The sequence below is a fragment of the Halomonas kalidii genome, assembly GCF_030010475.1.
GTDB classification, from domain to species: Bacteria; Pseudomonadota; Gammaproteobacteria; order Pseudomonadales; family Halomonadaceae; genus Halomonas; species Halomonas heilongjiangensis.
The window spans coordinates 57,039-148,630 of record NZ_JASCQN010000021.1 but is presented as its reverse complement, the minus strand read 5'-3'; the positions used below and the strand labels follow the sequence as shown (position 1 = coordinate 148,630).

The following is a 91,592-nucleotide window of genomic DNA, read 5'->3' as shown; positions in this document are numbered from 1 at the left end:
TGCCGAACTCAGTAGTGAAACCGCTCAGCGCCGATGGTAGTGTGGGGTCTCCCCATGCGAGAGTAGGTCATCGTCAGGCATCTATTCAGAAACCCCGGCCACTGGTCGGGGTTTCGTCGTTTGGGGGGCTCCCATGGAGAGTAGCGGAGCGCCGCCCGAGTCATCGTCAGGCATCTATACCGAAAGCCCTGGATTCGAATGAATCCGGGGCTTTCCTCGTTCTGCGGCTGTGGCAGCCGGTGAGAAAGGTTGAACGATCATGGTTACCAGGGCCTGCTCAGGGACTATGCTGTGAGCCACTGCAGGTATCGGGAGGCCTACCATGGCATGGCAACGCTGGTTAGCGCTGACGGTTGTGTTCGTGCTGATGCCCGGGGGCATGGGCCATGCGGCAGCGGACAAGCGTGTGCGGATCGCCACGCTCTTCGACTACCCTCCCTATGGCTTCTACAAGGAGGATAGGGCGCCTCGCTATGCTGAAGTGGTGGTACCGCCCGGTTCCGATGCGGTCGGATTCCAGGGCTACAGCTGGGACATCCTGCGCGAGAGCTTCCATGCTCAAGGCTATACCATTGAACTGGTCGTCACCCACTGGGCCAGGGCGATGGCCAGCGTCAAGGAAGGTCGCGTGGACCTGCTGTATCCGACCGGCATGAACACGGAGCGACTGGCCTACTTCTCCTATTCCCGTTCGCCCATCAACGATGCAGCCTTCCGGGTCTACATCAATCCGGAGACGGAGATCGACTGGCAAGGCTTGTCGTCCCTGGATGGCATGACCATCGGCATGGTGCGCGGCTACAACTTTGGCGATGCCTGGGCCGCGCAGGAAGGGATCTCGAAGTATCCCGTGGACAGTATCGAGCAGGGGTTCCGCATGCTGGAGCGGCAGCGTCTGGATGGTTTTGCGGGGTACGAAACGAACTGGGACTACGTGCTCAAGGAAATGGGCCTGCAGGATCGGTTCGAGAAGCTGCCGGAGTTCGGTTCCAGCAAGGAGTATGTGGTCGGCCTGCGGGACAACCCGACCACCGAGCAGCTATTGCGCGACTTCGATACCGGCTTCGACCTGATTCGGGAGTCAGGGGAGTATCGACGGATTACCGAGCGTTGGCGTTGAGACGGCGGTAGCCGGTCATGCCGACCGGCTGCCGTCCTGGCCTCAGCGGCAGAAAGTTTCCAGGGCCTCGATCAGGCTGTTCATCTCGTCCTCGGTGCCGATGGAGATACGCAGGAAGTCACGCAGGGCGTCGCTGCCGAAGTGGCGTACCAGAATGCCGCGCTCGCGCAGCCCGACAAACAGCTGGGCGGCGTCGAATTCGGAATGACGCGCCAGGATGAAGTTGGTCTGCGATGGTAGTGCCTCGAAGCCGAGATCTGCCAGGCGCCGTCGCGTCCGCTCCCGGGTGGTGATCACCTTCTCGCGGCAAGCCTCGAAGTGCTCCCTGTCTTCCAGTGCGGCAATGCCGATGGCGCTGGCCAGGCTGTCGATGGGGTAGGAGTTGAAGGAGTCCTTGACGCGCTCGAGCCCCTCGATCAGCTCGGGTGAGCCCACCGCGTAGCCCAGGCGTATCCCAGCCAGGCTGCGCGATTTGGAGAAGGTGCCGGTGACCAGCAGGTTGGGGTAATGCGCGACCAGCGGCACGGCGCTCTCGCCGCCGAAATCCACATAGGCCTCGTCCACCAGCACCACCGACTCGGTGACGCGCTCGAGCAGCCCGGCAATGGCGTCGCGGCCATGGCCATGGCCGGTGGGGGCATTGGGATTGGCGAAGATCACGCCGCCGCAGTCGGGGCCGAAGGCCTCCAGGTCCACCTGCCACTGGTCGTCGAGGGCGTGGGTGCGGCGCTCGATGCCATACAGTCTGCAGTAGACGGGATAGAAGCTGTAGGTGATGTCGGGCATCGCCAACGGCCTTGCCTGACAGAAGAAGGCGTGGAAGGCCAGCGCGAGGACTTCATCGGAGCCATTGCCGACGAAGACCTCCTCCACCGTCACGCCGAGCTCTCGAGCAAGCGCCTGGCGCAGGGCTCGCGACTCGGGATCGGGGTAGAGCCGCAGATGGTCCGTGGGGAAGTCGCGCAGCACCGCCCCGACGCCGGGTGCCGGGGGGTAGGGATTCTCGTTGGTGTTCAGCTTGGTCAGGCGTTCACGGGGCTGCTCGCCGGGTACATAGGGCGTCAGTTCGCGAACCACGGGGCTCCAGAACTTGCTCATGGTCACTCGCTCGGGTGGCTCGGGATGGATGGACTCCAGTCATGGTGACGCGCGCAGCGTGACCGCGCAAGCCGCCGGCATGCTAGGCTGGTGCCCATTTTCGCGTATCCGAATCCACTGGATCCCAACATGACGGCCCAGATCCTCGCCACCCTGCTGCCGGTGTTCCTGATCGCCGGCTGTGGAACCCTCTACGGTCGCTATCGCACCCCCGATATTCGCGGCATGAATACCCTCAACATGGAGCTGTTCGTGCCCATGCTGGTATTCGCCGTGCTCGCCGATGGACAGGCACCGCTGGAGGAGTATGTCGGCCTGGCGCTGGCCGGGGCGGTGGTGGTGCTGGGATCGGGGTTGCTGCTCTGGCCGCTGGCGAAATGGTTGCGTCTGGAGCCGAAGACCTTCCTGCCGCCGATGATGTTCAACAACTCGGGCAACATGGGGATCCCGTTGTTGTTGCTGGCCTTCGGCGAGGCGGCGCTACCGGCGGCGGTCGTGTTGTTCATCGTCGAGATGCTGCTGCACTTCTCGGTGGGTCTCTACATGCTTAGCCCGCAGACGCCGCTCTGGCGACTGCTGCGGATGCCCATCGTGCTGGCCAGCATCACTGGACTGGGCATCAACCTGGCGGGTGTGCCGCTGCCAGGCTGGCTGCTGGAGGCGCTACACATGCTGGGTGGGGTCTGCATTCCGCTGTTGCTCTTCGCCCTGGGGGTGAGGATGCTGGACATCGACTTCGGCGACTGGAAGGCCGGGTTGCTCGGGGCCCTGCTGTGTCCGCTCTCCGGCCTGGTGCTGGCGGCGCCGCTGGTGTGGCTGCTCGGCCTCGACGGACTCCAGGCCGCGGCACTGTGGGTGTTTGCCGCGCTGCCACCGGCGGTGCTCAACTATCTGGTGGCCGAGCAGTACCGTCAGGAGCCGCACAAGGTGGCCTCGCTCGTGCTGATCGGCAACCTGGGCAGCCTGGTGGTGATGCCGGTGGTACTGGCGGTGGTGTTCGCCTACGTGCATTCCGGTGCGTCATGACCGGGGAACCCCCGGCGCAGGAGACTGTCCGCTGATGGCGTGAGAGGTTATGCTGTCACTCAGGCTGCCGTGGCTAACGGCGTCATGCCCTTTGGTTAGGAGGACTAAAATGCAAATCAGGACCTTGCTGGCCGGCTCGGCCTTGCTCGCCCTGCTGGCCGGTTGTGCCGCCGGCCCGACCGATGATCGTGCTGCGGCACCCGAAATGGACGACTCCGAGGTGGTCTATCAGGGCACCCTGCCGTGCCGCAATTGTGATGGGATCGATCTCGACGTGCGGCTGACCGGTGACGAGCAGTCGACAGCGGAGGAGCGCACCTTCTCCCTCCAGGCCACCTACCGGGAGCACCCGCAGAATCCGCCTGACGAGAACTATGCCGGCAACTGGGAGGTGCTCGGTGGCACTGCTGCGGATCCGGATGCCACCGTCTACGAACTGACGCCGGACGGCGAGGGCCAGATCTACTATTTCCTGCGTGTCGACGACCAGACGCTGGAGTTGATCGATCCCCAGCGCCGCCGCTTCCAGAACAACGAGATGCTGCAGTTGCAGCGTCAGTGATCGCCGGAGCAGCGATTCGGGAGGGCGGCCTGCGGGCCGCCCTCCTGCGTTAGAATGGACGCGACACGTCAATAGAGAGCACCGCATGGCCAAAGCGAAAAGCGCCTTCGTCTGCACCGAGTGCGGCGCCGAATACCGCAAGTGGCAGGGGCAGTGCAGCAGCTGCCAGGAATGGAACACCCTGAGCGAAGTGCGCCTGGCGGCGGCGCGGCCCGGCGCCGGCGTGGCCACCGGTGCCGGTCGTGGCGGCTATGCCGGCGGCCTGTCGCGCGAGGTGGTCGACCTGGCCAACGTCGATCTCGCCGAAGTGCCGCGGCTCTCCTCGACCTTCGAGGAGTTCGACCGGGTTTTGGGGGGCGGCCTGGTACCGGGGTCGGCGGTGCTGCTGGGCGGCAACCCCGGAGCCGGCAAGTCGACCCTGCTGCTGCAGACCGCCTGCAAGCTGGCCCAGGGACGCCGAGTCCTCTACGTCACCGGCGAGGAGTCGCTCTCCCAGGTGGCGATGCGCGCCCACCGCCTGCAGTTGCCCACCCGGGGGCTCAAGATGCTGGCCGAGACCAGTGTCGAGACCATTCTCGCCGTGGCCGAGCGCGAGCGTCCGGAGATACTGGTGATCGATTCCATCCAGACCATGCACCTGGAGGACATCTCGTCGGCGCCCGGTGGCGTGGCCCAGGTGCGTGAGTCCGCCGCGGCCATGACGCGCTTCGCCAAGCAGTCGAATACCGTGCTGCTGCTGGTGGGCCACGTGACCAAGGATGGCACCCTGGCCGGCCCCAAGGTACTCGAGCACATGATCGATGCCTCGCTGCTGCTCGAGGGCGGGGCCGACTCGCGCTTCCGCACCCTGCGGGGCCAGAAGAACCGCTTCGGGGCGGTCAACGAGCTGGGGGTGTTCGCCATGCTCGAGCACGGCCTCAAGGAGGTGAAGAACCCCAGCGCCATCTTCCTGTCGCGGGGCGAGGAGCAAGCTTCCGGCAGCCTGGTGATGGTGGTCTGGGAGGGCACGCGGCCGATCCTGGTGGAGGTGCAGGCGTTGCTCGACGACTCGGCGCTCGGCAATCCGCGCCGGGTCGCCGTGGGCCTGGACCAGAACCGCCTGGCGATGCTGCTGGCGGTACTGCATCGCCACGGTGGCCTGTTCACCGGCGACCAGGACGTCTTTCTCAACGTGGTCGGTGGGGTCAAGGTGCTGGAGACCAGCGCCGACCTCGCGGTGCTGCTGGCGGTGGTCTCCAGCCTGCAGAATCGCCCCCTGGCTCGCGAGCTGGTGGTGTTCGGCGAGGTGGGGCTCTCCGGCGAGATCCGCCCGGTGCCCAGCGGGCAGGAGCGTATCGTCGAGGCCGCCAAGCACGGCTTCCGGCGAGCCATCGTGCCGCGTGCCAATGCCCCCAAGCGCGCGCCCGAGGGCATGGAGGTGGTGGCGGTGGACAAGCTGGCCGATGCCCTGGAAGTGCTGTGAGACGTGTCCCGAAGGGCGCGCCCTCATGTTGTAGAATACCGGTAACGATTGCCAAGGAGAACGAGATGAGCGCCATCCGCCTGACTCAGTACAGCCATGGGGCCGGCTGTGGCTGCAAGATCGCCCCCGACGTACTCGACGGCATCCTGGCCAAGGCCGGGCCGGGCGCCAGTCACTCGCGGCTGATCGTCGGCAACCAGGGGCGGGAGGATGCCGCCGTCTACGACCTGGGCGACGGGCGCGGCATGATCGCCACCACCGATTTCTTCATGCCCATCGTCGACGATCCCTTCGACTTCGGCCGCATCGCCGCGATCAATGCCATCAGCGACGTCTATGCCATGGGAGGCAAGCCGGTGCTGGCACTCGGCATCCTGGGCTGGCCGCTGGACAAGCTGGGGCCGGAGGTGGCCGGTGACGTAGTGGCCGGCGCCCAGGCGGTGTGCCGCGAGTTGGGTCTGGCGCTGGCCGGGGGGCACTCCATCGATGCCCCGGAGCCGATCTTCGGCCTGGCGGTCAACGGCCTGGTGGATCTCACCCACCTCAAGCTCAACAAGGGGGCTCAGGTGGGCGACCTGCTGTTCCTGACCAAGCCACTGGGCGTGGGCATGCTGACCACCGCCGAGAAGCAGGGCCTGCTCGATGTCGACCACCAGGGGCTGGCGCGCGAGACCATGCTCAAGTCCAACGCCATTGGCATGGAGCTGGCAACGGTCAAGGGGGTGAACGCCATGACCGATGTCACCGGCTTCGGCCTGGCGGGCCACCTGGCCGAAGTGTGTGCGACCAGCGGCGTGGCCGCGCGAGTCGACTTCCGTCGCCTACCGCGCCTGGTCGAGGCCGAGGCCTATCGCCGCCAGGGGGCGGTGCCGGGAGGTACCCGGCGTAACCGGGAGGCGCTGGGTGCCTCGCTGCCGGCCATGGACGAGGCGCACTGGCAGTGGCTCTGCGATCCCCAGACCTCGGGGGGGCTGCTGCTGTCGGTGCATCCCTCCTGGGAGGATGACGTCGAGCGCATCGGCCGTGCCCACGGCATCGAGCTCGTGCCCTTCGGCGAGATCATCTCCGCCACGAGCGAGGTGCTGATCGAGGTGCGTGGATGAGCCTGCCGCTGGTCGAGCCGGACCTCGCGCTACTGCGGGAAGGGCGCATGCTGATCGACGTGCGTGCCCCGGTCGAGTTCGCCCAGGGGGCGCTGCCCGGTGCCGTCAACCTGCCGCTGATGGACGACGAGGAGCGTCACCTGGTCGGCATCGCCTACAAGCAGCACGGTCAGCAGGCCGCCATCGAGCTCGGCGAGCGGCTGGTTCGCGACGGGATCAAGGCGACCAGGGTCGCCGCCTGGCGCCGACTGGTCGAGTCCCGCCCCGACGCCATCATCTACTGCTTTCGCGGCGGGTTGCGCTCGCAGGTCGCCCAGCAGTGGCTGATGGATGCCGGCCTCGAGCGCCCGCGTATCCGCGGGGGCTGGAAGGCGATGCGCCAGGCGCTCTGCGCGCGGATCGATGCCGCCGCCGAGCAGCCGCTGCTGGTGGTGGGCGGGCTGACCGGCTGCGCCAAGACGGCGCTGATCCGGGCGCTCGCCAATGGGCTCGACCTGGAGGGGTGTGCTCGCCACAAGGGCTCCGCCTTCGGGCGTCACCCGCTGCCGGCGCCCTCCCAGATCGACTTCGAGCACGCCATGGGGCTACGCCTGCTGGATCTGCCGGGGTCGCTGGTCGTCGAGGACGAGTCCCGTCACATCGGGGCCGCCAACATTCCACTGACTTTCTGGCGGGCCATGGAGTCCGCACCGCGGCTGCGGGTGGAGATGCCCCTGGACTGGCGACTCGTGCAGATCCACAAGGACTACATCGACGATCTCTGGGAGGTTCATCGCCAGCAGTTCGGCGACTGGTTGGGCTGGGCGTTGATGCGCAAGCAGCTCGCCGGCTCCCTGGCCCGGCTCAGGAAACGCCTGGGCAGTGCTCGGCTGGCCAGGCTGCAGCGGTTGCAGGCGCTGGCCTTCCGTGAGCACGAGCGTGGTAACCGTCAGGCCCACGAGGCGTGGCTGGCCCCGCTGCTCACCGAATACTACGACCCCATGTACCGCCACCAGCTGGCGAAGCATCCCGAGCAGCGCTTCCTCCACGTGGGGGACTGGGAGAGCTGCCTCGAGGCGGCCAGGGCCTGGTCGACCGAGGCCAGGCCCTCGGCACCCGGCCAGCCGGCCTGAGGCCGCATCAGGCCGGGACGCTGCGCAGCCATTGGCTGAGTACGCGATCGAGCAGCGGGGCGAGGAGGTCGAACCGTTTCGGCTCGTCGAGCATGGCGTCGCGCGGTTGGGTATGGGGGCTGGTGTCGCAGCCAGCGGGTGGGACCTGGTGGTCGAGCAGCGCGGTCACGCTGTCCGGGGTCGCCTCCAGGTGGCAGAGCAGGCCGACCACCCGGCCGGCATCCCAGGCGAACCCCTGCACCGGGCTCGCCGCACTGCCGCCCAGGGGCTGGCTGTCGTCGGGTAGCCCGAAGACATCGCGGTGCCACATGAAGGCGTCGAACTGCTCCGGCAGGTCGAAGGGGCTGTCGGGAGCCAAATCGATCCGATGCCAGCCGGTCTCGGCGAAGGTGCCCGCCGAGACCACGGCGCCCAGCGCCGAGGCGATCAGCTTCGCGCCCAGGCCGATGCCCAGCAGCGGCTTGCTGCCGTCGAGGGCCTGCTCGACCAGCTTGCGCTCTCGTCGGAGCCAGGGGTGCTCGGCATCATCGGCGCTGCCCATGGGCCCGTCGAGCACGACCAGGGCGTCGCAGTCGGCCAGCCGGGGCGGAAGCTCCCCCGCATCGAGGTGAAAGATCGTATAGCTGTGGCCCATGCTGGTCAGCCAGTCGGCCAACCGGGCCGGACCATGGTGGGGACTGTGCTGAAGCAGGTGAAGGTGCATGGAAGCCTCGCCATCGATGGGTGGACGCAGTGGAGTGAAAGTGTGGAGCGAAAGGGTACATGAAGCGTGAGCTGGAGGAACAGATCTACACCATCGTGGCGGCGATACCTCCGGGGCGGGTGACCACCTACGGAGGCATCGCCGCGATGACCGACGGGGCCACCCCGCGCATGGTGGGGGCGGCGCTGCGGCGCTTGCCGGACGGGCACGGGCTGCCCTGGCATCGGGTGATCAGTGCCTCCCGCCGGCTCGCCGATCATGGCGGTGCGCGGACCCAGCGCGACCTGCTGATCGCCGAGGGCGTGGCCTTCGATGTGCGCGGCCGGGTCGACGCCGAGCGGCTCTGGCCCTGAGGCCGATCGCTGCCATCCAGACATGAGACAACCGATCAGCGAGGAGACTTCATGAGCCAGGCTTCCGGCGGCTTCCACCAGCGGCTGCAGCGACTCGAGCCGCGACGGCAGCAGGCCTTCATGGCGGCGCTGTGCGAGCGGCTGCTGCCCAATTACGTTCTCTATGCCCAGACGTGTGGTCACGGTGACCCGCATGGCTTGCGGGTGATCCTCGACCTGGTCTGGGAGCGGCTGGTGGTGCATGGCGCGAAGATAGACTTCGAGCGCCAGGCCGAGAAGCTGGCCGAGCTCGAGCCACCGGCGGACGATGACAGCTTCGGCGCCCGGCGGGCCCTGGAGGCGGTGGTGGCGCTCTCGGCGCTGCTCGACACCCTGCGCGGCGAGGCTCCCGAGGCGGTGCTCGAGGTCAGTCGCACCTCGAAGGGCGGCGTGCGCGCCTACATCGAGCTCACCGAGGGCGAGGAGGATGCCGGGCGGCTTGCCGTGCTGGTGCGCGATCATCCGCTGATGGCCGACGAGAACGACTTCCAGGATGCGGTGCTCGAGGCGGTCGAAGGCCCGCTCGATCGCGATGCGATCAAGCTGCTGCGCCGCCTGGGGCGCAACGATGGCGTCAGCAATCTGGGCCTGTCGATGGACTAGACGCTAGAAGCGCACGCCGGCGGTCACCAACAGGCCGGCGGTGCCGAACACGATCAGGTCGGACTCGACGCGCCCCCACTGCACGCCGACGCTGGGCAGTGCCGCCGGGGCGATCCCGTAGCGATTGAAGGGGATCTTGTCGCGGTACTCGCCGCGGTAGCCGTGGAGGGCGCCGGCGGTGAGCTTGGCGCGAAAGGTGACCGACTCGGCGGGTTTCCAGAAGGGAAACTCCCGGCCCACATAGAGATAGAGGGAGTCCTGGTCGAAGGAGTTCTTGAACCACGCCGTCCCGGCCAGCCAGCGCTGCGGATTGTGCAGCTCGAAGCCGATCAGCCGCTGATCGTCGGTGTGTTCCGGATCGGCACTGTGGTGGCGTGTGTAGAGACTGGTCTGCACCAGTGCGTGATCGAGCTCCAGGGCCGGTGGCCAGATCGGCGCTTCCTCGGCAGCGGCCTGGCCCGTGACTGCCAGCAGCAGGAGCATGGCCAGGACCATGACGCCGCCAGCCGCCGCCTTCCATGGTGATTGCATCGTGTCCGACTCTCCCGGATGCCTGTCAGAGGCGCATCTCGATACCGCGTTCGGCCATGTAGCGCTTGGCCTCGGGGATGGTGTATTCGCCGAAGTGGAAGATGCTGGCGGCGAGCACCGCATCGGCACCGCCCTCGAGCACGCCCTCGACCAGATGGTCGAGGTTGCCGACGCCGCCGGAGGCGATCACCGGCACGGTCACCGCCTCCGAGATGGCACGGGTCACGCCCAGGTCGAAGCCGACCTTGGTGCCGTCCCGGTCCATGCTGGTGAGCAGCAGCTCTCCGGCGCCGTATTCGACCATCTTCCTGGCCCACTCCACGGCATCGAGCCCGGTGGGGCGACGCCCGCCGTGGGTGAAGATCTCCCAGCGCAGCGGTTCGCCCTCTCCGGATATCCGCTTGGCGTCGATGGCCACCACGATGCACTGGTTGCCGAAGCGTTCGGCGGCCTCGCGCACGAAGTCGGGGTTGTTCACCGCGGCGGTGTTGATCGATACCTTGTCCGCCCCCGCATTGAGCATGGTGCGGATGTCGTCGCAGGTGCGAATGCCGCCGCCCACGGTCAGCGGGATGAACACCTCGCCAGCGATGCGCTCGACCATCTCGACCGTGGTGCCGCGGTCCTCGTGGCTCGCCGTGATGTCGAGAAAGGTGATCTCGTCGGCGCCCTGCTGGTTATAGCGCTGGGCGATCTCCACGGGATCACCGGCGTCGCGGATGCCGATGAAGTTGACGCCCTTGACCACGCGGCCGGCGTCCACGTCCAGACAGGGAATGATGCGCTTGGCCAGTCCCATGATTCAGCTCCCGGCTCGCTTGAGCCCTGCAGTGAGTTCGTCGCACAGTCGTTGGCCCTCGGCCACGTCCAGCGAGCCCTCGTAGATGGCACGGCCGGTGATGGCGCCGAGAATGCCGGGCTCACCGGCGGCGATCAGCGCGCGCAGGTCGTCGAGGTCGGTCACCCCGCCCGAGGCGATCACCGGCAGTCCGCCCTCGCGGGCAAGCGCCGCGGTGGCCTCGACGTTGACGCCGGACATCATGCCGTCGCGGGCGATGTCGGTGTAGACGATGCTGGAGACGCCGTCGTCGGCGAAGCGCTTGGCCAGGTCGGTGGCCTTCACCGACGAGACCTCGGCCCAGCCGTCGGTGGCCACGTAGCCGTCGCGGGCGTCGAGGCCGACGATCACGTGGCCGGGGAAGGCGCGGCACATCTCGCCGACGAAGTCGGGCTCCTTCACCGCCTTGGTGCCGATGATCACGTAGGAGACGCCGGCGGCGAGGTAGTGCTCGATGGTGGAGGCTTCGCGGATGCCACCGCCGATCTGGATCGGCAGTTCCGGCCAGGCGCGGGCGATGGCGGTGACCGCCTCGCCGTTGACCGGTGCGCCCTCGAAGGCGCCGTTGAGGTCGACCAGGTGGAGGCGGCGTGCGCCGGCCTCGACCCAGCGGGCGGCCATGGCCACGGGGTCGTCGCCGTAGGTGGTGGCGTCGTCCATGCGGCCCTGCTTGAGGCGGACGCACTTGCCATCCTTGAGGTCGATGGCGGGAATTACCAGCATGTCAGTGTCCTCGATTGGCCCAGCCGCGGGCGCCTGCAGGAAGAGGGGCGCGGCCGCGGGCGCCTGTGGAGTGTGGCGCCGCTCAGGGCGTCCATTGAACGAAGTTTTCCAACAGCTTGAGGCCGGCGCGTGAGCTCTTCTCCGGGTGGAACTGCACGGCGAAGGTGGCGTCCCGGCCGATGGCCACATGGGCGCTTATCCGGCCGTAGTCGGTGGTGCCGAACACCGTGGCGTCATCCGCCGCCTCGACATAGTAGCTGTGCACGAAGTAGAAGTGCTCGTCCTGGTCGATCCCGGCCCACAGCGGATGATCGTGGTGCTGGTGCACCAGGTTCCAGCCCATGTGGGGCACCTTGAGGCGCTGCCCGAGGTCGTCTCGCATGTCGACTGGAAAACGTTTCACCTCGCCGGGCAGGAACCCCAGGCAGTTGATGCCGTTGTTCTCCTCGCTGTGATCGAGCAGCATCTGCTGACCTACGCAGATGCCCAGCAGCGGCTTGGCTTGCCGGGCGAGCAGCTCTTCCACCAGCCCGCGCAGCTCGGTGCGCTCGAGCTCGCCCATGCAGTCGCGAATGGCACCCTGGCCCGGCAGCACCAGTCGGGTGGCACCGCGGATGCAGCGCGCGTCGCGGGTCACGATCACGTTCTCGTGGGTGACGTGCTCCAGTGCCTTGGCAACGGAATGCAGGTTGCCCATTCCGTAGTCGATGACGGCAATGGTCATGGGGCGCTCCTCGTATGATTGCAGGCCGGGCTCAGAGGCAGCCCTTGGTGGAGGGCATCTGACCGGCCATGCGCGGGTCCGGCTCGACGGCCATGCGCAGCGCGCGGCCGAAGGCCTTGAAGATGGTTTCCGCCTGGTGGTGGGCATTGAAGCCCTTGAGGTTGTCGATGTGCAGGGTCACCCGGGCATGGTTGACGAAGCCCTGGAAGAACTCCCAGAACAGCTGGGTATCGAGGCGGCCGATGGCGGCGCGGGTGAACTCCACGTCCATGAACAGGCCCGGGCGGCCGGAGAAGTCTACCACGACACGCGACAGGGCCTCGTCCAGGGGCACATAGGCATGCCCATAGCGACGGATGCCGAGCTTGTCGCCGATCGCCTGATCGAAGGCCTGGCCCAGGGTGATGCCGAGGTCCTCGACGGTGTGATGGTCATCGATATGCAGGTCGCCGACCGCCTTGACCTCCAGGTCGATCAGGCCGTGGCGTGCCACCTGATCGAGCATGTGGTCGAGAAAGGGAACGCCGGTCTCGCAGGTCAGGCGACCCTCGCCATCGAGGTTGACGGTGACGCTGATCTGGGTCTCCCGGGTGTCGCGGGTGACCGTGGCGATACGCTCGGACATGTAGGGTCTCCAGCGCCGGGGCGCATATCGGATAGGGCCGGTGCCAGGCACCGGGCCGAGAAGCGAATGGGCGAAGGGACTGCTGTGCCTGTCGCCGCGAGCCTGCCATTATAGAGAATTGGCCACCCCATCCGCTACAATGCGCCCAATTCAGCGGTGGCGAGTCTCGCCACCCCGGCTCAGGGAGATCCAAGCATGCCGGTGACACTCCACCCCGTCGACCGGGCCGCCTGGGAAGCGGATGCCCAGGCGCGATCCGACCTCGCCCGTATCTATGCCGATGCCCCCGCCGAGCGTCTGCCGCTGCCCGTGGCCGATTTCATTCGCGAGCACCTGGCGGCCAGCCACTTCTTCTTCTGCGCGCGCTTCAACGATCGCCTGATCGGCGCCGTGGCGGTGGAGGACGACGGCGAGGCCTGGTGGCTGTCGCACTGCTGCGTGCGCAAGACCACCCGCCGGCGCGGCGTGGGGTCGCGGCTGCTGGCGCTGGTCGGTGAGTCGGCGCTGGTCGAGGGGCGCAAGCTGCGCGCCCCCTCGTCACAGCTGCCGGTGGCCGACCAGATGCTGCTCGCCCGGCTCGGCTATCGGCTGACCCGGGCCGGCGACTACTTCGAACTCAACCTGCTGGGACGGGGAGACGAGCAATGAAGCGGCTATTCCGCACCTTGCTGGCGGCCATCGGCATCCTCGCCCTGGTGGTGGTCGGGGCGGTGGTCTATGTCACCACCTTCTTCGATCCCGACGACCTCAAGCCCCGCCTGGTCGAGGTGGTACGCGAGCAGAGTGGCCTCGAGCTGTCGTTGGAGGGGCCGCTGACCTGGTCCTTCTACCCGCGGCTCGGGGTGAGCGTCGAGAAGGCCGAGGCCTGGCTGCCCGAGCAGGAGAGCGCGGAGGAGGACTCCTTCGCGGCCTTTCGTCATGCCGAGGTGAGCCTCTCCTTCGCCCCCCTGCTGCGTGGCGAGATCGCCATCGACGGCCTGACCCTCGACGGCCTGCGGCTCAACCTGGAGCGCGACGAGGAGGGGCGCGGCAACTGGGAGGTGCTGCTCGAGCGCCTCGCCCAGGATCGCGAAGCCGCCGAAGGAGCACTGGCGCCGGCCAGCGCCGGTCCCGCCCCCGACAGTACCGATGGCGGCAGCAACCTGGACGTGGCCCTGAACATTGCCAGCGTGCAGCTACGCGAGGGTGAGGTCCGCTTCCGCGATCTCCAGACCGACCGGGAGATGCTGTTCGAGGGGCTCAACGTCACCGGCAGCAACGTCAACCCCAACCGCCCCTTCTCGCTCAAGGCGTCCTTCCGGCTCGCCGCTCACGACACCCTGAACTGGCGCGAGCTGGAGCGCCCGGCCCGATTGGCCAGCGACGTCTCCCTCGAGAGCAGGGTCAGCCTGGGCCTGGCCGACGGGCGCTATGTGCTGGAGGACCTGACCCTGAACACCACCAGCCGATTGGCCGATGTCGAGGGGGAGCAGCAGGCCAACCTGCAGAGTGGCGAGCTGGTGGCCAACGTGGAGGGCCGGCGGCTGCGCCTGGACGAGGGCCGGCTCGATGCCAGCCTGCTGCATCCGAGCCTCGGTGAGAAGAGCCTGCCGCTGTCGCTGGACTTCAAGCTGGAGGCCGACCTGGCCGAGCAGACCGCCCAGCTGCGAGAGCTGGAGCTGACCGGTGAGGATGGCCTGCGACTCAGCGGCAGCCTGAACCTGAGCCGGCTGTCCGATGCCCCCTCCTATACCGGCCAACTGAGCCTGGCGCCGCTGTCGTTGCGTCCCTGGCTCGCCCGGCTGGACATGATGCCGGCGATGGCCAGCGACTCGGCGCTCTCCGACGTGGCCCTGACCAGTCCGCTGCAGGGTGACCTGGAGCGACTCGAGCTGACCGGGCTGACCCTGGTGCTGGACGACAGCACCTTGACCGGGCGTCTGGCGGCCGGGTTCGATGGCCATCTGCTCGATTTCGACCTGCAGGGCGACAGCCTGGATCTGGACGCCTACTTGCCGCCGGCGGAGCCGGCGGCCGAGAGTGCTTCGCTGCGAGGCCTGCCGGGCATCCAACGGGCCTATGCCGACGAGCCCGGCACCCTGGTGCCGACCGAGTGGCTGGCGGAGCTCGACCTCGATGGCAAACTCAGTCTCGGGGAGCTGCGCCTGATGGGGCTCGACTTCAGTGACGTGAACCTCGAGCTCACCGGCAGCGACGGCCGAGTGCGTCTGGTCTCGTTCGACTCGGCCTTCCACGAAGGCAACCTGGCGGCCAGCGGCGAGCTCGGGCTACGTGACGAACCGCTGAGCTGGGCCCTGGCGCCGCGATTCTCCCGGGTGCGCATCGACTCCCTGCTCGAGGCGCTCGGCGAGGAGCCGGCACCGCTGCGCGGGCGGTTCAGTGGCGAAGGGGAGTTGACCTCCCGCGGCAATACCTGGCCGGAACTGAAGCGCCACCTCAACGGCCCCCTCGCCACACGTATCGAGGAGGGAGCGATCCTCGAGGTCAACGTCTCCCGCGAGCTGTGCATGGCGGTGGCCACCCTGGAAGGCGAGGAGAGCACTCGCGACTGGCATCCCGATACCCGCTTCGACCGTGCCGATGCCACCTTCGAACTACGCGACGGTACCCTCCACAGCGATGACCTGCGGGTCACCATCCCCGGCATCGAGCTGGGTGGCGAGGGCCAGCTCGATCTGATCAGCGAGCGCTTCGACCTGCGGGCCGCGGCAGGTTTCGTCGATACCGCCGATGCGGCGTGCAACGTCAATCCGCGACTGGAGCGAGTGCCCTTCCCGGTGCGCTGCGAGGGCAGCCTGGACGAGGACAGCAGCGACTGGTGCCGCTTCGACCGCGAGGCCTTCCAGGGCGCGGTGGCCGAGCTGGCGCGCGACGAGGCCACCCGCCGCGCCGGCGAGGAGGTCGAGCGGCGACTCGAGGGTGCCATCGAGGATCTCGATGAGCGCCTCGGCGAGGGCTCGGGCGAGGAACTTCGTGACGCGCTGCGTGGTCTGCTCAATTGAGCATCAAGCAAGCCAGTCCCTGCGCCGACCCCGAGTCGGCGCTTTTTTTCGCCTTTTTCGCCTGCCGTTTCTTTTCCTGCAAGGAATCACCATGAAGGAGAGGCCGACGCCCGTGCTTCCGGCCGACGTCTTCCAGCAGCGCCTGCTGACCTGGTTCGACGACCACGGCCGCCATGACCTGCCCTGGCAGCAGCAGCGGACGCCCTACCGGGTCTGGGTCTCGGAGATCATGCTGCAGCAGACCCAGGTCACCACGGTGATCCCCTATTTCGAACGCTTCATGGCGCGCTTCCCCGCCATCGCCTCGCTGGCCACGGCCGAGCAGGACGAGGTGCTGCACCTGTGGACGGGGCTCGGCTACTATGCCCGCGGCCGCAACCTGCACAAGGCCGCCCGGGTAGTGATGGAGGAGCATGGTGGCGAGCTGCCGCTGGAGCTCGAGGCGCTGGCTGCACTGCCCGGCATCGGTCACTCCACTGCCGGTGCCATCATCAGCCAGAGCAGTGGCCGGCGGGCGGTGATCCTCGATGGCAACGTCAAGCGCAGCCTGACCCGGCTGCATGCGGTGGCGGGCTGGCCGGGCCGCCCGGCGGTGGAGCGCCGCCTCTGGGCCCTGGCCGAGTACTACACCCCGCACGCGCGGCTCGCCGACTATACCCAGGCGATGATGGACCTGGGGGCGACCCTCTGTCGCCGTGGTCGTCCCGACTGCGAGCGCTGCCCCTTCGATGATGTCTGCGTGGCCCGCGCCCGGGGCGAGGAGCGGCGCTTTCCCGAGTCGAAGCCGAAGAGGGCGCTGCCCACACGGACCACCGTCATGCTGCTGCTGCGCGATGAACGGGACCGGGTACTGCTCGAGCAGCGCCCCTCCAGCGGCCTGTGGGGCGGGCTCTGGAGCCTGCCCCAGTTCGACGATGACGCCTCCCTGCGGGCCTGGCTCGATGCTCATGCCCCCGCTGCCGAACTCGAGTCCGGCTGGACGCCCTTTACCCATGTCTTCAGTCACTTTCGCCTGGAGATCACCCCGCAGCCGGCGCGGATCGGCGCCCTCGATTCGGTGGGCGAGGCCCGTCGCTGGTACGATCCCCGGGAGCCGGACAGCATCGGCCTGGCGGCCCCGGTGAAGTCGCTGCTGACGTCGCTTGCGCCCTTTGCGCTAACGGCGCCCACCGGCCCCTGACCGCCCCCTGTCTTACGCCCCCATCCCGAGGAGAACGCCCGATGAGCCAGACCGTGTTCTGTCGCAAGTACCAGCAGGAGCTCGAGGCCCTGCCGTTTCCACCCCTGCCCGGCAAGAAGGGCCAGGAGATCCAGGCCAGCGTGTCGAAGCGGGCCTGGGAGGAGTGGCAGGCGTTGCAGACCCGACTGATCAACGAGAAGCACCTCAACATGCTCGATCCGGCCTCCCGGGAGTATCTGATGGAGCAGATGGAACGCTTCCTCGACAACCGCGAGACCGATCAGGCGGAGGGCTATGTGCCCCGCGGGGAGTGACCCGATGACCGAGTCCTGTGCGCCATCTTTTTGAAACGGAAGGGGTTGACGAAAACGGCCCCTTGGGGTTTAATACGCCCCGTTGGCAGCGGCCAGATAGCTCAGTCGGTAGAGCAGGGGATTGAAAATCCCCGTGTCGGCGGTTCGATTCCGTCTCTGGCCACCACACTGCTGGGGTATCGCCAAGTGGTAAGGCACCGGTTTTTGGTATCGGCATTCCCAGGTTCGAATCCTGGTACCCCAGCCACGCCAACCCTTTTCCGATCCTGCATTCGTGCGCGTCGGTCCCGAGCCGGCATAGCTCAGTTGGTAGAGCAACTGACTTGTAATCAGTAGGTCCCGGGTTCGACTCCTGGTGCCGGCACCATCAAGACGTCGGGACAATCAACGAGTTGCAGTATATGAAAACCGCCCATGAGGCGGTTTTTGCGTCTTTGTCCCCAGGCTCTCCACAGGGGCGCCCCGGGCCTTGAAACCCCTGTCGGGTACCACCACTTCACTTCACGCAGACCCCTGTCGGGGTCGCCACGGCGGTTTCGCCGTCACAACGAGTTCGAACTGAGACTGATCACGGATTCACAGGAGGTGATTCAGATGTCAGTGCAGACATCGTCCAACCAGACTCTCTTGCATACCATCGGCGACGCTCCCGAGCCCATCAGCCGGGTGAAGGGCGCACCACGCCATGGCCAGGATCCCTATCCCACCCGGCTCGCCGAGCCGCTGGACTTGCCCTGGCTCAGCCGCCGCGAGGCGGTAGTCAAGGGGCGTGCCGAGGATGGCCCCCTGAGCCAGGCGCAGCTCGACGCGTTCGAGCGCCAGGGCTTCCTGTTCGAGCCCGGCTTCATCAGCGGCGGCGAGCTCGCCGAGCTGCGTCGGGAGCTGAAGGCGCTGCTGGCCCGCGAGGACTTTCGTGGCCGCGACTTCAGCATCACCGAGCCCCAGGGCAAGGAGATCCGTTCGCTGTTCGCGGTGCACATCCTCTCCCGGCTGTTCTCGCGCCTGGCCCACGACGAGCGACTGATGGGGCGCGCCCGCCAGATCCTCGGCGGCGAGGCCTACGTGCACCAGTCGCGGATCAACTACAAGCCCGGCTTCGAGGGCAAGGGCTTCAACTGGCACTCGGACTTCGAGACCTGGCACGCCGAGGACGGCATGCCGGCCATGCATGCGGTGAGCGCCTCCATCGTGCTGACCGACAACCACCACTTCAACGGGCCGCTGATGCTGATCCCGGGCTCGCACCGGGTCTTCGTGCCCTGCCTCGGCGAGACGCCGGACGACCACCACAAGCAGTCGCTGAAGACCCAGGAGATCGGCGTGCCGAGCCGCGAGGTGCTGACCCGGCTTATCGAGCGCCACGGCATCGAGGCGCCCACCGGGGCCGGCGGCGGGCTGCTGATGTTCGACTGCAACACCCTGCACGGCTCCAACGCCAACATGTCGCCGGATCCGCGCAGCAACGTCTTCTTCGTCTACAATCGTCGCGACAATCGATGTGTGGAACCCTTTGCGGCACGCCGGCGGCGGCCGGGCTTCCTGGCCCACTCACCGGACGAGGAGTGGTCGCCACAGGCCTGAGGCTACCCGCCCGGCTCCGGAGTGTGGACCCGCGCCGCAGGTGGGGTAGACTGTGATGCCTGTCGTCGAGAAGCGGCACGCATCATGAGAAGGAGAAGATCCGCCATGCGCTTTGTTCCACGTTTCACCGATGGCCAGGAGTTTCCCCATGCGCTCGGCAAGATCGTCTGTGTTGGCCGCAACTATGCCGATCACGCCAGGGAGCTGGACAACCCGGTGCCCAGCGAGCCCCTGCTGTTCATCAAGCCGGCAACCAGCGCCGTGGCCCTCGAGGAGCCGTTGGATGCGCCCTTTTCCCGGGGCGAGGTGCACTACGAGACGGAGTTGGCGCTGCTGATCGGCGAGGAGCTGTCCCATGCCACCGCGGACGAGGCCGAACGGGCGGTGGTCGGCATCGGGCTGGCGCTGGACCTGACGCTGCGCGACATTCAGGCCCGTCTCAAGGAGAAGGGCCATCCCTGGGAAATCGCCAAGGCCTTCGACGGTGCCTGCCCGCTGTCGGCCTTCCTGCCGCTCGCCCAGGTGCCCAACTGGAGCGCCCTGACGTTCACCCTGGAGATCGACGGGGAACAGCGGCAGCACGGCGAGGGCGCCGACATGCTGTTCCCGGTGGCGACCCTGGTGGCGGAGATGAGCCGCCATTTCACCCTGCAGCCGGGCGACGTGGTGCTGACCGGCACCCCGGCCGGCGTGGGGCCGCTGCCCCGTGGCGCCGAGCTTCGCTTCATGCTCACCGGCGGGCTGGAGGTGACGACTCGCGTCATCGACTGAGTGTGCTGAACCCCGACACGACGATGCCCCCGCAGTCACGCCGCGGGGGCATCGTCGCGTTCGGGACGGGTCGCCCCGACTACTCCAGGTAGGTGTAGCCCTCGAGTCCGGCGGAGAGGTCGTCGAGGAAATGCTGCTGCTCGGTCTCGCTGAGGCCGCTGGCCGCGAGCTGCTCGGCCAGGCGGTCACGCAGGATGCCGGCATCGAAGTTCACGTAGCCGAGCACATCGGCGACCCGGTCCCCTTGCTGGATCTGGCTGATCGACCAGCCGCCCTGCTCGTCCAGGGCAGCGTCTGCGGAGTCGGTGTCGCCGAACAGGTTGTGCAGGTCGCCGAGGATCTCCTGGTAGGCGCCGACCATGAAGAAGCCCAGCAGCTTCTCCTCGCCCTCCTGCCACTCCGGCAGCGGCAGGGTGGTCTCGACCCCCTGGCCGTCGACATAGCCGTCGATACGGCCGTCGCTGTCGCAGGTGATGTCCTGGATCACCCCGCGGCGCTCGGGTTCCCGGTCGAGGCCGGTCAACGGCAGTACCGGGAAGATCTGCTGGATGCCCCACACATCGGGGACCGACTGGAACAGCGAGAAGTTGACGAACAGCTTGTCGGCGAGTTTCTCGGCCAGCTCGTCGGCGATCTCGCGATGGACGCGGTTGCGGGTGTCGAGCCGCTCGCGCAGCAGGGCGCAGGCGGCGAAGTAGGCGCCTTCCCCCTCGGCGCGGGCCTCGATGTCGGCCATGCCGATGACGAAGCGTTCATGCAGCTCACCCATGGCGTGCACCAGGTCGTGCCAGGCCTCCACCAGCCCCCGGGGCTCGGGGGAGGTGCTCAGCAGGTCGTGGACCCGCCACAGCTCGTCGACCTGAGGGTCGCCCTCGACGCGGCGCTCGGGGGCCCGCTCGCTGACCCGCTCCTCGCCGATCACGTTGGTGATCAGCACCGCGTGGTGGGCGGTCAGCGCGCGGCCCGATTCGCTGATCAGGTGCGGCGGGGGCAGGTCCTGCTCCTGGCAGGCCTGGTTGAAGGCATAGACCACGTTGCGGGCGTACTCCAGCATCGAGTAGTTGGCCGAGCAGAAGCTGCGTGAGCGGGTGCCCTCGTAGTCGACGCCCAGGCCGCCGCCCACGTCCACGGTATCCACCGGGGCGCCCAGCGCCACCAGGCTCTGATAGAAGCGAGCGCACTCGCGCAGGCCGCGCTGGATGTCACGGATGTTGGCGATCTGCGAGCCCAGGTGGAAGTGGACCAGTTGCAGGCTGGCCAGGGCGTCGGCCTCGCGCAGCCGCTCCACGACCTCGAGGATCTGGCTGGCGGTGAGTCCGAACTTGGACTTCTCGCCGCCGGTGTTCTGCCAGCGGCCACGTCCCACCGAGGCCAGGCGCGCCCGCACTCCGATGCGCGGCTTGACGCCGATGCGTTCGGCTTCCTCGAGGATCAGCGGCAGCTCCGAGAGCTTCTCCACGACCAGATAGACCCGATGGCCGAGTTTCTCGCCCATCAGCGCCAGGCGTACGTATTCGCGGTCCTTGTAACCGTTACAGACGATCAGCGAGGAGCCGTCGCCGGAGAGCGCCAGCACGGCGAGCAGCTCCGGCTTGCTGCCGGCCTCGAGCCCCACCCGGCCATGGCCGCGCTCCTGGGTGGCGAGGATCTCCTCCACTACCCGTCGCTGCTGGTTGACCTTGATCGGGTAGACGGCGGTGTAGCCACCCTCGAAGGCCTCCTCCGCCATGGCCGCGTCGAAGGCGGCACAGAGCTGCTCGACCCGGTCGTGGAGGATGTCGGTGAAGCGCACCAGCACCGGCAGACGCAGGCCGGCGCGCTTCAGCTCGGCGACCAGGTCGTCCAGCGGCAGGGCCGGGCCCTCGGCCTCGCTGCCCAGGGGGCGCACCAGGGCGTGGCCACTGTCGTCGACATCGAAATAGCCACTGCCCCACTGGTCGATGTTCCAGGTACGCCGGGCGCGCTGTGCCGGGCCGTTGGTGCTGCCGATGGGCAGGCTCATGCATTCACCTCTGGAAGTGGCAGGGCGCCAAGCTCGAGGCGCGCCAGCAGGATGGCTCGAAACTGTTCCGGATCGTGGGGCGTGAGGTCGTGGGCCGGGGGATCCACATAGACCACCAGCAGCCGCGACAGCCAATAGCGCAGGGCGGTCATGCGCAGCATCATCGGCCAGGCGTCGCGCTCCACGCAGGTGAGCGGGCGGCGTGCCTGGTAGGCGCGAAGGATGGCGTCGTGGCGCTCGACATTCAGCCGGCCATCCGCTTCGGTGGCCCAGTCGTTGATGACGATGGCCAGGTCGAACAGCAGGTCGCCGGTGCAGCCGTTGTAGAAGTCGATGATGCCGCCCAGGCGATCGCCCTCGAAGAGGGTATTGTCGCGGAACAGGTCGCCGTGCAGGGCCCCCTGGGGCAGTTCCGGAGCGTTGCCGAAGAAGCCCTGGTAGATCTCGACCTCGTCCTTCATCAGGGTCTGGTCTTCCGGCGACAGGTAGACCAGCACGCGGTGATGCATCGGCAGCAGCCAGTGCAGGTCGCGCGGATTGGGACGATGGCCGGGGAAGCGCTGCGACACCAGGTGCATGCGGCCCAGGGCGTCACCGAGCGCCCGGCACTGCGCCAGGTTGGGGGCCTTGGGGTGTTTGCCGGGCAGGCGAGGAAACAGCAGCGCCGGCTTGTCGGCCAGGCTGTGCAGGGCGATGCCGTCACGATCGTGCAGCGGGCCGGGAACCGGCAGGCGGTGCTCGTCCAGGTAGTCGAGCAGCTCGACGAAGAACGGCAGCTCCTCGTGCTCGCCCTGTTCGAACAGGGTCAGGACCAGCTCGCGGCGATCGGTGGTGACGAAGAAGGTGGTGTTCTCGGTGCCGGCGGGTACGCCTTCCAGGGAGACCAGCGACCCGGCATCGAAGCGGTTCAGGAATTCCGCGACCTGTGCGTCGCCAAGTGGTGTGAATACGGCCATGTGTCTCTCACCCGGGTTGCCAAGCCGCCTATTGTAGCGACTTGGCAGTGCGATGCACGCACCCGAGAGTAGCAGATCGTGGTCGTCGGTGTCGGCATCCGCCGGGAGCCCCGCCCCCCGGCGGAGAGTGGTCAGAAGGTGTGCAGTATCCATTGCGGGACGGCGATACGGTCGCCCTCCTGGCGCTCGAAATTGCCGTCGCCGTCGTGGTCCACCAGGTAGTAGGAGGGACCACTGGCGGGCCGGATCTCGATGGCGTAGAGCTCGCCGTTGACCCGGTATTCGCGGATGGTGCGATCCTCCTCCTGGCGGATGGTGATATCCGGCTCCACCTCGGTGGCGGACTGGGCCAGGGCCGGGCCGGCGAGGGCGAGCGAGAGGCCCAGCGCCAGCAGCATGGAAGGGGAGGAGCGTTGCAGTAGTCTCATGATGACCTCCGGGGCCGCCTGCGGCAGGGAGTGACGATACCCCCAGTGTAAGACGTTGCCGCCTGATGGCCTATCGTTCGCGGCAAAAGGGGCGCGCAATGCGTATCATGGTGGCTCAGGATCACGCTTTCCCTGCCCAGACTAATGGATGCCGATACATGGCCGACACGCCCATCGTTCTCGTCGACGGTTCTTCCTATCTCTACCGTGCCTTCCACGCCCTGCCGCCGCTGACCACGTCCCGCGGCCAGCCTACCGGCGCCATCAAGGGCGTGCTCAACATGCTCAAGCGGCTGATCAAGGACTACCCGGACAGCCCCATGGCGGTGGTCTTCGACGCCAAGGGCAAGACCTTTCGCGACGAGCTGTTCGAACAGTACAAGGCACACCGGCCGCCGATGCCCGATGACCTGCGCTCCCAGGTGGAGCCGCTGCACGCCTGCGTGAAGGCGTTGGGTCTGCCGCTGCTGTGCGTCGAGGGGGTCGAGGCCGACGACGTCATCGGTACCCTGGCCCGCCGAGCCACCGAGGCCGGGCGCGACGCGGTGATCTCCACCGGCGACAAGGACATGGCCCAGCTGGTCAATGAGCACATCACCCTAGTCAACACCATGAAGGACGAGACCCTGGACGTCGACGGCGTGAAGGGGAAGTTCGGCCTGCCGCCGGAGCTGATCATCGACTTCCTGGCGTTGATGGGCGACAAGGTCGACAACATCCCCGGCGTCCCGGGAGTCGGCGAGAAGACCGCGCTCGGTCTGCTGCAGGGCGTCGGCGGGGGGCTGGACACCATCTACGCCGACCTCGACAAGGTCAAGGGCCTCGACTTTCGCGGTGCCAAGACCCTGCCGAAGAAGCTCGATGAGCACCGCGACCAGGCGTTTCTCTCCTACCGGCTCGCCACCATCAAGACCGACTGCGACCTGCCGGTGGGGCTCGACGACCTGGACATCGCCCACCCGGACCGCGAGGCGCTGCTCGAGCTCTATCGCGAGTTGGAGTTCAAGGCCTGGCTTGCTGAGCTGCTGGAGGGCAAGGACGAAGGGGTGGACGACGTCGAGGGTGGCAAGCCGACGCCGGTAGGGGATGACGAAGCGGGTGGCTCGGGCCCCGCCGCCGGGCGCGAGGATCACGTCATTCTCGCCCAGGCCGACTTCGACACCTGGCTCGGGCGCCTGAAGGAGGCCGACGCCTTCTGCTTCGACCTGGAGACCACCAGCCTCAACTACATGGAGGCGGAGATCGTCGGGGTGGGGCTGGCGCTCGAGCCGGGCGAGGCGGCCTATATCCCGCTGGCCCACGACTACCTCGATGCACCGGCGCAGCTCGATCGCCAGGCCGTGCTCGAGGCCCTCAAGCCGCTGTGGGAAGACGCCGGCAAGACCCGGATCGGCCAGAACCTCAAGTACGACATCTCAGTGCTGGCCAACTACGGCATCCGGGTCGCCGGGCCGCTGGAGGACACCATGCTCGAGTCCTACGTGCTCGACTCCACGGCGACCCGCCACGACATGGACTCCCTGGCGCTCAAGTACCTGGGCGAGAAGACCATCTCCTTCGAGGAGATCGCCGGCAAGGGGGCCAAGCAGCTCACCTTCAACCAGATCGCCCTGGATCAGGCCGTGCCCTACGCCTGCGAGGACGTCGACATCACCCTGCGGCTGCATCGCGAGCTGCGCCCGCGCGTCGAGGCCGAGGGCCGGCTGGCCGGCGTGCTCGAGGAGATCGAGCTGCCGCTGATCCCGGTACTCTCGCGCATGGAGCGCACCGGGGTGGCGCTCGACCCCGAGCGGCTGCATGCCCAGAGCCGCGAACTCGAGACCCGCATCCGTGAGCTCGAGGCCAAGGCCTATGAACTCGCCGGGCGCGAGTTCAACCTCGGCTCGCCCAAGCAGCTCGGCCAGATCCTCTTCGAGGAGCAGCAGATCCCGGTGATCAAGAAGACCCCCAAGGGGGCCCCCTCCACCGCGGAAGCCGTGCTCGAGGAGCTGGCGCTGGATTACCCGCTGCCCAAGGTGATCATGGAACACCGGGGACTCGCCAAGCTGAAGTCGACCTATACCGACAAGCTGCCGAAGCTGGTCAACAAGGCCACCGGGCGGTTGCATACCAGCTATCACCAGGCGGTCACCGCCACCGGCCGGCTGTCGTCATCGGATCCCAACCTGCAGAACATCCCGATTCGTACCGAGGAGGGGCGAAAGATCCGGAAGGCCTTCATCGCCCGGCCGGGCTACCGCATCGTCGCCGCCGACTACTCGCAGATCGAGCTGCGCATCATGGCGCACCTCTCCGAGGACAAGGGCCTGCTCGAGGCTTTCGCCGAGGGGCGCGACATCCACGCCGCCACCGCCGCCGAGGTGTTCGGCGTGCCGCTCGAGAAGGTCTCGGGCGACCAGCGGCGCAGCGCCAAGGCGATCAATTTCGGCCTGATCTACGGCATGAGCGCCTGGGGGCTGGGCCGCCAGCTGCACATCGAGCGCCACCAGGCCCAGACCTACATCGACCGCTACTTCGACCGCTACCCGGGGGTGGCCCGCTATATGGAGCGCATCCGCGCCCAGGCCGCCGATGACGGCTACGTGGAGACCGTCTTCGGCCGGCGCCTCTACCTGCCGGAGATCCACTCCCAGAACCGTGCCCGGCGCCAGGGTGCCGAGCGTACCGCCATCAATGCCCCGATGCAGGGCACCGCGGCGGACATCATCAAGCGCGCCATGATCGATGTCGACGCCTGGCTGCAGGCCGGCGAGATGGATGCCTGGATGGTGATGCAGGTCCACGATGAGCTGGTCTTCGAGGTCAAGGCGGCGCAGGTGGATGCCTTCATCGAGGAGGTGAAGGGCCGCATGCAGGCCGCCGCCGAGCTCGGCGTGCCACTGATCGTCGAGGCCGAGAGCGGCGCCAACTGGGACGAGGCCCACTGAGGCTTTTGTCCGTGTGGTCCGCATGCGTGGCCCATGAAAAAGCCCGCGGCGCTGAACTGCGCCGCGGGCTTTCGGGTTCTGCGGGGCGGGGCTCAGCGCCAGCCGACGCGGTCGAAGATGCGCACCGCTTCGGGGTTGTTCTCGCCGAGGATGCTGATGTTGATGTCATCCTTCTCGAAGTCGCCCCAAGATTCCAGGGTCGGCGCCTTCTCGATGCCGTCCACCACCGGGAACTCGTTGTTGCCGGAGGCAAAGATGGCCTGGGCCTCGTCGGAGGCCAGGAACTCCAGGAAGCGGATGGCGTTGTCGCGGTTCTGGGAGCTGGCGACGACGCCGGCTCCTCCGACGTTGACGTGGGTGCCGCGACCATCCTGGTTGGGGAAGAGGATGCCGACCTTCTCGGCCACTTCGCGCTCAGCCGCGTCCTCGGAGTCGAGCAGGCGGACATAGTAGTAGTGGTTGGCCACGGCCAGGGCGCACTCGCCGCTGGCGACGCCCTTGATCTGGTCGGTATCGCCGCCTTCGGGCTGGCGAGCGAAGTTGTTGACCACGCCCTGGGCCCACTCCTCGGCGCCTTCCACGCCGTGGTGCTCGATCATCGAGGCCAGCAGCGACTGGTTGTAGATGTTGTTGGACGAGCGGATGCAGACCTTGCCCTCGAAGCGCGGGTCGGCCAGGTCTTCGTAACTGCTGATCTCGCTCGGGTCGAAGTTGTCGCGGTTGTAGAAGATCGCGCGGGCCCGCTGGCTGAAGCCGAACCACTTGCCTTCCGGGTGACGCATCGTGTCGGGCAGGCGCTCGGCCAGCACGTCGGACTCGATGCCCTGGAAGATGCCCTCCTGCTCCGCGCGCCACAGGCGGCCGGCATCGACGGTCATCATGACGTCGGCGGGGCTCGCCACGCCCTCACGCTGGATGCGCTCGATCAGTTGATCGGATTCGCCTTCCAGGACGTTGACCTCGATGCCGGTCTGCTCGGTGAAGGCATCGTACAACCGCTCGTCCGAATCGTAGTGGCGCGCCGAGTAGAGATTGATCTCATCGGCAGTGGCGCCGGTGGCGAAAGCCGAGCCGGCCAATGCGGCGGCGAACGGAACGGCAAGACGGTAGCGGTTGATCATTGTGTTCACCTCTTGAGCCTCGTGGGATGCAGGCGTTGTCCTTGAATGATAATACGTTGCATTAGCGCGATCGTCATTGAACGTCTTCGCGGGCCTGCCGTCAAGCCCTGGTGATGCCGGCCTGGGTAGATAAGTGGCTGATGCCATGATGGAAAGCAGGAGGTGGTGGAAAAGGTCGCGAATGCGAGTACATTTCAAACGTATTCACTGGACATTTCCGGTACGATAAGGGCCGTTCTTTCCATTCCGACCAAGCTGCCCTGATGCCATGACCAGCAAACCGAACCAAGTGGAAGCCGGACAAGCCTCGAAGCGTCGGGCCCCCGTGTTGTCGATGGCGGGCGTGCACCACGCCTTCGGCCGCCTGGCCGCCGTGCAGGGGGTCGACCTGGACGTCGCCCCCGGCGAGGTCGTCTGCCTGCTGGGCCCCTCGGGCTGCGGCAAGACGACCCTGCTGCGGATTGCCGCCGGGCTGGAGGTGCTGCAGCGCGGGAGCGTCTCCCTCAACGGAGGTGCCACGGCGGTACCCCATGGCCGCCATCTGCCGCCGGAGAAGCGCAACGTGGGCCTGGCGTTCCAGGATTCGGCGCTGTTCCCGCACCTCTCCGTGCTCGAGAACGTGACCTTCGGCCTGAAGGGCGAGCCAGTGCCGAGGCGTCGCAAGCGCGCGCTGGGACTGCTCGAGCAGCTGGGCATGGCCGCCTATGCCGATGCCTACCCGCACATGCTCTCGGGGGGGCAGCAGCAGCGCGTGGCCCTCGCCCGGGCACTGGCGCCGGCGCCGCAACTGATGCTGCTCGACGAGCCGTTCTCCAGCCTGGACGCCCGGCTGCGTGACCGCATTCGCGACGACACGCTGCATGTTCTCAAGAAGGTGGGTGCCGGCACGCTGCTGGTGACCCATGACCCGGAGGAGGCCATGTTCATGGCCGACCGCATCGCCTTGATGCGCGAAGGCCGCATCGTCCAGATGGGGACGCCGCGCGAGCTCTACTGCCATCCCTGCGATCCGTTCGTCGTCACCTTCTTCGGTGAAGTGAACGAGCTGAATGGCGAGGTGCGCGATGGCTGCGTGCAAACGCCGGTGGGGCCGGTGGGCGCCGGTTGGTTGGCGGAGGGCACTCGAGCCCAGGTGATGGTGCGTCCGGAAGCCTTGCGGATCACCGAACGCGATGAGCCGCCCCAGGGACATCGCTACAGTCATGTGATCATGGCCAAGCTGCTGGGACGCAGCAGCCTGCTGCATATCTGTGCCCATGGCGCGGATGGCCGCGAAGCCCACCTGCATGCCCGGGTGCCCGGCGTCTTCCTGCCCGCCGAGGGGCAGCCGGTGGATATCCACCTCGATCCGTCACAGGTGTTTGTCTTTCCCTCCAGAGCCACGGTGGCCGGGGCGGGAGCGGCGCAGGGCGATGCTCAGCAGGATCACCGGGATTATGCCCACAGCCACGATGGCCAGTGAGGCGGTGGACGCCTCGGCGAGCCGCTCGTCCGACGCCAGGCTGTGTGCCCGCACGGCCAGCGTATCGAAGTTGAAGGGCCGCAGGATGATGGTGGCGGGCAGCTCCTTCATGACATCGACGAACACCAGGATACCGGCCGCGAGCAGGCTGCCGCGCATGATGGGGGTGTGAATTCGCCGCAATGTGCCGGTGGCGGTCTCGCCGAGGGTGCGAGCCGCCGCATCCATGCTCGGCGTCACCTTGTCGAGACTGGCCTCCACCGCGTTGAAGGAGACGGCCAGGAAACGCACCACATAGGCATAGACGAGAATGAAGGCCGAGCCGCTGAAGATCAGCCCGATGATCACGCCATGGCGCTCGTGCAGCCAGTTGTTGAGGGTGCTGTCCAGCCAGGCGAAGGGGATCAGGATGCCCACCGCGATGACCGAGCCGGGGATGGCATAGCCCAGGGCGGCGATGCGCGTGGCAGTGCGCGTGAGCGGGCTGTTGTGGATGCGCATGCCGTAACTGAGGATGACCGCCATGCCGACGGCGATGAGTGCCGCGGCCGTGGCCAGGAACAGGCTGTTCCTGGCGAAGTCGAAAAAGCGCGTACCGAACAGCGAGTCCCCCTGCTGGATGGCGAGCTGCAACAGCAGGCCGCTGGGTATCAGGAAGCCGATCAGCACCGGCATCGCACAGGCGGCGAAGGCGCCCAGGGCGCGCCAGCCATGCAGGCGGTACTCGGGCAGCTGCTGATAGCGGTTCGTGGTATGGAAATACTTGCGCTTGCCGCGCGACCAGCGTTCCAGCAACACCAGGGCGATGACGAAGATCAGCAGACAGGCGGCGAGCTGGGCGGCGGCGACCTGCTCGCCCAAGCCGAACCAGGTGCGGTAGATGCCGGTGGTGAAGGTATCGACGCCGAAGAACTGCACGGCCCCGAACTCGTTGAGGGTTTCCATCAGGGCCAGCGAGACACCGCCGATGATGGCGGGGCGCGCCAGCGGGACGGCCACGCCGGCGAACAGTCTCCAGGGGCCCCGTCCCAGGGTGCGTCCCACGTCCAGCACACAGACCGACTGCTCGATGAAGGCCGCCCGCGTCAGCAGGTAGACATAGGGGTAGAGCACCAGGGTGATCAGCGTCGCGGCGCCGCCCAGGGAGCGAATGTCGGGAAAATAGTAGTCGCCATGGCTCCAGCCGAACAGGTCACGCAGCCAGGTCTGCAGCGGGCCGGCAAACTGCAGAAAATCGGTATACGCGTAGGCGATCACATAGGTGGGCACGGCCAACGGCAGCAGCAGGGCCCATTCGAAGATCCGTCGTCCCGGAAAGCGACACATGACCACCAGCCAGGCACTGCCGGTCCCGATCACCAGGGTGCCGGCCCCCACCGCAACGGTCAAGAACAGGGTATTGGCGAGATAACGCCCCAGCACGGTGCTGGAGAGGTGTTGCCAGACCCCGCCCGTGGGCATGACGACATGGGCGAGGATGACCAGCACCGGCAGGGCCACGACGGCGGCAATGGCGAGCGTCAGGATGGTCCAGGGGTTGAAGCGGTGCGAGAGTCGGTGCGCAATGGCGGACAGCCCGCTGCTGGCGGATCTAGACAAGCGAGGACTCCTTGCGGTGGCAGGGTCTCGGGCCGCAAATGCGAGACCATTACGGCCGCAAATATTATCAGTTAGTGCGTGTGTCTGCAGCCTCGGCGGGTCGCCACAGGACAAAGCTGCCCGCCGTCGGGTGACGGCGGGCAGCGTGTCGGCAGCCAGGCCTGTCGGTCAGTAGCCGAGCAGCATCGAGGGAAGGCCCGTCACCAGGGCCGGGAAGAAGGCCATCAGTACGCACGCCAGCACGATCAGCGCACAGAAGGGTATCACCGCCTTGTAGAGGTCGACGATCTCGACGCCCTTGGGTGCCACGCCCTTGAGGTAGAACAACGCATAGCCGAACGGCGGCGTCAGGAAGGAAGTCTGCAATACCACGGCCACCATCACCACGAACCACAGCACGTCTACGCCCATACTCTCGACGATCGGTAGCATGATCGGGAAGCTCAGCAGCACGATGCCGGTCCAGTCCAGGAACATGCCCAGGATGAACACCAGGAACAGCATCAGGATCAGCGCGCCGGTGGTGCCGCCGGGCATCGCCATCACCACGTTGTGGATCACGCTCATGCCACCGCCACGCGAGAACACGCCGGTGAAGGCGGTGGCGCCGACCAGCACCAGCATCACCATGGTGGTGGTCTTGCTGGCGTCGATCAGCGTCCTGAAGCAGGTGCTGGCCTTGCGGTCGCCGAAGATCAGGAACAGCAGGAAGGCGATGAACACCCCGATGGCCGAGGCTTCGGTGGCGGTGGCGATGCCGGTGAACAGCGAGCCCAGCACGCCCAGGATCAGCGTCATGGGGGGCAGCACGTACTTGGCCAGCATGATCAGCAGCTCGCGGGTACTGGTCTCGGCACGCTCTTCCGCCGGCACCGGCGGGCCGTAGCTGGGCTTGATGAAGCAGATCACCAGCACGTAGAGGGCGTACATGGCGCCGAGCAGCAGTCCCGGCACCAGGGCGCCGGCGAACAGCGCGCCCACCGAGACCGGCGAGTAGCTGGCCATCAGGATCAGCATGATGCTCGGCGGGATCAGGATGCCGAGGCAGCCGCTGGCCATGATCACCCCGGTGCTGAGCTCCTTGTTGTAGTGGTACTTGAGCATCGGCACCAGGGCGATCATGCCCATCACCGCGATGGAGGCGCCGACGATGCCGGTGGTGGCGGCGAGCAGCACCGAGACGATGACCACGGTCAACGCCAGGCCGCCGCGCAGGTTGGCCAGCAGCAGGCGCATGGTGTCGAACATGCGCTCGGTGACCCCCGAGTCGTTGAGGAAGCGCGCCATCAGCACGAACAGCGGAATGGCCACCAGCACGTAGTTGTCCATGGCGTTGCCATAGATGTTGTTGATGATGGTGCCGAGCACGCGGGGTCCGGGGCCGAGCCAGGCACCGATGACTGCCACGCCGCCCAGCACGAAGGCCAGCGGATGGCCCATGAACAGGCCGACCAGCAGGCCGCCGAACATGAACAGGGTAAGCAGTTCCGCACTCATGCCGAGGCCTCCTGGCGCAATTCCTTGATGGCACGGATGACGATGGCGATGGCCTGCAGCAGGATCAGCACGGCGGCGATGACGATCACGGCCTTCACCGGATAGACCGGAATCGAGACGATGCCATAGGTGGTCTCGCCGCGGCTGAAGGAGCGCATGAAGAAGCTCCAGCCCAGCGTCACCAGCATCCAGATGAAGGGCACGAAGAAGATCAGGTAGCCGAGTAGCTCGATGACGGCCTGCTTGCGGCGCGACAGCAGGCGCTTGAGCACGTCGACCTCGACGTGGGCGTGATGGCGCAACCCGTAGGCGGCCATCAGCATGAAGTGGGCGCCAAACAGCATCTTGGTGATATCGAAGGCCCAGTCGCTGGGCCGCCCGGTGAACAGGCGCAGGGCGATATCGTAGAGCACTATCAGGGCGATGATGGCGATCAGTGGCGCGATGACCCGCCCGAACACTTCATTGAGGGTATCGATCGCCTTGGCAATCGCATTCATGGCATACGGTCTCCGGCCTCGGGACTGAAACGCCCCGGCGTGAGAGCCGGGGCGACCAAGGAGCGTCTCACAAACAGGCTTCGATGGCCTCGAGGTCGGGCAGGTTGTCGAAGCTGCGGCTCATGTTGTAGGGCACCGAGACATCGCGCCAGTTGGCATAGTGCTGCAGGTAGCTGACCATGGAGTGATAGACCTTGGCATGCATCGGATCCTCGCAGGCGCCTTCCACGATCACTTCGTTGGCCACTTCCTGGATGCGGGCCATGTCCTCGGCGCCATAGGTGGATATCTCCACGCCGGCCTCCTGGAACTTGGTGGTGCCCTCGGTCGACTCGCGCTCGGACCAGGCCAGCGACCAGGCGAGGGTGGCATCGGCGGCGATCTTCAGCTTCTCCTGGGTCTCCTCGGAGAGGGCGTCCCAGGCGTCCTTGTTGATCATCACCCCGAACACGCTGGCGGACTGGTGCCAGCCGGGCGTCGCCCAGTATTCCACCACCTCGGCGAAGCCGGCGTTGTAGTCCACCCCCGGGGTGGAGAACTCGGCCCCGTCCACCACGCCGCGCTCCACCGCCTGATAGATCTCACCGCCGGAGAGGGTGACCTGGGAGCCGCCCAGGCGTTCGAGCACCCGGCCCTGGTCGCGGCCAGAGAGACGCAGGCGCTTGCCGTCCAGGTCGGCCAGGCTCTCGATGGGGGTGCGCCCCATGAAGCCCGACTCGTTGTTGGTGATGCCGTAGGGCAGGTAGACCATGTTGTACTGGCCGTAGACCTCCTGATAGAGCTCGAAGCCGCCCCACTGCTGGATCCAGTTCAGGTAGTCGACGCCATTGAACAGGCTGGGGGTGGCGGCCAGCGGCGAGAACGCCGAGCTGCGGCCGGCCCAGTAGCCGGGCCAGTCGCCCGAGGCCTCGATGCTGCCGGTCTCGGTGGCGTCGAATACCTCGGTGCCGGGCATCAGGGTGCCGCCGGCGCGGAATTCGATCTGCAACTCGTCGCCCGCCAGCTTGTTGACCAGGTCGGCCCAGTGGCGGTCGATCTCGATCAGGTCCAGGCTGTCCGGCCAGGTGGTGGTCATGGTCCACCGCTCCTGGGCCTGGGCGGTGGAGGCGAGGGTCACGAGGGCGACGCCGGCGGCCAGGCCGGTGAGAGTAAGCTTGGTTGTCTTCTTCATGATGCGCTCCCTGGTAGGGTTGTTCTGTTGTCGAGAAGAAGCAGAAACGCCGAGGCCGCATCCATTGTAGTCTCGGGGCGGTGGCGGCACCGCCTGCCCTTGGGCTTGACCGGGTGGGCAGGTCGGCATGCAAGACAAGCTAGCATGGGGTGACTGTCACAATCGATAGGGCCCGGTGGAGGGCGACCGGAGTGCCGAGGTCGGGCGCAGGCGGCGCGGCCGGGCAGGGGAAAGAGTTTTCAATCAATGGTTTGAATGATTCGGCGCTGCCTCAATTAGCACCGTGCATGTTGCCCGCTGCGTTGAATAGCGCGCGAAGATACGACTAAAGTTCAGCCGAAGGGAGGCGCCTTGCCATGCCTGATGATTGCTCGATGGCAGCCATCGAGCCGCTGCTCGACCATGCCCGCACCCTGGCGGGGTGGCGCTGGCGTGGCCTGGTCTGGCTGACCGGCGAGCCGGAAGAGTGCCGCTGCCGCGCCCGGGCGCTGTGGCGGTCCGGTGACTGGGACTCACCGCTGTGGGTCGCGGCGCAGCCCCCCTCCGGGCTCGAGGTCCGGCACTGGCTGGCGCCCTCGAAGGCCCGGACCCGGCTGGGGGGCGAGCAGGGACTGCTGGTGATCGATGCGGTGTCCGACGACGCGGGCTTCGACCCCGACGCCTTCGGGGCGCTTGCCGGTGCCCTGCGGGCGGGGGGGCTGCTGGTACTGATGACCCCTCCCGACTGGGGCAGGCGGCCCGATGCCGACTATGCCCGGCTGGCGGAGCACCCTTACCGGGCCGAGGGGCTGACCGCCCACTACCTGCGACGCCTGGCACGGCAGCTCTGCCTCGCCTCCGGCGTCGTGCACTGGCCGGCCGCTGGCGAGCCCCGGCTGCCGCCGCTGCCCACCGCGCCCGCCGTGCCCCCTCCTTCCACCGATGCGGATTGCCTGACCCGCGACCAGGCCGATGCCGTGGCCCGGCTCACCCGGCTACGCCGTCGCCGCCCGCTGGTGCTCACCGCCGATCGCGGCCGTGGCAAGAGCGCGGCGCTGGGCATCGCCTGTGCCCGGCTGCTGGCGGGGGGCGAGCCCCGCATCCTGGTGACGGCACCGCGTCCGTCGGCCGTGGCGGCGCTGTTCGAGCGCCTCGAGGCGCTCTGCCCCGAGGGCCGCCGGCAGGGCCACGCCTTCGTGCTCGGCGCGAGCCGGGTCGCCTTCCTGCCCCCCGACGAACTGACGGCGCTGACCCGGCGGGGCGAGGTGGGCGGCCCCGGCCAGCGGCTGCTGGTGGATGAGGCGGCGGCGATACCCGCCGCCCTGCTCGGCGAGTGGCTCGAGGCCTTTCCGCGCATCGCCTTCGCCACCACGGTGCATGGCTACGAGGGCTCGGGGCGCGGCTTCGCCCTGCGCTTTCGCCAGCGACTCGAGCAACGGACACCGGAGTGGCAGGCCTGCCACCTGAGCGCGCCGATCCGCTGGGCGGCCGGTGATCCGCTGGAGGCCCTGGTCACTCGCCTGCTGCTGCTCGATGCCGAGCCCGGCGACGCCCTGGATGCCGCGCCGACGCTGCGGCGCCATCGACGTGCCGAACTGGCCGACGACGAGTCGCGCCTGCGCGAGCTGTTCGGGCTACTCGTCCAGGCCCATTACCGGACCACCCCGAGCGATCTGCGGCGACTGCTGGATGGGCCGGAGGTGGGGATCGCGACCCTGGCGACGGGGATTGGCCCCCAGGCGGTGCTGGTCACCACCGACGAAGGCGGCTTCGATGCCGAGCTGGCCGAACGGGTCGCACGCGGGGAGCGGCGGCCGCGAGGCCACCTGATGGCCCAGTCGCTGGCCGCCCACGCCGGCTGTCGCGAGGCCCTGTCGGGACGGCTGCGCCGGGTGCTGCGGATCGCCGTGCACCCCGGCCAGCGGCGCCGTGGGCTCGGTCGTCGCCTGCTCGAGGCCGAGCGGCAGCGGGCCCGCCACGACTCGATCGACCTGCTGGGGGCGAGCTTCGGTGCCGAGGCTGGGCTGATCGCCTTCTGGCAGGCGCTGGGCTTTCGCGCCGTGCGGCTCGGGCTGACCCGTGAGACGGCCACCGGTGAGCATGCCCTGATGGTGGTGGCGCCGGTCAGCGCTCGGGGCGAGCGACTGGCCGCCGACCTCCAGGCACGGTTCCAGCGCCAGCTGCCGGGACTGCTGGCCTTCGAGCTCGAGGGGCTCGAACCCGAGGTGGCGGCGGCCCTGCTGGCCGAGGGGGAAGGCCCCGCACCGGGCCCCGGCGACCTGGGGGATATCGACGACGTGGCCTTCGGCCATCGTGAGCCGGCGCTGGCGCGGCCGGCCCTGCAGGCGCTGGCCCGCCGGGCTATGGCCATGGGCATTCCCCGGGGTGACCCGGATCTCTGCCTGCTGGTGGCCTGGGCCTTCCAGGGGTACCGAACGACCGGGTTGGTGGCCCGGCTGCAGGTGTCGGGGCAGCGGGAGGTCACGGCACGGCTGCGCCAGGCGGTGGCGGTTCTGCGCGAGCGGGTCGCCTGAGGCTTTCCATGCCACGGGGCGGTGGGTAAGGTAGCCCGGTAAACGTCGAAGAAGAACCCGCATGAACGCACATCTCGAGCAACTCTCGCCGCAGCCGCTATGGCGACACTTCCGCACCCTGTGCAACACGCCGCGGCCTTCCGGCCACGAGACGGCCCTGGTGACCCGCCTCGAGGAGTGGGCCGAGGGGCGGGGCCTCGCCCATGACCGCGACGCCTTCGGCAACCTGCGCCTCCGCAAGGCCGCCACCCCCGGCCGCGAGCGCTCCCCCGGCGTGATCCTGCAGGGTCACCTGGACATGGTGGCCCAGGCCAACGCCGACCATCCCCACGACTTCACCCGCGACCCCATCGACACCCATGTGGCGGACGGCTGGCTGCATGCCCGGGATACCACCCTGGGCGCCGACAACGGCCTGGGCGTGGCGGCGACGCTGGCGCTCCTCGAGGACGAGACCCTGGTGCACGGCCCACTCGAGGCGCTGTTCACCCTGGAGGAGGAGTCGGGCATGGGGGGCGCCTTGAACCTGGCCGAGGACTGGCTGGAAGGACGGGTACTGCTGAATCTGGACTCCGAGGATCGGGGCCAGGTGTTCATCGGCTGCGCCGGTGGTGCCGACGTGGTCGTCGAGGCGCAGTTGCCGACCGCCGCCCTGGCCGACGACGAGGTCGTCCTGCGGCTCTCGCTGACCGGCCTGGTCGGCGGCCACTCGGGGATCGACATCCACAAGGGGCGCGGCAATGCCAATCGCCTGCTGGTGCGGGTGCTGCGCTCGCTCGAGCCTTTCGATGCCCGCCTGATCGACTATCAGGGTGGCACGCTGCGCAATGCCCTGCCGCGGGAGGCCTTCGCCACCCTGGCGCTACCGGCCGACGAGCGCGAGCATGTCCGCGAGCGCGTGGCGGTGCTCGAGACCGAACTGCGCGCCGAACTGGCGGGGGTGGACGATGGATTGTCGCTGGCGCTCGAGTCGCCAGACGCGCGCCCTGCCGAGGCCCTCTCTGCCCACGCCAGTCGCATGCTGATCGGTGCGCTGCACGTGGCGCCCTGCGGCGTCGAGCGCATGAGCAGCGAGCTGCCCGGCGTGGTGGAGACATCGAACAACCTGGGCGTGATCAGCCTGGAGGGGGGGCGCTTCCAGCTCTGCGCCCTGGTGCGCTCGCTGCGCGACAGCGCCACCCTGGACCTGGCCGATCGCTTCCGTGCGCTGTTCGAACTGATCGGTGCCCGCACCCGGGTCGAGAACGCCTATCCGGGCTGGACCCCGGCCCCCGAGAGCGCTCTGCTGGCGCGTTTCCGGCGCCTGCATCAGGCGCGCCTGGGCAGCGACCCCGAGGTGCTGGTGATCCATGCCGGACTCGAGTGCGGCATCCTCGGCGGCAAGTACCCGCACCTGGAGATGATCTCCTTCGGCCCGCTGATTCGCGGCGCCCACTCCCCCGACGAGCGGGTGGAGCTGGCCTCCGTCGAGGAGTTCTGGGGACTGTTGCGCGCCCTGGTCGAGGACCTGGCGCAGCACGAGACCGCCTGAACCCCGGGGCTCCTCAGTGATTGACCTGGATGCGCAGCAGCGGGTAGCCGTCCACCGAGACCAGCGGGATATCGGTATGGCCACGGTAGTGGCGGTGGCGATAGTGGCGGTCGCGGGACGGTGCCGAGTAATAGTGGTGCTCGACCACGCGGCGTGGTGGCCCCGAGCGGTGCTTGCGATACGACTGGTGGCGGTGCCTGTGATGGTGCCTGCCGCGGTCGGCACGATAGTCGTGTTGATGATAGTGGTGGTGCACCTGGGGGCCGTAGCTGCCGTGACGGTGGTGGTCGGCCATCGCCGGCAGGCTCATGGCCAGGGCCGCGATCGAGGCGGCCATCAAGAGTCGTTTCATGGGGTGTCCTCCGGGGACGGGCCGGTAACCTTGGTGATTCACCCCTGCGTACCTGATGGGAGTATAGTCCCCGACGAGCGTCGCTCGAACAGTGTTCGCTGATATGGCAGGCTTTTCCCGATTCTCTCCACATTCGAGGACGCGATGATCGAGCAGTTGCAGGAGACCGGCTGGCTGGTGGCGGCGGTGCTGGGGGGGCTGCTGCTGGTGGCGAGTGGCTGGGCGATGGTCTGGCGCCGGCGTCTCGTCGCCCTGGCGGGGGCCCGGACCGAAGGCGAGGCCGCCACCCGGCGGCTCGAGCAGGAACTGGCCCACAGCGATGCCCAGCTCGACGCCAGCCGCGAACGGCTCGAGGCCACCGAGGCGGCGCTGGCCGCTGCCCGGGAGCAGTTGGCCGAGCGGCGTGAGCGCTGTGCGCGGCTCGAGACGGAACGGGACCAGCTGGCCAGCCGCCACCGCGAGCAACTGGCGCTGCTCGAGGAGGCGCGGGCCGGGCTCAAGGAGGAGTTCCACCAGCTCGCCGGGCGCATCTTCGAGGATCGCCAGCGCGCCTTCAGCGCGCAGAGCCGCGACAGCCTGGAGGCACTGTTGCGGCCTTTCCGTGAGCAGGTCGACCAGTTTCGTCGCCGGGTCGAGGAGCTGCACGGCCAGGAGCAGCGGGAGCGCGGTTCGCTCAAGGCCCAGCTCGAGCAGTTGGCCGGGCTCAACGCCCGCCTGGGCGACGAGGCCAATGAGCTGGCCCGGGCCCTCAAGGGCGACCGCAAGATGCAGGGCAACTGGGGCGAGCTGATGCTCGAGACGGTGCTCGAACGCAGTGGCCTGCGACGCGACATCGAGTATCGCCGCGAGGTCTCGCTGCACGGCGAGCAGGGCCGCCAGCGCCCCGATGCGGTGATCTACCTGCCCGAGGGGCGCCACCTGATCATCGACGCCAAGGTGTCGCTGACCGCCTGGACCCGGGTGGTCAACGCCGACGACGACGCCGAGCGCGAGGCGGCGCTGAAGGCGCATCTGCAGTCGCTGCGCGACCATGTCGGCGGCCTGTCGGCCAAGGCCTACCCCGACCTGCCGGGTCTCAATTCACCGGATTTCGTGTTCCTCTTCGTGCCGGTGGAACCGGCCTTCGCCGCCGCCTTCGAGCGCGACCCCGAGCTCTTCCAGGATGCCTTCTCCCGCCAGGTGGTGCTGGTCACCCCCACGACCCTGCTGGCCAGCCTGCGCACCGTGGCAGGGCTGTGGAGCCTGGAGCGTCAGAACGACAACGCGCGGCTGATCGGTGAGCGGGCCGAGCGACTATTGACCAAGTTCAGCGGCTTCGTCGAGAGCCTGGAGGACATGGGGCGCCATCTGGAGCGCGCCCGAGAGAGCCATCGCCAGGCGATGGGACGGCTTTCCACCGGCCAGGGCAGCCTGGTCGCCCAGGCCGGAGAGCTGCAGCGGCTGGGAGTGCGCATGAAAAAGCCGCTGCCGGCCCACCTGCGACGCGTCGCCGAGGAGGAGGCGGCGGGGAGTGACGCCGACGACGAGGCATGAGGCCAGGGCCGGCACGGATACGATGACGCCGCCCGGAGGGGCGGCGTCGTGACGTCACGAGGGGGGGCGGTGGTTCAGCCGAGATAGGCGCCGAGCATCCAGACGGTCTTCTCCTGCTCGCGGATATAGTCGCCGGCCTGGGCGGCGGTGCCCTCGTCGTCGGCGTCGGAAGCCAGCGAGAGGAGCTCGCGCTGCAGCTCGATCAGGGTCTGGTAGCCCTCGAGCACGCCACGCACGCAGGCCTCGCCGTCGTGGACGTTCTTGTCCTCGGTGATCTTCGAGACCTTCACGTAGTCGCTGTAGGCGTGCACCGGCTGGTGACCCAGGGTCAGGATGCGCTCGGCGACCTCGTCGACCTTGGTCAGCAGGTCGGTGTAGAGCTCCTCGAACTTCTCGTGGAGCTGGAAGAACTGCCGGCCCTTCACGTTCCAGTGGTAGCCACGCACGTTCATGTAGAAGATCTGGTAGTTGGCCAGCAGCTCGTTGAGTTTCTCGGCCAACTGGCTGGCGCTGGCCTGGTGCAGGCCGATGGTGTTGGTGTCGCTCATGCGAATGCCTCCTTGATCGCGATGGGGCGAGTGTAAACCGCTGCCCGGGCAGCGGATAAGCGAATTCTGGCGATCGCTTCCATAGCGTTGCTGCATGACAGGACATGCCGCTGGGCACCCGGGATTTCAAGGGGGCCGTCTCACGCCCCGGGCATCGCCCTCAACAGCCGCACCAGGCTCTCGGCCCGGTCGGCCAGCAGCTCGGCGCAGCGTTCCAGCGCCTCGTCGAGGGCCATGGGGCCATCGGCGAGGGCGAAGGCGGCGCTGACTCCCTCGTCGAAGGCCGCCTGCCAGCCCGGGGCCAGTCGCCCGGCCAGCACCACCACCGGCACGCCCCGGCGGCGGGCCGCCCGCGCCACCCCGACCGGCGTCTTGCCGCCCAGGCTCTGGCCGTCGAGCTGGCCCTCGCCGGTGATCACCAGGTCGGCGTCCCCGAGCAGGGCGTCGAAGCCGGCCTGGGCCATCACCAGCTCGATGCCGGGGCGCAGCTCGGCGCCGAGGAAGGCTCGGGCGGCGAAGCCCATGCCACCAGCGGCACCGGCACCGGCCAGGTCACGGTGGTCCTCGCCCAGCGCCTCGGCGGCGAGGTCGGCGAAGTGCGCCAGCGCCGCATCCAGCCGCTCGACGTCGGCCGCCGTGGCACCCTTCTGGGGGCCGAACACCGTGCTGGCGCCCCGCTCGCCCAACAGCGGGTTGTCCACATCCACCGCGGCTTCCACGGCCAGCCCGGCCAGGCGCGGGTCGAGGCCGGAAAGGTCGAGCCCGGCGAGTCGCTCGAGCGCCGCGCCGCCGGGAGCGAGCTCGTGGCCCTGGGCGTCCAGCAGCCGGGCGCCCAGGGCAGCGAGCATCCCGGCGCCGCCATCGTTGGTGGCGCTGCCGCCCAGCGTCAGCAGCAGCCGCTCGGCGCCGGCATCGAGCGCCGCCCGGATCAGCTCGCCGACGCCGCGCGTAGTGCTGTGCAGGGCGGTACGCTCGCCCGGGGTCAACTGCTGCAGGCCGCTGGCCTCGGCCAGCTCCACATAGGCGGTGCGACTGGCCGGGTGCCAGCCCCAATCCGCCCGGGTCGGGCGGCCCAGGGCATCATGGACCTCGGCCGTGCGCCGCTCGGCCCCGGTGGCGGCGATCAGGGCATCCAGGCTGCCTTCACCACCGTCGGCCAGCGGGCATTCGAGGGTCACGACCTCGCCCCCGGTGCGGGCGATGCCGCAGGCGATGGCGCGGGCGGCCTCGGCAGCCGACAGGGCATCCTTGAAACTATCCGGGCAGATGAGAATCTTCATTGAGGGCGCTCGTGTCACGGATCCTCGCCCCAGCTTAGCGGTCGCGGGCGGTGTGCTGAAGCCCCGGAACGTTTTCACTCCGCCGGCGTCGTGCGTACACTGCCATGCATTCACCACCGGGAGATTGCCCATGCGCCTCTGGTTGTTGCCGCTGCTGTTGGTGCTGGCCGGCTGTCAGACCGCTCCTTCCGCCTTGCCGATGGCCGAGCCTCGGCCGGCCGCCGAGTGTCGCTGGCCGGCCGACGGCGCTTCGCCCGAGTCCCTGCTGCGCCGCGCCGTGTCGGCGCTGGAGGCCGATGGCTTCCTGGTCCGCCATACCGACATGTCGCTGGGGTTGGTCAGTGCCGAGCGCAGCCGGATACTGCCCGGGTATGGCGGCTTCGACGACCCTTGGGAGCGTAGCGGCTTCTTCGGTCACTATGGGCTGGGCGGCCACCGTGGTGGCTTCAGCGGTGTGGGGATCATGGTGGGCTTCGGCGGCGCCAGCAGCATGACGCGCGATGCCACCGAGCTGGAGCGGGTTTCGCTGGTCGCTGGCCCGGAGGAGGTGCGCGTGTCCCGGGACATCCAGGTGTTCGATTGGCGGGGCGAGCTACGCCAGTCGCGAAGCGCCAGCGCCACCGACTTCTGCAGCCGCCTGCACCGCGCCATCGAGGCCATGCCGGCAGGGGAGGCGCCATGAGGGTACGGCTGCTCGTGATGCTGGCGATGCTCTGGCTGGCAGGCTGCGCCACACCGGTGCCGGCTCCCGAGCCACGGGAGCTGGATTTCGCGGCTTCGCCGGAGGCCACCCTGGCGGCGGCCATGGAGGTGTTGATGGATCGCGGCTATGTGATTCGCCATGCCGACGACGAGCTGGCGCGTGTGGAGGCGGTACTGGCCCGCTGGCCCGGCTATCGGGTCCAGTTGCAGGTCGGCGCGCAGGGCGCTGACAGTCGGGTCAGCGTCTCGGCCAGCCGGGGAGGGCGGCCCATGGCGCCCCATACCCTCGATCCCCTCCTCGTGGAACTCCAGGATCGGCTGGGACTCTTGCCCTGATGTGTCATGGATCCCTTTTTCGACTCACCATGAGGGCAAGTTCGCCAATGACCTTCGCTATGCTCCGCCATCTCCTCGCCGGCGTGCTCCTGCTGGCGCTCGCTCTGTCACTCGCGGCCCCGGCGCAGGCCCATCCCCACGGCTGGATCGACCTGCGCATGCGACTCGTGTTCGACGACGATGGCCGCCTGGAGGCCCTCCATCAATCCTGGCGCATGGACCCCTTCTACAGCCTGGTGGTGCTCGAGGAGCTCGGCCAGGCAGCGGGCGAGGAGGGGCTCGAGGCGGGCCTCGACCAACTGGGTGTGGAGATACGCGACAACCTGGCGCCCCAGGGGTATTTCACCGAACTGCGCCTGGATGGCGAGAAGGTGGCCCTCGACGAGGTCGACGAGTACACCGTGATGGAGCGGGACGGCCGGGTCGAGTTCGTCTTCCTGCTGCCGCTGGCCGAGCCGCTGGCGCTGGGTGGAGAGACGCTGCGCTACCAGGTGTTCGACCCGAGCTACTACATCGAGGTGGTGCACGAGGATGACAACGGCGAGTCCCTCGACGACTCCCTGGTGGTGAGCGGTCGGGAGTGTGTCACCGGCATCGTCCCTCCCGACCCGGACCCGGAGCGGGTGATGGAGGCCGCGACGCTGGATGTCACCGACGAGGCCGAGCCGGGGCTGGGCCGTCACTTCGCCGAGACAGGGGAGGTGACATGCGGCTGACGGGAAGAGCGCTGCTGCTGGCGGCGGGGGCGTTACTGCTGACGGCCCTGGGCTATCGACTGTTCGTGCTGGGTGATTTCCAGTCGTTGAGCCTGCAACTGGTGGCCTGGCAGCGCGACTTCCACCGTGCCTTGACCCTGGCCATCACCGACCTTTCCGGTACCCCTTCGCTGGCCACCTGGGTCACCCTGCTCGGGATCAGCTTCGGCTACGGGGTCTTCCATGCCGCCGGGCCCGGTCACGGCAAGGCGGTGCTGACCACCTACCTGCTCTCCCAGGGGGGCGCCGTGCGCCGTGCCCTGGGGCTCTCGTGCGCCGCTTCCCTGCTGCAGGGGCTGGTGGCCATTACCCTGGTCGCGGTGCTGGTCCATGGCCTGGGCTGGTTGACCCGCCAGGCCATGGGCAGCGTGATCTGGGTGGAGCAGGCGAGCTTCGTGATGGTGGCGCTGCTGGGGGCCTGGCTCTGCCTGCGCGCCATCCGCCAGCTGCGTCGACCGCTACCGGTAGCGGCGGAGGGCCCCCAGGCCCATGAACCCGGGCACGGCCACTCGCACGGGTGCTGCGGGGGCCATCATCATGTGGATCCCCGGCAGGCGAGCGACTGGCGCACCGCCCTGGCCACGGTGGTGGCCATCGGTATCCGGCCCTGCAGCGGCGGCGTGCTGCTGCTGGGGGCCGCGGCCCTGCTGGGGCAGTTTCCGGTCGGGGTGGCGGCGGTGCTGGTGATGTCGCTGGGTACGGCGCTGACGGTCTCGGGGCTGGCCCTGGCCAGCGTGGTGGCGCGGGGGTGGGCCGAGCGCCGTCTCGCCCGCCAGGGCCGTGCCGGCCGGCTGTTGAGCTGGGCGGCCCTGGGCGGTGGCCTGGCCATCGTGGTATTGGGCGTCTCGCTGTCGATCACCGGGGTCAGCCAGCCGACGAGTACGCCCCTGCTGGGAGAACCGCCTGCCCGGGGAGCCAGCGAAGGGGGAAGCCGCCACCCCTTCGGGGGGTGAGCGTCAGGCGAATTCCAGTCCCTCTATCTGCGCCAGCAACTGATCGCGCATGGCGGCCAGGGTGTCCAGATCGTAGGGCTCTGGTTCGCCCTGACCCCACACCGGTGCCGGCCAGGCCGCATCGCCGTGGCGTCGGACGATCACATGGACATGCAACTGGGCGACCACGTTGCCGAGGCTGGCGATATTGAGCTTGTCGCCCTGGAGGCACTCCTTGAGGGCGCGCCCCACCGCGGTGGCCTCGCGCCACAGTTGTTGCTGTTCGGCGTCGTCGAGCTGGTACACCTCGCTGATGCCGTGGCGACGCGGCACCAGCACCAGCCAAGGGTAGCGGGCATCGTTCATCAGCCGTAGCTGGCACAGCGGCAGTTCGGTCACCGGGTAGCTGTCCTCCACCAGGCGGGCATCCGGTTCGAAATCGGACATCACTGGCCTCCTTGTTCTCGTGGGTCTCTCCTTGCCTGCTGAGCATCATGGCACAGACAGGCAGGCTCGACGCCTCGATTTCCCCTTGGCGCCTGCGCCGGCTATGCTGGGCGGCGCCTTTTGACCGACGTGGAAGGGAATCCCGCATGACGCTTCTCGAGGGGTTGGCACTGCTGGTGATCGGCATGGTGGCCGGCTTCATCAACGTGCTCTCGGCGGGTGGTTCGATGCTGACCCTGCCGCTGCTGATGTTTCTCGGCCTCTCGCCCCAGGTCGCCAACGGCACCAACCGGGTCTCCATCGTGCTGCAGAGTGTCTCGGCGGTGGCCAGCTTCCTGCGCGCCAGTGCCCGTCACGTCGGGTTGAGCCTGCGGCTCTCGGTGCCGGCGGTGGCCGGTTCGCTGCTCGGGGCCTGGCTGGCACTCAGGGTTAGCGATGCCCTCTTCGAGACCCTGCTGGTCGTCGTGATGGCCGGCTCGGCGGTGCTGATGCTGCTGCCCCAGCCACGCCTGGACACGCGCCCGCTGACCGCCGATCGCCTCACCCCGCTGGTCTACCTGGCGATGTTCGCCATCGGGCTCTACGGCGGCTTCATCCAGGTAGGGGTGGGGATCCTGTTCATCGTGGTGCTCTACCGCATGCTCAGGATCGACCTGGGCCAAGTGAACGCCTTCAAGGTGCTGATCATCCTGGTCTATACCCTGCCGGCGCTGGCGGTTTTCCTCTATCACGACCAGGTACGCTGGGGCTACGGTCTGGTGCTGGCCGTCGGCAGCATGCTCGGTGCCTGGCTCGGCGTGAAGGTGAACGTCAGCCCGCGCGGCGCCCTGTGGGTCAAATGGCTGACCATCGCCGTGATCGCCGCGATCATCCTGCGACTGCTGCTCGGCTGAGAACGCCTTTCCTTCCCGCCAGACGGTGCTAGAGTGAAAGCGTACGGGGCCGTATGGCAGGCCCCTCGTGGAGCCAGGAGTTCGATATGAAACGCATGCTGGCGGTTCTCATGTTGTCACTGTTCACGCTGTCGCTACTTTCCGGCTGCAACACCATGCGTGGGGCGGGGGAGGACATCGAAAGCGGCGGCGAGGCGATCCAGCGGCAGGCGGAATGACCCCACTGGCATTAGGCACGGCGATGGCTTGGCTGCTAGGCTGAAGTGGCCATTTCGACACGGACCAGGAATGGATGACTCGTCCCTGACAAGGAGATCATGCCATGAGGAAAGCCATTGCCATGAGCTTCGCCCTGCTGATGACAGCCAGTGTGCTGACGGGTTGCAACACCATCGAAGGCGCCGGCGAGGATGTCGAGCGCGGTGGTGAAGCCGTACAGGAGTCCACTTACTGATCAGCCGCCGGCGTCGGGTCGGCATCGAGCGGGCATACCGGCAGGTATGCCCGTTCTCGCGTGTATACTGCCTGCATCATCTGCCAAGGAGGCCCCCGATGATCATGCCCTTGAAGTCCCTCTCGACGCTTGGTGGAGCCTTGCTGTTGGCCGGGTGTACGGCCATGATGCAGTCGAATGCGCCGCGTGAACCGGCTCCGCCGCCTCCCCGCGTCACCGAAGGGGGAGATGCCTGCGGTGCCGGCCGTGTCCAGGATCGCGTGGGTCGCCACTACGACGAGTCGCTGGGCGATTCGATCCGCAGCGAAAGCGGGGCCGGCGTGCTCCGGGTGATGCGTCCCGGCGAGGCCCATACCCTCGAGTACCGGGGCGATCGTCTCAATGTCCGCCTGGACGAGGACGGTGTGATCACCGATATCGGCTGCGGGTGACCCGCGCCCGGACGCCTCATTCGTAGCGCTGCTTCCAGCGCTGGCGGGCGACCCGCTCCTTGATCACCTCCAGCATGTCGACGAGCACCTGCTCGGTGACCCGATCGGTATGGTCGTCGACCCGCAGCCAGGCCTCGAAGCCGCTGTCGGCGAGGTGTTCCACCAGCAAGTTGAACTCCTGCGAGCGCAGGCCCTCGATGGCTTCGTGCACCAGGCGGCAGGCGATATCGCTCAGCGAGTCGTCCAGGGCCCCGGCCACCTGGCCGCCCAGCGGCAGGCGCCGGAGGCGCTTCATCTCGGGGTTCTCCGCCAGGGTTCGGCCGACCAGGGCGCTGATGTAGCGCATCAGCTCGCCGCGATTGGTCCGGTAGGCGCTGTCGACCATCTCCTCCAGGCGTCGGCTGATCTCGTGGATCAACTGCTGCTTGCGCGGCATCACCACGTCCTCGGCGAGGCGCGTCGACAGGGAATCGCTGCCGCGGACCTGGTCCTGGATGTTGTCCAGCAGGCGCAGGGCGATACGGTCCGAGAGTTCCTCCATCAGGATGTCGTAGTACTTGGCGTAGACGCCGTACAGCCGCCAGCGGCGGATATCGATCAGTCCCAGCCGCTGTAGCCGGTGCAGCAACGAGACGACGCGCAGCACCCGCAGCAGCCGGAAGCCGCCCACCGGGATGCAGCCCAGCACGTCGTACCAGTGCACGAAGGGGTAGAAGAACCAGCGGTGGTAGCGGCGCTCGAGGATGGCCGCGGCCCAGCCCAGCAGAACGTCGAGCACGAAGACCGCCACGAAGGCCAGGTCGATGGCGACGAAGTTGGCATGGACATGGCGGTCGTAGGCGTCATGCAGCCTCGGCGCCACGGCCTCGAAGGCGGCATTCAGCGGCGGTAGCAGGAGCAGGCTGTCGAACAGCAGCAGCGCCAGGTTGGCGACGACCAGCACGATGACGAGCAGGTCCCAGGCCAGGTGGATGCGCTCCAGCAGGGACGATCGTGGTCCTCGATCGGGGAGCGAGGGGGACATGGCGCCTCCTTGTGCCCTGGTGAAGAGGTGCGAGAGCCGCCGGAGCCACGGCTGCCGCATGGGTCAGCGGGGCACCGCATCGTCGCCATGGCGGACGGTGGCACGGGACTTGCCATCATCGTGGTGCTGCTGGGTGCGGCGTTCCTCCTCCTCGGCCTGCTTGCGCAGCTTCTTGCGCAGCGCGGCCTTCTCGAAGCGTAGCTTCTGCTGAGGAGTCGCGAGCGACAGCGGCGGCACCCGGGCCGGCTGGCCGTCGCCGTCCACCGCTACCATGGTCAGGTAGCAGCTGTTGGTATGGCGGATCATCTTCTGCTGGATGTCCTCGGCGACCACCTTGATGCCGATCTCCATGGAGGAGCGACCCACGTGGTTGACGCTGGCCAGGAAGGTGACCAGCTCGCCGACGTGAATCGGCTGCTTGAAACGCACCTGGTCCACCGAGAGGGTCACCACGTAGTGGCCGGAGTAGCGGCTGGCGCAGGCATAGGCCACCTCGTCGAGCTTCTTGAGGATGGCGCCGCCGTGCACCTTGCCGCTGAAGTTGGCCATGTCGGGGGTCATCAGCACGGTCATGGTCAGCTCGTGCTGGCCGGGCAGGGCATGTTCGTCCATCGGGGCACTTTCCTTTATCGGGTTTACCACAGCATAACGCCTTGGCCGCGAGATGGGATGGGTGTCATCGGCTCAGCGCCGGCTCCCTGTCGGGGTGGTATGATCCCGACATCGTCGATATCGACGCCGCGGCGTCGACCGGAGAGGAGGAGATGCCATGAGGCCGTCGCACCCGATGCCGACTATGCCTCTACCTCGACCGGGGCCGCCACCTCGCCCGGGGCCGCGGCCTTGAGCCGGTGGCGACGCCTGCCGCTCCTGTGCCTGGTCGGGGTGGCGCTGGCCAGCCTCTGGTGGCTGTGGCAGTGGCAGTATGCCCAGTCGGAGGCGGAGGCGCGTCGCCACGCCGACAACCGGCTGTCGCTCTACGGCAGCAGCCTGCAGGGGGCCCTCGAGCGTTTCAGCTACCTGCCGGGACTGCTCGCCCACCAGCCCCAGATACAAGCGGCGCTAGTCGATCCCACCGGGATCTTCGTGCCCCAGGTCAATGCCTTCCTGGCGCTGGTGGCCGAACGCTCCGGTGCCGAGGTGATCTTCCTGCTGGACGCCGAGGGCCGGACCCTGGCCAGCAGCAACCATGCCGAGGCCGACAGCTTCGTGGGTTATGACTATCGCTTCCGCCCCTACTTCTACGAGGCCATGACCACGGGACAGGGGGAGTTCTTCGCCGTGGGGAGCACCACCGGGCGCCCCGGCTATTTCGTCTCCGCCGCGGTGGGGGCCGGCGTCCCGGATGCGGCCCAGGGTGTGCTGGTGGCCAAGGTCTCGCTGGAGGCCCTGCAGGCGGACTGGCGCCGGGCCGGCGAGAAGGTGCTGCTCACCGATGCCAACGGGGTGGTGATCCTCTCCAGCCGCCCGGAGTGGCGCTATCGCCGCCTGAGGGAGCTGACCCCGCAGGCCCGCGAGGAGATCCGTCGCCAGCGCCAGTTCATGGGCGAGCCGCTCGAGCCGCTGGGGCGACGCCTGCGGGACGATTCGCTGCTGGTAGGGGGAGCGGGACTCGGTGAGCGCCTGGTCGACACTACCCTGGCGCTGGAGACCCTGGGCTGGACGATGCACTACCTGATGCCGGTGCGACCGCTCTATGTCAGTGCCCGCAATGCCCTGATGGGGGGCGTGGCGGTGTGGGTGGCACTGCTGTTGCTGGCGCTGTGGCTGCGCGAACGGCAGAAGCGCCAGCGGCTGCGGGAGCGTGAGGCGATGATCATCCGCGAGGCCAACGAGCGCCTGGAGGCGCGAGTGGTGGAGCGCACCCGGGAGCTGCAGGAGGCCCAGGCGGAGCTGGTGCAGGCCGGCAAGCTGGCGGCCCTGGGCACCATGGCCGCCGGCATCGCCCACGAACTCAACCAGCCGCTCTCGGGGATCCGTACCTATGCGGCCAATGGCCAGCGGCTGCTGGATCGCGGGCGCCCCGAGGCCGCCGACGACAACTTCCAGCGTATCCAGGCGCTCTGCGAGCGGCTCGGCGGCCTGATCCGCCAGCTCAAGCTGTTTGCCCGCAAGGGCGGGGCCCGGGAGCCGGTGGACCTGGTGGCGCGGCTCGACTTCGTCCTCGAGCTGCTGGCGGAGCGCAGCCGACAGCAGGGCGTGCGGCCTCGGCGCCGCCTGCCCGGGGGGGAGCTGTGGGTGCTGGGCGACGAGGTGCGCGTCGAGCAGCTGCTGACCAACCTGCTGCGCAACGCCCTGGATGCCCTGCGCGGGGTGGCCGAGCCATGGCTGGAGATCGCCATCGAGGCCGAGGCCGAGCGCCTGGTGGTGACGGTGGCCGACAACGGCACCGGCATCCCCGACGAACTGCTGGAGCAGCTCTTCGATCCGTTCTTCACCACCAAGGCGGTGGGGGATGGCCTGGGACTGGGGCTGTTCATCAGCTATGGCATCGTCCAGGACCTCGGGGGGCGCATCCACGCCGGCAATCGCCCGTCGGGAGGGGCCTGGTTCCGTGTCGAACTGCCCCGGGCCCAACCGACGGCCCCCGCGTCCCCGTCTTCGATCAGGGAGAGCCAGGATGAGCCATGATGCGTGCCCCGGTGCCCTGCCGATCTGGCTGGTCGACGATGACCCCGACGTGCGGGAATCCCTCAGCCAGTGGCTGGAGATCTCGGAGCTGGCGGTGCGCACCTTCGCGCGCGGCCAGGCGGCACTGGAGGCGCTGCAGGCCGGCGATGCCTGCGGCGTGCTGGTCAGCGACGTCAAGATGCCGGGACTGGATGGCCTGGCCCTGCTGCGCGCCCTGCAGGCCCTCGACGATCCGCCGCCCGTGATATTGATCACCGGCCATGGCGACGTGCCCATGGCGGTGGAGGCGATGCAGGCCGGCGCCTGGGACTTCGTCGAGAAGCCCTTCGCCCCGGAACGGCTGGAGGAGTGCGTGCGGCGCGGCCTGGAGCGTCGCCGACTGGCGCTGGAGAACCGTCGGCTGCGCGAGGCGCTGCGCGAGGGGAGCCTGGCTACCCGGCTGCTGGGCCAGGCCCCGGGCATGGTGCGCCTGCGTCAACAGCTCGCCAACCTGGCGACGACCCGCGCCAATGTGCTGGTGCAGGGGGAAACCGGCAGCGGCAAGGAGGTAGTGGCGCGCTGCCTGCACGAGGCCGGCGCGGCGAGCGGTCCCTTCGTTGCCCTCAACTGTGGTGCCATCGCCTCGGAGCTGATCGAGTCGGAACTGTTCGGCCACGAGAAGGGGGCCTTCACCGGGGCCAGCGCACGGCGCATCGGCATCCTGGAGCATGCCAGCGGCGGCACCCTGTTCCTCGACGAGGTGGAGTCGTTGCCGCTGGCGGCCCAGGTCAAGCTGCTGCGCGCCCTGCAGGAGGGCGAGATCACCCGGCTGGGCAGCAATGCGCTGCTGCACGTCGACCTGAGGGTGGTGGCGGCGACCAAGGAAGACCTGCTGGCGCTGGCCGCCGAGGGACGCTTCCGCGAGGACCTCTACTACCGGCTGGCCATCGCCGAGCTCGGCATCCCGCCGCTGCGCGAGCGGCGCGAGGACATTCCGCTGCTGTTCCAGCACTTCTGCCGTCAGGCCGCCGAGGTGCACCAGCGTCCGCCGCGCGAGCCGGATGGCGAGCTCCTGGGCGCCCTGGGCCGCCACCCGTGGCCGGGCAACCTGCGCGAGCTGCGCAACATGGCGACCCGCTTCATCCTCGGGCTGGAGCTGCCGTGGCACGCCCGGGGCGCACCGGAGGAGGGATCCCTGGCGGCGCAGCTGGCGGCCTTCGAGACGGCGCTGCTGCGTGAGTCGCTGGGCCGTCATGGTGGCAATATCCAGGCGGTCCTGGAGGAGCTGGAGCTGCCGCGGCGCACCCTGAACCAGAAGATGCAGAAGCATGGGCTGCGCCGCGAAGCCTTCCTGGCCGGGGCAGGCGATCCTCCTGCGTCGTGATCCGCCCACGGGCCGGAGGCCATTTCCTGCCGATGGTCGGGGCGTCATCGGCAACATCTTGCCGACCGACGCCCGTCGGTGGCCATGGTTGCGCCTGATACACCGTTCAACCCATTGAAGGGCATGACATCTTCTGGAACTGGCAGGCATTTCGCTATCCCTGGGCGCATGACCATAACAAGTCCTATCGACCAGGAGCGATCACATGCACAAGCGCCAGTTCCTCAAGTCCGCCCTCGGCCTCGCCACCGCCGCCACCCTGGGCCTCGGTGCGGCCAGCGCCAGCGCCCAGAATGGCGGCGAAGGCGGCCAGTACATCATGGGCACCGCCACCTCCGGGGGTACCTTCTACCCGGTGGGGGTGGCCCTCTCCACCCTGGTACGGGTCAAGCTGGAGCCGACCCACAACATCACCGTCTCGGCGATCAGCTCCGCCGGCTCCGCCGAGAACCTGCGCCTGATGGACGACGACCAGGCCCAGTTCGGTATCCTCCAGGCCCTCTACGGCGCCTGGGCCTGGAACGGCGAAGGCCCGGTGCCCAAGGCCTATGACAACGTGCGCTCGGTCTCCATGCTGTGGCAGAACGTCGAGCACTTCGTGATGCGCAGCAACCGCCTGGAGAGCGGCACCATCGACGACCTGGCCCAGCTCTACGGGCGCGGCTTCTCCATCGGCGCCCGCAACTCCGGCACCGAAGGCTCGGGTCGGCAGATTCTTGCCGGTCTCGACATCGACCCGGAGCAGATGGATCTCGCCTACCTCGGTTACGGTCCCAGCGCCGACTCCATGCAGAACGGCAACATCGATGGCATGAACATCCCGGCCGGGGTGCCGGCATCGGCGGTGACCAGTGCCTTCGCCAATATGGGCAGCGATATTGCCATTCTGGATGTCACGGCAGAACAGCTCGAGCGCATCAACGGCGAGTACCCGGTCTGGTCCGCCTTCGAGATTCCCGCCGGCACCTACCCCGGCCAGGACGAGGCGGTGCACACCATTTCCCAGCCCAACATCCTGGTGGTCAACGCCGACGTGCCGGACGAGCACGTCTACCAGATCACCAAGGCGATGTTCGAGAACCTGCCGTTCCTCAACAACATCCACCCGGCGACCCGCGACATGGCCCTGGAGAGTGCCCTGGATGGCCTGCCCATGCCCCTGCACCCCGGGGCGGCCCGCTACTTCCAGGAGCAGGGGCTGGAAATCCCCGAGCATCTGCTCGAGGGCTAAGGAAACCCTGATTTACTGCTGCGCTCGATAGCCTGGCCGCCGGCGGTGCTCGCAATCCTCATTGAGCAGCCAGTCAACTCCGGTTGCTGCGCGCCGGCGGCGACCAGCCTCTCATCGCTCGCGACGTAAATCAGCGCTCCCTTGTGTTTTTTGCTTCAGGTGGACTGAGTCTTCGAAGGGGCGGCCGGGGACAAGCCGAAGAGAAGGTCATCCTTCAGGGATGAAGGATGTAGCGCCCAGGGAGGGGTTTACAGCGCCTTCTCGGAGGCTTGTCGTCGGCGACAGCCCCGTTTCGCCCGAGACCACCGTTGCGCCAACTTCCGCCTCCCCCATCCACGCCAGCTCCGTGAGAAAGCCCATGAACGCAACGTCACCCCCCGAGGCACGCGACGAAGCCGCCAGCGAATCCGGCGAGCGCCTCGACCACCCCTGGCTCGGCCGGGCGCTGTTTGCCCTGGCCATCGTCGTGGCCCTGTCGCACCTCTACTTCAACACCCTGAGCACCCTCTCCGAGGTGTGGATCAGTGCCCTGCACTTCGGCATGTTCGGCCTGCTCTGCGCGCTGTCGGTGCCGATGCTCAAGGCCCGCTCCGCCGGCGGCCAGCGTCTGGTGCTTGCGGTGGATATCCTGCTCGGCCTGGCCGCGCTGGGCTGCGCCTTCTACCTGATCGGCTTCGAGGACGCCCTCTACGCCCGCGGCGTGCGCTTCTCCACCGCCGACTGGGTCGTCTCCATCGTCGCCCTGGCCCTGGTGCTCGAGTTCGCCCGTCGCACCACCGGCTGGTTCATTCCCGTGCTGTGCCTGGTGGCGCTGACCTATGTGGCCTGGTGGGGTCGCTACGTCGGCGGAGTCTTCGGCTTCCCGGGCCTGACCTGGGAAACGGTGCTCTACCGTAGCTACCTGGGCGGCGACGGCATGCTCGGCTCCATCGCCCGCATCTCCTGGTCCTATGTGTTCATGTTCATCCTGTTCGGTGCCTTCCTGGTTCGCTCCGGCGCCGGCGACTTCATCATCCAGCTGGCACGCTGCGCCGCTGGGCGCTTCATCGGTGGACCCGGCTTCGTGGCGGTGTTCGCCTCGGGGCTGATGGGCTCGGTCTCCGGCTCCAGCGTGGCCAACACCGTCTCCACCGGGGTCATCACCATCCCGCTGATGCGCAAGGCCGGCTTCCCGCCGCGCTTCGCCGCCGGGGTCGAGGCGGCGGCCTCCACCGGGGGGCAGCTGATGCCGCCGGTGATGGGCGCCGGCGCCTTCATCATGGCCTCCTACACCCAGGTCTCCTACCTGACCATCATCGGCGTGGCGGCCCTGCCGGCCCTGCTCTACTTCCTCTCGGTGGCGATGTTCGTGCGTATCGAGGCCAAGCGCAGCAATGCCCGCCAGGTGGAGACCGAGGAGGCGCCGCGGCTGCTCGAGGTGCTCAAGGGGGGCTGGCACTTCCTGTTGCCCCTGGTGGTGCTGGTGGCCTCGCTGATCCACGGCTTCACGCCCACCTATGCCGCCGGCATCGCCATCCTCTCGGTGGTGGTGGCCTCCTGGCTGTCCAGGCATCCCATGACCCCGAAGGCCATCCTCGAGGCTCTGGTGCTGGGCAGCCGCAACATGGTGCCCACGGCGATCCTGCTGCTCACCGTGGGCCTGATCGTCAATGTGGTCTCCACCACCGGGATCGGCAACACCTTCTCGCTGATGATCACCGACTGGGCCGGCGGCAGCCTGTTGATCACCATGGTGTTGATCGCCATCGCCTCGCTGGTACTGGGCATGGGGCTGCCGGTCACCGCCGCCTACATCGTGCTGGGTACCCTCTCGGCCCCGGCCCTCTACGGCCTGATGGCCCATGGCCAGCTGGTGGATCTGCTGATGGCCGGCGAGCTGCCGGAGCAGGCCCGGGCGATCTTCATGCTGGCCGCCCCGGAGAACCTGGAGGCCCTCAAGGCGCCGATGGACGCCGCCAGCGCGCGGGAACTGCTGGCCGCGGTGCCGGACGACTTCCGCAATCAACTCTACGAGCAGGCCCTGTCGCCGCACACCCTGACCATGCTGCTGGTGGCGGCCCACATGGTGATCTTCTGGCTCTCCCAGGACTCCAACGTCACCCCGCCGGTATGCCTGACCGCCTTCGCCGCCGCCGCCATCGCCAGGACGCCGCCGATGCGCACCGGCTTCACCGCCTGGAAGATCGCCAAGGGGCTCTACATCATCCCGCTGCTGTTCGTGTGGTCGCCACTGATCGGCGGCACGCCCCTGGAGATGGTCACGGTGTTCGCCTTCGCCCTGTTCGGCATCTACGCCATCATTGCCGGGCTCGAGGGCTTCCTGGAGCACGAGCTGCCGTGGTGGCTGCGACTGGCGATGTTCCCCATCGGGGCGCTGATGCTCTGGCCCCATGGCCAGCTGGCACTGGACGGCCTGGGGGTGGTGCTGTTCCTGGGCGCCTTGATGTGGAGTGCCCGAGCGGGGCGGGTGACGACACGGTCGGCGATGGCCTAGCAGCGAGCGGGCGCTACCGCCGGACTGCCCGGCGGTAGCGAACCGTGATCAGAACCAGGTCAGGCCCACGGAGATGATGACGCCGGTGATGAGCAACTGGACCAGGCAGAAGCCCATGATGTCCTTGGCCTTCAGCCCGGCGATGGCGAGCACCGGCAGGGCCCAGAAGGGCTGCAGCAGGTTGGTCCAGGCGTCGCCCCAGGCCACGGCCATGGCGATCCGGGGGATGTCCGCGCCGAGGGCCTCGGCGGCGGGCAGCATCACCGGGGCCTGCACCGCCCACTGGCCGCCACCGGACGGCACGAAGAGGTTGACGAGACCGGCGCTGAGGAATGACCAGAAGGGCAGCGAGGCCTCGCTGGCAAACGCGATCAACGACTCGGACATGGTCTCGGCCAGGCCCGACTGGACCATGATGGCCATGATCCCGGCATAGAAGGGGAACTGGATGACGATGCCGGCGCCCCCCTTGATCGCCTCGTTCAGGCTCGTCAGCAGGCTGCGTGGGGTGCGGTGCAGCACGATGGCCAGGGACAGGAACATGAAGTTGACGACGTTCAGGTTCAGGCCGCCACCGCGCAGGACGAAGTGGTCGAGCAGGAAGAGCACCCCGGGGATGCCCACCAGCCAGGCCAGGGTCGTGCTGTTTTCCAGATGCTCGGCGGGGCGGGTGATGCGCACCCGAGTCGGTTGGTCGTCTTCCAGCAACTTCGGGTCGACGTAGACGCTCTCCTTGTCGTCGGGAAGCATCAGGCGGTTGACCAGCGGAATGGAGACGAACAGGCAGGCGACGAGGGCCAGGTTGAAGAAGGAGAAGATGGTCGAGCCGGTACCGATCACGCCGATCTGGTCGGCGGTGAAGTGATCCTCGGTGGCGATGGTCAGCGGGATCGAGCCGGCGAGACCGCCGTGCCAGATCACGAAGCCGGAGTAGGCGCTGGCCACCAGCAGGCGGTAGTCGACCCTGACCAGCCGCGCCAGTTCCTTGGCGAACAGGGCCCCTACCACCAGGCCGAAGCCCCAGTTGATCCAACTGGCGGCCAGCGATACGAGGGTGACCAGGATGATGGCGCCGCCGGCGTTCCTGGCCAGGCTGGCGAGCTTCTGCAACAGGCGCTTGACCGGCGGCGAACTGGCCAGCATGAAGCCGGTGACCAGGATCAGCAGCATCTGCATCGAGAAGGTCAGCAGGTTCCAGAAGCCGTCGCCCCAGAAGCGCATCACCGCCAGCGGGGTCTGGCGTTCCACGGCGATGGCGGCGGCGGCGGCGATGATGGTCAGCAGCAGCACGAAGATATAGGGATCCGGTAGGTAGCGGTCGACCAGTTTGACGGCCGGCCTCGACAGGAACTTGAGCATGACGGCTTCGCTTCTTCAGTTGTGTGTGAGGCTTCTCAGGGAAAGTAGCGCAATCTCAGAAAGTTGCGTTATCGGACCGGTCAACGTTGCCGGCAAGGCGATGTCGTGTCAAAGCGTGGTACATGTCTGTCTGTCCCGGCCGTGCCAGCGGGTGCGCCGGTAGTGGAGGTAGTAGGCCGTCAGCACCGCCGAGCGCACCAGGGCGAAACCGAGGAAGGCGAGCCACAGGCCGTGGTTGCCCAGCCCCTGGGTCAGCCACCAGGTCGGCAGATAGACGATGAGGCCGGCGAAGATGCTGTTGCGCATCTCGCGGCTCGCTGTGGCACCGATGAAGACGCCATCGAGCAGGTAGCTCCATACCGCGATCAGCGGCATGGCGACCATCCACGGCAGATAGTTGCCGGCGGTGGCCCGGACCTCGGGAAGGCCGGTGAGCAGGGCGATCAGTTGGTGGCCGCCCAGGGCGAAGGCCAGCGAGGCAGCGGCGGCGGTGGCCAGCGAGAAGAGCGCCGCACTCTTCACGGCCCGGCCGAATTCGTCCCAGCGCCGGCGTCCCACGGCGTGCCCGGTGATCGCCTCGGTGGCATGGGCGAAGCCGTCGAGGGCGTAGCTGGTCAACATGATGAACTGCAACAGGACGGCGTTGGCGGCCAGCACGGTATCGCCCTGCACGGCGCCCCGGGAGGTGAAGAAGGCCATGGCGAACAGCAGCCCCAGGGTGCGCACGAAGAGGTTGGCATTGACCTGGAACAGCTCGGCATAGGCCGTGATTCGCCACAGGTGCTCGCTCAGGAAGCGGCCCCCCAGCAGGCCGAGCTGGCGGGAGACCAGCCAGCCGCCGAAGGCCAGCGCCGTGTAGTCGGCGATCACCGTGGCCCAGGCCACGCCGTCGCTGGTCATGCCCAGGCCCACCACGAACAGCAGGTCCAGCGCAATGTTCACGCCATTGGTGAGCACCAGGATCGCCAGTGTCACCCTCGAGTTCTGCTGGCCCAGGAACCAGCCGAGGATCGCATAGTTGGCGAGCACCGCCGGGGCCGAGAGGAGGCGGATCCGGGCGTATTCGGTGGCCAGGTCGGTGGCGATCTCGCTGCCGTCGAGCAGCCACAGGCCGAGGGTGATCAAGGGCTTCGAGAAGAGGATCAGCAGCGTGCCGATCCCGGCTGCCAGCAGCAGCGACTGCCCCAGCAGGTTGCGCACCTCGCTGTCGTTCTCGCGTCCCACCGCCTGTGAGGTGAGGCCGGTGGTGCCCATGCGCAGGAAGCCGAAGCCCCAGTAGAGGAAGCTGAACAGGGTGGCGCCCAGGGTCACGGCGGCCAGGTAGCGCGAATCCGGCAGGTGGCCCACCACGGCGGTGTCCACCAGGCCCAGCAGCGGCACGGTGATGTTGGAGAGGATGATCGGCCAGGCCAGTGCCCAGAGGCGCCGGGGGGAGGCGTCGGGGGCGACACGAGACGGTGACACGGCGACTTCCGCTGACGGTGAAACCGCGCAGCATGGCGGGTGGGAGGCCACAACGCAACAGCCCCGCCGAGGCGGGGCTGTCGGGTGTCAGGGTGAGGCCATCAGAAGCGGTAGCCGATGCTGCCGGAGATCATGTCGATCTCGAAGTCCTCACCGCTGTCACTGATATCGTAGCGTTCGAACTCGGCGCGCATGATGATCTGGTTGATCACATACTCGGCGCCGATACCGTAGAACGGGTCGGTACCGTCCTCCCCTCCGCTCCCATGGAAAGACTGGCCTTGAATCGTCGCATTGAAATCAAGGTCCGCATCCCAGGCGATCATACCCAGTTTGCCGAAGAGGCTGAACCCGCTCTGGATGGGTAACTTACCCACCAGGGCTGCGGTGAAGCCGTCAAAGCCGAGCTTCAGTCTGGCGCTGTCGCCGCCGTCGGAACCACTGGCAGTGAAGTCGCCGAAGTCCACATAGCTGGCTTCCACGGCGAAGTAGGGGTTGAACTGGTAGCCGGCAAACAGCTTGTAGCCGACGTCGTTGTCATCGGTGCTGGCACCGATGTCGTCCAGCCAGTCCAGGGTGTCGTTATCCAGCATGGCATGACCGATGCCGGCCCCCAGATAGGGACCTGCGTCGGGCACGCCGGGGTAGCTCTGGGCAAAGACGGGGCTGGCGACCAGGGTGGCCAGGGCGGCGGTGGCGATCAGACGCTTCATCATGCGCTCCTTTGCATGCATGGGCGGGCCGGCGGCCCGTGGGGTGGGCAACTGCCGACAGGCGGCCACCCTTGGTGTAAGTCAATGTGACAGACTGTAGCCTGGTTGCGTCCGGATGTTAAGTGGAACTCGTACCCGGGTATGACGTGGATCATGCCGAGTAGGGGGGGAATGATCGTCATACGCAAGATGCTGGCGGCCGCGGCGACGAGCTGTAACCCGACGCCGGGGTGTCGCGTCTGCAAACGCCGGCGCCCCGCTCGATGAGCGGGGCGCCGGTGTCGTCGCGTCTTGAGGGGGGTAGAGAGCGTCAGGCCGCGGTGATGATGTGGTATTTCTCCATCAGCTCGTCGCGGCTTTCCTCGTGGGCCGGGTCGAGGGGGATGCAGTCCACCGGGCAGACCTGCTGGCACTGGGGCTCGTCGTAGTGGCCGACGCACTCGGTGCACAGGTTGGGATCGATGACATAGATCTCCTCCCCCGGCGAGATGGCACCATTGGGGCATTCGGGTTCGCAGACGTCGCAGTTGATGCACTCGTCGGTGATCATCAGGGCCATGGGGGATACCTCACGCAGGGCAGCGCTTTTCCGAGTAATCTAGTCAGGCATTGTAATGGCTGCGCAGGGTTTCGGCGACCCTGGGATGCACGTGCTTCGAGACATCGCCGCCGAGCCGGGCGATTTCGCGCACCAGGGTCGAGGAAATATAGGAGTTCTCCACCTCCGGGGTCAGGAAGACCGTCTCCAGCTCCGGCATCTGGGCGCGGTTCATGTTGGCCAGCTGCAGCTCGTACTCGAAGTCGGACACCGCCCTCAGGCCGCGCAGCAGCACGCGCGCGTGCTGCTGCTTCATGAACTCGGTCATCAGCCCCGAGAAGCCCACCACCTCGACGTTGTCGAGATCGGCCACCACTTCCCGGGTCAGGGCGATGCGGGTATCGAGGTCCAGTGCGGGCCCCTTGCCCGGGCTCGTGGCGATGGCCACCAAGACCTTGTCGAACAGCCGCGAGGCGCGCTCGATCAGGTCGAAGTGGCCGTTGGTGATGGGGTCGAAGGTGCCGGGGTAGACCGCGATATTCATCCGCGTTCTCCATCCTCGAGTCGTCCAAAGGGGTTGTCCACCACCAGCGACACCGGCCGGGCATAGCCCGGGATGCGGATGCTTCGATCGCTGACCTCGAGCTCCGGTCCCTCCAGCACGCCCTCGCCGAAGCGGTAGCGGGCCCGGAAGTGGCCACGGTCGGCCTGCTGCAGGTAGATGGCGGCGGCCTCGCGGGTGGTCTCGCGGCGAGCCTGCCAGGCGGCCACGGCGGCCTCTCCGTGACGCTGCATCAACAGCCGTTCGGTGACCGCGGGCGAGAGCAGCACGCCGGTGGCGTTGTTGCCGCCGAAGCCCTTGGCATTGATGAAGGCGGCATCGGCGGCGAAGGACAGCGGCGTGCGCGAGAAGCGCAGCCGCTCGGCGTAGACGTCGTCGGCCACCGCGTCCAGGGTCGGAATGCCCGGCAGCAGGGCGTGGGCGAAGCTGCCCAGGGCGCTGGCGAGCTGGTCGCCGGCGGCACTGCCCTGGGAGTGGCCGACGAAGGCCTTGATCGCCACCACCGGCCAGGCCTCGATGCCGTACGCCCGGGCGACCAGCTCGAAGACATGGGACTCGGTCACCCGGTTCTTGGGCGTGCTGGTGCCATGGGCGTGGAGGAAGCTGCGCTCGCGCAGCGCCGTTTCGCCGAGCATGTCGCGGACCAGCGAGGCGGCCTTGCCCAGGGTGATGTAGTTGCCGATGCCGGGGGCCGAGATGGAGCGCTTCCAGCCGTCGGCGTTGACGAACACCGCCGGCACGCTGCCGAGGATCTCGGCCCCCGTCTCCAGCGCCAGGGCATCGTCCATCAGCAGGATGAACTGGCTGGATTCGGCGATGGTGAAGCCGCAGTTGCGGGCAAAGGGCCGGCAGGCCTTCTGGTAGTCGGCATCGGTGAGCAGCTCCAGGGCGTCCAGCGCCCGGAGGCTGTCGTCGTCGGCCAGGGCGCCCATGGCCCGGAAACCCTCGATGATCTCGGGGGTGATGGGAGCGTCGGCGGTGCCGACCATCACCACCCGGCGACGGCCGGCGCGGATATCCTCCACACCGAGCCGCAGGTTGTAGAGGAAGCTGGCACAGGCGCCGAGCACCGCACCGGTACCGCCCACGCTGCCCAGGACATAGGCATTGAGGAAGTCGGCGGGCATCTGGCCGTAGCCCAGCGGCATCTGCTTCGAGGTGGCCCGGTTGCCCGAGACGAAGCTCTTGAGCAACCCGCCCCAGCCCTCGTCGTCGAGCTGGCCGATGGAGTTGCCGGCATAGACCGCCACTTCGTCGGGGTCGAGGCGGTCGCGAAGGGCATCCCACTCCAGGCCGCTGTCGCCCAGGCAGTCGCTGGCGGCGAAGATCGTCATGGAGAGACCGCGGGGGTGATGCACGCTGCGGTAGAAGCGACTGGGCTCGAAGCCGGTGGGCAGTTGGCCGGCGGTGCGCACCTGGGCCTGACGGGTCTCGGGCAGCATCACGTCCATCTGCCCGGCGGGCACGGTGACCTCGAGGATATGACGGTCGATCTCGTGCACCTGCCAGGTGGGCGGCAGGTCCTCCGGCAGCTGGCGACGGCGAATCCGGAAGGTCAGCGGCGTGTCCAGGGCGAGGCTCGCCCGGCGGTTGGCGGGCAACCCCTCGTCGTTGAAGCGGGGATCCTCGATGCGCCGGATCAGGGTGTGGTCGAGCACCCGCTGGCGGGTCTGCTCGACGATGGCGGCGGGCTCGAGGGGGTGGCCCTCGGCGTCCTGCCAGCCGCCATCGTCCTGGCCGCTGGCCAGTCGCATCATTGCCGCCAGGCCCAGCAGGGTCTGGGCCTGGTCGTCGTCGGGCAGGGCGCCGAGCACGGTGCGGCGAAACGCCTGATGGCCCGAGGTTCTGCCGGCGGGATTCACGCCGCCCATGCCGACGATCACCGGTAAATGTGACAAGCCGGGTTCCTCGTTGTGCTGTTTGATGTCTACGAGCCGAATGTGAGTATCAGGCCATGGATCATAGCACCCGGCCTGGCGCGGCGTCATGCCGCGCCCAGCGGGGGAAAAGCAGGGAGGGGTTCTGAAACGAGTGTTTGATGGCGGTCGCTGTCTCGGCTATCATCAAACGGCTGTTTGAGTCATATGAGTGGTCTTGGGCGCGCCTCGTTGCGAGGCGCGCCATTTTTTCGGTTCCCCGGTATCAACGCCGCCTGCGGTAGGCTGCTAGAATGGCCCTCCCCAAGCCGTTGCGGGTCGTCCGTCATGCAAGCCTCCTCCCGTGCGATCGTCTCCAATCAGCCCGGCCCCCACCACGGCCTGGCGCAACGTGTGGCGCGCTCACTCGCCCACCCATTGTGCAAGCCGGTGGCCGAGCATACCCGTAAGGCCTTCACGGCGGCCCGCCGCTGGTATGAAAGCCGCGGCGACATGCCGCTGATCCTGGATGCCGGCTGCGGCGTCGGCCTCTCGACGCGGCGGCTGGCCGCGCGTTTCGCCGACCACGCGGTGATCGGGGTCGACCGCAGCGACGCTCGCCTCTCCCGGGAACACGGTCCTCTGCCCGGCAACGCCCTGCTGGTACGTGCGGACCTGGTGGACTTCTGGCGCCTGGCGCTGGCCGCTGGCTGGCAGCCGCGGCGCCACTACCTGCTCTATCCCAACCCCTATCCCAAGGCGGCCCACCTCAAGATGCGCTGGCACGGTCACCCGGTGTTCCCGGTGATCCTGGCGCTGGGGGGGCGACTCGAGCTGCGCTCCAACTGGCGGCTCTACCTCGAGGAGTTCGCCCTGGCGCTGGAGCTGGCGGTCGGCGTGACGGCAGCGGTGGAGCCCCATGTGCCCGGCGACGCGGCGCGGGCGCCCGATGCGTACCTCACCCCCTTCGAGAAGAAATACCATGCCAGCGGCCAGGCCCTCTGGCGACTGGTGGTCGAGCTGCCCCATGATGCCGGGCTGGTGCCGACCGACCCGACCCAACCAACCGGGGAGGATGGGTGATGGCCTTCGTCTACCTGGCCCTGGCGATCGTCGCCGAGGTGGTCGCCACCAGTGCCCTCAAGGCGTCGGACGGCTTCACGCGGCTGTGGCCCAGCGTCACCGTGGTGATCGGGTACGGTCTGGCCTTCTATCTGCTCGCCCTGGTGCTGCGTAGCGTGCCGGTGGGAATCGCCTACGCTTTCTGGGCGGGACTGGGCATCGTGCTGGTCACCCTGGTGGGGCTGGTGGTCTACGGCGAGCGACCGGACCCCCCGGCCCTGCTGGGTCTCGCCATGATCGTTGGCGGCGTGGTGGTGATCCAGGTTTTCTCCTCGGTCTCGGCCCATTAAGCTGATCCTCTATCTCGCTCGGCGCTCGTCGCCGCTCCACTCGCCCGACTCGATGATGCCCGTCAGTGATGCTCCAACGACTGCTTTCCATTTCATTGCTTTGCTTGCTGCTGGTGTCGCCGCTGGTGCAAGCCAACGGCTTCGCGCGCCTGGCCGAGCTGGGCGAGCGGGGGTTTCTGATCGGCGCCGAGGCCCGCTTGCTCGACAGCCGTGAAGTCCTCGGCGCCATCGAGCCGCAGCGCCAGCTGTCGCCGGCCTCGGTGACCAAGGCCTACCTGGCGGCGGCGGCACTGGACCACTGGGGCCCCCAGCACCGCTTCACCACGCGCCTGGTCAGTGATGCCGAGCTCGACGCGCACGGCGTCCTGCATGGCGATCTTGTGCTGGACGGCGGCGGTGATCCGGCGCTCTCCACCGAGGACCTGTGGCGACTCACCCAGCGGCTCCACCAGCGCGGGGTGCGCACCGTCGACGGCCAACTGGTCGTCAGTCAATGGCGGTTCGGGCCGGTGGAGTGCATCACCACCGACCGCTGCCAGGCCCACTCCCGGGTCGCCAACGCCTACAGTGCCCTGCTCAGCTCGGCGGGAGTGAACCATGGCAGCTGGTGCGTCACCGTGGCCCCGGGGCCCGCCGCCGCCGAGCCGGCGCGGGTCACCAGTTGTGACAGCCAGGCGGCGATCGTCGGCATCGACAACCGGGTCGTGACGCGGCCCGACGACAGCGGCACCCGGCTCAACGCCGAGCGTATCCTGAACAACGATGGCGACGTCATGGTGGTGAGCGGCCAGATCTCGCTCAACGCCCCCCCTCGAGAGATCTATCGTGCCAGTTCGGACCCGGCGTTGCAGACCGCTCGTACCCTGCTGGCGATGCTCGAGCAGGCCGGCATCGAGGTACGCGAGGGCGCGACGACCAGTATCGCCGAACCGCGGGCCTCGTCCCGCCGGCTCGCCGAGGTGGAGGGCCTGCCGCTGCAGGAGTTGTTGCTGCGGACCATGAACCACTCCAACAACTTCATGGCCGACCTGCTCGCCCTCAACCTGGTGGAGACGCCCCGCGCCGACCTGCGGCTGGGGGGGCAGGCCATCGAGCACTTCGTGGGCGGCATTCCCGACCACGGCCCGCTGACCCTGCGCAGCGGCAGCGGGCTGACCCCCGAGAACCGGACGTCGGCCCAGGGGGTGAACACCCTGCTGGAGAGCATGTTCCACCGGCCGGCACTCTTCCCCAGCTTCGTGGCCAGCTTCCAGTCGCCGGGCAATGGAGTAATGCGCTTCATGCGCCGCGGCTCCACGACCTTCCAGCACCATGTCATGCTCAAGACCGGCACCCTCAACCAGCCGGTGGCGGTGCGCTCGCTGGGCGGCTACTTCCGCACCCGGAGCGGCCGCTGGGGCGTGTTCAGCGTGATGGTCAACGGCACCTCGAGCACCCCCTGGCTCAACTGGGCCCAGGTGCTCGATCCGCTGGCCGAGGATCTCGAACGCATGATCAACGAGAACTGACAGGGACCCCGTCATGAAACCCGGACACACCGGCTGGCGCCACCTCATCAGTGCCACCGACTATTCGTTCAAGGGACTGCGTGCCGCCTTCCGCCACGAGACCGCCTTCCGCCAGGAACTGCTCGTCTGCGCGCTGCTGCTGCCGCTGGCCTGGTGGGTCGGCCAGGGGCCGGTGGAGTGGATCCTGCTGGGGGGCAGCTGCCTGCTGGTGCTGATCGTGGAACTGCTCAACAGCGCCATCGAGAACGTGGTGGACCGCATCGGCACCGAGCACCACGAGCTCTCTGGCCGCGCCAAGGACATCAGCTCGGCGGCGGTGATGCTGTCGCTGGTCGTTGCCGGCCTGACCTGGGGGTTGCTGGTCTGGCAGAAATTCCTCGGTTGATTCACGACTCTTTCCACGCCCCGGGTGCCGGGCGGCGGCCGGCTTCGCTATGCTGGGGACATTCGTCAACCCGGATGCGAGATGCCCATGGCCCTTCCCGACGACTTCCTGCCGCTGACCGACATTCCCGCCCCGCTCAGGGTGCCGCTGCAACATGGGCGGGAGCGCCTGGCGGCGTCGCTCGAGCAGGCCGACAACCTGGCCGGCATGAGCGACGGCGACTCGCCACTGGAGGACTGGCTGGCGCTCTCGGCGTCCCGGCGCGGGCAGTTGGCCCGGGTGCTGGCGATCTCCAGTTTCGTCGCCGAGACCCTGGTGCGTCATCCCGAGTGGCTGCTCCATCTCGATGCCAGCGGCGAGCTGGAGGTCGCCCCCGACGCCGAGACCCTGCGTGAGTGGCTCGCCGAACGGCTCGAGGCCGTCGAGGACGAGCCGGCCCTGCAGTCCGTCATGCGCCGCTTCCGGCGCGCCCGGATGCTGGGCATCGTCTGGCGCGATCTGACCCGCCCGTCGGGCATCGACATGTGGGCTACCGCCGGGGCGGTCTCGCGGCTCGCCGAGACTTGCCTGGAAGGCGCCCTGGGCTGGCTCGAGCGCCATCTCGAGCCGCGCTGGGGGCGCCCCGCACGGCGCCGCGACGGCGGCGAGCAGCGCCTGGTGGTGCTCGGCATGGGCAAGCTGGGGGCCGGCGAGCTCAACCTCTCCTCCGATATCGACCTGATCTTCGCCTTTCCCGAGAAGGGCGACACCGAAGGCGGTCGCAAGTCCCTCGAACATCAGGAGTACTTCACCAAGCTGGGCCAGAAGCTGATCGCCGCCCTCGATCCGGTGACCGCCGACGGCTTCGTCTTCCGCGTCGACATGCGCCTGCGCCCGCTGGGCGACGGCGGGCCGCTGGTGGGCAGCTTCTCGTCGCTGGCCGGCTACTACCAGGACCAGGGCCGTGAGTGGGAGCGCTATGCCATGCTCAAGGCGCGGCCGGTCGCCGGCGATCGCGAGGCCGGGGCCGAGCTGCTGGCCGGCCTGCGCCCGTTCGTCTATCGCCGCTACCTGGATTTCGGTGCCATCGAGTCGCTGCGCGAGCTGAAGGCGCTGATCAATCGCGAGGTGCGCCGCAAGGGCATGCAGAGCAACATCAAGCTTGGCCCCGGCGGTATCCGCGAGGTGGAGTTCGTGGTCCAGGCCTTCCAGTTGATCCGCGGCGGGCGCGACACCGAACTTCAGGTGACCTCGCTGAAGACCGCCCTGGAGCGCCTGCCCGAGCTCGGCCTGCTGCCCCGGGAGGTGGTCGACGAACTGCTGCCCGATTACGTCTTCCTGCGTGATCTGGAGCACGTCCTGCAGGCGCTGGAGGATCGCCAGACCCAGCGCCTGCCCGACGACGACCTGGATCGGGAACGCGTGGCGCTGGCCCTGGACATGGAGGACTGGCCGGCGGTGATGGGACGGCTCGACGAGGTGCGTGATCGGGTGCGCCAGCACTTCGATGCGGTGATCGCCGATCCAGAAGAGGAGTTGGAAGAGGCCGACGACGGCGCCGAGGCGGCGGTCAGCCTCGAGGGGTGGCGCGCACTCTGGCGCGGTGAACTGGAGGACGACGAGGGCCAGGTGCTGCTGGGTGACGCCGGGTTCGGTGACCCGGCCACCGCCGGGCGGCGGCTGCACTCCCTGCGTCACTCCCGCCAGGTCCAGACCATGCAGCGCATCGGCTACGAACGCCTCGATGCCCTGATGCCGTTGCTGCTCGATGCCGTGGCCGCCAGCGAGCAGCCGGATACCGCCCTGGAGCGCGTGTTGCCGCTGATCGAGGCGGTGCTGCGGCGCACCGCCTACCTGGCGTTGCTGCGCGAGAATCCCGATGCCCTGGGACACCTGATGCGACTCAGCAGTGCCAGCCCCTGGATCGCCGAGCAGCTCGCCCGCTATCCGATCCTGCTCGACGAGCTGCTGACCCCCGACACCCTCTACACCCCGGCCGACAAGGCGCGGCTCTCCGACGAACTGCGCCAGGCGCTGGGGCGGCTGCCCGAGGACGACGAGGAGGCCCAGCTCGAGGCGCTGCGGGTGTTCAAGCACGCCCAGACGCTGCACGTGGCGGCCTCGGACATCGCCGGTACCCGACACCTGATGAAGGTCAGCGACTACCTCACCTACATCGCCGAGGTGATCCTCGAGGCGGTGCTGGCCATGGCCTGGAAGCACCTCACCCGCAAGCACGGTTTCCCGCAGCGCCACGACGGCGAGCGGGCCGGCGTCGACCCGGAGTTCCTGATCGTCGGCTATGGCAAGCTCGGCGGCATCGAGCTCGGCTACGGCTCCGACCTGGACCTGGTGTTCATTCACGACGGCGCGCCCCAGGGCAGCACCGACGGCGAGCGCGCGCTGGACAACGCCGTCTTCTTCACCCGCCTCGGCCAGCGGATCATCCATCTGCTCACCGCGGTGACCCCGGCCGGCTCGCTCTACGAGGTGGACATGCGCCTGCGTCCCTCGGGCAATTCGGGGCTGCTGGTCAGTTCGCTCGACGCCTTCGCCGACTATCAGCGCGACCAGGCCTGGACCTGGGAGCACCAGGCGCTGGTACGGGCCAGGGTGGTGGCCGGCCATGAGCGGCTGGCCGAGCGGTTCCAGGCGATCCGCAGCGAGATCCTCGGGCGCTCGCGTGACGGCGAGGTCCTGTGCGACGAGGTGGTGAAGATGCGCCACAAGATGCGCGAGCACCTGGCCAGCAAGAGCGAAGGCGAGGACTTCGACCTCAAGCACGACCCCGGTGGCATGGTCGATATCGAGTTCCTCTGCCAGTATGCGGTGCTCTCCATGGCCGGCGACACGCCCGATCTATTGGCGTGGAGCGACAATATTCGTATTCTGGAGACCTTGGAAGCGACCGGCCGCCTGCCGGGGCGCGACTGCCAGCGCCTGCGAGACGCCTACCTCGCCTATCGCAGTGCGGCGCACCGGGCCTCGCTGACCCGCGAGGCGGGGCGCGGCCGGAATGCGGATTTCCATGCGCACCGTCAAGCCGTCATCGAGCTCTGGCAGCGGCTGCTCGAGCCGCAGGACGACCCGCAATGATCCCGTCCCGAGCGTGGCGCCACGAGGCGCCGCGTCGCCGGCAGGTTCTCTGATTCAACACGACTAGAAGACGAAAGGACGTAGATTATGTCGATGGCTGACCGTGACGGTCTCATCTGGTTCGACGGCGAACTGGTTCCCTGGCGCGATGCCCAGGTGCACGTGCTGACCCATACCCTGCACTACGGCATGGGTTGCTTCGAGGGGGTGCGTGCCTACGCCACCGACAGGGGCACCGCCATCTTCCGCCTCAAGGAGCACACCGACCGCCTGTTCGACTCCGCCAAGATCCTCGGCATGGAGATGCCGTTCGACAAGCAGACGATCAACGAGGCCCAGCGTGCCGCGGTGCGCGAGAACGGTCTCGAGGAGGCCTACCTGCGCCCCATGGTGTTCTTCGGCAGCGAGGGCATGGGGCTGCGTGCCGACAACCTCAGGACCCATGTGATCGTCGCCGCCTGGGAGTGGCCGTCGTACATGGCGCCGGAGGCCCGCGAACTGGGCATCAAGGTGCAGACCTCCTCCTTCACCCGCCACCACGTCAACATCTCCGTGACCCGGGCCAAGGCCAACGGCCAGTACATCAACTCGATGATGGCACTGGCCGAGGCGCAGCGCGGCGGCTACGACGAGGCACTGCTGCTCGACCCCCAGGGCTATGCCGCCGAAGGCTCCGGCGAGAACCTCTTCGTGGTCAAGAACGGCGTCATCTACACCCCGATGCTGACCTCCTGCCTCAACGGCATCACCCGCAACACCGTGCTGCACATGGCCGAGCACCTGGGCTATGAACTGCGCGAGAAGCTGATCACCCGCGACGAGATCTACATCGCCGACGAGGCCTTCTTCACCGGCACCGCCGCCGAGGTGCTGCCGATCCGCGAACTCGACGGCCGTGCCATCGGGGCGGGCCGCCGCGGCCCGATCACCGAGAAGATTCAGTCGCTCTACTTCGACCTGGTGCGCGGCAAGCAGACGCTCGACGACAACTGGCTGACGCCGGTGGCCTGAAGTCCCGGCCCGGCTCGCCCGGGAGCATGATCACGGCGCCCCGCCTGTCGACGACAGGCGGGGCGCCTGCGTATGCGGTCCGGTAAACCTGCTCGCCCCACGGCCGGTAATGGACACAAAATAACCAGATTGGTCATTTCTCCGTGATGGTCGCGTTGTGCCGAATCCAGGCCCAGCCGTAAGCTCCAACAACCGACTTGCACAGTCCGCAGGTTGACGAACAAATATTAGAAAACGCCAGGAGTATCTCCATGTTCAAGAAAACCTTACTCGCCGCTTCCATCGTCATGATGTCGACCGCGACCGTTCATGCCGAGGGTCCCTACCGGATCGGCATTACCCAGAACAATGTCGGTGTCGATAGCTATCAGACCACCTATGAAAATGCCTTCGAGGAGGCCGCTGAAAGAGCCGGTAATGTCGACGTCGTGGTGCTCGATGCCGGTGGTGATGTGGCGCGTCAGATCGGCCAGATGCAGGACCTCATCCAGCAGCGGGTCGATGCCATCATCATCTGGCCGACCAATGGCCAAGCGGTGATTCCCGCGATTCGCCAGGCCCACAAGGCCGGCATTCCCGTGGTGGTGACCAACTCCAAGATCGCCGATTCAGGCCTTGACTTCATTGCCGCATTTTCCGGACCCGACAATGTCCAGCAGGGCATCTCCTCGGCCGAGATGATGTGTGATGCCCTGGGCGGCGAAGGCCAGATCGTGCAGATCTCCGGCCAGCCGGGCTATACCACCGCGATCGAGCGTGCCACTGGTTTCGAGGAGCGCCTGGCCGAACTCTGTCCGGGTGTCGAGCTGCTGGAAACCCAGCCGGGCAACTGGAACCGTGAGCGTGCCCAGCGCGTCATGGAAGACTTCCTGACCAAGTACGATCGTATCGACGGTGTCTATGCCGGTGACGACAACATGGGGGTGGGCGCCTTGAATGCCGCCAAGGGCGCCGATCGCGCCGACGAGATCGTGTTCATCGGCGCCACCAACTTCGCCGTGGGCTATGACGCCATCGAGCGTGGCGAATACTACGGCTCCATCTATCAGTCTCCGGTGGATGACGCCGAGGCGGCCCTGCAGACAGCCCTGGATGTGCTGGATGGCCAGGAAGTGCCGAAGATGAACTTCTTCGAGACCCCGAAAATCACCGCCGAGATCCTCAGCGAGTTCGAGCGACCGGTTTTCTGAAGGCACGTTGTGCTGCCCGGGACCGTGCTTGCAAGGCGATCCCGGCACACGGCACGAGCCTGGGCGCAGGCCGACTGCGCAAGGTGACACCCATACAGGTGATTAGCATGGCTTCTGCAGAACAAACCAAATCACGACTCTTGACGGGAAGTGTCAACAAGGCGGGCTTGATGAGCTTTCTCTCGGCCCAGGGCATCCTGATCTTCTTCCTGCTCGGCATGGTCGTGTTCTCGTTCTTTTCCGAGCAATTCCTCTCCCAGTCGAACATCATGACGGTGGTCCGCCAGGCCTCGATCATCGGCATCATCGCGGTGGGCGTCACGGTGGTGATCATCGGCGGGAACCTGGATCTTTCCGTGGGCTCACTGCTGTCGTTCTCCACCGTGCTGGTGGTCGACCTGCACGACAAGATCGGGCCCATGAATGCCATCCTGCTGATGTTCGCGCTGACCCTGTTGATCGGTGCGGTGAACGGTTTCCTGATCGGCTTCATGCGCCTCAACTCATTGATCGTGACGCTGGCGATGCTCTCGGCGATCCAGGGACTGGTGCTGATCTACAGCGGCGGCCAGAACGTCGACATCGCCAATCAGGGCGGCACCTGGTTCGCCTTCTTCGGCCGCGGCTACGTGGCCGGTATCGCGGTGCCTATCCTGCTGTTCGGACTAATGGCCATCGTCGTGCAGGTCGTCATGTCCTACACCGGCTACGGGCGGCGCATCTTCGCCGTCGGCGGCAACCCCATGGCCGCGGTCTACTCGGGCATTCGCAAGAACTGGTGCGTGTTCAGCACCTACCTGATCTCGGCCTTCTGCGTGGCCTGTGCCGCCCTGGTACTCGGCTCGCGGGTCATGGGCTCCCAGAACAACGTCGGCCAGGGCTACGAGCTGCTGGTGCTCGCCGGCATCATCCTCGGCGGCACCAGCCTGCTCGGCGGCGCCGGCAGCATCTGGAAGACGGTGATCGGCGTGCTGATCCTCGGCTTCATCCAGAACGGCCTGCTGCTGATGGGTTATCCCTACTACACCCAGTGGATCGTGACCTGGGTGATCATCATCCTGGCCGTCTGGCTGGACCTCGCCAACAAGCGCAAGCGCTTGCTGACGACCCACTCATGACGCGGAGGCATGACACATGACGTCACTGAAAGGTTTCTTCCGTGGCAAGTCGGCCATCCAGCCGATCTGGATCTTCGTTATCGCCATCTTCATCTTCTTCAGCTTCATGTCGGAGTACTTCCTGTCGCTGGGCAACATCACCAACATCCTGGTGCAGACCTCGACCATCGGTCTGATCGCCCTCGGCATGACCCTGGTGATGATCAACGGCAACATCGACCTGTCGGTGGGCGCGACCCTGGGGCTTGCCGCTTCGCTGGCGGTGGGGCTGCAGGAGACCAGCATGACGCTGGCGATCCTGGCCGCGCTCGGGTCGGGCATTCTGCTCGGCGCCCTCAACGGCCTGGTGGTGTGGAAGACCGGGGTCAACGCCTTCATCGTCACCCTGGGCGCCATGCTGGGGGTCAGGGGGTTGATCTTCCTGTACACCGGTGAGGAGTCCTTCTATGCGATGAACTTCGCCTTCGCCGATTTCGGTGCCAGCACCATCGGCCCGTTCCCGGTCCTGGCGATCATCTTCCTGTTCTGCACCCTGGTGATGCACCTGGTGCTGACCCGCACCGGCCATGGCCGCAACACCTTCGCGGTGGGCGGCAACCCGGAGGCCTCCATCGATGCCGGCATCCGGCTCGGCCGCCACATGATGATCAACTTCATCATCGTCGGCTTCTTCGCCGCCCTCGCCGGCGTGCTGCTGGCCAGCCAGATGGGGGCCGCCACCCCCAACCTCGGCCGTGACTACGAGCTGTGGACCATCACCGCGGTGGTGCTCGGCGGCACCAAGCTCACCGGTGGCTACGGCAGCATCACCGGCACCCTGGGGGGCGTGCTGGCCATCGGCATCCTGCGCAATGGCATGAACCTGATGCAGGTGCCGGCCTTCTACGTGCTGGTCATCCTCGGTGCGATCCTGATCTCGGTGCTGATCATCGACAAGAAGCTCAATGTGCCGTCGACCAAGGAGGTACGGATATGACTCCCTCCCAAGGCAATGCCGTGCAGCGGCCCCCGATCGACGCCGAACCGGTACTCCGGCTCGCCGGCATCACCAAGCGTTTCCCCGGGGTGGTGGCCCTGAACAACGTCGACTTCGACGTGCGCCCCGGCGAGGTCCATGCCCTGCTCGGCGAGAACGGCGCCGGCAAGTCGACCCTGATGAAGGTGCTGGCCGGCAAGCACCAGGCCAACGAGGGCCGCATCATCCTCGGTGGCGAGGAGATGGAGTTCGAGAACCCCAAGCATGCCAAGCGGGCCGGGGTGGTGCTGATTCACCAGGAACAATCGCTGGTCCCGGAGATGACGGTGGCCGAGAACATCTTCCTCGGCAGCCTGCCGAAGAAGTGGGGCAACCGGGTCGACTGGCGAAAGCTGCGCGAGGACACCAACAAGATTCTCGAGACCCTCAAGTGCAGCTTCCGGCACGACGATCTGGTGGGGTCGCTGTCCATCGCCAAGAAGCAGATGGTCGAGATCGGCCGGGCGCTGGTGTTCACCCCGCGGGTGGTGGTGTTCGACGAGCCCACCGCCTCGCTGACCGACCACGAGAAGCCGGTGCTCTACGATGTGATCCACTCGCTCTGCGACCAGGGGGTGGGAATCGTCTACATCTCGCACCGCATGGACGAGATCTTCCATCTGTCCCATCGCATCTCGGTGCTGCGCGATGGCGAGTACACCGGCACGGTGAATACCTGCGCGACCAGCGAGGACGAGGTCACGCGGATGATGATCGGGCGCAGCCTCGAGCTCGACCATGCCAGCAAGCCCAGTGAGTTCGGCGACAACATGCTCGAGGTACGCAACCTCACGGTGAAGCGGGTCTTCGAGGATGTCAGCTTCAACGTCCGCAAGGGCGAGATCGTCGGCATGTACGGGCTGGTGGGGGCGGGCCGCTCCGAGGTCGCCGAGACCATCTTCGGGCTACGCACCCCCGTGGCGGGCGATGTGGTGCTGGATGGCGAGGTGGTGAACTTCCGTAACTCCCACGACGCCGTGGCCGCGGGTATCGCCCTGGTACCGGAGGATCGCAAGGACCAGGGGTTGATACTGGGCATGAACTGCCGGGACAACATGACCCTGGCAGGGCTCGGTGCGGTCTCCTCGATGGGCTTCATGAAGGGCTCGGCCGAGCGCACCGTATACGACAAGTACCACCAGGCGATGAAGATCAAGACGCCCAGCTGGCGCCAGAAGGTCGGCAACCTGAGCGGCGGCAACCAGCAGAAGATCGTCATCGGCAAGTGGCTGCATACCCACCCCAAGCTGCTGATCCTCGACGAGCCGACCCGCGGGATCGATGTGGGCTCCAAGGCGGAGATTCACACCCTGGTCAAGGATCTCGCCAAGTCGGGTTACGCGGTGCTGGTGATCTCCTCGGAGATGCCGGAAGTGCTCGGCCTGAGCAACCGCATCATCGCCATGTATGACGGCCGGGTCACCGCCGAGTTCGATGGCGACAGCGTCAGCGAGGACGAGCTGGTGCAGGCGATCACAGGAATGGGCAAGCCATCGCCGACGGCGGCCGTGACCGGCTAGGAGGGCGCCGCCACCGCGGCGCCCCGCACGGGGCGTCGACATGCATCTTCAACGTCTGAGGAAACACCCATGCAATCCTTTGTCTATCATGGCCTGCCATCCCGGGTGGTATTCGGCCAGGGGACCCTGTCGCGCCTCGCCGAGGAGATCGAGCAACTCGGTTGCCGTCGAGCCCTGGTGCTGGCCACCCCCCATCAGCAGGAACAGGCACGCGCGGTGCTGGAGCAGCTCGGGGAGCGCGGGGCTGGCCTGTATGCCGAAGCGGCCATGCACACGCCGGTCGAGGTCACCGAGCGTGCCATGCGGGTGGTCGAGGAACTGGGGGTCGACTGCACCGTGGCCATCGGTGGCGGTTCGACCATCGGCCTGGGCAAGGCCATCGCGTTGCGCACCGGGCTGCCCCAGGTGGCCATCCCCACCACCTATGCCGGCTCCGAGATGACGCCGATCCTCGGCGAGACGCGCGACGGCATCAAGACCACCCAGCGCACCCTGGAGGTGCTGCCCGAGACGGTGATCTACGACGTCGACCTGACCCTCTCGCTGCCCGCGGGGATGTCCGGCACCAGCGGCATCAATGCGATTGCCCATGCGGTGGAAGCGCTCTATGCCCGTGACCGCAACCCGGTGATCTCGCTGATGGCCGAGGAGGGCATCGCGGCGCTGGCCCGGAGCCTGCCGGTGATCGCCGCCGACTCGGGTAACGCCGAGGCACGCTGCGACGCCCTCTACGGCGCCTGGTTGTGCGGTAGCTGCCTGGGCGCGGTGGGCATGTCGCTGCACCACAAGCTCTGCCACACCCTGGGGGGCTCCTTCGACCTGCCCCATGCCGAGACCCACACCATCGTGCTGCCCCATGCGGTGGCCTACAACGCCCCGGCGGCCCCCGAGGCGATGTCGCGCATCGCCCGGGCACTGGGCTGCGAGGATCCCGCCGCCGGTCTCTTCGACCTGGCCCGGGCGGTAGGCGCGCCCACGGCACTGGAGGAGATCGGCCTGACGCCGGGCGATGTCGAGCGTGCCACCGAGATCGCCACCCGGAATCCCTACTGGAACCCCCGCGAGGTCGAGGCCGAGGGCATCCATCGTCTGCTGCACCATGCCCTGGTCGGCCGCCGGCCCGCCAGCGAGACGGGAGCACACCGATGAAGACACTGCTGACCAATGCCACCGTGATCACCATGGATCCCGAACTCGGCGACCTGCGCGATGGCCAGGTGCTGGTGGAAGACGACCGGATCCTGGCCGTGGGCCAGGATCTTCCGGGCGAGGGCGCCGAGGTTATCGACTGCCGGGGCGGCATCCTGATCCCCGGGCTGGTCAACGCCCATCTGCATACCTGGCAGACCGGCCTGCGCGGGGTGGCCGCCAACTGGACGCTGCTCGAGTACTTCCGCCACGTCCACCGCGGCCTGGCGAGCCTGTTCACGCCCGACGACATCCATATCGCCACCCGCATGGGGGCGCTCAACCAGCTCAACTGCGGTACCACCACCCTGGGAGACTGGTGCCACAACAACCCCACACCCGAGCATACCGATGCGGCGATTCGCGGGCTCAAGGAGTCCGGTATCCGGGCGCTGTTCTTCCACGGCTCGCCCAAGCCGGACCCCGAGCCGGGGCAGCCGCACTTCAGCGAGATCCCGCACCCCCGCGGCGAGGTCGAGCGGCTGCTCGAGGGGGAACTCGCCGACCCCGAGGCCCGGGTGACCCTGGGGCTGGCCATCCTCGGCCCCCACTACTCCACCCTCGATGTCAGCCTGCAGGATTTCGCCCTGGCCAAGGAGTTCGGCCTGGTCGCCTCGATGCACCAGGGCGGCGGCGCGGCCGTCAGCCCCGGTGGCTGGGACGTGGTCGAGGAGAGGGGGCTGCTGGGGCCGGACATCAACATCGTGCACGGACAGAGCCTCACCGACGGGCAGCTGGCCCGCTTCTGCGAGCAGGGCGTGACCTTCTCCATCGCGCCGGAGAACGAGATGACCCAGGGGCATGGCTTCCCGATCACCGGCCACGTGCGCCGGCACGGCGGTGTCGTCTCCCTGGGGGTGGATCTCGAGTCGGTCATCTCCGGTGACATGTTCTGCGTCGCCCGCATGGCGCTGGGCATGCAGCGGGCACTGGACAACGATGCCTCGCGGCGCGAGCAGGGCAGCATTCCCGATACCTCGACCATCCGCACCCGCGAGGCGCTGGCCTGGATCACCGTCGACGGCGCACGCGCCCTGGGCCTCGAGGCGCGCATCGGCAGCCTGACGCCGGGCAAGCAGGCCGACATCGTGCTGCTCGACAGCGGCCTGCTGAACATGCAGCCGGTCAGCGACCCGGTCTCGACCGTGGTCATGCAGGCGAGTCTCGCCAACGTCGACAGCGTCATGGTGGCGGGAGAATTCCACAAGCGAAACGGCAGGTTGCTGGCGGACGTGGCGGAGGGGGTCAGGCACCTCGACGCCTCCGGCCAGCGTATCCATGCCGAACTGATGTCACGGGAACAGGCGTCCCGAGAACCAGGGGAGACAGTCCAATGACCACGACGAGCCCAATGACCACCACAAACAGGGTGGCCTGGGTCGGCCTCGGCAAGCTGGGCCTGCCCATGGCAACGCGGATCGCGGCGGCCGGCTACCCCGTCCAGGGGTTCGACCTCAGCGCCGAGCGAATGGCGCTCGCCGAGCAGGCCGGCATCACCCCCCACCGGGCGCTGGCCTCCGCCATCGAGGACTGCCGCCTGGTCTTCGTCTCGATCCCCGATGACCGGGCGCTGCTGGGCCTGACCCTGGCGTCGGGTGGGCTGATCGAGGCGATGGTCCCGGGCAGCGTGCTGATCGAGACCAGCACCGTCAGCATCGAGGCGTCCGCCAGGGTGGCCGCGGCCGCCGACGCGCGGGGCATCGCCTATCTGCGCAGCCCGGTGTCGGGGAATCCCGTCGCCGCCGAGTCCGGCACCCTGTCGGCCATGGTCTCCGGCCCGCGCGAGGCGCTGGATGATGCCGTGCCGGTGATGAACACCTTCACCAAGGCCCAGTACTGGCTCGGTGACGATGAGCAGGCTCGCTACGCCAAGCTGGCCATCAACCTGATGATCGCGGTGAGCGCCGGGATGATGGGCGAGGCCCTGGCGATGGCCCGCAAGGGCAACATCGGCTGGGAGGCGATGCTGGACCTGATGGCCGACAGTGCCGTGGGCTCGCCGATGGTCAGGTACAAGACCCAGCCGCTGAAGGACCGTGACTTCACCTCCACCTTCTCGGCCGCCCAGATGGCCAAGGACCTGGACCTGATCCTCGGCTGTGCCCATGGGGACGGTGTCGCCGTGCCCCTGGCCGCCCAGATGCGCGAGGCCTACAGCTCCCTGATCGGCACGGGGCATGGTGAGGATGACTACATCGCCACTATCCACCACACCGAGCGCCTCTCCGGGCTGCCGGCCATCGAGAGGAAATGACCAGATGCGAAACCTGAACGCAGAGAACATCACGGATGCGGTGATCGAGCAGTTCGCCGGCTGCAGTGACGAGCGCCTGAAGAGCGTGCTGAACAGCCTGGTCGGCCACCTGCATGCCTTCATCCGTGAGGTGGAGCCCACCGAACAGGAGTGGACCGATGCCATCGACTTCCTGACCCGCACCGGCCAGATGTGCGACGACAAGCGTCAGGAGTTCATCCTGCTCTCCGATACCCTGGGCGTGACGATGCTGGTCGATGCCATCAATCATCAGACCTCGGACCCGATGGTGTCGGAGAGCACGGTGCTGGGACCCTTCTACGTCGCCGACCCGCCCCAGGTCGCCCAGGGCGAGTCGATCGACTGGAACGTCGAGGGAGAGCCCTTCTTCGTCGAGGGGCGGGTGCATGACGGTCGCGGCGAACCACTGGCCAATGTCGTCATCGACGTCTGGCAATCGGACAGCGAAGGGTTCTACGACGTCCAGAAGGAGCTCGAGAGTGCGTCGCTGCGGGCCAGGTTCACCACCGACGACCAGGGGCGCTATGCCTTCTGGACGGTGACCCCCTCACCCTACCCGATCCCCACCGACGGCCCGGTCGGCAAGATGCTGGAGCTCACGGGGCGGCATCCCTACCGGCCCGCCCATGTGCACTTCATGCTGATGGCCGAGGGCTACGAGACCCTGGTGACCCAGGTCTTCGCCGAGGACGACCCCTATCTCGACTCCGATGCCGTCTTCGGCGTCAAGGATTCCCTGGTCAGGGAGTATGAGCTGCTGCCGCCAGGAAGGGCACCGGATGGACGGTCGATGGAAGTCCCCTTCCGCCATCTGACTTACGACTTCGGCCTGAAGGCGAGCCGCTAGTCGCATCACAAGACGAAGCCATCCAGCACGCATCATCCAGCAAGAGGAAGACGACATGACGATTATCGACAACAAGGCGGTCGAGACCCTGTTCACCGCGGCGCGTACCCACAACGTGTGGAAGGAGCAGGATGTCAGCGAGGAGAAACTGCGCGAGTTGTATCACCTGCTGCATTTCGGCCCGACCTCCATGAACTGCCAGCCCCTTCGCGTGCTCTTCCTGAAGAGCCAGGAGGCCAAGGAAAGGCTCAAGCCGGCACTGCTTCCCGGCAACCAGGACAAGACCATGAAGGCGCCCGTGGTGGCCTTGCTGGGCTATGACACCGCCTTCCCCGAGCATCTGCCGCGAATGTTTTCCCACAACAAGGATGCCAAGTCGCTGTTCGAGGGCAAGACGGATTTCATCAATACCACGGCCTTCCGCAACAGCTCCATCCAGGGTGGCTACTTCATCCTGGCCGCCCGGGCGGTAGGGCTGAATGCCGGGCCGATGTCCGGCTTCAACAATGCGGCCGTGGATGAGGAGTTCTTCCCCGATGGCCAGGTGAAGAGCAACTTCCTCTGCAATCTGGGGTACGGCGATGCCTCGGCGCTCTTCCCGCGCCAGGAGCGGTTCGAGTTCGACGAGGTCTGCCGGGTCCTCTGACAGGGCTGAGAGGCTGCCGCTTCGGTAAGCCGAAGCAGGAACTGGACACTACAGGTTCCTCCGATTTGGGCCGTGCTCGCACGGCCCTTTCTTATTCTCTTCCGGAAAGTACGAGGCGTCATATGGTGTATGACTGGCAGTTCATTGTCCTGATGATCGTGGCGGTACTGCTCACCGGCATCTCGAAATCGGGCTTCGCCGGAGGCGTCGGGGTGGTGGCGGTGCCGCTCATTTCGCTGAAGGCCAGCCCGGCCTTCGCCGTGGCCGTCATGCTGCCGCTGCTGATCGTGATGGACCTGTTCAGCCTCAAGGCCTGGTGGCGCCACCGCGTCGGTTCGCTGCTGTGGCTGATGTTTCCCCCCGCGGTGCTGGGGGTGGTGGTCGGCTACCTGACCTATGGTCTCTTCGATGAGGCCTTGCTGAAGGTGCTGCTGGGGGTGTTCTCGATCCTGTTCGGCCTGTGGGGGCTGCTCAAGCCCTTCCGCGGCCGCGTCATGCCGGTCTGGGTCGGCGGGCTGAGTGGCGGCATCGCCGGCTTCACCAGCTTCATCGCCCACGCCGGGGGCCCACCGCTCAACTTCTACCTGCTGCAGCGCCGGCTCTCCAAGGAGCAGTTCCTGGGAACCGCGGTGGTCTTCCTGGCCGCCACCAACCTGGTCAAGCTGGTGCCCTACGGCATGCTCGGCCTGCTGAATATCGAGAACCTCACCATCGCGCTGCTGCTGATCCCGGTGGCTTGGCTGGGGGTGCGCCTGGGGCTGGTCATACAGAAGCGGCTGAGTGGCGAGCTCTTCTTCCGGCTCATCCTGACCCTGCTGATCCTGCTGGGCATTCGACTGATCGTCGACGGCTGGGGATAGCCGCGTTGCCATCGCGTTTGCTGCCAGGCGTGAGGCGGCGCTATCTTGGTGCATCGCGTTGTTCATGCCCCGAGGCGAACATGAGTGACCTTCTCGACGATGATTACCCGGAGGGACCCTACGACCGGCTGTCGCCGAGGCCGGTGCCGAAGCTCTCCAATACCGAGTTCGCCCGCTTCCTCGACTTCATCGAGAAGCTCGAGGACGAGACCGAGCACGCGCTCTCCATGGCCAACGGCTACCGGGAGATGCGCATGATGCTCCACCTCATGCGCAACCACCTGGCCGGCCGGCTGACGACGCCCACCTCGCTCGCGGATGCCTCGGGGCTCTCCTACGGTACCGCCAAGCGCGGGATCGAGAGCATCGTCAAGCGCGGGCTGATCCTGTCACGCCCCAGGACGAAATCGGGCAAGACGGTCTCGCTGCACCCCTCGCCGATGATGATCGAGGAGTGGGAGGCCTATGCGCACCGGATCAAGGGCATCCTGGGGCCCTTGTTCGGGGTGGATCCGGCGTCGGATTCCGGTCGCCGGATCTTCCTCGGCGCGGCCTCGACGGGCCGCGTGATCTCGACGCCGGCGGTACTCTCGGCGCGACTCGAACTGAAGGGTGGACTGCGTGCGCTGGTCCATGCCGACCCCACCTTCATGGCGATGCACAACCTGAAGCGGCAACTGGAATCGATCTTCGGCCTGGAGATCAGGAACAAGGCCAAGTCGATCGATGACCTGCTCGATGAGATCCTCGACAATGCCCGGTTGGCGAAGTCGCGTTATGACCTCGTGGCCTGTGACCTTCCCTGGTTCGGGGAGCTGGCGTCGAAGGGGATGCTGATGCCGCTCGATTCGCTGATCGAACGGGACGCTTACGACCTGTCCGATTTCCATCCCGTCGCCATCCAGAGTTCCGGCTATGCCGGCAAGCAGTACGGCATTCCGGTCCAGACGACACCGGAGCTGCTCTGTTACCGGAAGGATATCCTCGAGCGAGCACAGCTGGAGCCCCCGACGACGACCGAGGAACTGGTCAAGGTGGCCAGGCGACTCCATGACCCCGCCAGGGGGCAATACGGCATCGCCTGGAACGCCGCGCGCGGCACGCCGCTGGGTCATACCTTCAGTTTCCTGATGGCCAAGTTCGGCCAGCCGATCATCAACCTGCGCTCCTGTGAAGGTGGCTATGATTACCAGCAGGCGTCCGGGGAGGAGCTGCGGCCGATGTTCCAATCGGATGCCGCCTTCCGGGCCTGCGAGTATATGCTGGATATCCTGAAATACTCGCCGCCCAATATCCTCCACATGGCCTGGTACGAGCGTGCCCAGTCCTATGCCGCCGGCGAATCCTGCATGGCCTACTGCTATACGCTGCTGGCCCCGCTCATCGAGTTCGATCGGGAGTCTCCGGCCTGGGGAAAGACCGGCTACCTGCCGCACCCCATCGGCAACCATGGCCGCCCGATCACCCCGATCGGAGGCTATGCGCTGGCCATTCCGGCCAATCTCTCGGAGGAACGCATCGAGGACACCTGGACGGCCCTGCGCCACCTGACCTCGCCCAACATGTCCAAGCTCTATATCCTGAACGGCAGCCTGGTGACCCCGCGCTTCAGCGTCAGCCAGGACCCGGAGGTCTCGGCGCTGTCGCCGCTGATCGAGATCGTGGATGGCATGGCGAGGAAGGGCATCCTGCAGGCCTGGCCGCGCCCCCCGGTGCCGGGAATCACCGACCTGATCAGCATCGCCGGGCACGAGATCTTCGAGGTGCTGGACGGGCGCCGCTCCATCAAGAAGGCCCTGTCCATGGCGCAGGACAGGGCCGATCGGGTGATGCGTGACAGGGGATACTACTGATCCACCGGCCGAGTCGCCGGTGGCATCACTGCAGGATCATGCCGCCGTCGATCATCAGCAACTGGCCGGTCATGTAGTCCGACTCGGGGCTGGCCAGGAAGGAGGCGGTACCGACCACATCTTCCGGGTAGGAGTAGCGCTTCATCAGGATCATCTTCTCGGCGAGCTCGTCCATGGACTGGCCCTGCTTGTCGAACTTGCCGATGCTGACCAGGTCCTTGTCGAGCTGCTCCCACAGCTCGGTGCGCACGACGCCGGGGCCGTAGCCATTGACGGTGATGTTGTGGTCGACCAGCGCCTTGGCGCCTCCGTTGATCATGGCCAGTACGGCGTGCTTGCTGCAGGAGTAGGGCACCACGTCATCGAAGGCCTGGCGGGACAGGATGGAACCGACATTGATGATCTTGTAGGGGCCCCTCTCCTTGCCCTGGTCGATCATCTGCTTGGCGGCCTCCTGCATGCCGATCAGGCAGCCCAGGGCATTGACGTCCATGATCTGGTGCCAGTTCTCCTCGGTGATGTCGAGGAACATCAGCGGCTTGTTGATGCCGGCGTTGTTGACCATGACATTGAGGCTGCCGAAGGCCTCGACGGTGGCCTGCACGGCGGCCTTCATCTGGTCACGCTCGGTGACATTGAGCTTGATCGCGATGGCCTTGCCGCCCCTGTCGGTGATGCGCTTGACGACTTCCTCACACCCCTCGAGGTTGAGATCGGCCACGCATACATTGGCGCCCTGTTCGGCATAGTGTTCGGCAACGGCGGCACCCATGCCACGCGCGGCACCTGTTATCAGGCAGTTCTTTCCTTCAAGTCGAGTCTTGTCCATGGTGTCACCTCGGGGGCTTGTTGTGGGTCTGGGCATGCCGTCGAGGGGCGGTGATGGGCCGCTGCCACCGGCATGGGTCGTAAACGACAAGGAGGCCCAGCCTCGGCCTGTAGTCGTGCCAATCGGCCTTCCTTGCTGACCGGTATTGTCGGCACAACGCGCGACAGGCAACAGCGAGCCGGAGGGGCATTATGACCAGTTTGGATGTTTTGACGGACAGGACATCCGGCAGGGAGGCCTGGTGACTGGCACGGCTCACAGCCTCGCCAATGCGGCCTCCAGGCCGTGCAGGTCGACGGTGGTGACGACATCGTTCGGGAAGGGGGAGCTGGCCGGGTCGGCGGTCACGCCGACGAAGAGCGTGGCGTTGGAGCGGGCCGCGCGGTAGTCATTGTAGGAGTCGCCGATCATCACCGTGTCGCGGGCGGCATGCTGGCGCCGGGCCAGCAGGTTGCGCAGGCCGGTGACCTTGTCCGGCGGCGCCCCGATCACCTCGAGGAAGTAGCCGGCCAGCCCCCGGCGCTCGACGATCGCCCGGAGCTCGGCCTCGGGTGTGGCGGAGAGCAGGTAGAGCGGCAGCCGACCCCGCCAGCGGTTCAGGAACTCGAGCGCGCCGGGAATCGCCGGGGCGTCCAGCAGGCGCTGCTCCACGCTGGCCTTGAAGCGTCGGCAGAGCGCCTGGATACGGGCCTCGCCGGCCTCGCGACCCAGGATATGCCCCTCGATGTGGCGGAACTTGACCTCCCGCGGCTGGCCGCCGCGGCGGTTGAGGTAAGCGGCCACGGCACGCCGGCTCTCCTCCGGCTCGTCGTCGTAGAGATCGGCGAAGGCCTGGCGCTTGAGACGGGCCGAGTCGAGGATGACCCCGTCGAAGTCGAAGACCAGAACCCGATGGTGTCGGGAACAGCAAGCACTCAATGGGCGTTCTCCGCATCCTGCCTGAAACGAGAACGCGGCCCCGGGGCCGCGTCGTTGCCTGTGGCCTCGGGGTCAGTTTCTCGCGAACCTGGCCATGATCCAACCCTTGAGCGGAGTGTTGCCGAGCAGCACCAGGATGATCACCGTGGTCAGCACGAGCGACAGCGGATTGGCCACCAGCGCCAGCAGGAAGTCGCTACTGCTGTCGCCCACCGAGGACATCGCTTGGCGATAGGTCTCGTCGAGCAGTGGCCCGAGGATCACGCCGAGAATGATTGGTCCCATCTGGAAGCCGTACACCTTGAGCCAGTAGCCCAGGATGCCGAAGCCGAGCATCCAGTAGACCTCCATCATGTTGCTGTTGATCGAGTAGGTACCGACCACGCAGAGCACCAGGATCAGGGGAATCAGGATGGCCTTGGGGATCTCGACCACCTTGGAGAAGACCTTGATGCCGGTCATGCCGAAGATCAGCAGGAAGATGTTGGCCAGCGCGAGGTTACCGACAGTGAACCAGAAGATGTGGGGAGTCTCGATCATCAACATCGGCCCCGGATTGAGGCCGTGGATGACCAGGGCGCCTATGATCACCGCGGTCACGGCATCGCCCGGCATGCCCAACGTCAGCATGGGCACGTAGGCGCCGCCGACCGCGGCGTTGTTGGCGGTCTCCGGCGCCACCAGCCCCTCGTAGGCACCCTCGCCAAACGGGCTCGAGGGATTCTTGACGGTGCGCTTGGCGTGGTCATAGGCGAACAGCGAGGCGATGTCGCCGCCGGTGCCGGGCAGGGCGCCGACCACGACGCCGATGATGGAGGTGCGGATCGACAGTGGCAGGAACTTCAGCACCATGTTCAGCGGCGGAATGATCTTGTCGACGTTCTGCTTGACCGGCACCTTGGCCATGTTGTGCAGCTGATAGAAGGCCTCGGCCACGCCGAACAGGCCGATCATCACCACTACATAGTGGATGCCGCCGAGCAGCTCCATGCTGCCCATGGTCAGGCGCGGCTGGGCGGTGACCATGTCCATGCCCACCAGGCCGATGGTGGACCCCAGCGCCACGGAGAAGATGCCCCGCGCCAACGACTTGCCGGAGAGCGTGCTGACCAGCAGCAGGCCCATGATGGCGATCAGGAAATAATCGCGGGGGGCGAACTGCAAGGCCAGATCGGAGAGGTAGGGGGCGGTGCCGGCCAGCACGGCCACACCGATGAAGCCACCGATCACCGACATCACGGTGCTCAGGCCGATGGCGCGACCGGCTTCACCGCGCTGGGCAAGGGGATAGCCGTCGAAGGCGGTGACCACCGCCGAGGGTGCACCGGGAATGTTGAGCAGGATGGCCGTGCGCGAGCCACCGTAGACGCCGCCCACGTAGATGCCCACCATCAGCGCCAGGGCATTGTTGATGTCCCAGGAGAAGGTGAAGGAGATCAGGATCGACACCGCCATGGTCACGGAGAGACCGGGGATGGCGCCGATATAGATGCCGGCCAGGACGCCCAGGGCGGTCAGGCTCAGCAGACCCGGGTCCAGCCAGGCCATGAGCAGAAAGGAAAACGTATCACTCATCGGGAGTCTCGGGGATCAGGGGAGGTAGACGCGGAAAACCATGGTGAACAGCCCATAGATCACTGCGATGGCCGCGGAGGTGATGATCAGCGAGCTGATGATCTTGCCCTGGCGGAAGTAGATGAACAGTGCCGCGAGGAAGACGAAGGTGCTGACGTAGAAGCTCGCCCAGACGATGGCGGCCAGGTAGAGCACGGCGACGACCGAGAAGACCACGATATGCGGCTGGAAGTGTTCGTGCAGGAACACCTCGGCCTCGTGTCGAGCGCTGCGGATGCGCGGATCGCGCCGCTTGCGGCGGTGGCTGAAGAGGATGGCCACGGAAGAGCCCAGCATCACCAGGGCCAGCCCGACCGGGAAGGAACCGGCCGCATTGAGCCGCAGTTCGCCATCGATACGGAAGGCCTCGATCAGCACCCCGATGCTGAACAGCATCAGCAGCCAGTCGAAGACCTTCTCCCCCGGCTGGACACGCTCGATTTTCTTAGTCATCAACAGACTCCAAGGGGGAGGGACGACCTCCCCCATAGCCGCGGTGGGGGTGGGTTACGGGCGCGGGATGCCGAGTTCCTCGGGCGTGGCCTCCAGGATGTCGGCGTCCGCTTCATACATGGACCAGGCGGTGACCGACTGCCAGTTGTCCAGGTACTGCTGGGCCTCTTCACCGTTCAGGTTCAGCGGCTCGGCGCCGAAGTTGCGCAGGAACTCCTGGAACTCCTCGTTGGCCACGGCCTGCTCGTAGGCATCCTCGAGGATGGTCTTGACGTCGTCGGGAGTATCCTGGTGGACGAAGACGCCCCAGAACGGCCCCCACGGCAGGAAGGCCTCGATGTCGGGCAGCGCCTCAGTGATCGGCGGCACCCCCGGCAGCGACTCGAGCTCCTCGGCGGTGAGCACGGCCAGGCCCTTCATCTTGCCGCCGCGGATCTGCTCGCCGGCGGCGGCCAGGCTCAGCGGCATGAAGTCGATGTGGCCGCCCAGCATGGCGGTGATGCCGGGGCCATCGCCGCCGAAGGTGACGGTGCGCACGTCGAGCTCGTCCACGGCATTGATCATGGCATGCACGGTGCTGGGCAGGCCGCCGGCGCCCGTGCCGCCCATGCGCAGTTCGCCGGGGGTCTCCCTGGCATGCTCGAGCAGCTCGGCGAAGTTGTCGAAGGGGCTGTCGGCGGGAGCGGCGATCACCACCAGGCCCTGGCCGATGATGTTGACGGTGTGCAGGTCGTCGTAGGTGAAGTCGGCCAGGCCCATCAGCGGGTAGAGCTGCGGGTTCTCGGCGCCGATCAGCAGGTTGTAGCCGTCGGCACGCTGGCGCATCACGTGGTTCATGCCGATCACGCCGGTGCCGCCAGGGCGGTTGGTCAGCACGACGGTGGTGTCGAGGATCTCCTCGACATGGGGGGTCAGGCTGCGGGCGACGTTGTCGGTGGCGCCGCCGGCCCCCCACTGGATGGTGCCCTGGATGTTGCGCTCGGGGTAGTCGGCCAGGGCGCTACCGGCGATGGCCAGTGAACCGATGGCCACGGCGAGGCTGGTGAGCAGTGGTTTGAACATGCTGGATCCTCCGGAGTGCTTGTTGTGATCGCTGCCCGGATCGGGCAGCGGCCCCTCTCTGGTGGGGGGCTGTTGGCTAAGATGTTCGCTTGTCGAACGTAAGTGCTAGTAGCGAACACTAGAACTCCCTTCCAGTAGTGTCAATGGAGGATGTGGCCATCTACGACGAAGGTTGAAGGTTCGAAAGGGCGAGACCGGGCGCCGGCGGGCACGTCGGCCTTCCCGGGCGGGGCAGGACCCGCGTGTCCTTCTATAGTAGTCGTCAGTGACCGGGATGGCCGTCACCGTGCATATTGCGAACCAACGGCCGCTATGCGAACATCGAAACCGAGTTCTAGATAATGTGGCCCAGGTCCGGATGCCGGTCGCCACGACACAGGAAGAGACCCGGGTCGGCCAGGTTGGCTGACCGGTCCCGCGGTACCTTGGGAGAATGAGGATGCGTGCCATTGCGACGGTTTGCCTGAGCGGCGACCTCAGGACCAAGCTGGAAGCCATCGCCCGTGCCGGCTTCGACGGCGTGGAGATCTTCGAGAACGACCTGCTCTCCTTCGACGGCTCCCCGGAGGAGGTGCGTGAGCTGTGCGAACGGTTGAAGCTGAAGGTCGTTGCCTTCCAGCCGTTCCGCGACTTCGAGGCCATGCCCGAGCCCCAGCGCAGCCGTAACCTGCAACGCGCCGAGCGCAAGTTCGATCTCATGGAGCAGCTCGGCACCGACTTCCTGCTGGTGTGCAGCAACGTCTCGCCCCAGGCCGTCGACGACATGGACCGGGCCGCGGCGGACCTGCGGGAACTGGCCGAGCGTGCCGCCAGGCGGGGCATTCGCGTCGGCTTCGAGGCACTGGCCTGGGGGCGGCACATCGCCGATTATCGCGACGCCTGGGAGGTGGTGCGGCGCGCCGATCACCCCAGCCTGGGCGTGGTGCTCGACAGCTTTCATATCCTCTCGCGGCGCCACGACCTTTCCGCCATCGGCAAGATTCCCAGGGAGAAGATCTTCTTCGTCCAGGTCGCCGACGCCCCGCTGCTGGACATGGACATCCTGCAGTGGAGCCGCCATTTCCGCTGCTTCCCCGGCCAGGGCCGCCTGCCGCTGAAGGATTTCATGGCGGCGCTGGCGAAATCCGGCTATGACGGTCCGCTGTCGCTGGAGATCTTCAGCGATGCCTTCCGCGCCGCCCCCACCGAGGTCACCGCGCTGGACGGCCTGCGTTCGCTGATCTGGCTCGAGAACCTGATCGAGGACGGGCCCTGGGCCAGCCATATTCCCCCGGCACCTCATTACAACGGTATTCACTTCATCGAATTCACCCTCGACGAGGAGAGCGCCGCGCCCCTGGGCGAGTTCATCGACGCCCTGGGCTTTCGCCACGTGGGGCGGCATCGCTCCAAGAACGTGGAGCTGTGGAAGCAGGGCGAGATCCACCTGGTGCTCAACTTCGAGACCGACAGCTTCGCCCACACCTTCCGCCTGCTGCACGGCACCTCGGTGTGCGCCGTGGGCTTCCGCGTCGACGACGTGGAGCTGGCGCAGGAGCGCGCCCGTGCCTTCAAGGCCCGGACCTTCCGCGGCCAGGTGGGCGAGGGCGAGATGGAGATCCCGGCGCTGCGCGGTATCGAGGGCAGCCTGATCTATCTGGTGGACGACGAGGCCGCCGCGGATCTGCAGTGGCGCACCGACTTCGAGCTCTTCGACCAGGAGAGCCGCGACGAGGCCGGCCTGACCCGGGTCGACCACCTCTCCTACGTGCTGCCGGCCACCCAGTTGCTCGGCTGGCAGCTCTTCTACCGCACCGTGTTCGGCTTCGAGGCCGAGGCCGAGCACGAGATCGTCGACCCCCGCGGCATGATGATCAGCCAGGCGGTCAACAGCCCCGATCGCAGCATCCGCCTGCCGCTCACCGTCTCCCAGGCCCAGGAGACCCAGCCGGGGCGCTTCCTCAGCGAATTCCGCGGCGGCGTGCAGCAGCTCGCCTTCGAGAGCCGCGACATCTTCGCCACCGTGGACGAGCTGCAGGCCCGGGGCCTGCCGTTGCTGCGGATCCCTCGCAACTACTACGACGACCTGGAGGCCCGCTACGGCCTCGATGAGTCCCTGCTGGAGGCGATGCGGACGCGCAACATCCTCTACGATCGCAACGACGAGGGTGAATTCTTCCATGCCTACACCGAGACTTTCTCGGGGCGCTTCTTCTTCGAGATCGTCGAGCGTCGTGGCAACTACCAGCAGTTCGGTGAGGCCAACGCCGGTATCCGTCTCGCCGCCCAGGCCGCCCAGCGCTAGCCCTCGAATCAGGAGATAACCATGCAGCTCGGACTGATCGGCAAGGCCATCATGAACTCCAGCTCCCCGGACCTGCACGTGCGGCTCGGTCAGCTGACCGGCATTCCCGCCACCTATGATCTCTTCGACGCCAACGAACAGCCCATCGCGTCGCTCGAGAGCCAGGTGAAGAAGGTGATCGCCGAGGGGTATCGTGGCGTCAATGTCACCTATCCCTGGAAGGAGGAGGCGGTGAGGCTCGCGACTCGACCCAGCGAGGGGGCGCGGATGGTCGGTGCGGCCAATACCCTGGTATTCGAGGGCGGCGAGATCATCGCCGAGAACACCGACTTCACCGGCTTCATGAGCGGCTTCCGGGCGACCCTGGGCGAGCGGCCACCCGGCCGGGTGCTGCTGCTCGGCACCGGCGGGGTGGGCAAGGCGGTGGCCTTCGGCCTCGGCAAGCTCGGCGCCGCGGAGGTGATCCTGATGGACCTCGATCCGGCCAAGTCGCACCAGCTGGCCGGTGAACTCCAAGCCCAGGGCTTCACGGCCTCCACCGTCACGCCCGAGCGGCTCGCCGAGACGGTGCCGCGTTGCGATGGCCTGGTCAACTGCACCCCGATCGGCCACGAGAAGAGCCCCGGCTGCCCGCTGCCCAAGGAGCTGGTGGCGGCCCACCACTGGATCTTCGATGCGGTCTACGTGCCGGCGGTCACTGAGTTCGTCGCTGCGGCCAAGGCCGCCGGCGCGGCGGTGATGAGCGGCGTCAGCCTGTTCGTCTTCCAGGGCGTCGACGCCTTCAAGCTGTTCTGCGAGGATGAGGCCAAGCGCGCCGCCGCCGACGAGCAGGCCGCCACCCTCTTCGCCCACTACCGCCGCGAACTGCTGAAGGAGACCGATTCATGAGCCAGGGCAAGGTACTGGTCCTGCATGGCCCCAACCTCAACCTGCTGGGCACCCGCCAGCCGGAGATCTACGGCCACGAGACCCTGGACGATGTCGACAACGCCCTGCGTGAACGGGCAGTGCTCGCCGACTGGGAGCTGAGGAGCTTCCAGAGCAACCACGAGGGCGAGCTGATCGATGCCATCCATGCCGCGCGCCTCGACGGCACGGTGGCGATCATCATCAACCCGGCGGCCTACACCCATACCTCGGTGGCGATCCTCGATGCGCTCAATGCCTTCGAGGGCAAGGTCTTCGAGGTGCACATCTCCAACGTGCACCAGCGCGAGAGCTTCCGCCACCACTCCTACGTCTCGCTGCGCGCCGACGGCGTGATCGCCGGCCTCGGCACCCAGGGCTACCAGGCGGCGCTGGACGCGGTGATCGAGGCCGCAAAGCCGACCTGACCGACCTCCCGCCTTCTGACTTCTGCCTCTACCGGGCCCACCGATCGGTGGGTCCGTTGCGTTGCACGGACGGGAGGCCCGCCGTGAGCTGACAAGCCACTAATGTTGGCTACTCTGAAGGACAGCGCCAGAGGAAGTCCATCATCGCGAGGGGGGAGTCGCCATGGAGGAACCGAATACCACGACACCGGAGGTCCGCAGGCAACAGGAGTTCAAGCTGTTCCTGTTCATCGCCGTCCTGTTGTTTCCGATCCTGGCGATCGCCGTGGTCGGGGGCTACGGCTTCGCCGTGTGGATGTACCAGCTCTTCGTCGGCCCGCCCGGGCCGCCGGCCTGAACCGGGGCCATGGCATGCACAAGCCGGACAACAACAACCATCGCGGCAATGACAGCACCCGTCGTCAGTTCTTTCGTTCGCTGAGCGGACGCGGCCCCGTGCACCGCCCTCCCTGGACCGGCGACGACTTTCTCGAGCGCTGCACGCGCTGCGATGCCTGCATCGACGCCTGCCCGGAAGGCGTGCTCCACCGCGGCGGCGGCGGCTACCCGGAGATCCGCTTCGAGCATGATGGTTGCTCGCTGTGTGGCGCCTGCATTGAGGCCTGCGAGGCGCCCGTCTTCGATACCGCGCGCCCGCCCTTCCCCTGGAGGGCCGAGCTCCAGTCGCACTGCCTGGCCCTGGCGAACATCCACTGCCAGAGCTGCCAGGACGCCTGCGAGTGGCGTGCCATCCGCTTTCTCCCCGAACTCGGCCGCCCCCCGCGGCCGCAAATCGACAGCGACGCCTGTACCGGCTGCGGGGCCTGCCAGGCGCTCTGTCCCACTGATGCCATCGTCATGTCCTTGCCGGAGGTGCGCCATGCCCAGTGAGCACCTGCACATCGCCAGCTTCCTGGTGCACGTGCGCCCGGACAGGCTGGCCGAGGTGGCCGGCTGGCTGTCCCGCCAGCCCGATGCCGAGCTCGGCGGCGAGGATCCCGCCGGCAAGCTGGTGGTGGTGATAGAGAGCCGCCATGAGGAGCGCATCCTCGCCCTGATCGATGCCGTACAGCAACGCTCCGGCGTGCTCGGGGCGGCGCTGGTCTATCACCAGCTGCTCGACCCGCAGACCGCCGACGATCCCCAGGAGGCCACGCATGAAACTGACGCGTCGTGAGTTCGCCAAGGCCAATGCCCTCGCCGTGGCCGCGGCCACCGCCGGCATGACCGTTCCCGCCGGCGCCAGCAACCTGATCACCAACGCCGAGCTGACCCGTATCGCCTGGCACAAGGCGCCGTGCCGCTTCTGCGGGGTGGGGTGCAGCGTGATGGTCGGCACCTACGACGGCCGCATCGTCGCCACTCACGGCGATAATCAGGCCGAGGTCAACCGCGGGCTGAACTGCGTGAAGGGCTACTTCCTGTCGAAGATCCTCTACGGCGAGGATCGCCTGCGCCAGCCGCTGCTGCGCAAGCGCAACGGGGCCTACGACAAGGACGGTGACTTCGAGCCGGTCTCCTGGGACGAGGCGCTGGACCTGATGGCCGACAAGTTCAAGGCCGCCATCAGCGAGCACGGCCCCGAGAGCGTGGCGATGCTTGGCTCGGGCCAGTGGACGATCTGGGAGGGCTATGCGGCGAGCAAGCTGTTCAAGGCCGGTCTGCGCTCCAACAACATCGACCCCAACGCCCGCCACTGCATGGCCTCGGCGGTGTTCGCCTTCATGCGCGCCTTCGGCTCCGACGAGCCCATGGGCGTCTATGACGATATCGAGCATGCCAACGCCTTCGTGCTGTGGGGCTCCAACATGGCCGAGATGCACCCGGTACTCTGGACCCGGGTCACCGACCGGCGGCTCTCGCGTCCGGACACCCGGGTGGCGGTACTCTCCACCTATGAGCACCGCAGCTTCGACCTGGCCGACATCCCCATGGTGATGCACCCCAATGCCGACGTGGTGATCCTCAACTACATCGCCAACCACATCATCCAGTCCGGCCGGGTCGACCGGGACTTCGTCGACAGCCACACCAACGTCGTGCGTGCCGTGGACGATATCGGCTACGGCCTGCGCGACGAGGACCCGCGGCAGCAGGCGGCCGCCAATGCCGATGACCCCAATCGCTGGACAGAGATGAGC

The 91,592-nt window shown here is 67.3% G+C and carries 87 protein-coding genes, 3 tRNA genes and 1 rRNA gene (1 of these 91 only partly in view); 59 read left to right on the top strand and 32 right to left on the bottom strand.

Translation table 11 applies throughout. The annotated features are described in order from the left end of the window. Positions 1 to 79, top strand: a 5S ribosomal RNA gene (gene rrf, locus QLQ85_RS22905); the annotation flags it as partial. A 243-nt stretch (positions 80 to 322) separates the two neighbouring features. Then, positions 323 to 1,120: a substrate-binding periplasmic protein gene (locus QLQ85_RS04355; protein WP_282737873.1), complete on the top strand. Its 798-nt coding sequence runs from the start codon at positions 323 to 325 to the stop codon at positions 1,118 to 1,120. A 42-nt stretch (positions 1,121 to 1,162) separates the two neighbouring features. On the opposite strand, the gene hisC is transcribed toward QLQ85_RS04355, so the two are convergent. Continuing rightward, positions 1,163 to 2,218 carry a histidinol-phosphate transaminase gene (hisC, locus tag QLQ85_RS04350; protein WP_282737872.1) on the bottom strand — a complete coding sequence of 352 codons (1,056 nt, stop codon included), beginning with the start codon at positions 2,216 to 2,218 and terminating at the stop codon, positions 1,163 to 1,165. 129 nt (positions 2,219 to 2,347) lie between these two features. Here hisC and QLQ85_RS04345 point away from each other — a divergent pair, with 129 nt between their 5' ends. The 5 genes from QLQ85_RS04345 to mnmH all read left to right on the top strand — a co-directional run bounded on the left by QLQ85_RS04345 (position 2,348) and on the right by mnmH (position 7,483). Further along, positions 2,348 to 3,244, top strand: a complete 897-nt coding sequence (locus QLQ85_RS04345; protein ID WP_282737871.1) for an AEC family transporter — start codon at positions 2,348 to 2,350, stop codon at positions 3,242 to 3,244. A 109-nt stretch (positions 3,245 to 3,353) separates the two neighbouring features. After that, the gene (locus tag QLQ85_RS04340; RefSeq protein ID WP_282737870.1) at positions 3,354 to 3,806 is read left to right on the top strand and encodes a copper resistance protein NlpE N-terminal domain-containing protein; all 453 of its coding nucleotides are present in this window, start codon (positions 3,354 to 3,356) and stop codon (positions 3,804 to 3,806) included. Positions 3,807 to 3,891: 85 nt separating this feature from the next. After that, complete coding sequence (gene radA, locus QLQ85_RS04335; protein WP_282737869.1) at positions 3,892 to 5,268, top strand: DNA repair protein RadA; 1,377 nt, start codon at positions 3,892 to 3,894, stop codon at positions 5,266 to 5,268. A 65-nt stretch (positions 5,269 to 5,333) separates the two neighbouring features. Beyond that, the gene (gene selD, locus QLQ85_RS04330) at positions 5,334 to 6,371 is read left to right on the top strand and encodes a selenide, water dikinase SelD (protein ID WP_282737868.1); all 1,038 of its coding nucleotides are present in this window, start codon (positions 5,334 to 5,336) and stop codon (positions 6,369 to 6,371) included. Next, entirely contained in the window at positions 6,368 to 7,483 is a 1,116-nt protein-coding gene (gene mnmH / locus QLQ85_RS04325; protein WP_282737867.1) for a tRNA 2-selenouridine(34) synthase MnmH, read from the top strand. The genes selD and mnmH overlap by 4 nt, the downstream gene beginning before the upstream one ends. 7 nt (positions 7,484 to 7,490) lie before the next feature. Here mnmH and QLQ85_RS04320 read toward each other — a convergent pair whose 3' ends face one another. After that, on the bottom strand, positions 7,491 to 8,186 hold the full coding sequence (locus tag QLQ85_RS04320) for a type 1 glutamine amidotransferase (protein WP_282737866.1): 696 nt from the start codon (positions 8,184 to 8,186) through the stop codon (positions 7,491 to 7,493). Positions 8,187 to 8,245: 59 nt separating this feature from the next. Between QLQ85_RS04320 and QLQ85_RS04315 the strand changes: the two genes are divergently transcribed. Beyond that, positions 8,246 to 8,539: an MGMT family protein gene (locus tag QLQ85_RS04315; protein ID WP_102629671.1), complete on the top strand. Its 294-nt coding sequence runs from the start codon at positions 8,246 to 8,248 to the stop codon at positions 8,537 to 8,539. A gap of 51 nt (positions 8,540 to 8,590) precedes the next feature. Further along, positions 8,591 to 9,181: a YjaG family protein gene (locus QLQ85_RS04310; RefSeq protein WP_282737865.1), complete on the top strand. Its 591-nt coding sequence runs from the start codon at positions 8,591 to 8,593 to the stop codon at positions 9,179 to 9,181. 3 nt (positions 9,182 to 9,184) lie between these two features. On the opposite strand, the gene QLQ85_RS04305 is transcribed toward QLQ85_RS04310, so the two are convergent. The 5 genes from QLQ85_RS04305 to hisB all read right to left on the bottom strand — a co-directional run bounded on the left by QLQ85_RS04305 (position 9,185) and on the right by hisB (position 12,622). Then, a complete protein-coding gene (locus QLQ85_RS04305; RefSeq protein WP_407650337.1) occupies positions 9,185 to 9,712 on the bottom strand; it encodes a hypothetical protein in 528 nt (175 codons plus the stop codon). Between the two features lie 25 nt (positions 9,713 to 9,737). Further along, positions 9,738 to 10,511, bottom strand: a complete 774-nt coding sequence (gene hisF, locus QLQ85_RS04300) for an imidazole glycerol phosphate synthase subunit HisF (protein ID WP_282737864.1) — start codon at positions 10,509 to 10,511, stop codon at positions 9,738 to 9,740. Between the two features lie 3 nt (positions 10,512 to 10,514). After that, positions 10,515 to 11,273, bottom strand: coding sequence for a 1-(5-phosphoribosyl)-5-[(5-phosphoribosylamino)methylideneamino]imidazole-4-carboxamide isomerase (gene hisA, locus QLQ85_RS04295; protein ID WP_282719715.1), 759 nt, complete (start codon positions 11,271 to 11,273; stop codon positions 10,515 to 10,517). 82 nt (positions 11,274 to 11,355) lie between these two features. Then, on the bottom strand, positions 11,356 to 11,997 hold the full coding sequence (gene hisH / locus QLQ85_RS04290) for an imidazole glycerol phosphate synthase subunit HisH (protein ID WP_282719716.1): 642 nt from the start codon (positions 11,995 to 11,997) through the stop codon (positions 11,356 to 11,358). Positions 11,998 to 12,028: 31 nt separating this feature from the next. Next, positions 12,029 to 12,622, bottom strand: coding sequence for an imidazoleglycerol-phosphate dehydratase HisB (gene hisB / locus QLQ85_RS04285; protein WP_282719717.1), 594 nt, complete (start codon positions 12,620 to 12,622; stop codon positions 12,029 to 12,031). Between the two features lie 195 nt (positions 12,623 to 12,817). Between hisB and QLQ85_RS04280 the strand changes: the two genes are divergently transcribed. From QLQ85_RS04280 to QLQ85_RS04240, 9 genes are all read left to right on the top strand, one after another. Beyond that, positions 12,818 to 13,270 (top strand): acetyl-CoA sensor PanZ family protein, encoded by a 453-nt coding sequence (locus QLQ85_RS04280; RefSeq protein WP_282719718.1) that lies wholly within the window; start codon positions 12,818 to 12,820, stop codon positions 13,268 to 13,270. Next, positions 13,267 to 15,624 (top strand): AsmA family protein, encoded by a 2,358-nt coding sequence (locus tag QLQ85_RS04275; RefSeq protein WP_282737863.1) that lies wholly within the window; start codon positions 13,267 to 13,269, stop codon positions 15,622 to 15,624. The genes QLQ85_RS04280 and QLQ85_RS04275 overlap by 4 nt, the downstream gene beginning before the upstream one ends. Positions 15,625 to 15,715: 91 nt before the next feature. After that, complete coding sequence (gene mutY / locus QLQ85_RS04270; protein ID WP_282737862.1) at positions 15,716 to 16,804, top strand: A/G-specific adenine glycosylase; 1,089 nt, start codon at positions 15,716 to 15,718, stop codon at positions 16,802 to 16,804. A 41-nt stretch (positions 16,805 to 16,845) separates the two neighbouring features. Next, positions 16,846 to 17,118 carry an oxidative damage protection protein gene (locus tag QLQ85_RS04265; RefSeq protein WP_282719723.1) on the top strand — a complete coding sequence of 91 codons (273 nt, stop codon included), beginning with the start codon at positions 16,846 to 16,848 and terminating at the stop codon, positions 17,116 to 17,118. A gap of 90 nt (positions 17,119 to 17,208) precedes the next feature. Next, positions 17,209 to 17,284 (top strand) — tRNA-Phe (locus tag QLQ85_RS04260). 6 nt (positions 17,285 to 17,290) lie between these two features. Beyond that, positions 17,291 to 17,365 (top strand) — tRNA-Gln (locus tag QLQ85_RS04255). A gap of 44 nt (positions 17,366 to 17,409) precedes the next feature. Next, a tRNA-Thr gene (locus tag QLQ85_RS04250) sits at positions 17,410 to 17,485 on the top strand. 227 nt (positions 17,486 to 17,712) lie between these two features. Continuing rightward, on the top strand, positions 17,713 to 18,699 hold the full coding sequence (gene thpD, locus QLQ85_RS04245; protein WP_282737861.1) for an ectoine hydroxylase: 987 nt from the start codon (positions 17,713 to 17,715) through the stop codon (positions 18,697 to 18,699). A 105-nt stretch (positions 18,700 to 18,804) separates the two neighbouring features. Further along, positions 18,805 to 19,470 carry a fumarylacetoacetate hydrolase family protein gene (locus tag QLQ85_RS04240; RefSeq protein ID WP_282737860.1) on the top strand — a complete coding sequence of 222 codons (666 nt, stop codon included), beginning with the start codon at positions 18,805 to 18,807 and terminating at the stop codon, positions 19,468 to 19,470. A 79-nt stretch (positions 19,471 to 19,549) separates the two neighbouring features. Here QLQ85_RS04240 and speA read toward each other — a convergent pair whose 3' ends face one another. The 3 genes from speA to QLQ85_RS04225 form a co-directional block, all read right to left on the bottom strand. Beyond that, positions 19,550 to 21,472, bottom strand: coding sequence for a biosynthetic arginine decarboxylase (gene speA, locus QLQ85_RS04235; protein ID WP_282720033.1), 1,923 nt, complete (start codon positions 21,470 to 21,472; stop codon positions 19,550 to 19,552). After that, positions 21,469 to 22,428 (bottom strand): homoserine kinase, encoded by a 960-nt coding sequence (locus QLQ85_RS04230; protein WP_282737859.1) that lies wholly within the window; start codon positions 22,426 to 22,428, stop codon positions 21,469 to 21,471. Before QLQ85_RS04230 ends, speA begins: the two co-directional genes overlap by 4 nt. 131 nt (positions 22,429 to 22,559) lie before the next feature. Continuing rightward, positions 22,560 to 22,856 carry a DUF2782 domain-containing protein gene (locus tag QLQ85_RS04225; protein ID WP_282737858.1) on the bottom strand — a complete coding sequence of 99 codons (297 nt, stop codon included), beginning with the start codon at positions 22,854 to 22,856 and terminating at the stop codon, positions 22,560 to 22,562. Between the two features lie 158 nt (positions 22,857 to 23,014). On the opposite strand from QLQ85_RS04225, the gene polA reads away from it, so the two are divergent. Then, entirely contained in the window at positions 23,015 to 25,783 is a 2,769-nt protein-coding gene (gene polA / locus QLQ85_RS04220) for a DNA polymerase I (protein WP_282737857.1), read from the top strand. A gap of 92 nt (positions 25,784 to 25,875) precedes the next feature. Here the strand turns inward: polA and QLQ85_RS04215 are convergent, their stop codons facing one another. Further along, on the bottom strand, positions 25,876 to 26,904 hold the full coding sequence (locus QLQ85_RS04215; protein WP_282737856.1) for a Fe(3+) ABC transporter substrate-binding protein: 1,029 nt from the start codon (positions 26,902 to 26,904) through the stop codon (positions 25,876 to 25,878). Positions 26,905 to 27,238: 334 nt separating this feature from the next. Here QLQ85_RS04215 and QLQ85_RS04210 point away from each other — a divergent pair, with 334 nt between their 5' ends. Then, complete coding sequence (locus QLQ85_RS04210; RefSeq protein WP_282737855.1) at positions 27,239 to 28,366, top strand: ABC transporter ATP-binding protein; 1,128 nt, start codon at positions 27,239 to 27,241, stop codon at positions 28,364 to 28,366. On the opposite strand, the gene QLQ85_RS04205 is transcribed toward QLQ85_RS04210, so the two are convergent. From QLQ85_RS04205 to dctP, 4 genes are all read right to left on the bottom strand, one after another. Beyond that, on the bottom strand, positions 28,256 to 29,965 hold the full coding sequence (locus tag QLQ85_RS04205; RefSeq protein WP_282737854.1) for an ABC transporter permease: 1,710 nt from the start codon (positions 29,963 to 29,965) through the stop codon (positions 28,256 to 28,258). The two genes, QLQ85_RS04210 and QLQ85_RS04205, sit on opposite strands and share 111 nt — an antisense overlap. A 168-nt stretch (positions 29,966 to 30,133) precedes the next feature. After that, a complete protein-coding gene (locus QLQ85_RS04200) occupies positions 30,134 to 31,462 on the bottom strand; it encodes a TRAP transporter large permease (protein WP_282737853.1) in 1,329 nt (442 codons plus the stop codon). After that, positions 31,459 to 31,962 (bottom strand): TRAP transporter small permease subunit, encoded by a 504-nt coding sequence (locus QLQ85_RS04195; protein WP_282737852.1) that lies wholly within the window; start codon positions 31,960 to 31,962, stop codon positions 31,459 to 31,461. The genes QLQ85_RS04200 and QLQ85_RS04195 overlap by 4 nt, the downstream gene beginning before the upstream one ends. 67 nt (positions 31,963 to 32,029) lie before the next feature. Beyond that, on the bottom strand, positions 32,030 to 33,133 hold the full coding sequence (dctP, locus tag QLQ85_RS04190; protein WP_282737851.1) for a TRAP transporter substrate-binding protein DctP: 1,104 nt from the start codon (positions 33,131 to 33,133) through the stop codon (positions 32,030 to 32,032). 356 nt (positions 33,134 to 33,489) lie between these two features. On the opposite strand from dctP, the gene QLQ85_RS04185 reads away from it, so the two are divergent. Both QLQ85_RS04185 and QLQ85_RS04180 read left to right on the top strand, forming a co-directional pair. Further along, positions 33,490 to 35,646 (top strand): tRNA(Met) cytidine acetyltransferase TmcA, encoded by a 2,157-nt coding sequence (locus tag QLQ85_RS04185; RefSeq protein ID WP_282737850.1) that lies wholly within the window; start codon positions 33,490 to 33,492, stop codon positions 35,644 to 35,646. 61 nt (positions 35,647 to 35,707) lie between these two features. Further along, positions 35,708 to 37,177: an aminoacyl-histidine dipeptidase gene (locus tag QLQ85_RS04180; protein ID WP_282737849.1), complete on the top strand. Its 1,470-nt coding sequence runs from the start codon at positions 35,708 to 35,710 to the stop codon at positions 37,175 to 37,177. Positions 37,178 to 37,190: 13 nt separating this feature from the next. Here the strand turns inward: QLQ85_RS04180 and QLQ85_RS04175 are convergent, their stop codons facing one another. Then, positions 37,191 to 37,529, bottom strand: coding sequence for a hypothetical protein (locus QLQ85_RS04175; protein WP_282737848.1), 339 nt, complete (start codon positions 37,527 to 37,529; stop codon positions 37,191 to 37,193). 144 nt (positions 37,530 to 37,673) lie between these two features. Between QLQ85_RS04175 and rmuC the strand changes: the two genes are divergently transcribed. Beyond that, positions 37,674 to 39,062, top strand: coding sequence for a DNA recombination protein RmuC (gene rmuC, locus QLQ85_RS04170; RefSeq protein ID WP_282737847.1), 1,389 nt, complete (start codon positions 37,674 to 37,676; stop codon positions 39,060 to 39,062). A 74-nt stretch (positions 39,063 to 39,136) separates the two neighbouring features. Here rmuC and QLQ85_RS04165 read toward each other — a convergent pair whose 3' ends face one another. Beyond that, complete coding sequence (locus QLQ85_RS04165) at positions 39,137 to 39,610, bottom strand: Dps family protein (RefSeq protein WP_102629641.1); 474 nt, start codon at positions 39,608 to 39,610, stop codon at positions 39,137 to 39,139. Positions 39,611 to 39,750: 140 nt separating this feature from the next. Continuing rightward, a complete protein-coding gene (locus tag QLQ85_RS04160; protein ID WP_282737846.1) occupies positions 39,751 to 40,890 on the bottom strand; it encodes a glycerate kinase in 1,140 nt (379 codons plus the stop codon). Between the two features lie 130 nt (positions 40,891 to 41,020). On the opposite strand from QLQ85_RS04160, the gene QLQ85_RS04155 reads away from it, so the two are divergent. From QLQ85_RS04155 to QLQ85_RS04140, 4 genes are read left to right on the top strand one after another with little or no spacing between them, the layout of a single operon-like run. Further along, positions 41,021 to 41,572: a hypothetical protein gene (locus tag QLQ85_RS04155; RefSeq protein ID WP_282737845.1), complete on the top strand. Its 552-nt coding sequence runs from the start codon at positions 41,021 to 41,023 to the stop codon at positions 41,570 to 41,572. After that, a complete protein-coding gene (locus QLQ85_RS04150; protein WP_282737844.1) occupies positions 41,569 to 41,928 on the top strand; it encodes a hypothetical protein in 360 nt (119 codons plus the stop codon). Before QLQ85_RS04155 ends, QLQ85_RS04150 begins: the two co-directional genes overlap by 4 nt. A gap of 59 nt (positions 41,929 to 41,987) precedes the next feature. Then, complete coding sequence (locus tag QLQ85_RS04145) at positions 41,988 to 42,644, top strand: DUF1007 family protein (protein WP_282737843.1); 657 nt, start codon at positions 41,988 to 41,990, stop codon at positions 42,642 to 42,644. Beyond that, a complete protein-coding gene (locus QLQ85_RS04140; protein ID WP_282737842.1) occupies positions 42,635 to 43,636 on the top strand; it encodes a nickel/cobalt transporter in 1,002 nt (333 codons plus the stop codon). Before QLQ85_RS04145 ends, QLQ85_RS04140 begins: the two co-directional genes overlap by 10 nt. A 3-nt stretch (positions 43,637 to 43,639) precedes the next feature. On the opposite strand, the gene QLQ85_RS04135 is transcribed toward QLQ85_RS04140, so the two are convergent. Beyond that, entirely contained in the window at positions 43,640 to 44,062 is a 423-nt protein-coding gene (locus QLQ85_RS04135; RefSeq protein WP_282737841.1) for an HIT domain-containing protein, read from the bottom strand. 146 nt (positions 44,063 to 44,208) lie between these two features. Here QLQ85_RS04135 and QLQ85_RS04130 point away from each other — a divergent pair, with 146 nt between their 5' ends. The 4 genes from QLQ85_RS04130 (at position 44,209) to QLQ85_RS04115 (ending at position 45,840) form a co-directional block, all read left to right on the top strand. Beyond that, the gene (locus QLQ85_RS04130) at positions 44,209 to 44,955 is read left to right on the top strand and encodes a sulfite exporter TauE/SafE family protein (protein WP_282737840.1); all 747 of its coding nucleotides are present in this window, start codon (positions 44,209 to 44,211) and stop codon (positions 44,953 to 44,955) included. Between the two features lie 86 nt (positions 44,956 to 45,041). Next, positions 45,042 to 45,173, top strand: a complete 132-nt coding sequence (locus QLQ85_RS04125) for an entericidin A/B family lipoprotein (RefSeq protein ID WP_282720008.1) — start codon at positions 45,042 to 45,044, stop codon at positions 45,171 to 45,173. Positions 45,174 to 45,277: 104 nt separating this feature from the next. Beyond that, positions 45,278 to 45,409 (top strand): entericidin A/B family lipoprotein, encoded by a 132-nt coding sequence (locus QLQ85_RS04120; protein WP_282737839.1) that lies wholly within the window; start codon positions 45,278 to 45,280, stop codon positions 45,407 to 45,409. Positions 45,410 to 45,507: 98 nt separating this feature from the next. Further along, a complete protein-coding gene (locus QLQ85_RS04115; RefSeq protein WP_282737838.1) occupies positions 45,508 to 45,840 on the top strand; it encodes an I78 family peptidase inhibitor in 333 nt (110 codons plus the stop codon). Positions 45,841 to 45,856: 16 nt separating this feature from the next. Here QLQ85_RS04115 and QLQ85_RS04110 read toward each other — a convergent pair whose 3' ends face one another. Both QLQ85_RS04110 and QLQ85_RS04105 read right to left on the bottom strand, forming a co-directional pair. Continuing rightward, positions 45,857 to 46,864: an ion transporter gene (locus QLQ85_RS04110; protein WP_282737837.1), complete on the bottom strand. Its 1,008-nt coding sequence runs from the start codon at positions 46,862 to 46,864 to the stop codon at positions 45,857 to 45,859. Between the two features lie 63 nt (positions 46,865 to 46,927). Next, the gene (locus QLQ85_RS04105; protein WP_282720004.1) at positions 46,928 to 47,476 is read right to left on the bottom strand and encodes an acyl-CoA thioesterase; all 549 of its coding nucleotides are present in this window, start codon (positions 47,474 to 47,476) and stop codon (positions 46,928 to 46,930) included. Between the two features lie 231 nt (positions 47,477 to 47,707). Between QLQ85_RS04105 and QLQ85_RS04100 the strand changes: the two genes are divergently transcribed. The 4 genes from QLQ85_RS04100 (at position 47,708) to QLQ85_RS04085 (ending at position 54,583) form a co-directional block, all read left to right on the top strand. After that, positions 47,708 to 49,495 carry a sensor histidine kinase gene (locus QLQ85_RS04100; RefSeq protein WP_282737836.1) on the top strand — a complete coding sequence of 596 codons (1,788 nt, stop codon included), beginning with the start codon at positions 47,708 to 47,710 and terminating at the stop codon, positions 49,493 to 49,495. Further along, a complete protein-coding gene (locus QLQ85_RS04095; RefSeq protein WP_282737835.1) occupies positions 49,485 to 50,858 on the top strand; it encodes a sigma-54-dependent transcriptional regulator in 1,374 nt (457 codons plus the stop codon). Before QLQ85_RS04100 ends, QLQ85_RS04095 begins: the two co-directional genes overlap by 11 nt. Before the next feature lie 205 nt (positions 50,859 to 51,063). Next, positions 51,064 to 52,089 carry a TAXI family TRAP transporter solute-binding subunit gene (locus QLQ85_RS04090; RefSeq protein WP_282737834.1) on the top strand — a complete coding sequence of 342 codons (1,026 nt, stop codon included), beginning with the start codon at positions 51,064 to 51,066 and terminating at the stop codon, positions 52,087 to 52,089. A 358-nt stretch (positions 52,090 to 52,447) separates the two neighbouring features. Further along, the gene (locus QLQ85_RS04085) at positions 52,448 to 54,583 is read left to right on the top strand and encodes a TRAP transporter permease (protein WP_282737833.1); all 2,136 of its coding nucleotides are present in this window, start codon (positions 52,448 to 52,450) and stop codon (positions 54,581 to 54,583) included. 48 nt (positions 54,584 to 54,631) lie between these two features. On the opposite strand, the gene QLQ85_RS04080 is transcribed toward QLQ85_RS04085, so the two are convergent. The 6 genes from QLQ85_RS04080 to QLQ85_RS04055 form a co-directional block, all read right to left on the bottom strand. Next, positions 54,632 to 55,942: a short-chain fatty acid transporter gene (locus QLQ85_RS04080; RefSeq protein ID WP_282737832.1), complete on the bottom strand. Its 1,311-nt coding sequence runs from the start codon at positions 55,940 to 55,942 to the stop codon at positions 54,632 to 54,634. Between the two features lie 108 nt (positions 55,943 to 56,050). Beyond that, the gene (locus QLQ85_RS04075; RefSeq protein WP_282737831.1) at positions 56,051 to 57,406 is read right to left on the bottom strand and encodes an MATE family efflux transporter; all 1,356 of its coding nucleotides are present in this window, start codon (positions 57,404 to 57,406) and stop codon (positions 56,051 to 56,053) included. A 101-nt stretch (positions 57,407 to 57,507) separates the two neighbouring features. Further along, the gene (locus QLQ85_RS04070) at positions 57,508 to 58,119 is read right to left on the bottom strand and encodes an outer membrane beta-barrel protein (protein ID WP_282737830.1); all 612 of its coding nucleotides are present in this window, start codon (positions 58,117 to 58,119) and stop codon (positions 57,508 to 57,510) included. 310 nt (positions 58,120 to 58,429) lie between these two features. Further along, a complete protein-coding gene (locus QLQ85_RS04065; RefSeq protein ID WP_110285223.1) occupies positions 58,430 to 58,678 on the bottom strand; it encodes a YfhL family 4Fe-4S dicluster ferredoxin in 249 nt (82 codons plus the stop codon). 43 nt (positions 58,679 to 58,721) lie between these two features. Next, entirely contained in the window at positions 58,722 to 59,201 is a 480-nt protein-coding gene (gene coaD, locus QLQ85_RS04060; protein WP_282737829.1) for a pantetheine-phosphate adenylyltransferase, read from the bottom strand. Next, positions 59,198 to 61,090 (bottom strand): beta-ketoacyl synthase, encoded by a 1,893-nt coding sequence (locus QLQ85_RS04055; RefSeq protein ID WP_282737876.1) that lies wholly within the window; start codon positions 61,088 to 61,090, stop codon positions 59,198 to 59,200. Before QLQ85_RS04055 ends, coaD begins: the two co-directional genes overlap by 4 nt. Before the next feature lie 333 nt (positions 61,091 to 61,423). Between QLQ85_RS04055 and trmB the strand changes: the two genes are divergently transcribed. The 17 genes from trmB to QLQ85_RS03970 all read left to right on the top strand — a co-directional run bounded on the left by trmB (position 61,424) and on the right by QLQ85_RS03970 (position 80,978). Further along, positions 61,424 to 62,158, top strand: coding sequence for a tRNA (guanine(46)-N(7))-methyltransferase TrmB (gene trmB / locus QLQ85_RS04050; protein ID WP_282737828.1), 735 nt, complete (start codon positions 61,424 to 61,426; stop codon positions 62,156 to 62,158). Further along, a complete protein-coding gene (locus QLQ85_RS04045) occupies positions 62,155 to 62,487 on the top strand; it encodes a DMT family transporter (protein ID WP_407650336.1) in 333 nt (110 codons plus the stop codon). The genes trmB and QLQ85_RS04045 overlap by 4 nt, the downstream gene beginning before the upstream one ends. A gap of 68 nt (positions 62,488 to 62,555) precedes the next feature. Continuing rightward, on the top strand, positions 62,556 to 63,995 hold the full coding sequence (dacB, locus tag QLQ85_RS04040) for a D-alanyl-D-alanine carboxypeptidase/D-alanyl-D-alanine endopeptidase (RefSeq protein ID WP_282737826.1): 1,440 nt from the start codon (positions 62,556 to 62,558) through the stop codon (positions 63,993 to 63,995). Between the two features lie 13 nt (positions 63,996 to 64,008). Then, entirely contained in the window at positions 64,009 to 64,380 is a 372-nt protein-coding gene (locus QLQ85_RS04035; RefSeq protein WP_282737825.1) for a diacylglycerol kinase, read from the top strand. Positions 64,381 to 64,467: 87 nt separating this feature from the next. Next, positions 64,468 to 67,455 (top strand): bifunctional [glutamate--ammonia ligase]-adenylyl-L-tyrosine phosphorylase/[glutamate--ammonia-ligase] adenylyltransferase, encoded by a 2,988-nt coding sequence (glnE, locus tag QLQ85_RS04030; protein WP_282737824.1) that lies wholly within the window; start codon positions 64,468 to 64,470, stop codon positions 67,453 to 67,455. 87 nt (positions 67,456 to 67,542) lie between these two features. Beyond that, a complete protein-coding gene (locus QLQ85_RS04025) occupies positions 67,543 to 68,466 on the top strand; it encodes a branched-chain amino acid transaminase (protein WP_282719990.1) in 924 nt (307 codons plus the stop codon). 251 nt (positions 68,467 to 68,717) lie between these two features. Continuing rightward, entirely contained in the window at positions 68,718 to 69,656 is a 939-nt protein-coding gene (locus QLQ85_RS04020; RefSeq protein ID WP_282737823.1) for a sugar ABC transporter substrate-binding protein, read from the top strand. A gap of 170 nt (positions 69,657 to 69,826) precedes the next feature. Continuing rightward, complete coding sequence (locus QLQ85_RS04015; RefSeq protein ID WP_282737822.1) at positions 69,827 to 70,774, top strand: ABC transporter permease; 948 nt, start codon at positions 69,827 to 69,829, stop codon at positions 70,772 to 70,774. A gap of 16 nt (positions 70,775 to 70,790) precedes the next feature. Then, positions 70,791 to 71,750, top strand: coding sequence for an ABC transporter permease (locus tag QLQ85_RS04010; RefSeq protein WP_282737821.1), 960 nt, complete (start codon positions 70,791 to 70,793; stop codon positions 71,748 to 71,750). Then, complete coding sequence (locus QLQ85_RS04005; protein WP_282737820.1) at positions 71,747 to 73,309, top strand: sugar ABC transporter ATP-binding protein; 1,563 nt, start codon at positions 71,747 to 71,749, stop codon at positions 73,307 to 73,309. Before QLQ85_RS04010 ends, QLQ85_RS04005 begins: the two co-directional genes overlap by 4 nt. Before the next feature lie 69 nt (positions 73,310 to 73,378). Then, positions 73,379 to 74,458, top strand: coding sequence for a maleylacetate reductase (locus tag QLQ85_RS04000; RefSeq protein ID WP_282737819.1), 1,080 nt, complete (start codon positions 73,379 to 73,381; stop codon positions 74,456 to 74,458). After that, positions 74,455 to 75,834, top strand: coding sequence for an amidohydrolase family protein (locus QLQ85_RS03995; protein ID WP_282737818.1), 1,380 nt, complete (start codon positions 74,455 to 74,457; stop codon positions 75,832 to 75,834). Before QLQ85_RS04000 ends, QLQ85_RS03995 begins: the two co-directional genes overlap by 4 nt. A 14-nt stretch (positions 75,835 to 75,848) precedes the next feature. Beyond that, the gene (locus QLQ85_RS03990) at positions 75,849 to 76,751 is read left to right on the top strand and encodes an NAD(P)-dependent oxidoreductase (protein ID WP_282737817.1); all 903 of its coding nucleotides are present in this window, start codon (positions 75,849 to 75,851) and stop codon (positions 76,749 to 76,751) included. Between the two features lie 4 nt (positions 76,752 to 76,755). Next, positions 76,756 to 77,619 (top strand): intradiol ring-cleavage dioxygenase, encoded by an 864-nt coding sequence (locus tag QLQ85_RS03985; protein ID WP_282737816.1) that lies wholly within the window; start codon positions 76,756 to 76,758, stop codon positions 77,617 to 77,619. Between the two features lie 55 nt (positions 77,620 to 77,674). Beyond that, complete coding sequence (locus tag QLQ85_RS03980; RefSeq protein WP_282737815.1) at positions 77,675 to 78,265, top strand: malonic semialdehyde reductase; 591 nt, start codon at positions 77,675 to 77,677, stop codon at positions 78,263 to 78,265. Positions 78,266 to 78,387: 122 nt separating this feature from the next. Next, positions 78,388 to 79,125: a sulfite exporter TauE/SafE family protein gene (locus QLQ85_RS03975; RefSeq protein WP_282737814.1), complete on the top strand. Its 738-nt coding sequence runs from the start codon at positions 78,388 to 78,390 to the stop codon at positions 79,123 to 79,125. An 80-nt stretch (positions 79,126 to 79,205) separates the two neighbouring features. Beyond that, positions 79,206 to 80,978, top strand: coding sequence for an ABC transporter substrate-binding protein (locus tag QLQ85_RS03970; protein WP_282737813.1), 1,773 nt, complete (start codon positions 79,206 to 79,208; stop codon positions 80,976 to 80,978). Positions 80,979 to 81,003: 25 nt separating this feature from the next. On the opposite strand, the gene QLQ85_RS03965 is transcribed toward QLQ85_RS03970, so the two are convergent. The 5 genes from QLQ85_RS03965 to QLQ85_RS03945 all read right to left on the bottom strand — a co-directional run bounded on the left by QLQ85_RS03965 (position 81,004) and on the right by QLQ85_RS03945 (position 85,854). After that, positions 81,004 to 81,807, bottom strand: coding sequence for an SDR family NAD(P)-dependent oxidoreductase (locus tag QLQ85_RS03965; protein WP_282737812.1), 804 nt, complete (start codon positions 81,805 to 81,807; stop codon positions 81,004 to 81,006). A 255-nt stretch (positions 81,808 to 82,062) separates the two neighbouring features. Then, on the bottom strand, positions 82,063 to 82,725 hold the full coding sequence (locus tag QLQ85_RS03960) for an HAD family hydrolase (protein ID WP_282737811.1): 663 nt from the start codon (positions 82,723 to 82,725) through the stop codon (positions 82,063 to 82,065). Between the two features lie 72 nt (positions 82,726 to 82,797). Next, positions 82,798 to 84,300, bottom strand: a complete 1,503-nt coding sequence (locus QLQ85_RS03955) for a tripartite tricarboxylate transporter permease (RefSeq protein WP_282737810.1) — start codon at positions 84,298 to 84,300, stop codon at positions 82,798 to 82,800. Positions 84,301 to 84,315: 15 nt separating this feature from the next. Beyond that, the gene (locus QLQ85_RS03950; protein WP_282737809.1) at positions 84,316 to 84,792 is read right to left on the bottom strand and encodes a tripartite tricarboxylate transporter TctB family protein; all 477 of its coding nucleotides are present in this window, start codon (positions 84,790 to 84,792) and stop codon (positions 84,316 to 84,318) included. A gap of 54 nt (positions 84,793 to 84,846) precedes the next feature. Continuing rightward, positions 84,847 to 85,854, bottom strand: a complete 1,008-nt coding sequence (locus QLQ85_RS03945) for a tripartite tricarboxylate transporter substrate binding protein (RefSeq protein ID WP_282737808.1) — start codon at positions 85,852 to 85,854, stop codon at positions 84,847 to 84,849. 439 nt (positions 85,855 to 86,293) lie between these two features. Here QLQ85_RS03945 and QLQ85_RS03940 point away from each other — a divergent pair, with 439 nt between their 5' ends. The 7 genes from QLQ85_RS03940 to napA form a co-directional block, all read left to right on the top strand. After that, the gene (locus tag QLQ85_RS03940; RefSeq protein ID WP_282737807.1) at positions 86,294 to 88,138 is read left to right on the top strand and encodes a bifunctional sugar phosphate isomerase/epimerase/4-hydroxyphenylpyruvate dioxygenase family protein; all 1,845 of its coding nucleotides are present in this window, start codon (positions 86,294 to 86,296) and stop codon (positions 88,136 to 88,138) included. A 21-nt stretch (positions 88,139 to 88,159) separates the two neighbouring features. Continuing rightward, on the top strand, positions 88,160 to 89,026 hold the full coding sequence (locus QLQ85_RS03935; RefSeq protein WP_282737806.1) for a shikimate dehydrogenase family protein: 867 nt from the start codon (positions 88,160 to 88,162) through the stop codon (positions 89,024 to 89,026). After that, entirely contained in the window at positions 89,023 to 89,472 is a 450-nt protein-coding gene (gene aroQ / locus QLQ85_RS03930) for a type II 3-dehydroquinate dehydratase (RefSeq protein WP_282737805.1), read from the top strand. Before QLQ85_RS03935 ends, aroQ begins: the two co-directional genes overlap by 4 nt. 163 nt (positions 89,473 to 89,635) lie before the next feature. Continuing rightward, the gene (gene napE, locus QLQ85_RS03925; protein ID WP_282737804.1) at positions 89,636 to 89,809 is read left to right on the top strand and encodes a periplasmic nitrate reductase, NapE protein; all 174 of its coding nucleotides are present in this window, start codon (positions 89,636 to 89,638) and stop codon (positions 89,807 to 89,809) included. Positions 89,810 to 89,823: 14 nt separating this feature from the next. Continuing rightward, positions 89,824 to 90,342 carry a ferredoxin-type protein NapF gene (napF, locus tag QLQ85_RS03920; protein WP_282737803.1) on the top strand — a complete coding sequence of 173 codons (519 nt, stop codon included), beginning with the start codon at positions 89,824 to 89,826 and terminating at the stop codon, positions 90,340 to 90,342. Then, positions 90,332 to 90,628 (top strand): chaperone NapD, encoded by a 297-nt coding sequence (locus QLQ85_RS03915; RefSeq protein WP_282737802.1) that lies wholly within the window; start codon positions 90,332 to 90,334, stop codon positions 90,626 to 90,628. Before napF ends, QLQ85_RS03915 begins: the two co-directional genes overlap by 11 nt. After that, positions 90,609 to 91,592, top strand: the beginning of a protein-coding gene (gene napA / locus QLQ85_RS03910; RefSeq protein WP_282737801.1) for a nitrate reductase catalytic subunit NapA. It continues 1,521 nt past the right edge of the window; only the first 984 of its 2,505 coding nucleotides appear in the window; it begins with the start codon at positions 90,609 to 90,611; its stop codon lies off the right edge, out of view. The genes QLQ85_RS03915 and napA overlap by 20 nt, the downstream gene beginning before the upstream one ends.

Coding starts and splice junctions, on each gene's coding strand:
- QLQ85_RS04355 (WP_282737873.1), top strand. CDS start 323: ATGGCATGGCAACGCTGGTTAGCGCTGACGGTTGTGTTCGTGCTGATG.
- hisC (WP_282737872.1), bottom strand. CDS start 2,218: ATGAGCAAGTTCTGGAGCCCCGTGGTTCGCGAACTGACGCCCTATGTA.
- QLQ85_RS04345 (WP_282737871.1), top strand. CDS start 2,348: ATGACGGCCCAGATCCTCGCCACCCTGCTGCCGGTGTTCCTGATCGCC.
- QLQ85_RS04340 (WP_282737870.1), top strand. CDS start 3,354: ATGCAAATCAGGACCTTGCTGGCCGGCTCGGCCTTGCTCGCCCTGCTG.
- radA (WP_282737869.1), top strand. CDS start 3,892: ATGGCCAAAGCGAAAAGCGCCTTCGTCTGCACCGAGTGCGGCGCCGAA.
- selD (WP_282737868.1), top strand. CDS start 5,334: ATGAGCGCCATCCGCCTGACTCAGTACAGCCATGGGGCCGGCTGTGGC.
- mnmH (WP_282737867.1), top strand. CDS start 6,368: ATGAGCCTGCCGCTGGTCGAGCCGGACCTCGCGCTACTGCGGGAAGGG.
- QLQ85_RS04320 (WP_282737866.1), bottom strand. CDS start 8,186: ATGCACCTTCACCTGCTTCAGCACAGTCCCCACCATGGTCCGGCCCGG.
- QLQ85_RS04315 (WP_102629671.1), top strand. CDS start 8,246: ATGAAGCGTGAGCTGGAGGAACAGATCTACACCATCGTGGCGGCGATA.
- QLQ85_RS04310 (WP_282737865.1), top strand. CDS start 8,591: ATGAGCCAGGCTTCCGGCGGCTTCCACCAGCGGCTGCAGCGACTCGAG.
- QLQ85_RS04305 (WP_407650337.1), bottom strand. CDS start 9,712: ATGCAATCACCATGGAAGGCGGCGGCTGGCGGCGTCATGGTCCTGGCC.
- hisF (WP_282737864.1), bottom strand. CDS start 10,511: ATGGGACTGGCCAAGCGCATCATTCCCTGTCTGGACGTGGACGCCGGC.
- hisA (WP_282719715.1), bottom strand. CDS start 11,273: ATGCTGGTAATTCCCGCCATCGACCTCAAGGATGGCAAGTGCGTCCGC.
- hisH (WP_282719716.1), bottom strand. CDS start 11,997: ATGACCATTGCCGTCATCGACTACGGAATGGGCAACCTGCATTCCGTT.
- hisB (WP_282719717.1), bottom strand. CDS start 12,622: ATGTCCGAGCGTATCGCCACGGTCACCCGCGACACCCGGGAGACCCAG.
- QLQ85_RS04280 (WP_282719718.1), top strand. CDS start 12,818: ATGCCGGTGACACTCCACCCCGTCGACCGGGCCGCCTGGGAAGCGGAT.
- QLQ85_RS04275 (WP_282737863.1), top strand. CDS start 13,267: ATGAAGCGGCTATTCCGCACCTTGCTGGCGGCCATCGGCATCCTCGCC.
- mutY (WP_282737862.1), top strand. CDS start 15,716: ATGAAGGAGAGGCCGACGCCCGTGCTTCCGGCCGACGTCTTCCAGCAG.
- QLQ85_RS04265 (WP_282719723.1), top strand. CDS start 16,846: ATGAGCCAGACCGTGTTCTGTCGCAAGTACCAGCAGGAGCTCGAGGCC.
- thpD (WP_282737861.1), top strand. CDS start 17,713: ATGTCAGTGCAGACATCGTCCAACCAGACTCTCTTGCATACCATCGGC.
- QLQ85_RS04240 (WP_282737860.1), top strand. CDS start 18,805: ATGCGCTTTGTTCCACGTTTCACCGATGGCCAGGAGTTTCCCCATGCG.
- speA (WP_282720033.1), bottom strand. CDS start 21,472: ATGAGCCTGCCCATCGGCAGCACCAACGGCCCGGCACAGCGCGCCCGG.
- QLQ85_RS04230 (WP_282737859.1), bottom strand. CDS start 22,428: ATGGCCGTATTCACACCACTTGGCGACGCACAGGTCGCGGAATTCCTG.
- QLQ85_RS04225 (WP_282737858.1), bottom strand. CDS start 22,856: ATGAGACTACTGCAACGCTCCTCCCCTTCCATGCTGCTGGCGCTGGGC.
- polA (WP_282737857.1), top strand. CDS start 23,015: ATGGCCGACACGCCCATCGTTCTCGTCGACGGTTCTTCCTATCTCTAC.
- QLQ85_RS04215 (WP_282737856.1), bottom strand. CDS start 26,904: ATGATCAACCGCTACCGTCTTGCCGTTCCGTTCGCCGCCGCATTGGCC.
- QLQ85_RS04210 (WP_282737855.1), top strand. CDS start 27,239: ATGGCGGGCGTGCACCACGCCTTCGGCCGCCTGGCCGCCGTGCAGGGG.
- QLQ85_RS04200 (WP_282737853.1), bottom strand. CDS start 31,462: ATGAGTGCGGAACTGCTTACCCTGTTCATGTTCGGCGGCCTGCTGGTC.
- QLQ85_RS04195 (WP_282737852.1), bottom strand. CDS start 31,962: ATGAATGCGATTGCCAAGGCGATCGATACCCTCAATGAAGTGTTCGGG.
- dctP (WP_282737851.1), bottom strand. CDS start 33,133: ATGAAGAAGACAACCAAGCTTACTCTCACCGGCCTGGCCGCCGGCGTC.
- QLQ85_RS04185 (WP_282737850.1), top strand. CDS start 33,490: ATGCCTGATGATTGCTCGATGGCAGCCATCGAGCCGCTGCTCGACCAT.
- QLQ85_RS04180 (WP_282737849.1), top strand. CDS start 35,708: ATGAACGCACATCTCGAGCAACTCTCGCCGCAGCCGCTATGGCGACAC.
- QLQ85_RS04175 (WP_282737848.1), bottom strand. CDS start 37,529: ATGAAACGACTCTTGATGGCCGCCTCGATCGCGGCCCTGGCCATGAGC.
- rmuC (WP_282737847.1), top strand. CDS start 37,674: ATGATCGAGCAGTTGCAGGAGACCGGCTGGCTGGTGGCGGCGGTGCTG.
- QLQ85_RS04165 (WP_102629641.1), bottom strand. CDS start 39,610: ATGAGCGACACCAACACCATCGGCCTGCACCAGGCCAGCGCCAGCCAG.
- QLQ85_RS04160 (WP_282737846.1), bottom strand. CDS start 40,890: ATGAAGATTCTCATCTGCCCGGATAGTTTCAAGGATGCCCTGTCGGCT.
- QLQ85_RS04155 (WP_282737845.1), top strand. CDS start 41,021: ATGCGCCTCTGGTTGTTGCCGCTGCTGTTGGTGCTGGCCGGCTGTCAG.
- QLQ85_RS04150 (WP_282737844.1), top strand. CDS start 41,569: ATGAGGGTACGGCTGCTCGTGATGCTGGCGATGCTCTGGCTGGCAGGC.
- QLQ85_RS04145 (WP_282737843.1), top strand. CDS start 41,988: ATGCTCCGCCATCTCCTCGCCGGCGTGCTCCTGCTGGCGCTCGCTCTG.
- QLQ85_RS04140 (WP_282737842.1), top strand. CDS start 42,635: ATGCGGCTGACGGGAAGAGCGCTGCTGCTGGCGGCGGGGGCGTTACTG.
- QLQ85_RS04135 (WP_282737841.1), bottom strand. CDS start 44,062: ATGTCCGATTTCGAACCGGATGCCCGCCTGGTGGAGGACAGCTACCCG.
- QLQ85_RS04130 (WP_282737840.1), top strand. CDS start 44,209: ATGACGCTTCTCGAGGGGTTGGCACTGCTGGTGATCGGCATGGTGGCC.
- QLQ85_RS04125 (WP_282720008.1), top strand. CDS start 45,042: ATGAAACGCATGCTGGCGGTTCTCATGTTGTCACTGTTCACGCTGTCG.
- QLQ85_RS04120 (WP_282737839.1), top strand. CDS start 45,278: ATGAGGAAAGCCATTGCCATGAGCTTCGCCCTGCTGATGACAGCCAGT.
- QLQ85_RS04115 (WP_282737838.1), top strand. CDS start 45,508: ATGATCATGCCCTTGAAGTCCCTCTCGACGCTTGGTGGAGCCTTGCTG.
- QLQ85_RS04110 (WP_282737837.1), bottom strand. CDS start 46,864: ATGTCCCCCTCGCTCCCCGATCGAGGACCACGATCGTCCCTGCTGGAG.
- QLQ85_RS04105 (WP_282720004.1), bottom strand. CDS start 47,476: ATGGACGAACATGCCCTGCCCGGCCAGCACGAGCTGACCATGACCGTG.
- QLQ85_RS04095 (WP_282737835.1), top strand. CDS start 49,485: ATGAGCCATGATGCGTGCCCCGGTGCCCTGCCGATCTGGCTGGTCGAC.
- QLQ85_RS04090 (WP_282737834.1), top strand. CDS start 51,064: ATGCACAAGCGCCAGTTCCTCAAGTCCGCCCTCGGCCTCGCCACCGCC.
- QLQ85_RS04085 (WP_282737833.1), top strand. CDS start 52,448: ATGAACGCAACGTCACCCCCCGAGGCACGCGACGAAGCCGCCAGCGAA.
- QLQ85_RS04080 (WP_282737832.1), bottom strand. CDS start 55,942: ATGCTCAAGTTCCTGTCGAGGCCGGCCGTCAAACTGGTCGACCGCTAC.
- QLQ85_RS04070 (WP_282737830.1), bottom strand. CDS start 58,119: ATGAAGCGTCTGATCGCCACCGCCGCCCTGGCCACCCTGGTCGCCAGC.
- QLQ85_RS04065 (WP_110285223.1), bottom strand. CDS start 58,678: ATGGCCCTGATGATCACCGACGAGTGCATCAACTGCGACGTCTGCGAA.
- coaD (WP_282737829.1), bottom strand. CDS start 59,201: ATGAATATCGCGGTCTACCCCGGCACCTTCGACCCCATCACCAACGGC.
- QLQ85_RS04055 (WP_282737876.1), bottom strand. CDS start 61,090: ATGGGCGGCGTGAATCCCGCCGGCAGAACCTCGGGCCATCAGGCGTTT.
- trmB (WP_282737828.1), top strand. CDS start 61,424: ATGCAAGCCTCCTCCCGTGCGATCGTCTCCAATCAGCCCGGCCCCCAC.
- dacB (WP_282737826.1), top strand. CDS start 62,556: ATGCTCCAACGACTGCTTTCCATTTCATTGCTTTGCTTGCTGCTGGTG.
- QLQ85_RS04035 (WP_282737825.1), top strand. CDS start 64,009: ATGAAACCCGGACACACCGGCTGGCGCCACCTCATCAGTGCCACCGAC.
- glnE (WP_282737824.1), top strand. CDS start 64,468: ATGGCCCTTCCCGACGACTTCCTGCCGCTGACCGACATTCCCGCCCCG.
- QLQ85_RS04025 (WP_282719990.1), top strand. CDS start 67,543: ATGTCGATGGCTGACCGTGACGGTCTCATCTGGTTCGACGGCGAACTG.
- QLQ85_RS04020 (WP_282737823.1), top strand. CDS start 68,718: ATGTTCAAGAAAACCTTACTCGCCGCTTCCATCGTCATGATGTCGACC.
- QLQ85_RS04015 (WP_282737822.1), top strand. CDS start 69,827: ATGAGCTTTCTCTCGGCCCAGGGCATCCTGATCTTCTTCCTGCTCGGC.
- QLQ85_RS04010 (WP_282737821.1), top strand. CDS start 70,791: ATGACGTCACTGAAAGGTTTCTTCCGTGGCAAGTCGGCCATCCAGCCG.
- QLQ85_RS04005 (WP_282737820.1), top strand. CDS start 71,747: ATGACTCCCTCCCAAGGCAATGCCGTGCAGCGGCCCCCGATCGACGCC.
- QLQ85_RS04000 (WP_282737819.1), top strand. CDS start 73,379: ATGCAATCCTTTGTCTATCATGGCCTGCCATCCCGGGTGGTATTCGGC.
- QLQ85_RS03995 (WP_282737818.1), top strand. CDS start 74,455: ATGAAGACACTGCTGACCAATGCCACCGTGATCACCATGGATCCCGAA.
- QLQ85_RS03990 (WP_282737817.1), top strand. CDS start 75,849: ATGACCACCACAAACAGGGTGGCCTGGGTCGGCCTCGGCAAGCTGGGC.
- QLQ85_RS03985 (WP_282737816.1), top strand. CDS start 76,756: ATGCGAAACCTGAACGCAGAGAACATCACGGATGCGGTGATCGAGCAG.
- QLQ85_RS03980 (WP_282737815.1), top strand. CDS start 77,675: ATGACGATTATCGACAACAAGGCGGTCGAGACCCTGTTCACCGCGGCG.
- QLQ85_RS03975 (WP_282737814.1), top strand. CDS start 78,388: ATGGTGTATGACTGGCAGTTCATTGTCCTGATGATCGTGGCGGTACTG.
- QLQ85_RS03970 (WP_282737813.1), top strand. CDS start 79,206: ATGAGTGACCTTCTCGACGATGATTACCCGGAGGGACCCTACGACCGG.
- QLQ85_RS03965 (WP_282737812.1), bottom strand. CDS start 81,807: ATGGACAAGACTCGACTTGAAGGAAAGAACTGCCTGATAACAGGTGCC.
- QLQ85_RS03955 (WP_282737810.1), bottom strand. CDS start 84,300: ATGAGTGATACGTTTTCCTTTCTGCTCATGGCCTGGCTGGACCCGGGT.
- QLQ85_RS03950 (WP_282737809.1), bottom strand. CDS start 84,792: ATGACTAAGAAAATCGAGCGTGTCCAGCCGGGGGAGAAGGTCTTCGAC.
- QLQ85_RS03945 (WP_282737808.1), bottom strand. CDS start 85,854: ATGTTCAAACCACTGCTCACCAGCCTCGCCGTGGCCATCGGTTCACTG.
- QLQ85_RS03940 (WP_282737807.1), top strand. CDS start 86,294: ATGCGTGCCATTGCGACGGTTTGCCTGAGCGGCGACCTCAGGACCAAG.
- QLQ85_RS03935 (WP_282737806.1), top strand. CDS start 88,160: ATGCAGCTCGGACTGATCGGCAAGGCCATCATGAACTCCAGCTCCCCG.
- aroQ (WP_282737805.1), top strand. CDS start 89,023: ATGAGCCAGGGCAAGGTACTGGTCCTGCATGGCCCCAACCTCAACCTG.
- napE (WP_282737804.1), top strand. CDS start 89,636: ATGGAGGAACCGAATACCACGACACCGGAGGTCCGCAGGCAACAGGAG.
- napF (WP_282737803.1), top strand. CDS start 89,824: ATGCACAAGCCGGACAACAACAACCATCGCGGCAATGACAGCACCCGT.
- QLQ85_RS03915 (WP_282737802.1), top strand. CDS start 90,332: ATGCCCAGTGAGCACCTGCACATCGCCAGCTTCCTGGTGCACGTGCGC.